Below are 92865 nucleotides of genomic sequence, written 5' to 3' on the forward strand. Positions count from 1 at the left end.
CCGCATTGATCCTGTCGGTGCTGGGCGCGCTGACCGCAAGGCTGATCGCCGGTCGCGCCAAGGCACCGCGCCGGGCGGGGCTGGCGATGTCGTCGCTGGCCGAGACGACCTATGCGATCCCCGGTCTGGTGATCTCGATCGCCTTCATCCTGACCTTTCTGCGCCCGCTGCCGGGGCTGGGCGTGTCGATCTACAACACGCTGTGGATCATCGTTCTGGCCTATCTCTGCGCCTTTTTCGCCGTCGCGCTGAAGCCCGTGACAGCGGCTTGCCTGCAGCTCGACCCGGCGCTCGATGAGGCCGCGCGGGTCGCGGGCGCGGGCTGGGGGCGCAGACTGATACGGATCTTTCTGCCGCTGATCGCCCCGGCTGCGGCCTCGGGCGCGATCATGGTGTTCCTGACCGCGTATAACGAGGTGACGGTCTCGGCGCTGTTGTGGTCGACCGGGACCGAAACCATCGGCACGGCGATCTACAATTACGAAGACGGCGGCTACACGACGCTCGCCGCCGCGATGGCGGCGGTGACGGTCGTGGCGACGGTGGCGCTGATGGCGCTGCTTGATCTTCTGGGCCGCCGATTGCCGCCCGGCGTGGTGCCGTGGCGGATCTGACGGGTCAGTCCGGCAACAGCCAGCCGCCGCGCACCGCCAGCGACAGGGCCTCGCCCGCGCGCACCTTTTGCAGCAGGTGCAGGGTCAGCGGCGGCTGGTCTTCGGCCACGGCGACCTTGGCCTCCCAATGCCCGCCCCGGTACAGCGCCGACACGATCCGGCCGTCCAGACATTCGGGCAGCCCCTCGGCGCCGGGCACCAGATCGGCGGGACGGAACAGCGCCTCGCGCGGGCCTTCGGGCCCGCCGAGGCCCCGCATCGAAACCGGACGCCCCAGCAAAAAGACCCGGCCCTGCCGATACTCGACCGGCAGAACGGCGCCCTGCCCGATGAAGCGCGCCACGGCGGCGCTTTGCGGACGCTCGTAGATTTCGCCCGGCGTGCCCACCTGCAAGAACTGCCCGTCGCGCATCACCGCCATGCGATCGGCCACTGCCATCGCCTCGCGCTGATCATGCGTGATGTAGACCGTGGTCGCGCCCGACTGGCGGTGAAAGGCCACAAGCTCGTCCTCCATCACATGGCGCAGATGCGGGTCGAGATTGGCCAGCGGCTCGTCCATCAGGATCGTGCCCGCATCCTGCGCCAGACAGCGCGCAAGCGCCACGCGCTGACGTTGCCCGCCCGACAGGTCGGCGGGTTTGCGGGTTGCGTAGTCGCTCAGCGCGACGGTGGCGAGATGCCGGTCGGCATGGCGCGCGGCCTCGCCCCGCGACAGGCCCGCGGATTCCGCCGGGAAAGCCACGTTGCCGCGCACATCGAGATGCGGCCATAGCGCATAGGACTGGAACACGAACCCCACTTTCCGCGCTTCGGGCGGCACATGCACGCCGCGCCCGCTGACCTGCCGTGCGCCCAGATGGATCTCGCCGTCATCGGGCTCGTCCAGCCCGGCGATCAGACGCAGAAGCGTGGACTTGCCGCAGCCCGACGCGCCGACGATGGCAAAGAATTCGCCCGCCGCGATCTCGGCCGAGACACCGGCCAGGGCGGGCTTGCCGCCAAAGGATTTCTGCAGATCGCAAAGAGAGATGGACACGTTCGAATTCCGCTGCGTTTGGGGATCGCGCAAGGGCTAAAGCGCAACGGTAACAACGCCATGACGCGCGCTGTCTTCCGGTTGGGCGGAAAGCTGGATTAAGGTCGCGCGAACGGATCAAGGGGGTCTCATGTCCCAGCCCATGATGGCGGCGGGTTTCGTCGCGGCGTTTGTGGACTACGCGGTCACGCAGGGGGCCGGGCGCGACGCGCTGCTGCGCGCCAGCGGCCTCACGCCCGCGCAACTGGCCGTTCAGGATGGCCGCGTTCCGGTCGCCGCCTACGAGGCGGTGATCGGCACGGCCATGGCGCTGACCGGCGATACCGCGCTTTTGCTGCGCCAGACGCTCGATACCCGGCTGGAAGAGATGTCGGTCGTGGGTCAGATCGTGCATCACTCGGCCTCGCTCGAACATTCCATCGCCCAGCTCAACCGCTACCTGCGACTGATCGCCGATACCAACGCCATGCCCGGGCGCGACCGGTTCGAGATCCGGCGCAGCGGGGTCGAGGTCTGGATCGTCGACCACCTGCCGGTTGCGGATGCCGATTACCTCATGCTTGAGGCGTCTTTTGCCCGCTTCATCAGCGAGTTTCGCCGCGCCTTTCCCGATCAGGTCTTCGCGCTGGCGCTCGATGTCAGCTGGCCGCCGCCGCCCCATGCCGCGGCCTATCCCGAGCTTTTGCAGATCCCCGTCCGGTTCAGCGCCGGGCGCAACGCGCTTCGCATCGATCCCGTCTGGCTGACCGACCGCGCCGAATTCGAACCGGGCAGCCCCTATGTGTTCGGCATCTTCGCCCGGCATGCCGACGCGCTGCTGGCCGAGCTTTCGCAGACCGACACGATCCGCGCGCGGATCGAAGCGCGGCTGTTGCCAGATCTGCACAAGGGCGCCCCGTCGATGGACCGTCTGGCACGCGATCTGGGCATGAGCCGCCAGACCTTGTACCGGCGGCTCAAGGACGAAGGCGTCACCTTCGCGGGCCTGCACGATGCGCTGCGTCACCGGATGGCGGTGGATTACCTGCGCGCGCGCAAGGTCTCGGTCAACGAGACGGCCTATCTGCTGGGCTTCTCCGAGGCCTCATCCTTCGTGCGGGCCTTCCGCCGCTGGACCGGGCGCAGCCCGACGGCTTTTCTGGGCGCCGATTGATACCGGCGGTCAATCCTCTGATACCGGCGGTCATGCCGGGCGGCTCTTCGATCCCATAAATCCCCGTGCGTCACAAACATCGCACGAGGATATGACGATGAAAGCCCCTCTTTCCCTTCTGCTCGGCACCGCTATGGCGCTGGGCGCCTGCGCCAATTCGGGCGCTGGCTACTCCCCCGTTCTGGACGGCGCGCCGACGCCTGCCTACCACGCCGATCTGCGCGCCTGTCAGACGCTTGCGCGCGATCAGCGCCAGCTTGACCATGAAACGATGGGCGCGGCCCTTCTCGGAGCGGGCCTTGGTGCCGTGCTGGGCGATGCGGATGCGGGCGGCGACGCGCTGGGTGGCGCAATTGCCGGGGCCGTCGCGGGCGGCGCGGCAAGCGCGGTCGATGTGTCGGATCGGCGCGAGGCGATGGTGATCCAGTGCCTGCGCGGTCGTGGTCACCGGGTGGTCGGTTGAGCGCGCCATGCAGAGTCAAACGAACCCCTGCCATCACCGGATGGACGCGCTCTACGCGCTGCTGACCGGGACGGGCACCCCCGTCCCCACCCGGCGGAGCGCGCATCCCGGCCCCGCGCGATTTCGTGCCCTGTGTCGCGCGGCACGGGGTCGGATGACAGAACCACCCTTGCACCTGCGCGGGTAGCGCAGGATACTAGGTGAAGCTTCAACCCGGGCCCGTCAAAGGGGCTTAATTCGCTGCCCTGCCGCCGGACGCGCCATTGACGGCAGAACGCGGCAAGGCCCCTCTGGGCGGCCCGGAAACAATTGACATCCAAGACAAATTCAAGGCTTCACATGACCGCCAAAACGATAGAAATCGGCAACATCAAGGCTGGTGCCGGCTCGCCCATTTTCCTGATCGCCGGCCCCTGCCAGCTTGAAAGCCTGGACCATGCGCGCCTGATGGCCGAGAAGATCGCCGAAGCCTGCGCGCCTACGGGCACGCAATTCGTCTTCAAGGCGAGCTACGACAAGGCGAACCGCTCGTCGATCTCGACCCAGCGCGGGCTGGGAATCGAGAAAGGCCTCGAGATTCTCGGCAAGATCCGCGACGAATTCGGCGTGCCGGTACTGACCGACGTCCACGAGGCAAGCCAGTGCGCAACGGCCGCCGAAGTCTGCGACGTGCTGCAGATCCCCGCCTTCCTGTGCCGTCAGACCGACCTCTTGCTGGCCGCCGGGGCGACGGGCAAAGCCGTCAACGTCAAGAAAGGCCAGTTTCTGGCCCCTTGGGACATGGCCAATGTGGCCAAGAAGGTGGAATCGACGGGCAACACGCGGATCATGCTGTGCGACCGCGGCACTTCGTTTGGCTACAATACGCTGGTGACGGATTTCCGGGGCCTGCCAATTATGGCGCAGACCGGCTATCCGGTGATCTTCGACGCCACGCATTCGGTGCAGCAACCGGGCGGTCAGGGCACCACCTCGGGCGGGCAACGCGAATTCGTGCCGGTGCTGGCGCGGGCGGCCTGCGCGGTCGGGATCTCGGGTCTGTTCATCGAAACGCATGAAGACCCCGACAACGCCCCCTCGGACGGTCCCAACATGGTGCCGATCAATGAGCTGGGCGCGCTGATCGGTCAGCTTCGCGCCTTCGACGCGCTGGCAAAAGGGCTCTGAGATGGCCGATACCGCGATCATCATTCCCGCGCGCTACGCCTCGACCCGCTACCCGGCCAAGCCGCTGGCCACGCTGAAAGGCGCCAATGGTGTCGAACGGACGCTGCTGGAGCGTTCGGTCATCGCCGGACGCAACGCCGCCGAAGAACTGGGCGGCGACATACCCCTTTATGTCGCGACCGATGACAGCCGCATCGCCGACGAGGCCGCGCGGATCGGCGTCGACGTGATCATGACCGCCGAAAGCTGCCGCAACGGGACCGAGCGCGTGGCCGAGGCGGTCAAGAATGCGAGCATCGAGGCCGAAATCGTTGTCAACCTGCAAGGCGACGCGCCGCTCACCCCCGCGCATTTCGTGACCGCGCTGGTACGCGCGATGCGCGAGACGCCGGATTTGCAGGTCGCGACGCCCGTGCTGCGCTGCGACGAAGAGGCCGTGCAGAACTTCATCGCCGACCGCGCCGCCGGACGCGTGGGCGCGACCACAGTGGTGTCGAACCAGCTGGGACAGGCGCTGTATTTCTCGAAAGAGGTCATCCCCTTCACCAATGGCAAGGGCGTGGTCAACGGGCAGGTGCCGGTCTTCCACCATGTCGGACTCTATGCGTACCGCCCGACGGCGCTGGCGCGCTACATCGCGTGGGAACCCGCGCCGCTGGAGACGCTCGAAGGCCTGGAACAGCTGCGCTTCCTTGAAAACGGCGCGCCGGTTCAGGCGGTCGAGGTCTCGGCCCCCGGCGCGGTGTTCTGGGAGTTGAACAACCCGTCCGACGTCCCGCTGATCGAAGGCTATCTGAAGAAGATGGGCTGGGACTAAGAGCCAAGCCCCATGCCAGAACTGAAAGGAGCGCCCGCGGGCGCTCCTGTCGTTTTAGGCTAGATGCTTCGCGTAACCGGCAGCCTCAAGCTGGTAGCCGCAGACATCCTCGAAATGCCGGATCTGGGCATCGGGTACGAGTTCAACGAAATTGTAGGACCGGCGCTTCCAGAAGAATTTGCCGTTGGCCTTGGTCTTTTCGTCGGAGGTTTCGAGCACTTTTCCGAGATCGATAGTCGAAGGGTCGGCGAACAGGAATTCCGCAATCTGCTTCGAGGCCGTTTCAGGATCGGCGAACATATCCTCGTACACCAGTTCGAGATAGGGCTTGCCCTGCATCCCTTCGCGCCACTTCTGCTGGTAAGTCGAAAACTCGCCCGACGGACCTGCGAACCATGGGAAACCGTCCGACTTCGCAAAGTCATCGATGTAATGGTCCAGTTCGCCACGCTCGATGATTTCCTCAACCGGACGCGCGACACCATCAATGAACAGCTCGTCCTTACCCTTGACCCGAGCGTAATTCAGGGACGACAGCAAGATATCGAAAGGATGACGCGTGATCGTGATCGCCGCGCGCGTATCGACGTCGATCCGCGCCATGCGTGGATTGCCGGGGAACAGGTGAGTCTTCACAAGCGCGCACTCTCCCATTGCGAGCGGTCGCGCCACAAGATTGTCAGGCCATTCCTTCTGATAGGAAGGAATCGTGTCTTTACGGGTGCTGCTGTCCGGGTCGACCATGTTCGACACGATTTCACGCAACCACGTGCTACCCGTTTTCGGGTATGAAGCGATCCAAACAATCGGCGTTGAATTGCTCATGTCACTCGATCCTTCCTGTCGATCGTGTTCTTGTAGCTATAGCCTGGTACGGGGCGCGGGCTTCGACTAGCCCGGCCATCCGAGCATTGGCAAGCGATTTGGTCCTCACCCCATCAGCCCCTTCTGCACCAGCTCGGCCTTGGCCTTTTCCAGCTGGTCCTCGGGCAGGGCCTGCGTGCCGACCCAGGCCGCGAAGCGCGAGAGGCCGGTATCCAGATCGACCTCGGGCGTGTGCCCCAGCAGGGTTTCCAGCCGCGTGACATCGGCGGCGTTGTGGCGGATGTCGCCCAGCCGGTACTCGCCGGTGACGCGCGTGTTCGGCTCGGCCCCGAAAGCGCGCGACAGGCTTGCCGCCACATCCAGCACCGAGGTCGCCTGCCCATAGCCCACATTGACGATCGTGTTGACAGGCTCTGGCGTGCCGAGTGCCTTGACGAAGCCCGCGACCACATCCGAGACATGCACGAAATCGCGGCTCTCCAGCCCGTCCTCGTAGATCGGCAGTTCCAGCCCGCGCCGGATCTTGGTCGAAAAGATCGACAGGATGCCGGTATAGGGATTCTTCAGCGACTGGCCTTCGCCATAGACGTTCTGCAGCCGCAGGATGCCATAGCCGATGCCCATGCTGTCGCAGGTGATGCGCAGCAAATCTTCCTGCATGAGCTTCGTCGCCGCATAGATCGAAGACGGCGCGGTGCGGTCGTCTTCGCGCGTCGGGACCAGTTGCAGCGCCTCGCCGGTCTGGGCGCAGACGGGCTCCCATTGCCGCGCCTTCAAGGCGGCGGCAGTGCGCGGGGCGGGCGTCACCCGCGCCTGATCCGACGGGCGCAGGTAAGCCCCCTCTCCATAGACCGAGCGCGACGAGGACAGCAGCACGCGCTTGACGCCGTGGCCCTTGGTCGCGGCCAGCATCTGGCACAGCTCGGCGGTGCCCTGCACATTCTCGTGGCAATAGCGCGAGATCTCGTACATCGACTGGCCGGTGCCGGTTTCCGAGGCCAGATGCACGATCGCCTCGACCCCGTCGATGGCCTTCGCCAGTGCCTCACGGTCGGCCACCGATCCGCGCATGAACTCAAGGTTCGGCGTCTCGCGCAGCCACTCGGTGTTTTCCGGCACCTCGCCGTGGATCTGAGCGCTGAGCGTGTCGAGGATCCGTACGCTGTGCCCGGCTTCAAGCAGTTTGGCGGTCAGATGCGATCCGATAAATCCGGCGCCGCCGGTAACGAGAATGGTCATAAATGTCTCTTTGAAATCGTGTTCCAGAAGGCAACGAGCATCGTGGACCTGTCGAAAGATCGCACGAAGAGCTCATCATGAGCGTTAGTAGTTTCTTTCAGCGATACACACCATCATGATCGGTCAAACGAGAAAAAACATGTCAGACAGGCTGTGTGTTGCCGAAATCTGAACTGGGAGCAACCACCGCAGCATCTTTGTGCAAACCGTAACCAAGCCGAGCCTGCACCAGTGCCTGTACCGACCGGAACACTTCTGGCCACGGGCGTCCCGATTTTCTGACCAACGTCACGGACGGATAGTAACAAACCTCTGCCGAGTTCCGCGGCCAGATCAGGTGCTCCTTATCATCCAGAACGATGATGCATGGATGACCCAGCGCCCCGGCAAGATGGGCGGTCGTGTTGCTGATCGTGATCACAATGTCGGTGGCGGCAATCTGCGCCGCAAGGCCATCAACGTCATCGCGCGCGTCAATGTCGGGATCGACATTCATGATCTGCTGGCCTTCGGTCTCGAAATGGCGGAGCCCCGCAGCCTCGGGATGGTATTGCAGCGACAGGCCCCAGCATTCCAGCTCCTGCAAATGCACGCGCCAATCCCCGACTTCCGGAAGCTGCTTGTCGGCGTTCGTGCTGTGCCACGATACACCGACGACCGGCCTTTGCCCCGCCGAACCTGCATAACGCGCACGCAAGGCATCTGTCTGTGCCGTGTCCGGACGAAGTGGATGAAAGGTGGCGGCGATCCGATCCTTCGAGGGCCAGACGTATTGCGCCACTTTCTCGTAAGACGCCCAGAAGTCAGAGGCCGCCAGCAGGTCGTGTTTCTCGTTTTCAGAACGAACAGTGATCTCAGGGAAGCTGCGGGCGAACAGCGCCACCAGACGGTCTTCGACGCACAGCGTGATCCGAAGCCCCGAGTCGCGCGCGAGCTGTGCCACGACACGTGCCATACGAATCTGACCCCCGACGTGACGAATGGCACGGATCACAACCAACGTAGCGCCCTCTTTGCGCTCGCCGTTCCACCTCCGGCATTTTGTCAGCGCGGGATCCTTTATCTCTGCGAAACCCATGCCCCCCACGCCCAAGGCCGCCCAAGCATCGGCGTAAACACCGAGCATTTCCAGGCCGCCACCAGCACGTACGATCGCCTGATACGAGGCTTTGACCGCTCTTCTTGCACTCTTTGAAGCGTCTGGCGTCGCCGGCATCACCCCTCCGTGGTTATTCCCGGGGTCAGCAACAACGCGAACTCGTCCCCCATTTCCTTCCGCTCAACGATCGTCATCGAGCGTGTGAACAGTGGCAGCCAGTCTTCAAGCGGCTGGATGATGAGGTGGGCATTGCGTCCGTCCGCGAGTGTCTTGACCGCCGGTCGTGTCGAGACCACGACGAACAACGCAACCCGAGCCAGCGCGGCAAGATCATCGATGACGGCGTTGATACATTCGGGCTCGATATGCTCCAGAACATCCGTGCAGACGACAAGGTCCGCAGGCTCTGGCCGCGCGCTCTTTTCCGGGATCGCCGGATCATACTCACTGAAGGTGCCGTCGAACTCGTCCTGCAACGCCCGCTTCAGAGCCCCCTTGCCGCAGCCGTAATCCAGGATGCTCTCAGGCTGGAACCTCTCGATATACAAGCGAACGCGCTTTGCCCATTTGTCCCCGCGTTCGCCGTAACGATGGGTGTTGTGCAATTGCTCGTTCAGGGCACGGTAGGAGTCTGAAATCAGCATTGTGTCCAAGGTGTTGTGAATAATTCGTGGCGCCGAAGGGGTCCGGCATCTGGAAGCGCGGCTTCGGGACGCAGGCCGTGAACAAGATATTAGAACTGCACGCGATCAATCCAACCCGCAGACAGCATAGACGAACTATCGTAACAGTGATCGGGGCATGCCATCAATGCGGGTTCTTGCTTGCCTTGAGCGCGCCTTGCGCCAAGTCGGCCTGCAGTCCTTGCTGCATCCGTCGTGGGCTCGGGCCACAAAATCCCGTAGCACGGGCGCCCAAGGCGGTTCAGGAGCGCTCGAAAAGCTCCTTGTAAACCGCGCGCACATGTCGGGGAGAGTAGCGCGGCGCAAGGCGCACGGCGTCTTTTTCGTTGTGAATCTGGTCCGCAGCGGCGGTCAGCTCGCGGATCAGATCGTCCTTCTGATCCGGTGTCAGCATATAGGTTGTCACCGCTCGCTGCTCGAGCCCTTCGGGCCAGTCGGTGTAATAGTAAACGGCAAGCGAACGCCGGCTCACACCCTCGGGCGCGGCCAGAGGTTTGGGGTGACCGTGCCAGGAGGTCTCGGACGTGCGGAACAGGGCGGCGCGGTTCATCTGTGGGCTCACCTTTACAGGGGCGCCGGAGAAGTCTTCGGACCACAATTCAAGCTGGCCGTTCCACGCATCATCCCAATCCGGGTTCAGATACACGATCAGATTGAGGCAGCGCAGATGCCCCATGGTGGGGTGGAAGTTGAAATCGGCATGGACGTTCAGAAAGCCCCCGGCATAGATCTCGTGCAGACCGCCGCCATTGAGATGAGGATCGGCATAAAGGGGCGAGATCCCCGTAAGCCGTTCCAGAAATTCGAGGAATTCCGGAGACTGAACCTGCTGGAAGAACTCCCGCTGGCTGTCGGACATCGCGTCCAGAAGCGGAACGCCGCGCTTCTGCTCAACGTCATGGTGGCTTTTGGGAAGCTTGTTGATACGGCCCATCGTGGCCGGGAAATCGGACGCGATCCGCTCGGCCGTGGCAGGGTTCAGGAAACCGTCCATGACGCAAAAAGGGAACGGATCGGCTGCATCCCAGCACTGTTTCGCCTCGGCGAATTGTGCCTCGAGGCGCTCGTAGTCAATCATAGCCCTGCCCCCTTCTACCAACACCCGCTGAACCGGAAAATGCAGCGTCCTTTCGGACGCTGCGAGGGCGTGGGTCACGCCATCTTATGATGCCTCACTCGGCCGCCTGCGACCGGGCCGAGGCGAGGTAGAGATCACGCTCGGCGCGCCATTCGTCGCCGAAATCGACATCCTGCCAGTCGTCGAACCACGGGCCGCCATTGGTGTAGTGCACGCACATTGGCATCTGGTCGGGCTTTTCGTATTCGCCCTCAAGGAAGTTCCACTCGCGGTCCAGCTCGCCAATCTCGGAATCGTCGAGCCAGCTGAAGCGGTGCAGATAGCCGGGACCCTCGGTGTTCACTACCGACGGCGTCAGCGCCTTCACCTTGGGATGGGCGCCGTTGAAGGCCATGAAGGACGACCAGTTCTTGCGCGGATAGACGCTTTGCTGCTTGCCATCCATCTTGATCATGTTGGCCGGCGTGTAATCGTGCTGAACGCAGTACAGCGCCTTGCTGTCATCGAGCAGATCGAAGATCTCGGTGATGTCGCGGCTCACGAGGAAGTCGCAATCCATGAAGATCGACCAGCCGTCATGCGCCGCCAGATAGGGCGTCAGGAAGCGCGTCAGCGAGAATTCGGTCGTCGCGTTGTCAGCGGGACGAGTATAGAGACCCAGCTCGCGCAGGGTTGGCTGACGCAACGGATAGATCTCGACATCGCCCGAGGTGTGGCGCAACGTCGAGTGACGGGCTACCTGCCACGCGATATCTTCGCGGGAATCGTAACCGACATAGATCTTAAGTTTCTTGCTCATTGTGAAATCTCCGTGTTTCCCGGATAGCCGCTAATCGAGGCTATTTGGTCCTCTTATCCGCGCAAAGTGTCGCTTCAGCAACCCGCTGCCCAAAGGCTCGGCATACACCTGCCACAAGATTGATCCAGACCGTAGACAAACGAAAACCGAGAGTTTAGGCCACACCCTGTAAATTGCGTAGCGCCAATGTAAGCACCACGAACGCGCCCCTCTGTATAGCATTTCGTCTAAGATATAGGCATTTCCATGTATCCGAAACCTATCTCTGCCCGTCAGAGCATCGACGCCGATCAGGTCCGTGCAGCCGCTTCTCGCGTGCTGACGGTCGAAGGTAACGCCGTCCTGCAGATGGCCGAGGCGTTGCCCAGCGACTTCATCGCCAGTGTCGAAACCATCCTTGACTGCAAGGGCCGCGTTATTCTCAGCGGCATCGGCAAATCGGGTCACATCGCCCGCAAGATCGCCGCGACCTTCGCCTCGACCGGGACGCCGGCGCAATTTGTCCACCCGTCCGAGGCCAGCCATGGCGACCTTGGCATGGTGACGAACGATGATGTCTGCATCCTGATCTCGAATTCCGGCGAGACGACGGAGCTGGGCGATATCATCAGCCATACGCGCCGTTTCGCGATCCCGATGATTGCCATCTCGCGCAAGGCCGACAGCACGCTGATGCGCGCCGCCGACCTGCGGCTGCTGTTGCCCGACGCGCCCGAGGCCTGCTCGATCGGCATGGCGCCCACCACCTCGACGACGCTGACGCTGGCTCTGGGCGATGCGCTGGCCGTGGCGCTGATGCAGCAGCGCGGCTTCGTGCACGAGCATTTCCGCATCTTCCATCCCGGCGGCAAGCTCGGCTCGAAGCTGGCGCAGGTCCACCAGCTGATGCACAGCGTCGACGAGATCCCGATCGTGCCCGCCGATGCGCCGATGTCCGAGACGCTGATCACCATGACCCGCGCCGGTTTCGGCATCGCCTGCGTGATCGACGACGAGGGCGGCCTGGCCGGGGTGATTTCGGATGGCGACATCCGCCGCAATATCGACGGCCTGCTGGAAAAGAGCGCGGGCGACGTCGCCACGCGCTCGCCGCAGACCGCGCCGCCCGACATGCTCGCTGCCGAAGCGATGGCGATCATGAATGCGCGCAAGGTGAACGCGCTTGTTGTTCTGGACGAGTCCAAACGCCCCGTAGGCTTGCTTCGATTGCACGAATGTCTGCGTGCAGGCATCGCCTGAGCGTAATTCTCGGCGGATCGGGATCACAAAGGGGACAGAACCAGCCCCGATCCCGCCCCGCTTCTTGACAATGCTGCAATGCGGCGTGCCTTAATTGGGCGCCCGACGGGATTTCGTGTAGAATGTCTGTGCAGATGCGTTCGCAACGTCCGACGCTATGACCGGAGACTGGAAAAGGATGGCTGCCATCTTCCATGAAGAAGCGGATATCCGGATTTCGTACCCGGTCGCACTTTGCGCTCAGGCAAGACCGCGTCGAAGGGTATTTTTGTTCGTTTTCGGTGCCCGCCGTTTTTCCTACGTCACATCCCCATGGCACGCCATGAACGGCCCTTTGCCAGACCTGAACCCATTCCCCGGGGTGCATGAGGGATAACAACCGGGTTTCAAAGCGGAATTTACCGCGCCCCGACCGAACTGAGGCCAAAGCAGACCCGCGCATCTCCTTGTGCGGCCCGATTTCAGGAATTGATTTATGAGCACTGCCCTTCCCGCCGCGTTCGACCCCGAGTGGTATCTGGCCACCTATCCCGACGTGGCGCTGACGGGAATGGACCCGGTCGAGCATTACCAGCGTTTCGGCCGTATGCTGGGGCGCCAGCCCAGTGCGGATGCCCCGCGGTCCCGGCCGGTCTTGCCGCATCTGCAACCCGACACGGCGACCGCGAAACCTGTTACGCCAGCCACTGCCAGCGCCGCGCCGGAACTCGCCATCCCGCGTCCCAGCCGGCCCGGCCCGATCATCGATCGCCCGGCGGGCTTCAACGCGGCGGCGTCGATCCCCGGTACGCTGCTGTCGAACGTTACCGAGCGCACGAAGCCTTTGACGCTTGCCCACCTGGCTGACACCCCGCAGGCCGAGAGCGCGACGCCCGCCGCGCTCAACACCTATGCCAAGCTGTTCGGTCTGCCCGCGCCCGCCAAGAGTTCCGCTAGGGCCTCAGGCAACCTGACAGGTTTCGAGCCGTTCCAGACCGGGGCGCTGCGCATCGAAAGCCTGTGGTACGAGACCACCGGAACGCTCCGCCTGCGCATCGCCGGGGGCGAAGACAGTGCCGCCTGGGTGCTGAGCGCGTTCCAAGCCGTCCCCGACAGTCCCGATGTATTGCATCCGGCGGGCGAAAGTCTGGTACTGCCCGCCGAAGGCCCGGCGCTGTGGGACATCGCGCTGGTCCATCCGATGATGCCGGTGTTGGTGCAGGCGACAGGCCCGGACGGCATGGTGCAGGCGACCGCCCTGCTGGCCTTTCCGTCGCTGCTGCCCGGCGGGCTGCACGGGGCCGAGGGCAAGGCGCTGCAACGCACGTCCAACCCGATGGATTCGCTGTGGTCGCTGACCGAGATGCTGGTGCGCGAGAAGCTGGGAAAGACCGGCGCCAATGCCCCGTCGCTGGCGGGCATCCGCGTCTCGCTTCGCGGGGCGACCGGGGCCGAGCCGATCTTCGCCGCACCAACGCTCGATTGGCTGGATACGCTGTTCGGCCTGTCCGTGACGCCGATTGACGACGCCGAGGACGCGCTGACGCAGGGCGAAGCCGCCCTGCGCGACCTGTTGGGCGAGCGGGCACCCGCGCGGCCCCAAGGGGATGCAGGCCTGATCCTGACCCTGCCGGGCGACGGGTTGCCGACGCTTTCGGCGCTGGTGTCGCGGCGGCTGGACAACGACCTGCCCGAGAACAGCGCCGCTCCCTATCTGGTTGCCGAAGACGCCAATCTGCGCCCGCGCTGGATGGTCTCCCCGGCCGTTGGCCCGACCTCGGACCCGTCGCAGCCCTCGATCGGCACGCCGGGCCTGGCGGCCTCGGCCACCGAAGCCGCCGCCCTGCCGGTCCCCGTGGCCGTCCTGTTCCGCCCGCGCAACCCGCCGCATCCCACGCGTCTGCTGCTGCCCGTCGCGCCGGATGCGCTCGCGCAGGATACGAAACCGAGCAAGATCGGCCCCCTGCTGGTTGTGCTGACCGCGCATGACCCCGCGCGGATGGAAGAGCTGTTACGCAGCGTCCAGACCATGGCGCAGGCGGATTTCGTCGTGCGGCTCGCAGGCGTGGACAAGGCTGCGCTGCGCGCCTCACTCAATCGCATTCTGGGCAATGGCGGCTGGCGCGAGACCGGGCTTGAGACCGATCTGCGCAGCCTTGCCGGCGAGGGCGATACCGAACTGCTGCTCACGCTCGACGATCGCGTGGTGTTGTACGATCCGCAAACGCTGGTGAGCCTGAAGGCGCTGATCGACCGGACGCCCGACACGGCATCGGCAAGCTGCCTGTTGCTGGCCGAACGCGTGGTCAAGAAGGCCGCCGTGCTAAGCCCTGCCGTGGGCGGGCTGTTTCCCGCGCGCGTCTCGTTTGCAACCTCACCTTCGCTCGGTTTCCACGAGCCCGACACGTTCCAGCCGCTGCCATCGGCCGATTACGCCGTGGTCGCCAATGCCCTGCCGCTGTCCCTGTGGCGGCGCGACGTGCTGGCTGCCCTGCCAACGCCCGACGGCCCGGTGCCCGATCATGCCGCCGATATCCATCTGGGTCTCGACGCACTGGATGCGGGCTATCGCCATCTGTGCAGCTCGAAGATCCGGGCCGGGTATCTGGGCGAGTATGTGCGCCGCGACGAGATCGACCCGGTCGGCACGCAGTATTTGCGCCCGGCGCTGTGGGAGGCGATCTTTCGCCGTGTGACGGTGCTGCGGGAATTGTTCTGATGCGGATCGTCGTCATCATTCCCAACGCCGAATGGCAAAGCACTGCAGGCGTGCGTATCCGATACGAACGCATCCGCCCGTGGATCGAGGCCGAGGGTCACAGTTTCACCCTGCAGCCGATCGACGAGGCGATGGCGGCGTCCGAGCGGGCGGGCGACATTTACCTGATCAGCAAATGCCATGACGTGCGCTCCCAGCTGCTAACCCGGCAATTGCGTGCCGAGGGCTGCGCGGTCGGGATCGACTTTTTCGACGATTATTACAGCCAGAAACAGGATGCGGCCTTCATGCATCTGCGCGCGTGGTTCCGCATGATGACGGCGCAGGTCGATTTCGGCCTTTGCTCGACCCCGAACATGCGCGACCGGCTGGCGCGGCTGGTGCCCGATCTGCCGCTTCTGGTCATGAACGACCCCGCCATCGGCTGGGACGACACGGCCTTGGCCGAAGGGCTGCGCGCGGTGGCGCAGCGCACACGTGCCAGCAAGGTGCTGGATATCGGTTGGTTCGGGATCGGCGACAACCCGTATTTCTCGCTCGGGCTTGAAGACCTGCACGCCTTTTCAGGCCAGCTGCTTCAGATCCGCGCGCGCGGATACCAGCCGCGCCTGCGTATCCTGACCAATCGCCGCGCGCTGGATACACGGCGGCTTGAGATGATCGCACGTCTGCCAGTTCCTTCGCTGGTCGAGGAATGGAGCGAAGAAGCCGAAACCGCGCTGATCGCGGACAGCCTGTTTTGTTTCCTTCCGGTCAATGGGCAGGAATTCAGCACGGTGAAATCGCTCAATCGCGCGGTGTCGGTGCTGGCTGGGGGCTCGCAGGTCCTGTCCACGGGCTTCCCGCTTTACGACACGCTCGCCCCCTTCATTTACCGCGATCTGGGCGAGTTACTGGATCATCTCGACGCCGACACCCTGCGCGTTCGCCCGCAGACCCTGCCCGATCTGGGGGCTCTGATGGAACAGATTGGTTCGGCGCAGGTCGAAGCGAAACGGCTGACGGCGTTCCTTGAGACGCTGCCGCGCCCCAGACCGCATGACTGGCCGGGCCAGAAGCCGGTCATCGTGTTGCAGGGCAGCCGCCCGCAGGGCGAGATCCACAAACAGGTGCAGCGCCAGGGCTACCTGTCTGCGGCCTCGCCGCGCACCACCGCGAAACTGGCGTTCGATCTGTCGGCGCGATCGGACCCCGATGGCCGGTTCGTGGATGTCGTGCTGCGCGACCGCTCAGTCTCCAGGCTGGCCGAGAACTGGCGCGGCCGCGTGGCAAAGGTCAGCCCGCCTGCAGGCGGCGATCCGGCCCCGACCCTGCGCCTGACTCAAGATGACCTGCCCGGTCTTCGCCCGATGCTGCGCGTCTCTGCGCCCCGGCGCGAGTTGGAAGAACAATCGCGCTACCGGCCGGATATGGCGCTGATGGCCGAGATCATCACGCTGATCTTCGACAGGCCACACCTGTTCTTGTCCGAAGCGAACTCGCCCTATTGGTCCCCTGAAATCGAAGCCCAGCGAAGCGATAGAGCCCATGTCTGAACAACGAAAAACGGTCTATTTCATCATCAACCTGCTGCAGGATGTGAATGTCGTCCGCGGGCTGGTCTACCTGACCGTACGTGAAACCGATGCGGCGGTCGGCTTCCTGATCAGCGACGCTTTCATCACTCGCGACGGGCAGAAGATCTGGCAGAAAGAACTGGCGCAGCTTGCCGCCGAAACCGGCGCCAGCCTGCACCGCTTCGGCGCGATCAGCGAGGCCTATGCCGTCCTGCAGGGCGGCAGCGGCATGATCTTCGCAGCAAGCGAATCCAACCTTAACGCGCACTGGCAGACCCATGACGTTCTGCGTGCCGCGCCACCGGGCTATCTGCGGGTCACGCTGCAGCACGGTTTCGAATGCGTAGGCTTCCGACAGAGCCGCGAGCATGTCGTCGCACATGGCCGCAACATCAACTTCGCTGCCGATGTCGTCTGCAGTTGGTTCGAACCCTCGGTCATGACCGCCTTGCCAGCAAGCGAGCGCGCCAAGCTCTATGTCTCGGGGCCGCCGATGCTGCTGCTGGCGCCCAATGCCAGCCATCCCGACCACCCGCCGCAGAATGGCGGCATGGTCTGCGAAAACCTGCACTCGGTCCGGCTGAGCGCTACGGGCGATCACAAGGCGTCCTTCATGGACATCTTCTTCGATTTCTGCGCCGAGATGCGCAAGCGCGACGCCGAGGTCACGCTGCGCCCGCATCCGGGGGGGCAATATGTCCTGCGCAACAATATAGAACTGCCGGCGAATGTGCGGCTCAACAACCTGCCGATGTACCACGTCAATCTGCGCGGCTACGATTACGGTATCTCGGCCCCGTCGACGGTGGTGTTCGACATGGTGCTGGCCGGGATTCCGGTCGGTGTGTGGCGCGACTCTGGCGGGGTGATGGATGCGGGCAATTACGACGGGCTGGCCGAGATCAGCACGCTCGACGACTGGCTGGCTTTCGAGCGCGACGTTCGGCTGCGCCCCGATATGCTGATCGAGCGGCAGAACGCCTTCCTGCGCAGGCTACAGATGCCCAGCGATCCGGCAGAGGTTTATCGCCGCTTCGCCCGGCTTCTGGTTGCGGGCACAAGCGGCAGCGCACGACCTGTTCCGCCGCCCTTCCCGGTCGTCGGCGCAGGCCCCGCGACAAAGCCCGCCGAGCCCAAGCGCATCACGCCGAAACGGCTGCTTTTCGTCGCCAACGCGCTGATCCCAACGCTGCAATTGTCGTTCCTCAAGCCGCTCAAGCCGCTGTTCGACGCGGGCGAGATCGAGCCGTTGATGCTGACGGGCGACGATCTGAAGGACAAGTTCGGCAAGCATTCCACAAGCGCCGAGGGGCGGGCATGGTTCATTCAGCAGATCGCCGAGGCCAAGCCCGATCTGATCGTCTGCTGCCGCTATAGCGCCGCTCATGCTGGCGCGGTGCTGGAATACGGGCGCAAGAACGACGTGCCGGTGATCTTCCATGTCGATGACGATCTGCTGAACATCCCGCGCGAGATCGGCGAGAAGAAGTGGATCATGCACAACAACCCCGCGCGCATTCAGACGGTGACGACGCTGCTGAACAAGGCGGATCTGCGTTATTGCTCGACGCGCAAGCTGAAGGACCGCTTCCGCCAGCTCAATTTCTTCGGGCCCGCCGTAGCCGGACAGATCTATTGCGCCTCGACGGTGATGCGGCCCGCCGAACGCGGCCCGGTGCGCAAGGTCGGCTATATGGGCTTCGACCACGCGCATGACTTCGAAATCGCCCTGCCCGCGCTGGTCCGGTATCTTCACCGCAACCCCGAGGTCACCTTCGAATTGTTCGGCTCGATCCCGCTGCCCGACCAGTTGCGCCCCTTCGGCGACCGGGTGGTCGAAGTCGCACCCGTGCGCGATTACGCTGCCTTCCTGCAAACACTTGCCGACCGCAAATGGGATATCGGTATCTGCCCCTTGGCGCAGACCGCGTTCAACGAGGTCAAAGCCAACACCAAATGGGTCGAATACACCGCCTGCGGCATGGCCACGATTGCCAGCCGGGGGTTGGTCTATGACGAATGCGCGGCCGGGGGCCGCGGCCGCTTGATCGGCGACGACGCATGGGAAGAGGCGTTGCAGGAACTGACCGACAATCCCGACGAGCGCTATGCCACCGCCCTGCGTGCGCAGCAGCATCTGGAAACCGTCTATTCCAGCGAACGGCTGAAAGAGCAGGTTCTCGATGTCTTCGATACTGCTGCGCGGCTGGTCGAAAAACGCAAGGGCACCGCTCAGCCCGCCCCGATGGCGGCGCTGCGGCGGACGCTGACGCCCGAAGATCTCGGGCTGGCGGGCTGAGATCATGCCAGCGCCCCTGAAGGTTCTTGTCGTCGGTGACGAAGAACGCGGCGCTGCGGCGACGCAGGTGATCAGTTTCGGCCAGCCTCTGGCCGGGGCGCCGGGGATCGAGGTCACGCTCGATCCCCATCGCGGCGAACGCAGTGCTATCGCCGCACGCATCCGGGACACCGCGCCCGATATCATCGTGCTGTCACGCTACACATGGGAGCAGGGCAAGATCTGGGCCGACTATGCGCACGCGAAGGACATCGCGCTGCTGTTCCATCTCGACGACGATCTGCTGGCGGTTCCCGAAAGCCTCGGGGCGCATAAATTCGCGATCTACAACGACCCCGAACGTCTTGCGGTGCTGCGCGCGAGTATCGAAAGCGCCGATCTGGTCTATGCCTCGACCCCGGCACTGGCCGAGCGGCTGGCCGGTCACGGGGTCGAAACGCCGATCATCGCGGGCGATATCTATTGCTCGGTCGCGCCTGACGATATCGGCGCGCTGCTGCCGCCCGCGCAAGGGCCGGTCATGGGATATATGGGCACCGGCGGGCATTCGGCGGATCTGGCGATGGTGCTGCCCGCGATCTGTGCGCTGCTCGACCGCTTGCCGACGCTGCATTTCGAGCTGTTCGGCACCATCCAGATGCCGGGTGAGCTGAAGCGTTTCGGGCACCGCGTGCGGCATTTGCCCTTTGTCGTGGGATACGACGCGTTCATGCCGCAACTGCGTACGCTCGGCTGGTGGGTCGGACTGGCGCCGCTGGAAGACAACAGCTTCAACCGCTGCAAGGCCGATACCAAATGGGTGGAATACACCACAGCCAGCATCGCCACCGTGGCCTCGGACCTGCCGGTGTACGCAAAAGCGTGCTCCGACGGCTGCGGGCTACTGGCGCGCGGGACCGAGGAATGGATCGCCGCGATGGAGACGCTGCTTGTGAACCCCGCCCAGCGTCAGGCGATGATCGGCGCGGCGCAGGACAAGCTGCGGGCCGAGTACAGCCATGCGCGGCTGCGCGAACAGGTGCTTCGCGTGCTTGACGCGGTGCAGCACACTGCACGCGCTCGCGTCGCCGGGGCCGAGGCGGCGGGCTAAGCGTCAGCCGCCGCGCCTGACCAGCCGGATCATGCGGCGCAGTGGGCCGGTAATCCGCCATGAGGTACTGCTACGAAGTGCCGCCACCTCGCGTTCCAGCGCGTCGCGCTCTTGCCGAGCGGTCGACAGATCGTAACGCAGGCTCGACAGGTCGACATGCAGCGCGGCGATTTCGCTTACCCGCTGCGCGCTGTCGCGATTGAGCACCGCGTTCGCGTTTTCACTGTCGGCCACCTTGTCGCCCAGCGAGGTGACCTGGGAATGCAGCGTGTCGATCTCGCCCTGCTGCTTCATCGCATATTGCGTGAGCGTCGCGACCTCGCGGAAGCGGTCCTGCAGGTGGTCCTGCATTTCCCTGCCTGCCTTGCGCGCGGTCTCGAGATCAGTGCGCAGACGCTCTGCCGCCTCGGCCTCGCGCGCCAGTTCGGCCTTGGCCTCGGACAATTCGGCGGCGGTGGTCTCGGTTTCGTGTTGGCGCTGGGTCAGCGCGCTTCGCACTTGCGACAGCTCGTCCGTCAGCGCGTCGAACTCGGCCTTGCGCGCCTCGGCCTGCGCCTCGGCCTCGGTCAGTTCCTTGCCCAGACGAGAAATCTCGCGGTCGTTTTCCGTGATGACCATCGTGAGCTGCGCAAGCTCCTGATCGCGCGCCGAAGCCGCTTCCTTCAGCGTGCCGACCTGCGCGCGCTGCGCTTCGAATTCCTCGGCCAGGGTCTTGTGCTGCGCCTCGAGGATCGCGCGTTCGCGCTCGCTCGCGGTCGCGCGCTCGCTCTTGATGGCAAGTGCCGCTTCAAGGCGATGGATCTCCTGCGCGCGGGCCTCGCTATCGGCCATCGCGTCGGCCAGTTTCTGCGCGGCGGCGGCGGCCTCGTCGCGGGCCGCCAAGAGCTTCTTGGTCAGCGCGTCCTTGTCTTTCTGGCGCCCGGTCCGCTCGTCCTCAAGCTGCTCTTGCCGCGCGGCGAGCGCGCTTTCAAGCCGCGCCACATCCTCGGTCCGTTTCGCCAGTTGCGCATTAGCGTCAGACAGCTTCTTCGCCTCGGCCTGCTGCTTCGTGAGTGCGTCGTCGGCCCGTTTCTGCTGCGTTTCGCGCGCCGTCTCAAGCGTGGTGATCTGCTCACCAAGCGAGCGGGTCTGCTCACGCTCGGCCTTGACCACCCGTCCGAAAGCGCGGGCGGCATCGTTGAACGAGGCGCGGATCGCGTCGAGCGTCTCGTAATCGGCGCTGTCTTCGCCTTGCTCGGCCCAACGGGTGAAGATCGCGTAAGTATCGCGCAGCCAATTGACCAGAAGCGGGTTATCGCTCTGTTCGTCGGGCCGTTCCTGATGGTGACGCAGGTCGGTGGACAGGAAGTCTTCGACTATTGTTTCGACCTGATCGAGCCCGCGAGGCCAGCGCAGGCCCAGCGCTTTCTCTGCCTCTGACACGACCCGGGGCCAGCGACGGATCAGCATGTCGTAGCTGGTCGCGTAGCGCACCGTGCCACGCGTCTGAACCTCGGCCTCGAGCACGTAATGCAGCCAGATCATGTGGCTCAGCGCCCGGCTGAATTTCTTCTTCGTGCGCAGCGAGCGCGCGACCTCTTCCGGATGGCGTACAGTCAGGATCGGCAGAACGCGCCGGCCAGCCTGTTCCAGAACGCGGGTCCAGAACGGCACCAGACGGCATATGCGCGGATCTTTCAGAACGATAAGCGGGCTGTCCCCGAAATCCGCGTGCACGAGATCCACCGCGCGCTGAAAATACGTCGCGGCCACCGGCGACTCGTGCCAATGGGGATTGAAAACGAGGAAATCATCCCACGCGGTTCCGGCCGAGGCGAGAATCTCGTCGTTGAGATCGCGAACGGCGGTGGATTCGAAAAAGCCCTTCGCGTTGCTTTGCGAAGGCTCCATGATCGCCTGAGGCAATTCACACCCGAGCTTGCTGAGCACTCCGGCCAGAGCGGACGTTCCCGAGCGGTGCATCCCCAGAACCAAGACGGCGGCCTTCGCGGGCTTCGCAGCAGGCGACTTCGTCTTCTTACTCATACGTGTCCGCTCCCAACGGCCTTACTGCATCCGATCTCGTGTTCGGAATTCCGGTTCACCCTAAAGCTATAGGCGCAGGAATAACCAGAGCAAACCCGAAAAAGGGGGCGGGAATTCGGGACTTGCGACGCGTTCTTGCGAAATGGCCACAAGCCCCGGACTGCCGTCGATCACCCAGCCATCACTCGGCGATCACCCGTCGATCACTCGGCGATCACTCGGCGGCTTGCGCCGTTTTCTGCGCGTCTTCGTAGCCCTCTTCGCCCTCGAACGGGCCGTCGATGACACGCTGCAGCGAGTAATCGGTCAGCAATTTCTCGCGGTGCCATTCGGACGCCATCGGCACATGCGCGAATTCGTGGAAGCAGGGCGTGCCGAGCGTCCAGTGCAGCAGCTTGGCCTCGGGGTTCTCGCCGAATTCGTCGGGCAGCCAGTTCCAGACCTTCGGGATCTCGCCGATCAGGTCGTCTTCCAGCCAGGTGAAGCGGTGAAGCTGCGCGCCGGTGGCGTTCATCACGAAGTCGGGCGTGACGACGGCATTGGCCGGGTGGCCGCAATTCCAAAGCACCACCGAGGACCAGTTCTTGCGCGGATAGTTCTGGTTCTTCGCGCCCAGATACTTGGTTTCCATCTTTGTCTTGTAATCGTGATGCACGCACATCACCGCCTTGCTCTCATCGCGCAGGGCCCAGAGCTTGGCGACATCGTCGCGCAGCAGCATGTCGCCGTCGACGAACAGCGCCCAGCCCTTGTATTCCATCAGATGCGGCAACAGGAAACGGCTGTAGATGAACTGGTTCGAGCCGTCGTTATGGGTTTCGGCATAGCCTTTGAGCCCTTTCAGGGCGAGCGGCGTCAGCGCGAGCGGCTGCGAGGCATGACGGATCAGGCTGTTGGCACAGACATGATACGCCACGGCCTCGCGCGGGTCGTAGCCGATAAAGACATTGATCACGGGAAAACTCCGTCAAAGCGAAAGTGTGAAGGACACCATCGCCCTGGACCGCTTTCGCGGCCTTGATCCATGTCAAAACTCCCGGACGGACCGGCGCCCCTGCGCTTACGAGCGGTCGAGCGCCGCCTCGTCGCATTCCACCTCGACAAAGGCTCGGGCCGCAGCAAGGCTGGCATCGTCGGCTTCTTCCGCCTCGGGCGCGACTTCAGACTGGGACGTGCTCTTGGCCGGTTTCGCCTTGGGTGCTTCATCGTCTTCGGGCGCCTCGACGATGGTGCCCGTCGCGTGTTTCAGCAACAGCCGCATCACGTGGTTGACCCCAGCCTCTGTCACGTTGCGCAGATCATCGGCGTAATAGGCGCCGCGCGCATGCGGGCCGGTAATGATCTCGAACGATGGGAAGTAATGCACGAAGTCGTGCTGTTGCGTCAGCATATCGGCGGCGACACGCAGGACAGATTTGGAATAGGTCGTCGCCGAAAGCACGTGCGCGCCCTCGGTCGCGGTTGCCATCAGCGGGACGGGGCTGACCGTGACAATCATCTGCGCCGTGGGATTGACCGCGCGCAGGGCCTCGATGAAGGCATTCATATCCTCGACGATCTCGGCCACGCCCTGATTGCGGAAGGCGTATTTCTCGGAATCGAAGTCGCCGCCCTCGACCCCAGGGCAGAGCGGGAAGACCGCGCCGTCTTCAAGGCTTTCCCAGCATTCGGTTAGGCCGAGCGTGAAGACGAAGACATCGAGTTCCTCGAACATCCGGCGCACGGCGGCGAAATGCTGTTCGCGATCGACCTCCATCTCGGCGACCGAGGCGAAATTGCCGGGCTGGATGGTCGGGCGGAACGGGTCACGCACCGTGCCGTCGGCGTCGGTCCACGGAGCCTCAGCCGGCGAAAAGCGACCATAGGCACGATCCATCAGCTGGCGCAGCTGACGCGCGGTATAGATGTTGCCATAGCGCGCCGAGAACGTGCCGTAGTTATGCGCGGCCCGGACCGGCCCCCGCAGGATCGGATGCCCCTCTTCGGCCACGAAATAGTTGAAGCCGGACTGCGCCAGATGGCGAGCGACGTGCTGGGCGAAGCAGGACCCGGCCGTGGCGACCTTGGTGTCCTTCTCGATCGTCAGTGAGAACTCTCCCACTGGATCAACTGCCGAGAATTTCGGCCGCGCCACTGACCGCCGCCAGAACGCCTTGTCGGGAAGGGATTTATAGGGATGGTCAGTCATTTCAGGACCTCGAATATGTTGTGCTTGCACCAGCTTTCGCGTGGTGCACTTATCCTGCTTGCTTCCAACAACCATAGGCCCCCGGATGCCGTTTCGGCATCACAACCGGGATAACAACCCCGGATCAGGCTGGATTGGCCGCCGATTGCCGGGCTTTGATCCAGGCAACGGCCTGCTCGATCAAAAGCGCGCCATAGGCCGGATTGGCATGAGTCGCGTCGTTGGCGTAGAATGCCGGCTCGAGAAATCCGCTTTCCGTGACGGTCTCTGCCGGGGGCATCAAAAGCTCAATGTCGTCTTCGCTCAGGATCTTACGCAGGGCATCGTTCTGAATGCGCCACAGCTTGCGCCGCAGCGGCTTGGGAGAAAGACCGCGCTCGGCCAGACCCATTTCGATGAACTTCGTCTCGAAACGCTTCATGATATGCGCGTCGTCTTCCTTCGGCGGCGGCGCGGCCATGTGGACGGTCTGCTGTGGTCCCGCTTTGGCAAGCTGAAGGATCCGTTGGCAATCATTGCTGCGCAGACCGCGCTCGAACGTGGCGAACACACTGCTACGCGGAACGTAAGTCACGCCCGAAGCATCCGTCGGCGCCGGCTCATCCGGCTCGAGAATATCGAACGGAACATCGTGCTGCACCAACCCGGTAACGCTGTGCTGGTTTCCACCGATGACTGAAACAAGCAGGTCGTCCGGCGTCAGGTCTTTACAGGCCTCGATAATCTCGTTCAACGAACGGTCACCGATGACCTTGCCGTTCTTGACGCTTTGGATCCTGTCCACGCTCACCGTGCAGCCCTGCGTGTCGGCGAGTCCCTGCGCGAGGGCATCCCTGATGCAATGGCTATGACTATCGCCAAGGAATAGAATTTTGTGTTCGGCCAAAGTGTAATCCTATGACTAGCCTTCAAATTCGCTATCGCGACTCCCTGCATATGTCGCGATGCTGAACTCCCGCAACGTCTGGATATCGACCTTCCGGAATGCAGGCAGGAATTGTCTCAGACCGTAGGCATTGCCGGGCCAGCGCGCAAGCCAATGCTGCCCAATCGCGCAGTGGTCGAAGCCCTAAATGCTCACCGTAGGACCGCGCTCCCGGTCAGATCGCACAGCGCCACGCCTTTGCCGCCGGGAAAGCGCGGCAGTGTCAGGGGGGTGGGGAACGGGCTGAGCCACAGGCGGCGCGTCGGGCGGCCGTCGAGGCACAGAAGCGCGGGACAGGGCTGGTCGGAGAGGGCTTCGAACCGACCGGGCGTCTTTGTTGCCCGGACCTGCGCGCGGACGGTACCCGCGCGCAAGATCGGCACGCGGTGCTCGCCTGCGACCAGATCCACACAGGACGCGCCCGGCGGAATGCGCGTCTGTCGCCATGTTCCGGGTGCCACGGCATCCGGCGCGGTCACGACCAGCGGCGTTTCGGGCGCCTCGGCCAGCGGGGTGGGCATCAGCAGCGGTGCGGTCACGAAGTAGACCAGCGGGTCTCTGGGCGCGGGATTGACCGGCCAGACGCACAGCGTCAGCGACATGAGCCGCGCCCCGCCCGAGGCCGGGATACGCAGGCTGACCGCCTGATAATCGCCCCTGTCGCGGGTGCCCGAAAAGACCGGGTCGAGTTTAACGAAGTGCCGTGTGGCGGCCCCGGGGTCGTCGAGATCGTGCCACTCGACCTGCAGATCGCCGAAGCCGCGATGCACCCCCAGACCCAACAGCAGCGTCACATCCCCCGCGCCGGGCGGGATCGTCACCGGCGCACAAAGCGGCACGCGTACCGGACCGGTTGTGGGCGGACAGGTCAGGCTCCATGTGGCCTGCCCCGGACAGCTCCAGCGCTGGCCCGTGACATTGCGGCAGACCACCCCCGAGGGAACCGAGGGCGCGAGCGGCACCACGACCGGCACGGCGGCTGCGGCGACCGGGGCAAGCGGCAGGGGTTCGCCATCGACCTCAACCATCAGGGGCGCTTGGGCCGGGTCGCGCGGCGCGACCATCAGATTGCCCGCGACCAGTTGCAGCCCGGCGACGGTCTCGGCCAGCCGCGCCAGATCGACAGCGTCGGTATCGTCCGCGTCGTGCCGATAGGCCGAGACGAGCATATGGACATTGCCGCTGCGCTCTTTCCCCGCCAGCGTCAGATCGCGCTGCACGCGGTCGCGGATCCCGGCCTCGGACGGGGTGAGCTGGGTCAGGAAGGCGTTCATCTGACGGCCCGCCGCGTCGCCCTCATACCCGCGCGAAGGGGGATGCGAGACCTGAACGCGGGTATCGCCCACCACCGACAACCCGGCCGTGGCGCAAAACGACATTGCCGCCCAGTCGATGCCCCAGCCGAGATTGTTCTCGCCGTAATCGAGCCCGCGCAGCCGGTCGAGTACCCGAGGCGCAAGGCCCAGCACGATCCCGTCGGTCTGAGCGACGTCGAAAAGCCCGTCTTCGTCCCATGCGCCGCGCGCGGTCAGGGAGAAGGGATAGGCGGTATTGTCGATTTCGGGTGTCCAGACGCCGATCGACGGATGGCGCCCCAGCAGATCGGCCCAGCGCCGCGCAAGGGCGGGCCAGTCGTCGCAGCCCGCATCGGCCTGAATGAGCAGCATCGAGGCGCCCGGCGGGATCTCAGCGGCAAGCCGCTGGAACTTGCGCCCGAAGAAATCGGCCTCGTCGGCGCGGATCCACTGGCCCGCGCCGGTTTCCTCGGCTCCTTCGGGGTTCGAATAGATGACCAGCACCCCATCCAGCACGCCGTCCAGCGCCGAGGCGATCGCGGCGGCAGCGTCATGCATGCCCCGCCACGATACCACCGCGCAGATGACCGGGACGTGCTCGCCGGGCATCAGGATCTTGAGCGATGCTCTTCGGCGATGGCCAGCAGGTGCCGGCCATACTCGCCCTTGGCCAGTGGCCGCGCCAGATTGGCAAGGTGGTCGGCCGAGATCCAGCCTTTGGAAAACGAGATCTCTTCGGGGCAGCCGGTCTGCAGACCCTGACGGCTTTGCAGCGTGCGCACGAAGTTGCCCGCATCCAGCAGGCTACCATGCGTGCCGGTATCGAGCCACGCATAGCCGCGCCCCATCAGTTCGACGGTCAGCGCGCCTTCGTCCAGATACCCCTGCAGCAGGTCGACGATCTCGACCTCGCCGCGTGGCGAGGGCTTGATGCGTTTCGCGCGTTCGGGCGCGTCGCCATCGACGAAGTAAAGCCCGGTCACTGCGTAGTTCGACGGCGCCTGTTTGGGCTTTTCGACGATCTGGCTGACCTTCCGGTCGTTGTCGAAGGCAACCACGCCGTACCGTTCCGGGTCGCTGACGCGGTAGGCAAAGACCGTCGCGCCGCTTTCCTTCTTGTCGGCCGAGGCCAGAAGCTCGGGCAGGCCGTGACCGAAGAAGATGTTGTCGCCCAGAACCAGAACCGAGGGCGCGCCATCGAGGAAATCCTCGGCCAGGATAAAGGCCTGCGCCAGCCCGTCGGGCGAGGGCTGGGTGATGAAGGTCAGCGACATCCCCCATTGCGAGCCATCGCCCAGCGCGCGCACGAATTGTTCCTGATCCTGCGGCGTGGTGATGATCGCCACTTCGCGGATGCCCGAGAGCATCAGCACCGAAAGCGGGTAATAGATCATCGGCTTGTCATAGACCGGCAGAAGCTGCTTCGAGACGCCGATAGTGATCGGGTAAAGACGGGTCCCCGAGCCACCGGCCAGAATAATACCCTTGCGCTGGGTCATGTGATCGCTCCGAGGTCCTTGAGGGCTTGGGTCGTCGCGGCCTTCCAGTCGGGCCGTGACAGGCCGAAAACGGCCAGCGTCTCGCACGCCATGCGCGAATTGGCGGGGCGTTTCGCGGGGGTTGGGAATTGCGAACTGGGAATGTCCGTGATCGTGCAGTCGAGCGCCGCCTGCTCCATGATCTCGCGCGCGAAATCGGCCCAGCTTGCATCGGGCGCGCCCGAAAAGTGGTAGGTGCCCGATTTCGACGCATCGACGCTCAGTTGCGCAGCGATGGCAAGGCAGGCTTCGGCAATCGCCGAAGCCGGGGTCGGGCCGCCGATCTGGTCGGCAACGACGGTCAGCCCGTCGCGCTCGGCCCCCAGTCGAAGCATGGTCTTGAGGAAATTGTTACCATGGGCCGAGAATACCCAGCTTGTGCGCAGGATCGCATGGATGCCGCCCGCCGCGCGGACGCCCTCTTCGCCCTTCAGCTTGGTGCGCCCGTAGGCGCCCAGCGGTGCGGTCGGGTGATCGGGCGTGAAGGGCGCCTCGCCCGAGCCGTCAAAGACGTAATCGGTCGAGATATGGACGAAGGGAATGCCCAGCTCGGCGCAGGCCTGCGCCATGGCAGTCGGCGCGTCGCCGTTGACAACCTCAGCCGCCGGTTCTTCGGATTCCGCCTTGTCGACGGCGGTCCATGCGGCGGCGTTGATCACCGCTTCAGGCCGGGCGGCACGGATCGCGGCGGCGCAGGCATCGGGGTCCGACAGGTCGGCTTGCGCGCGGCCCAGAAAGGTCGCGTCCGGTGCAAGACGCTTGAGTTCCGTGGCGACCTGTCCGGTCGATCCAAAGACGAGAATGCTCATGCCTTGACCCCCAGACGTTCGCCGACGCCGTGGCGCTCTTGCAGCGGGCGCCACCATGCTTCGTTGTCGAGATACCATTGCACGGTCCGCTCAAGCCCCTCTTCCACCGTGACCGAGGGGCGCCAGCCCAGTTCTTCACGGATGCGCGACGGGTCGATGGCATAACGCGCATCGTGGCCCGGCCGGTCGGTCACATAGGTGATCTGATCGGCATACGAGCCCTGCGCCTTGGGTTTCTTGGCATCAAGAATGGCGCACAGCGTCTTGACCAGTTCCAGATTGGTCCGCTCGTTCTCGCCGCCGATATTGTAGCTGCGGCCAAGCGCGCCCTTTTCCAGCACCAGCAGCAGCGCGTCGGCGTGATCTTCGACAAACAGCCAGTCGCGGATATTCGAGCCGTCGCCATAGATCGGCAGCGGCTTGCCCGCGAGCGCGTTCAGGATCACCACGGGGATCAGCTTTTCGGGGAAGTGGAACGGCCCGTAATTGTTCGAACAATTGGTCAGCACCACCGGCAGGCCATAGGTCTCATGCCACGCGCGGACCAGATGGTCGGACGCCGCCTTGGACGACGAATACGGGCTGCGCGGATCGTAGGGCGTGTCTTCGGTGAACTTGACCGAGGGATCGGCGGGCAGCGAGCCGAACACTTCGTCGGTCGAGATATGGTGAAAGCGGAAGCTCTCGGGCTTGCCCTGCCGCGTCCAGTAGGCGCGCGCGGCTTCCAGCATGTTGTAGGTGCCGGTAATGTTGGTCTCGACGAAATCGCCGGGGCCATCGATCGAGCGGTCGACATGGCTTTCCGCCGCCAGATGCATCACCGCGTCGGGTTCATGCGCAGCAAAGATCCGGTCCAGTGCAGCGCGGTCGCGGATATCGGCATGCTCGAACGCATAGCCTGGCGCGTTCGAGACGCCCGCCACGTTTTCAAGGCAGGCGGCATAGGTCAGGGCGTCCAGATTGACGACCGAATGGCCATCGCGGATGGCCTGGCGCACAACGGCAGAGCCGATAAACCCGGCCCCACCGGTTACGAGAATCTTCATCCGTCATTCCATTCGAAAGGGGATTGCCAGTCGGCGAAAGGAGTGGCGGCGGCGTCCTTGTCAGACAGCACGGCCGTTTCGGCATCAAAGCCCCAGTCGATCCCGACCGTGTCGAACCGCACCGCGCCATCGCATTCGGGCGCGTAATGATCGGTGCATTTGTAGATGATCTCGGTATCGGGTTCGAGCGTGACGAAGCCATGCAGGAAACCCGCCGGGATCCAGAGCTGACGCCCGTTCTCGTAGCTCAGCTCCTCGGCCACCCATTGTCCGTAGGTCGGCGAGCCCTTGCGCCCGTCCACCGCAACATCAAGCAGGCTGCCGCGCCCGCAGCGCACAAGCTTGCCCTGCGCATGGGGGGGCGACTGATAATGCAGGCCGCGTAGCGTACCCTTGGCGGTGCTGAAGGAATGGTTGTCCTGCACGAATTCGGGCAAGGTCACCCCCGCGCCCTCAAGCGCCTTGCGGTTCCAGGTTTCGGAAAAGAAGCCCCGGGCATCGCCGAACCGTCGCGGCGTGACGACAAGGACGCCGGGCAATTTTGTAGAGTCAATCTGGACCATTATTCGCTATGCTTTCGCCGCTAAAACGAGCGGCATGATGAGAAAAGAAGGCACGTCAAATGTGCCCGGTTTGCATATCAGTCAGCCGATTTTCTGTCTAGGCTCGCCCCCATGCTATTTCGCACCTGCAGCAAGACCTCGCCCACCGTCAAATGGCATCGCAAAGATCCACTGAGACATGAAAAACGTAACGATTCCGCGTCTGGTTCCACTCTGTCCTAATCGCCAGGGCGCCGACGCCCGACCGGCCCGGCGCGCCAGCGGATGGCGGCACAACAAAGCCCTGTCGCGGCGGTTCCGGAATTGTCGGAAACTTTGGCGGGAATGTGGGTTACTGAACAATTTGTTGCCAGAAATCCCGTTCACATTGCGGGGCCATACCTCCGTTTCACGGTCCGAATCCCCGGTGCCGGTCCTGCTATTCATACGAGTTCTCGGAATCCCCGAATGCTGATCCATCCTGTTCTTCTCTGTGGCGGCTCCGGCACGCGCCTTTGGCCCCTCTCGCGCAAGTCCTACCCGAAACAATTCGCGCCCCTGACGGGCGAGAACAGCCTGTTCCAGACCTCGGCGCAGCGGCTGTCGGGGTCGGGCTTCGCCGCGCCGGTGGTGGTGACGGGGGGCGATTTCCGTTTCATTGTCACCGAACAGCTCTCGCAGGTCGGTATCGAGGCCGGCGCGATCCTGATCGAACCTTCAGCGCGCAACACCGCGCCCGCCATCCTTGCCGCCGCGCTGCAGGTGGGCGGCGATGCGCTGGTGCTGGTGGCGCCCTCGGATCATGTGATCCCCGATGCCGCGCGGTTCCGCGATGTGGTCTCGGCGGCGACCGGTGCGGCGATGGCGGGCCAGATCGTGACCTTCGGCATCCGCCCGGACCGCCCCGAGACGGGCTATGGCTGGCTTGAGCTCAGCGCCCGCCCGGATGCGGGCTTCAGCCCCGAGGCGATGCCGCTCTCGCGCTTCGTCGAAAAGCCCGACCTTGCCACCGCACAGGTCATGCTTGATGGCGGCAGGCACCTGTGGAACGCGGGCATCTTCCTGTTCCGAGCCGATGTGCTGATCGAGGCATTCGAAACCTATCAGCCCGAGATCCTGACGCAGGTGCGCGCCGCGCTTGACGCCGCGCAGGAAGACCTGTCCTTTACCCGGCTCGACCCCACGGCGTGGGGCGGGATCGAGGATATCTCGATCGATTACGCGGTGATGGAAAAGGCCGATAACCTGAGCGTCGTGCCCTATGGCGGGGTGTGGTCCGATCTTGGCGGCTGGGAAGCCGTCTGGCGCGAGGGCGAGAGCGACGCGACCGGCGTCGTCACCTCGGGCGAGGCGCTGTCGATCGATTGCGAAAACACGCTCTTGCGGTCGGAAAATGACGCGCTGCAGGTCGTGGGGATCGGGCTGAAGGACATGGTGGTCGTGGCGATGCCCGACGCGGTTCTCGTCGCCCACAAGGACCGCGCACAGGATGTGAAGAACGCGGTGAGCGCGCTCAAGGCACGACAGGTACCGCAGGCCGAAACGCTGCCGCGCGATTTCCGGCCATGGGGCTGGTATGAAAGCCTCGTCGTGGGCGGACGGTTTCAAGTCAAGCGCATCCATGTCCATCCGGGCGCCGCTTTGAGCCTGCAAAGCCACCACCACCGGGCCGAACACTGGATCGTTGTCGAGGGCACCGCGAAGGTGACCATCGACGACGAGGTGAAGCTCGTTTCGGAAAACCAGTCGGTCTATATCCCGCTGGGTGCCAAGCACCGGATGGAGAATCCCGGCAAGCTGCCGATGGTCCTGATCGAGGTGCAGACCGGCGCCTATCTGGGCGAGGACGACATCATCCGCTACGAGGATGTCTATGCCCGCGGACAGGGCGCGAAGGGGTAAGGCTATGGCGCCGAAATTCGGAACCTCGGGCCTGCGCGGGCTGGTCGTCGAGCTGACGCCCGACCTGATCGGCGCGCATGTCGCGGCCTTCCTGCGCGCCTGTCCGGTCGGGACGGGTCTGTTCGTGGGGCGCGATTTGCGCGACAGCTCGCCCCGCATCGCCGGCGACGTGATCGCGGCGGCGCGGGGGGCGGGCGTCGATGTCACCGATTGCGGCGCGGTGCCGACCCCGGCGCTGGCGCTGGCGGCGATGGGCGCAGGGGCGGCGGCGGTGATGGTCACCGGCAGCCACATTCCCGCCGATCGCAACGGGCTGAAATTCTACACGCCTGGGGGAGAGATCACCAAGGCGCACGAGGCGGCGATCCTGGCCGCGCTGGATGCCACGGCTCCCACTGGCCCCAAGGGCGCCTTGGCGCAGGCCGATCCCGGCCCGGCTTTCGTTGCGCGCTATGTCACTGCCTTGGGCGCGCAGGCGTTGGCGGGCAAGCGCGTCGGTGTGTGGTCGCACAGCGCCGTAGGCCGCGACCTGCTGATCGACACGCTGCAGTCGCTCGGCGCCGATGTCGTTGAGGTCGCGCGGTCCGATACCTTCATCCCGGTCGATACCGAAGCGGTCCCCGAGGCTGTGCGCGCCTTCCTGCGCGATACCGCCGCTGCGCAGGGACTGGATGCCATCGTCTCGACCGACGGCGATGGCGACCGCCCGCTGGTGACGGATGAAACCGGGCAGGTGGTGCCGGGTGACGTTTTGGGTCAGATCACCGCGCAATTGCTGGGCGCCGAGATTGCCGTGACGCCGGTTTCGTCGAATACCGGCATCGATACGCTGGGACTACGGGTGATCCGAACGAAGATCGGCTCGCCCTTTGTCATCGCCGGGATGGAGCGCGTGCCGGGCACCAAGGTTGTGGGCTATGAGGCAAATGGCGGCTTTCTGCTGGGCTTTGAGGCCAAAGTCCCCACTGGCCCCCTGCCCGCGCTGATGACCCGCGACAGCCATCTGCCGATCATCGCCCCGCTCGTCGCAGCCGGAGCCGGGCCGTTGAGTGCCCGCGTGGCGGCCGAGCCCGCACGCTTCACCGCCGCCGACAGGCTGCAAGAGGTTCCGACCGAAGCCTCGGCCGCGCTGGTGGCCGCGCTCAGCACCGATGCGGCGGCGCAGGCCGGGTTCCTTGCGGAATTCGGCGATGAAAGCCTTGCCGGGACCGATACGACCGACGGGCTGCGGCTGACGCTGGCCTCGGGCCGTATCGTGCATCTGCGCCCCTCGGGCAACGCGCCCGAACTGCGCTTCTATGCCGAGGCCGAAAGCCCCGACGCCGCACTGGCCCTGCTGGGCAAGGGGCTGGAAACCCTGCGCGCGCGACTGGGATAGAGCCCCGCCCCGTTGCACCGCGCCGGGGTTAACGCCCCGCCGCTGTCACCTCGCACCGTCTTAGCACTTGCCCGCCATTGTCCGGCCCCGACCAGGAGGCCCACCGATGGACGAGACATCCACCAACCTGACACTGCCCTATCTGCAGGCGTCTCAGGCACAAAAGCACGTCACCCATAATGCCGCGCTCGAGGCGCTGGACCTGATCGTCCAGCTTGTGCTGCAATCCTTTTCTCAGACCACGCCACCGCTTGCCCCCGATGACGGGCAGGTCTGGGCGGTGGGCAATGGTGCGGTCAATGACTGGGTCGGCCATGACGGCGAACTTGCGGCGTGGTCGAATGGCGGCTGGCTGTTCATCACCCCGCGCCCCGGCTGGCGCGGCGCGATGGGCAGCGAGGTGCGGGTCTGGAACGGAACAGCTTGGATCGCGTCCGGCCTGCCCGACTTGCAGAACCTGCCGGGCCTTGGCGTCAATACGAGTTACGACGCGACCAACAAGCTGTCGGTGAAGGCCGAGGCGACATTGCTCGACAATGCGGGCAGCGACCACCAGCTGAAGCTGAACAAGGATGCCAGCGGCGACACCGCGTCGCTCATGTTCCAGACCGGCTATTCCGGCCGGGCCGAGATGGGCACGACGGGGGACGACGACTTCGCCATCAAGGTCTCGCCCGATGGCAGCGGCTGGACCACCGCGCTGGGGATCGATGCCGCGACCGGTGCGGCCACGATAGGCCAGCTCTCTCTGGACGCGCCGCTGCCGCCGTCGTCCGGTGGCACCGGGACGGCCAATCCGGCGGGCGCAACGCTGGCGCGCTCGGGCGCCCATGCGCTGACGCTGACCACCTCAGCGCCCAGCGCGCTGACCCTGCCGACCACCGGCACGCTGGCCACGCTGGCGGGGACCGAGACACTGACCAACAAGACCCTTGCCGCGCCTGCGCTCACCGGTCTTGCCAGCGGCAGCGCGATCACCCAAAGCGCCACCGACGCCACCCCCGGACGGCTGTTGAAGGTCGGCGACACACGCATTTCAGCAGGCAGCGGAACCACCGAGAACACCGATCTCGACGCGATCGAGGGGCTGGGTTTCTGGGCCTTCGGGGGCGCGACGGCCAATACCCCCGGCTTTCTCGGCGGCGCGGGCGCGCTGCTCGCGTTCCAGCGCAGCAGCACCCGGCGCGCACAGATCGCGTCGAATGGCGGGTTGGGTAATCGCTGGGGCGTGCGGTCGCAGAACGACAGCGGCGTCTGGCATCCCTGGGCGCAGCTGGTGCATTCGCACAATCTGGTGGGTCCGGTCGGCCAGTCGGCGGGCGTTCCCACCGGCGCGGTTATCGAGCGCGGCGCGAACACGAATGGCAGCTATGTCCGGCTGGCCGACGGCACACAGATCTGCTGGCACGCCATCGATGATACGGCGACCGCCTGGAGCACTGCCCAAGGCGCCCTGTTTCGCCGCGCCTCGGCTGCGACATGGACCTATGCCGCAGTCTTTTCCGCCCCGCCCTGCGTCACAGCCACCGCGCATATCGGCAATGACTGGATCACCGGCTGCCGCCCGCGCGGCCTGCCCGACAACAATGCTGTACTGTTGATGCCGTGGTCGTCCTCGGCCGCCGGCGCGACCACCGGCAAAACGATTTTCGCCTGCGCAATCGGTCGCTGGTTCTGACGAGGTTTCCCATGCAACTGACACTTTCCCCCATTCGCGGCCTGCCCGGCAGCGCGGCGACGACGATTTCGGTCGATGGCGACACCCTGATCGTCGATGGCCAGAGCTATAACCTGTCCCCGGTGCCCGAGGGCGGCGAGGCGATTGCCGAAGGCACGGATCACCCGTTCATCGCGCCGATCACACGCACCGCCGGCGAGATTCACGCGGCGCTGCGCGTCACGCTCGACGACAGCGCGGCGCCCCTGCAACCCGACAGCCCGTGGCTGGTCAGCGCAAGCGGGGGCCCGGTTTCCATTCCTGCCAGCCGTCAGAACAGTGAGGCCCCGCAATGACCTTCCAGCTTCAGATTCGCACCGCGCAAGAGATCGCCGAGACGGCAAGCGCCGCGCATCGTGCGCGGATCGTCGCCCTTGTCGACGATCATATCGAGGCCCGCGCGCGCAGCCTTGGCTACAACAACGCCGTCAGTTGCGTGAGCTACCGCAATTCGATGGTGCAAAGCTGGGTGGACGAGGCCGAGACCTTCAGCGCGTGGCGCGACTCGGTCTGGCAGACGCTGATCGCCTTGTGTGAGGCTGCGGGCGACACCGACACCCCTCTGCCCGACGCCGAAACCGTGATCGCCTCCCTGCCCGCTTGGCCGGATTGAGGGCACGCAAAACGGCGGGCGTCCAGAGAGCCGCCCGGTTCACGCGATAGCGGTTTGCCACGCTCGACAAACCCGAAAGCCGCACCATAAGATAGGCGAGTCGTGTATTCAGGGCCCTGTGTTCCGGTCCGTTACCCATAATAGGCAGCTTGTGACCAATCCGATTGAACTGACCGCCTCTGCGCTTATCCACCATCTTCGTTTCGAACATCTTCCTTCGGTCGAACGCGGCAAGCTGACGCTGCGCGACGGGGCCTATTTCAGCTGGGATGCCGATCAGGGCGATGTCACGCTGCGCGTCCGGCCTGAACTGGGAAACCTTTTCAAACTCGATGCCAAGGTGGGCGGCAAACCGCGCTGGATGAACTTCAACCTCTCGCTCGGCGCGGGTCAGGTTCCCGCAGGCTCGACGCTGGGTCTGGTGTTCGAACTGAACGGCTGTGACGGTCAGGAACTTCCGGTCTTCATCCGTGCGCTCAAGGACGGTGAACTGGTCGATACGCCGCTGAACACCCCGCTGAAAGGCTCTGCCGAGCTCTGCCAGCGCACGCTGATCGTACCGGTCGGCGACGGCGATCCGCTGGCGGAACCGTCGAGCTTTCTGACGCTGGTGGTGCAGCTTCCGCGCAAGGACTTCACGCTGGAACTTCGCAACCTGACGCTGTTCGTGCTCGAACCCGACAGCGCCAAGGCGCTCGCACTCGCCGGCTGACGCCACCGTTTCAGTGCGCCCCTCAATGGCCATGCCGCTCCCTGCGGCGTGGCCTTTTGCGTTTCTCTGCCTTGCCGTCTTCGCGCGCCCCGACATGGCCCGCAATCTTTCGTTGACACAACAGCAGACTCGCTTTAGCATTTTTGAACGAGTTGTTCATTATTGAACAAAGCAGAATTCGGCGGGAAACAGCGTCTCGCCAACGGCTGGGAAAGGGCAGTTCGGCGCCATGGTTCGGCAAGAACGGAATGCAGGGATCGAATGGATCGGCCGCGATGGCCGGGACCCGACACGGGACCCGGCCATCGTCTTCCTGCATGGTATCGGCTCGAACGCGGCGTCGTTTCGCGACCTGCTGGACCTGATCCCCGAAGGCCCGCGCCTGATCGCGTGGAACGCGCCGGGCTATGGCGGCTCGGACAGGTTGACCAAGGACCGACCGACCGACTGCGACTATGCCGACGCGCTGGCGCGCTTTCTCGATGCGCTGGATTGCCAGCGGGTGATCGTGCTTGGCCATTCGCTGGGCACGCTGATGGGCAGCGCCTATGCTCGCGCCCATCCCGACCGGGTGCAGCACCTGATCCTTGCCGCCAGCGCCTGTGGCTATGCCGTCGCGCCCGGCGCCGAGCTGCCGCCCAAGGTTGCGGCGCGGATCACCGATCTCAAGGCTCTCGGCCCGGCGGAATTCGCCCGCACCCGCGCGCCGCGCCTGATCTTCGACCCCGCGGCCAATCCCGCGATTGTCGCCCGCGTCGAAGCGGGCATGGCGCGTGTTGATCCCGAAGGCTACGCACAGGCGGTGCGGATGCTGGCGAGCGGCGACTTGGAAGCCAATCTGCGCGGCCTGACTGTGCCTTGCGATTTCATTCTGGGGGCCGAGGATATCGTCACGCCCCCCGAACAGACCGAGCGCGCGATGCGCGCGCTTGCCACGACCGGCCAGACCCCGCGCCGTATCGACATCGCCGGGGCCGGACACGCCGTCTATCTGCAGAAACCGCAGGACTTCGCACAAGCGCTCCTGCGTCTTATCCCCTCGCATGCGGATGCGCGCATGCCCAGCCCGACCGGAGGACATCATGGCTGACAAGATCAGCGTCGGACATCTGCGTGGCATCGTCATGCGCGCGCCCGGCATGACCGCGACCAAGGCCTTCTATACCGAGCAATGGGGCCTGCACGAGGCCGCCAGCGACGAGGGTATCGTCTATCTGCACGGCACCAGCGCCGAGCCCTTTCTCTACGGGCTGAAAGACGGCGACACCTATGGCATCGAATACGCCCATTTCGGGATGGAAAACCGCGCCGATATGGACGCGCTCTATGCGCAGGTCGTGGCCGAGGGCGGCACGGTGCTGGGCGAGCCCGCGCTCTTCAACGACAAGATCGGCGGCTACGGGTTCGAAATGCTGGACCCCGACAATCGCCGCCTGCGCTTCACCACCGAACTGGACATGCGCGAGGCGTCCCAGAAACACGCCTATCCGCACAAGATCTCGCATCTGGTGTTCAACACACCCGATCTCGAAGGCTCCGAGGCCTGGTACGCGCGCGTGCTGGGCTTCCGCACCAGCGACTATTCTGCCGATCAGATGACCTTCATGCGCTGCAACGAAACCCACCACGCCGTCGCTCTGGTGCGGGCGCAGTATCCGTCGATCAACCACGTCGCCTTCGAAGTGCCCGGCATCAACAGCTTCATGCGCGCAATCGGCCGGATGAAGCAGAACGGACAGGTTCCCAGCTGGGGGCCGGGCCGTCACGGGCCGGGCGACAACCCGTTCGCCTATTTCGTATCGCCCTCGGGCTTCGTCATCGAATTCACCGCCGATGTCGAACTGATCGACGAGGACACGCACGAGGCCCGCGTCTGGTCGCGCACCGATCCCGAGGCGATGGACCAGTGGATGACCGCAGGCCCGCCCACGCCCGCGCAACGCACCGTGATGGCCGGACGGCCGGATTTCGGCTTCCCCAAACCGGAGTAACCGCATGGATCTGCAACTGAACGACAAGACGGCCATCGTCACCGGCGGGTCGTCGGGCATCGGTCTGGCAACCGCGCGCAGCCTTCTGGAAGAAGGCGCCCGCGTCGCGATCTGCGCCCGGGGTGCCGAGCGGCTGGAAAAGGTCCGCGCCGAGTTCGCCGCCGAGTTCGGAGAAGACCGGGTCTTTGCTAAGGCTTTCTCAGTGCTCGACCGGGGCGCAGTGGATGCCTTCGCCGCCGAGGTAAAAAGCCGTTTCGGCGGCTGCGACATCCTGATCACCAATGCCGGTCAGGGCCGGGTGTCGACCTTTGCCGACACATCCGAGCAGGATTGGCGCGACGAGCTTGAGCTCAAGTTCTTCAGCCAGCTCAACCCGATCCATGCCTGCCTGCCTATGCTCAAAGCCTCGGACGCGGGCGCCATCGTGGCGGTCAATTCGCTGCTCGCCTATCAGCCCGAGCCGCATATGGTCTGCACCTCGGCTGCGCGCAGCGGCGTGCAAAACCTGCTGAAATCCCTGTCGGTCGAGCTGGCCCCCAAGGTGCGCGTCAACTCGATCCTGCTGGGTCTGGTCGACAGCCAGCAATGGCAGCGCCGCTTCGACACGCGCGAGGATCAGAGCCAGTCGCGCGCCGAATGGTACGGACAGCTTGCCGCCAAGAAGAAGATACCCCTCGAACGTCTGGGCGAACCGCAGGAAGCGGCCCGCGCGCTGACTTTCCTCGCCTCTCCCGCCGCCAGTTACATCACCGGGGCACAGCTGGAAATCTCGGGCGGCGTTTCGCGCTTCGCCTGACATCTTAAGGAAGATCCGCTCATGACGGAAACAGTCGGTTATCAGATCGCCCGTGCGCTTGCCGATATCGGGGTGAAAACGGTGTTCGGGGTGATCTCGATCCACAACATGCCGATCCTCGACGGGATCGCCACGCAGGACCGCGTCCGCTTCGTCCCCGCGCGGGGCGAGGCCGGGGCGATGGGCATGGCCGACGCCTATTCGCGCGTCACAGGCGAGCTGGGCGTTGTCATCACCTCGACCGGGACCGCCGCAGGCAATGCCGCAGGCGCGCAGGCCGAGGCCCTGACCGCCGGCAGCCGCGTGCTGCACATCACCACCCAGATCGACCGCGAATTCATGGATCGCGACCGCGCCGCCATCCACGACGTGCCCAAACAGCCTGAAATGCTGCGCGGCGTGTCCAAGGCCGTGTTCCGCATCTGGGACGAGAAATCCGCCACCGGCACGCTTGAAGCCGCCGTGCGCGCGGCTCTGACGCCCCCCACCGGCCCCGTCAGTCTTGAGATCCCGGTCGATGTGCAGCGGCTCGACGCGATGCCCGGCCACCCGGCGGTGGCGCCGGTCGTCGCGCTGCCCGGCAATGACGAGACACGCCTTGATGCGCTGGCCGAGTTGGTGAAACAGGCCAAGCGCCCGATGATCTGGCTGGGCGGCGGCGCGCGCGGCGCGCAGGCCGAAGCGACCGAGCTGGTGACGCGCGGCTTCGGTGCCGTTACCTCGACCCAAGGCCGCGCCGTGGTGCCCGAGGAAAACCCCGCCACGCTGGGCGCGTTCAACATGACGCCCGAGGCGCAGGCGATCTATGCGCAATCCGACCTGATGATCGTCGTGGGCTCGCGCCTGCGCGGCAACGAGACGCTCAACAACAAGATGGCGCTGCCCCGTCCGCTGGTGCAGATCGACGCCGATGCCACGCAATACGGTCGCAACTACCCGGTCGATCTGTTCGTGTGCGGCGATGCGGCCAAGACCCTGCGCGGGCTTCTTGACCGGCTGCCCGCGAAACTGGAAGTCGATCCGCAGCAGGCCTATGACATCGCCGTCGCCCGCGCCAAGGCCGAGGGCGTTCTGCGCGAGCGGCTCGGGCCGTATCAGGTCATCGCCGATCACCTGATGAGCGTGATCCCGACGGGCAAGCATCCGTGGGTGCGCGACGTGACGATTTCGAACTCGACCTTCGGCAACCGCTATGTGCAGATCGGCGCGCCTAATCTTGGCGTGCACGCGCTGGGGGGCGGCATCGGTCAGGGCGTGGCGATGGGTATCGGCGCCGCCGTGGCCTCGCCCGATGCGCGCACCGTGACGCTTCTGGGCGACGGGGGCACGATGCTGGGTCTGGCCGAGCTGATCACCGCCGTGGACGAAGATCTCGACATGACCTTCCTGCTGATGAACGATCAGGCATACGGCGTGATCGAGAACATTCAGGACGCCCAGTATGACGGGCGGCGGCATTACTCGAAACTGAAGACGCCGAATTTCGCCAAACTGTGCGACGCCATCGACCTGCCCCATACCAAGGTCGACGACATCACCGCGTTCGAGGCCGTCTTCAACGAGAGCATGACGCGCAAGGGCCCGCATGTGGTCGAGGTCGACATGACCGCCATCGGCCCCTACGCGGTGGCCTTTGCCGGCCCGCCCGCCGGTGCCGCCGGGGGCAAGTCGTGACGACGATCGGCATCATCGGCTTCGGCTCGATCGCGCGGGACCTGATCGACATCCTCTGCGCGCAGGACCCGGCGCCCGAGGCGCTGGTGATCATGGTGCGCCCTGAGAAGACGGGCGAAACGCTGGCTGCGGCTGAAGAACAGATCGCCGGGCGCTGCGCGGTCTATGCCGTGTCCGACACCACGGCCTTGCTGGCCGCGGGGCCCAAAGTGGTCGCGGAATGCGCGAGCCATACCGCCGTGGCCGAGTTCGGTCCGGCGATCCTCCGCGCGCAGACCGATCTTGTGGTCGCCTCGATCGGCGCGATGGCAAAGCCCGAGACCGAGGCCGCGCTAAAGGCCGCCGCCGAGGGCGGCTCGGCCCAGCTGGTCCTGCCTGCGGGCGCCATCGGCGGCATCGACATGCTGGCGGCTGCCCGCCTGTCGGGCCTGAAAGGCGTCACCTATACCGGCCGCAAACCGCCCCTTGCATGGAGCGGAACCCCGGCGGAACAGGCCGTCGACCTGCCCGCGCTGACCGAAGCCACGGTGTTCTTCGAAGGCTCGGCGCGCGAAGCGGCGACACAATATCCCAAGAACGCCAATGTCGCGGCCACGCTGGCGCTGGCCGGGCTGGGCATGGACGACACCCGCGTGCGGCTGGTCGCCGATCCCGGCGTCGACACCAACACGCATGAATTCAACGTGCAGTCGCAAGCGGTGGATTTCGCGGTCACGCTGACCGCCAAACCCTCGCCGCGCAATCCGAAAACCTCGGCCTCGACCGCGTACAGTGTCGCGCGCGCGGTTCTGAACCGCTCGGCCGCCATCGTCATCTGAGGACAGAGCATGAGTCATGAATTCTCGAACGGCCATCTGCTGATCGGTGGCCAGTGGCGCGCGGGCAAAGGCGCGCCGATCACCTCGATCTTTGCCGCCGAAGGCACCGAGAACCAGACCTTCAACGGCGCATCGCGCGAGGATGTCGAAGAGGCCATCGCAGCGGCGAAAGACGCCCAACCCGCCTGGGGCGCGCTGAAACCGCATGAGCGCGCGACCTATCTCTACCGGATCTCGGAAGGGATCAGCGCCAATATCGACCGCATTTCGTGGGTGCAAAGCCGCGACACGTCGAAAACGCTGGGCGAGACGCGCGCACTGGCGGCCTCGGCTGCCGCGACCTTCCGCTATTTCGCCGCCGTTCTGGAAACCTCGGACGAGCTGCTGACCGTGCCGCGCGGGGATTACACCACGCTTTCGGTGCATGAGCCCCTTGGCGTCGTCGCCGCGATCACGCCGTGGAATTCGCCCATCGCGTCCGACGCTCAGAAAGTCGCGCCCGCGCTGGCAGCCGGGAACGCGGTGCTTTTGAAACCCGCAAGCTGGTCGCCGCTGGTCTGCCTTGAACTCGCGCGGATCATCGACGAGGCGGGGCTGCCCAAGGGTCTGTTCTCGGTCTTGCCCGGCTCGGGGCGCGAGGTCGGCAACCTGCTGGTCGAGCATCCCGATATCGCCAAGGTATCCTTTACCGGCGGCACCTCGACCGGCAAGCATCTGGCGCGCACCGCCGCCGACAAGCTGATGCCCGTCTCGCTGGAGCTGGGCGGGAAATCCCCCACCATCGTGTTCGAGGATTGCGACGAGGATCTCGCCATCGCGGGCATCCTGTTCGGCATCTTCTCATCGAGCGGGCAAAGCTGCATCGCCGGCTCGCGCCTGTTTGTGCAGCGCTCGATCTACGACCGTTTCGTCGACCGCCTTGTCACCGCCACCAAGGCGCTGAAGGTGGGCCATCCCTTCGACGCGGACACGCAGGTCTCGTCGCTGGTCCATGCCGATCACCGTGCCTCGGTCGAGAGCTATGTCGCCATGGCGCTGGAAGACGGCGGAGACATCCTGTGCGGCGGCAAACGGCCCGAAGGGCTGGACGCGGGCGCGTTCTACGAACCGACGATCATCGCCAATGTCACCAATACCGACCGCATCTGCCGCGACGAGGTGTTCGGCCCGGTTCTGGTCGTGATGCCATTCGACGACGAAGCCGATGTCATCGCGCAGGGCAACGACAACGAATACGGCCTCGCCTGCGGGATCTGGAGCCGCGACCACGTCAAATGTCAGCGCATCGCGCGGGCGATCAAGGCGGGGACGGTCTGGATCAATACCTACAAGCAATTCTCGATCTCGACGCCGTTCGGCGGCGACGGGGCTAGCGGCATCGGGCGCGAAAAGGGCCGCGCGGGGCTGCGCGCCTATCAGTCGCAGAAGTCGATTTACGAGGATATGTCGGGCCGCCCGCACCCGTGGGCGCGTTGGCCGTAAGAAAACAGGCCCTGACGACTGCGTCAGGCGCGGGGCATGTAGCCCAGCGCCTGCGACGCCCTCAGCGCGGCGTCCCGGACCGCTTTCTTGATCTGATTGCTGCCCTCGGCCGCTTCGGTCGAAAACGCGGATTGCGGACCAGAGACGTTCAGCGCACCCACCGGCACGCGCTGATGATCGAAGATCGCCGCCGCACAAGAGCCGATCCCGGCTTCGAAATTCCCCTCGCTCCACGCGACCCCCATGGCCTTGTCCGCGCGCGCCTGTTCCAGCACTTCGGACACGGTGACCGGGGTTTTCGAGGTATTGGCGGGCAAGGGCGCATCGGCGAACAAAGCGGCGATCTGGTCTTCGCTCAGCTCGGCCAGAATGGCGCGCCCGATGGACGAGGCATGCGCCGCCAGCCGCGACCCGGCGCGCACATTGCTGACCAGATGCGTGTTGGGCGTCTCGCGGCTGAGATAGACGATGTCGGGGCCGTCAAGGATGCCCATATGCGCGGACATACCCGTTTCGGCGCACAGCTCGGCCAGCACCGGCTGGCAAACCTGCACCAGATCGCGCCCGTGCATCGCCTGCGATCCCAGCGTGATCAGCCCGACGCCCAGCCGATAGCCTGCGCCGTTGGCGATTTCCTCGATCATACGATTCGTGGTGAGCGTGTGAATCAGACGAATCAGCGTTGTACGGTTGATTCCCAGCGCCTCGGACGTAGCGCTCAGGTTGCGGCAGGTGTTACCGTCGCCGATGTGACGCAAGAGCTTCAGCGCGCGCTCGACCGGCGGAACCGAATACTCCGCCCCCTTGGGTTTGCCATCGCCGTCCATGCGTCACTCCCTCAAATTTTCGCTCATTATAGAACACTTAATGCGTATTTGAACAGCTTCTTGTGTGTCATCGTCCGTGCTCGCGGCGCCCGATTGGTCCGCCGAAGCAAAGCGCCGCTAAATTCCTTGACTGGTTTCTGGAAGCGGTCTAGCCTGTTTGAACGCTATGTTCACAATAGAACAGCCATTACTTAATACGGGGAGCTAGGATGTCGACGCTGTCCATCGGGATCTGTGGTGCGGGAATGGGCGGCTTGGCCGCCGCCATCGCCCTGCGGCAGGCCGGTCACCATGTCGAGGTTTTCGAGCGCACCGCGAAGTTCAATCGCGTCGGCGCCGATATCAACCTGACACCGAATGCGGTCTTTGCGCTCGATAAGCTCGGGGTCGGCCAATACCTGCGCCACTCGGCCGCGCGCCCCACCTTCCGCATCAGCCGCGACGGCGTCACGGGCGAGGAAACCTCGCGCTTGCCGATGAGCGCGGCGGCGGAAGAGAAATACGGCGCGCCCCAGCTCACCATTCACCGCGCTGACCTGCTGCAGGCGATGCAGGACCAACTGCCCGAGGGCTGCATCCATCTCGGCGCCAAGGTCGACCGGGTCGAGCCGGGCGAGACCGACGCGACCATCCATTTCGCCGATGGCAGCCAGAAGACCTTTGATCTGGTGATCGGTGCCGACGGCATCCATTCGCCCACCCGCACCGCGCTGTGGGGTCAGGACGAGCCCGAATTCACCGGCCTTGTGTCCTATCGCGGCGTTTTCCCGCGCGAGCGGGTCGAAGGCATGGCCGATATCGACGCCTTCACCAAATGGTGGGGCACCAGCAAGGACAAGCAGATCGTCGTCTTCCCGCTGACGCTGGGCCGCGAGATCTTCGTCTTCGCCACGACGGCGCAGGACGACTGGACCGAAGAGGGCTGGACCCTGCCGGGCGATATCAACGCGCTGCGCAGCGCTTACGCCGATTTCCACCCCGAAGCGCGCAAGATCCTCGATGCCTGCGACGAGGTCACGGCCTCGGCGCTGTTCGTCCGCGCGCCGATGGAACGCTGGGCCAAGGGCCGCGTCACGCTTCTGGGCGATGCCGCGCATCCGATGGTCCCCTTCATGGCGCAGGGCGCGTGCATGGCGATCGAGGATGCGGTGGTGTTGGCCCGTACGCTGACGAAGGCCGACGACATCGACGCCGCGCTGGCTGCCTATGAAGGCGAGCGCAAGCCGCGCACCGCGCGCATTCAGGAAAGTTCTCTGGCCAATGAATGGTTGAAGAAAGGCAGCAACGCGGATTGGGTCTATGCGTATGACGCTTGGTCCGTACCGCTCTCGTAACCAAAACCAACTGGGAGTCACCATGAAACACCTGCTTAAAAGCGCCCTTGTCGCCGCCAGCCTCGTTGGCACCGCTGCGCCGGCTTTCGCCGATGAAGTCGTGTTCAACGCCGTCACGCTGGCCCCGCGCCAGGTGAACATCACCGAACCCTTCGCGATGTTCGTGGACGAGGTGAACGAGCGTTTCGAGGGCCGTGTCCGCATCGTCTGGCGCGGTGGCCCCGAAGTGATGCCGCCGTTCCGTCAGGCCGAAGGCGTGCGCAACGGTTCGATCGACATGGCCTATACCAGCCCCAGCTATTATGGCGGTCTGGTCCCGGCTTCGCCGACGATGAACCTGTCGTTCAACGATTACGAAACCATCGCCGCGACCGATTACCACGAGCGTCTGTCCGAGCTGCACGAAGAGCAGGGCCTTGTCCTGCTGGGTGAAATCCCGGCGACGGATCTCGACTTCCTGATCTATCTCGCCGAGCCGATCGAGTCGCTCGACGAACTGCAGGGCAAGCGCATCCGCGTCTTCCCGACGCTGCTGCCGCTGATCCAGGCTCTGGGCGCCGAACCGATCGTGCTGCCGATGGAAGAGATCTTCACCGCCATGGAGCGCGGCACCGTTGACGGCTTTGTGCAGGGGCCGGTCGGCAACCACCTGCAATACGAAGGCATCGTGCATCAGGTGATCTATCCGGGCGTCTACCGCGCGGGCTTCCCGGTACTGGTCAATCCCGACACCTGGGCTGAAGTCCCGGCCGAAACGCAGGCCGAGCTGATCTCGTTCCTGCGCGACGATTTCGCACCGCGCATGGATGAAATCTGGGAAGACGATCTGGCCCAGGGCGTGGCCGAAATGGAGCAGGCCGGCTTCCAGCGTCTGGAACTGACCGGCGCCGATGAAGAAGCCTACCGCCAGATCGCCATGGACGCCGCATGGGCCACCATCGTGGAAAGCGCGGGCGAGGAAATCGCCGCCGAACTGCGCCCGATGATGGAATGATCGGCATTCACTGAAACTTGGGCGGCCGGGATTTCCCCGGCCGCTTTCTTGAAACGAGGGGACGGGCTTTGGCACTCTACACCCTGATCGTCCGTCTGTTCAGCCGGCTCAACCTTGCCTGTGCTGTGCTGGCGTCCGCGATCCTGTTCTTCATCGCGACCATCATCTTCGTCGAGGTTGTCGGTCGTGCGCTTACCGGCACATCGCAGCTCTGGGTCGTCGAGGTCAGCGAATACTCGCTGCTCTACATCACCTTCCTTGGCGCGCCCTACCTGCTTGAGAAAAACCAGCATGTCATGCTCGACGTGCTCTACAGCCATCTCAGCCCGATGGGGCAGCGCGCGGCCAGCCTGTTCAATGGCGTGCTGGGGCTTCTGGTCTGCATCGCGCTGGCCGTGGTCGGGACCAATGTCGTGCTCGACCAGATGGCGAGCGGCGTGCGCGAAGTCACGGTGATGCGGCCGCACAGCTTCTGGCTGACGCTTTCTCTGCCGCTGGGCATGACCCTGATGGCGTTTCAATTTCTGGACCAATGCGTCCGCGCAGTGACGGGCAGGGCCGAAGCATGATGGAATGGTACATCGTCGTTCTGGTCATCGTCGTGCCGCTTCTGCTGCTGATGCTGGCCGGCCTGCCCGTGGCGTTCTCGTTTCTGGTGGTGAACCTCGTCGGCGGCTACATGCTGATGGGCGGCATGTCTGGGGTCGAGCAACTGGTGCTCAACACCGTCGATTCACTGGCCAGCTTTACGCTGGTGCCTATCGCGCTGTTCATGATCATGGGCGAAGGCATGTTCCAGTCGCGTATCGCCATCGACCTGATGGATACGCTCGACAAATGGATCGGCAAGCTGCGCGGGCGGCTGGCCTTCATGGCGGTCGGCGGCGGTGTGATGTTCTCGACGCTGACGGGCAACTCGATGGGCTCGATCGCGCTTCTGGGCTCGACGCTGGTCCCCGAGATGGAAAAGCGCGGCTATAAGAAACCGATGTCGCTGGGCCCGATCCTGGGCTCGGCCGGGCTTGCGATCATGATCCCGCCCTCGTCGCTGGCCGTCGTGCTGGGCGTGGTGTCGGAACTGTCTATCGGACGCATCCTGATCGGTATCATCGTGCCGGGCCTGCTGATGGCCGTGCTCTACGCCATCTATATCCTCGTGCGTTGTACGCTCGAGCCCGATCTTGCGCCCAGCTTCGACGTGCCGCCGGTGAAGATGACAGAAAAGCTGCACGCCACGGCCGTGCATATCCTGCCACTGAGCATCGTCGTCTTCTCGGTCGTGGGCGTGATCTTCCTCGGCCTCGCCACACCGTCGGAAGCCGCAGCAACCGGCGCCTTCGCAACGCTGGCGCTGGCGGCGGTCAAGCGGCGGCTGACGTGGAAGGTGTTCTCGACCTCGATCTTCAACAGCGCCAATATCTCGGTGATGGTGCTGCTGATCGTCTCGGGCGCGACCGCCTTCACGCAGATCCTCGCCTATACCGGCGCCACCTATGGCATGGTCGACGCGATCACGTCGCTCGATGCCAGCCCCTCGATCATCGTGCTGGCGATGATCGGCGCCGTGATCTTCCTTGGCATGTTCATGGGCCCGCTGCCCATCATGCTGATCACCCTGCCGATCTTCGTGCCGATCGTCATCCAGTTCGGCTTCGACCCGATCTGGTTCGCGGCGATGTATCTGGTGGCGATCGAGACCGGCTCGACCTCGCCGCCGCTGGGTGCTGCGCTGTTCGTGATGAAAGCCGTGGCGCCGAAGGGCACGACGATGAACGACATCTACAAAGCCGCGATGCCCTTCATCATCTGTGACCTTCTGGCGATCCTGATCCTGTTCTTCTTCCCCGCTCTGGTGACCGCGCCGGTCGCCTACATGATGCGATGACGGGTCCGGATCCGAACCGCAACGAAACGGGGCGCGCCGCAACCGCGACGCGCCCCAGCTTCATCGTCTTCATGACCGATCAGCAGCGCGCGGATCATCTGGGCTGCTACGGCAACCCCGTCGTCCGCACCCCGCATATCGACGGCATCGCCAAACGCGGCGTCCGGTTCGAGAATGTCTTTACCGCGACGCCCATCTGCCAGCCCAACCGCGCCTCGCTGATCACCGGGCAGATGCCCTCGGTCAATGGCTGCCGCCAGAACGGCATTCCCGTCTCGCTCGACAGCACCACGGTTGCCGATGTGCTGCGCGCCGACGGCTATCGCACCGGGCTGGTGGGCAAGGCGCATTTCCAGAATGTCTCGCCCATCGCCGCCAAGCCCCGGATCCGACGCGGGCACGGCGAGGCACCCCAGCCCCCCTATGACATCGCGCGCCGCGATCAGCGCACCGGCCCTGAATACGGCGCCGAGACGCGCATGGCCTGGGCCCGTGAACCGGACCGCCAGCCCCCCCTGCCCTATTACGGCTTCGACCATCTCCGCCTGTGCATCGGCCATGGCGACCAGATCGAGGGGCATTACTCCGGCTGGCTGCAGGCGCGGCTGAACGGCGTCCCCGATCCGCGCGGACGGACGCAGGCGCTGCCCGATACTCAGGACGAGGCGCCGCAGATCTGGCGCACCGCTGTGCCCGAGGATCTGTATCCCACCACCTATATCGCCGAGGAAGCCTGCGCCTTTCTCGAAGACGATGACCCGCGCCCGTTCTTCCTGATTGTCTCGTTCCCCGATCCGCACCATCCCTTCACGCCGCCGGGGCGCTACTTCGATCTCTACGACCCCGACGACATCGCCCTGCCCGCCAGCTTCAATCACCCGACCGGCGCGCGCAAAGACCTGCCCGACAGCCTGCTTGCGGGCTATGCGCGCGGCGACGAAGACCGCGACGCGTACTGGCCGTTCCACGCCGATGCCGACACCACCCGCCGCATGATCGCCCTGAATTATGGCACGATCACCATGATCGACGACAAGATCGGGCAGGTTCTGGCCACGCTCGACGCCGTGGGGCGGGCGGGCGACACGGTGCTGTGCTTCATGTCCGACCATGGCGATTACATGGGCGATCACGGCACGATGCTGAAACACGGCGTTCATTCGCGCGGCGTGATCAACGTGCCGTTCCTGTGGGCCGATCCGCAGGCCGATGGCGGGACGGTTAGCCGCCTGCACGGCAGCGCCATCGATTTCGCGCCCACGGTCCTGCAGCGCGCGGGACTGAAGATCCCGGTGGGGATGCAGGGCCACGACCTGATGGCCGAAGACACGCCCGACCTGCCCGTTCTGATCGAAGATCCCGGCATGGGCATCTATGGCAACCCGGATGCCGACAGCTCGATCCGCTCGGTCGTGTTCGGCGGCTGGCGGCTCAGCGTGTTCGAAGGCTCGGATCTGGGCGAGCTTTACGACCTGAACACCGATCCCGACGAGCTGGTCAACCTGTGGTCCGATCCCGCCGCGCAGGGCAAGCGGGCCGAGATGCTGCTGATGCTGATCCAGCGTCAGATCGCGCTCAGGGACAAAGCCGTGCTCGCCACCCACCAAGCCTGAGGAGAGACGCCATGACCGGGTTGGATATTATTGCCATCGGGGCCGGTATCGCTGGCTGTTCGGCGGCCATCGCCCTGACGCAGGCGGGTCACCGCGTGCGAGTGCTGGAAAAGCAGACCGAGTGGCGGTTCCAGTCCTCGGGCATCTTCGTCTATTCCAACGGGCTGGAAACGCTCGACGATCTGGGCCTGCTTGATGACATCCTGGCCACCGGCTTTGCCGTCGATGGCGGCGAGAATGCCTATTTCGACCATCACGGCACGCCCCTGACCACCACGCATTACCCCACCGCCCGCGACGGCCGTGTGCCCGCGATCCTGGGCATCAAGCGGGCCGAGCTGCACCGCGTGCTGTCGCAACGGATGGATGCGCTGGGGGTGCGGGTAACGCTGGGGGCCGAGGTCACGGCGCTGGACCCGGCGGGCGGCGTGACGCTGGCCGATGGCACGGAACTGCGCGGCGACCTGATCCTTGGCGCCGATGGCGTGCGGTCGTGGACCCGCGCGCAGCTCGCGCCGGGGATCGAGCCGCGCTATACCGGCTTCGGCATCTGGCGCTCGGTCCATGAACGGCCCGCCGATCTGACGCAGAAGATCATGATGATGGGCCCGGCCAAGCGCTTCGGCATCATGCCGATCAGCGACGACCGGCTCTATACCTTTGGCACCGTCGCGCATCCCAAGGGGCGCCATATCGACCCGACCGACTGGCCCGGCGCCATGCGCGCGGCGCTGGCCGAATTCGAGGGCCCCGCCGCACCCTTCCTGTCGGAGCTGAACGCCGACAGCGAGATCCTGTTCACCGCCGTGGACGAGGTGGTGATGCCTCTGCCCTGGCACCGCGACCGGGTGCTGCTGATCGGCGACGCGGCCCATGCCTCGACCCCGTTCATGGGACAAGGCGGCGCGATGGCAATGCAGGACGGATTGGTGCTGGCCCGGCTTCTGGGCGCGGTCGAGGATCTGCCCGAAGCGCTGGACCTTTTCGGGACCCTGCGCCTGCCAGTCTGTCAATTCGTGCAGGATGTCTCGCGCGCGGTGGGCGAGGCGGGGGCAGACGAAGACCTCGCGAGCCTGCCCCAACGCCATGAACAGTTGCGCGCCACGGCGCAGGATGCGGTCGACGGATTCTACGCCAAGCTTCGGGCAATGAACGCCGAAGCTGACGCGAAGACCGCCGCACTGGCGTAAGGCGCGGGCCTACAGCCCCGCCTTACAGCCCGGTTTTAAAGCCCGGTTTTAAAGCCCGGTCTCAAAGCCCTGTGCGGCGACCGTCGACAACCATACCGACCTGCTCGAGCGCGTGCAGCTCGGCCCCGTCGGCCCAGGCGCCGCCCAGAACTTCGGAGCCCGAGAAATCGGCTTGGCCAGTGATCCGCGTGCCCGCCAGCGACAGGTTCGCCAGACAGATGCAGTCGCGCGCGATCAATGTGCCGATCCGCGCGTGGTCGAGCGTCAGCACGCCTTCGAATTCCGCGCCCGACAGGATCAGCGTGTCACAGACCAGGCCGTCCATGCGCAGATCGCTGCGGAACGTGGCGTCCGACAGATCGACCACGCCCGAGATCTGCGCCCGGTGCAACCACGCCATGCCGCGAAACACCGCGCGCTTGGCCGACAGGCCCGCACCGAAATGCGCGCCCGTCAGATCGAAGCTGCGCAGAACCTTGTCGTCGAGAACCACGGGCGCGTCGATGGACGCGCCCGCAAGCTCGGCATGCTCGCCATGCGCCCAGGGCCGGGTCAGACTTTCTGTCAGCGCATCGGGCGTCATGTGAACACGAAGCCCCGGTTGACCGGCAGCACCTGCCCGGTCAGCGTCAGCGCGCCTTCGGACAGCAGGAATACCACGGTGGGCGCGATATCCTCGGGCGGCTGCGGACCGGGCACGGCGCGGCCATCCTCGTACAGCTTGTGACGCGCCTCGGGGACGTAATCGGTCGAGGGCGTGGTCAGGATCCCCGGCGCCACGGCGGCGATGCCGATCCGGTCGGGGCCAAGCTCGCGCGACAGCGACCGCGTCATCGACATGACCGCGCCTTTCGACGCCGTGTAGCTCAACAGGTTCGGCGCGCCCCACAGCGCGGTATCCGAGGCCACGTTGACCACCCGCCCGCTGCCCGATTGCCGCAAGAGCGGCGCGCAGGCGCGGATCATCAGCCAGGTGCCGCGCACATTGACGCGCATCACCCGGTCCCAGGTGTCCAGCTCGATATCCTCGAAACCGATGCCGCCGATCCCGGTGGCAATGGCCCCGTTATTGACCAGCCCGTCGAGCGGGCCGTCAAGCGACGCCACCGCCGAGGCGATGCTGTCGGGCTCGCTCAGATCGACTTTGACGAAGCCCGCCTGCAGCTCGGTCGCCAGCGCGCGGCCTTCTTCCTCGGCAAGATCGGCGATGGTCAGGCGGGCCCCCGCCTCGACCACCGCGCGGGCCAGCACCGCGCCCAATCCGCGCGCGGCGCCGGTCACCATGACATGGCGTCCGTCCAGCATCACGCTGCCGAATCCTCGGCCGCGATCTGCGCCTTGGCCGCGCTGTTGAGCGCGCGGCGAAGATGGGCCACGCCGATATCGTGCTGGTACAGCATCTCGCGCTTGCGGGCGTCGTCGGGCATGCCTTCGAGCATCACGCGGTCCTGTTCCAGCACCGCCCAGTGCCGCTCTTCCAGCATCGTGCGATACAGGAAACGCCAGCTCTGACGCGCAACGCCGTCCACCTTGCGCATACGCCAGAAGAACACCTTGCAATGCGTCTCGTCGATCGGACAGACATAGCCCAGGATACGCATGTTGCCGCCCGGCCCCGCCGACGGCGGATAGGGGATGTCGAGGAAGCAGAACATCCCGCTTTCGGCGACGACGAATTCCGACCAGTCGAAATTCTCGCCCGTCTGACCCACGCGGCTGACGCGGAACCCGTCGTCGCGGCGGTCGAGTTCCAGAAGATCCTGCTTCGAGCCGAAGGCCAGCGTGAAGCTTTCAGCATGCAGGTAGCAGCCATGCATCGGGTCGGCGAGGTTATCGAGCGCGTAGCGATAGTTCACGTCCCAGACCGAGGTGCACAGGAAGCCGGTCCATTCGGGATCGGACAATTCCTTGGGCAGCGGCAGTTCGGGCGGCTCGGGGCGATCGACCGAGGGGATATAGACGAAGACCGCGTCATGCGCTTCCTGCACGACAAAGTCGCGCAGGGCCTTGCGGCCTTCCATCGCGCAATCGGGCATGGCGGGCACGCGCTGTACGGTGCCGGTGCCGTCGACGATGACACCGTGATAGCGGCAGCCGATATTGCCGTCATGCACTTCGCCGTAGCTCAGCGGCGCGCCCCGGTGCGGGCAGTAATCCTCGATACAGCGGATCTTGCCACTGCGGTCGCGCCACAGGACGATCTTCTCGCCCAGAACCTTGGTGCCATAGGGCCGGCTGGCCGAGATCTGCACCGATTTGGCGACCGGGTACCAATGTCCGCGAAGCCCCTCGTTCACACGGGCTTCGATCCTTGCTTTGGTGGCTGGGTCAGTCAGCATTCTCTGTCTCCCTCGCGGTTCTTGATCCGCGGCGTCGGTCAGGCGCCGATGCCGTTCTCGGCATAGGCGGCGTCATAAGCGTCATTGATGGCGGTGAGTTCGGCTTCGAAAAGCGCGGCATCCCAGTCGGTGCGGCCCGAAACGGGGGCTTTCACGCCCCGCTCGGTCAGCGCCTTGGCCACGCCCGCGGGGTCGCTGACCCCGCCGCCGTAGATCTCCATCATCGCTTCGGCCAGCGCGTGCTCCTCGGCCGAGGGCGCCCGGCCGGTGCTCTGATGCGCCAGTTCGGCGCGGCCCGGCTCGCTCAGCGCGGCGGCCATCACATCGGTGAAAGCGTCGCGCGACTTTTGCTGCTCAGTGCTCATGGCGTTCCTCTTTGTCCTCAGGCGGGCTGATAGGCGAAATCGTCGTTTTCGGCCTGACCGATCACGGTCCACAGGGTGGTGGCGCCGGCGCTGTTGTTGCGGATGTAATGCGCCTGACCGGCCGGGGTACGCACCAGATCGCGCGGGCCCAGTTCGATCACCGCCTCGTTGCCGTTATCGTCCACCCAGACGACCTCGATCGAGCCTTCAAGGCACATGATGGCGTCTTCGACCTTGCGGGTGAAGGGCTTGAGCGTGCAGCGCGACGGAACGCCCCACATTTCCTTGCGGCAACTGTCGTTGTTCACCGCGCCCGGCGCGTCGCCGACATAGATCTTGCGGGTAAAGCCCGCGTCTTCCCAGATCGTCGGCAGCTCGGTGTGGCGCACGACGAATTTCGCCATCAGCTCTTGCAGCGGATGCGTGCCGTTGCGGTCGAAAGGCAGCGTCTTGCCCGGCTCGGCGCCGAACGAACGCGCCAGTTCTGCAGGGTGGTCCTTGGGGTGATAGCGATAGACCGGCGGCAGCGGCTTGCCCACATCGACCGAGATCGACATCAGCACCGGCTCGACCCCATCGACGCGGAAGCCATGCGCCACTTCGCGGGCGTTCAGGATCATGTCCTTGGGACCGAGATTGACCTCGACCACCTCGCCGTCCTTTTCCCAGCCGACGATCAGCGCACCGTCGATCATCAGGAAGCTCTCTTCGACCTCGTGGCTGTGGCACGCGGCATAGCGGCCCGGCTCTTTGTAGATCAGGCTCAGCGTGAAGTTCTCAGGCTTGATGGTGGTCGTGTCGCCGACCTTGGGCGAGCCCCCCGCACCGATATAGCGCATCTGCGCGCGCTCAAGCTCGGGGAAGCCCACATTCGACGGGAACGCTTTCCAGTCGAAGCTTTTGTCGACGAAACGCCCGGTGCCGGCATCGAGCGCGGATTGAAGATCGGAGACTGCGTTCTGAATGTTCATATTTGCACCCATTGTTCATGTTGGCTTGACACGACAATAGCCAAAGGTGTTTCAAGGGGAACCAACCGTTTTACGGGTGAAACGCGTGAGTGATTCCAAAGACCCCTATCTCGTCCCCGGCCTGATGCGCGGGCTGGCCGTGCTGCAGGCCTTTACCCCGCTCAAGCCCGAGCTGACCCTGACCGGCATCGCCAAAGAGCTGGGCATCACCCGCTCGGCGGCGTTCCGTACCGTCCATACCCTTGTTTCCGAAGGCTATCTTCTGGCCACGCGCGAAGGCACCTGTTACCGGCTCGGCCCCGCCGTGGTGCGGCTGAGCTACGGCTATCACGCCAGCCGCGAATTGCTGGAAGTGGCGCAGCCGGTACTGGCAAAGGTGCGCGACCTGCACGACTGGTCCACGCATCTGGGCGTGTTGGACGGGCGCCATGTGCTGTACCTGATGCGTCTGCCCGCGACGGGCGGGTTGTCGTCGCTGGTGCATGTCGGCAGCCGCCTGCCCGCCGCGACCACGGCGATGGGTCGCGTTCTGCTGTCGGGAAAACCCGAGAGTTTCCTGCGCAAGCTTTATGACGATCTCGAACCGCGCGCCATCGACGCGATCCTGACCCGCGCAGCCGAGGACCGCGAGACCGGGCATGTCGCAGGCATCGGCAGTTTCGAGAGCGGCTTGTCGAGCATGGCCGCGCCGGTGCTGGACCTGACGGGCGAAGTCGTTGCCGCGATCAGCGCCACCCGCTCGACCGAAACGATCCCCGACGAGGTCGCCGCTTCGCTGAACGAGGCGGGCGACAAGATCAGCCGCGGACTGGGCTGGCGCCCCTCACACTGAGCGCGCGGGCCCGCGTCAGGCAAATTCCACCTCAGGCCCGGTATAGGTGGTCGCGGGCAGCAAACGGCCCTGTGCGAGTTCTTCCGCCACCATCGTGATTTCGTCCATCACGGTTGCGGGGACATCGGGCGCCAGAGACAGCCGGATCGCATCGGTCGTGGCAAGCCCCATGGGCACCACAATGTCAGGCGAAATCCCGGCCAGCATATCGCGAATCGCCCGTTCGACACCCCGGTCAATGCCTGCCATCGCCGAGCCCACGAAAACTGCCGGATCCACCGCGCACCAGTCGATCACATTGCCGATCTGGCGGATTGCGGCGCTGCGGCAGGCCTCGATTGCCCCGGCGCGCGCGGCGTTGAGCATGGTGAAGAGGATATCAACCCCCTCGCCCGCCAGCGCTTCGGTCCAGGCGCGGGTGACAGTGCTGTCGTCCTGCGTGCCGCAAAAGCCCGTCAGTACCCGCACCGCCGGATCGGCCTGTGCGACACCCGACACGAAGGCCGCGCGCCCCTTGAGCCCGGGCGTGACCCGGTGGCCCGACAGATGCCCGACGATGCCGCTGCGCGTCATTCGTGCCGCCAGCACCCCGGCCAGAAACGCCGATTCCTCCTGCAGCACATCGTAGCTGGCAAGGTTCGGCCCCGTCACCTCGCCCTGCACGACGGCGAAAGCGGTGTCGGGACGGGCGGCGGCGACGGCGGGCGTGACGCGGTTGCCCTGCCCGCCGACGATGATACAGCCATCGGCGCGCCCGGCGGTGGCCAGAAGCGCCTGCTCGATGGCGCGCTCTTCATACGGCAGGCCGGTGACGATCTCGATCTCGGCCCCCGGAATGTCGCGCGCGCGCTCGGCGCCCTGAAGGCCGCTTGCGTTGAAACCCTGATCGTGGAGCTCACCCACGAAAACGACAGCAATCTTCATGCATATACCTCGGACACGAGCGGCCATGGGGGCGCTCGGGCAGAAAGGCCCGGGCGGCAGGCGCCCGGGATAAGGGTTCAGGAACGGAACGCGCGCGGCGACGGAACGCGGTCAGCCGCCATTCACATTCGCCGACAGGATCAGCGGGCGCCATGTCTCGATCGTGCCGCCGACAAAGCCGGTGAACTCATCGGAGGTCATCACGGTATGGGTGATCCCCCATTGCGCAAGCTGATCGACCACCGGCTGCATCTCCATGATGGCTTCGACCGTGTCGTGGATGGTCTGCACCATCTCGGGATCCATCCCCGCAGGCCCCGACAGGCCGGTCCAGTTCTCGATCACCACGTCATAGCCCAGTTCACGGAAAGTGGGGATCTGCGGGAAAAGCGGCGAGCGCGCGGGCGCGGCCAGCGCCAGCGGCAGCGTCTCGCCATCGTTGATCAGGTCCCGGTTCTGCGCGAGCATGTCGTAATAGCTTTCCAGCACCCCGGCGCGGAAATCCTGAATCGCGGGCGCGCTGCCCTGATAGGGAACGTGGATCTGCTCGATCCCCAGCGCGCTGTCGACCGCCTGCCCCAGAATATGCGTGATCGAGCCCACGCCGGACGATCCATAGGTGATGCCGTGCTCGTTGGCATAGGCGATGAAGTCGTCAAGCGTGGCGATGCCCATCGTCGGCTGAACGTACAAAGCGGGGGTCGAGGCGCCGAGATAGGCGATATGGGTGAAGCCCGCCATCGGGTCATAGGGCAGGCTGTCGAACTGCGTAGGCGCGATGGTGAAGGGCGCGTTGTTGCCCAGAATCAGCGTCGTGCCGTCGGGCGCCTGCTGGGCTACGTAATCGGCCGCCACGGTGCCACCCGCGCCCGGACGGTTATCGACGACGGCACGCTGGCCGAATTCGCTTTCGAAATATTGCGCAAGGATACGCGCGATCAGGTCCGAGGTCCCGCCCGGCGGGAAGGTCACGACGATGCGCACGGGCTCGTCGGTCCATGCGCCCGGCTCGGCCAGCGCGGTCGAGCCCATCAGGGCGGCGGCAAGGGTCAGGGCAGTAGCAGCGCGAAAACTCATCGGAAGGCAACCTTTGTTGGGAGGAGACGAAGAAACGAGGGGATCATTCGGCCGAGCGCATCGCACCGCGCATCCGCCGCTTGGCGCGCAGGGCCGAAAGGATGGACCAGACCAGAAGGACGACGGTCAGCACGATCAGCACGCCGCTGATCGGACGGGTCAGGAAGACGCTGGGATCACCGCGCGACAGCAGCATGGCACGGCGCAGTTGCTCTTCCATCATCGGGCCCAGCACGAAGCCGATCAGCAGCGGCGCGGGCTCGAAGCGGAACAGCCGCATCAGGTATCCCGCCCAGCCAAAGGCCAGCGTCAGCCAGACGTCGAAGACGTTGTTGTTGATCGAATAGACGCCGACGCAGATCAGCACGATGATCGTCGGGTACATGTATTTGTAGGGGATCTGCAGCAGCCGCACCCACAGCCCGATCAGCGGGATGTTGAGGATCAGCAAAAGAATGTTGCCGATCAGAAAGCTCGCCACGAGTCCCCAGAACAGGTCCGAATGATCGACCAGCAGCCGCGGCCCCGGCACGATGCCGTGGATCATCAGCGCCCCGATCACCAGCGCCATCGAGGCCGAGCCGGGCACACCCAGCGTCAGCGTCGGGATAAAGGCGGTCTGCGTGGCCGAGTTGTTGGCCGCTTCGGGCACCGCGACGCCTTCGACCGCGCCCTGTCCGAAACGGGCGCGCGCAGGCGAGATCTTCTTTTCGACCGCATAGGCCACGGCCGAGGCCACGGTCTGCCCCGTGCCGGGCAGCGCACCGAAGAAACTGCCGATGCCGCCGCCGCGCAGGATCGGCGCGAACATTGCCTTCCATTCCGCGCGGGTCGGGTAGAATTGGCGGTAATCGATCTGGTTCTGATGCGCGCCCGAGGCATTGGCCTTGATCGACACGATCAGCTCGCCCACGCCGAACAGCCCCATCGCCACGATCACCAGCGACACGCCGTCGCGCAGTTCGGGAATGCCCATGGTGAAACGCTCGGCCCCGGTGGTGATGTCGACGCCGATCGTGCCCAGCATCAGCCCCGCGACGACCATCGCCACGCCCTTGACCGGCGAGCCGTTCGACACCGCCGAGGCCGCGACAAGGCCCAGCAGGATCACAGCGAAATACTCGGTCGGTCCGAAATTCAGCGCCAGCTGCGCCAGAACCGGCGCCAGCACCGCCATGACCACCATGCCGATCATGCCGCCCCCGAACGACGCGATGGCGCTGGCGAACAGGGCGACGCCCGCGCGGCCCTGCCGGGCCATCGGGTAGCCGTCGATACAGGTGATGGACGAAGACGGCGTGCCGGGGATGTTCATCAGGATCGACGCAATCGACCCGCCATATTCTGCGCCGTAATAGACGCCCGCGATCATCACCAACGCCGAGGTCGGCTCGAGATAGAAGGTCAGCGGTAGGATCATCGCAATCGCCGCCATCGAGCCGATGCCCGGCAACACGCCGATGAAGGTGCCCAGCGTCACGCCGATGAAGCAGTAAAGCAGGTTCTCGGGCTGCAGCGCGACCAGAAGTCCGTGGCTGAATCCGGCGATGATATCCATAGCTCAGATCCCCTTGAACGCATCAAAAGGCAGGCCCAGCGCACCGATGAACAGCCCCCAGCAGCCCAAGGCCACGATCCCGCCCAGCAACAGCTTGCCCCGCCATGGCAGGCTGGGGTCCGGCAGGCTGGCGATGATGACGGTCAGGAACACGCCGGGCACCAGCCCGATGCGCTCGACGCTGGCGGCAAAGACCATCAGCGCCGCGCCAATGGCGGCGAAGGCCAGCCAGTCGGGCCGTTCGGCATCCGAGGTGTCGCGCAGATCCATGAAGATGATCGCCACCGACAACAGCGCCAGCGCGAGCCCGGTAAGGACCGGAAATGCCCCGGTCCCCAGACGGCGCGGCGAACCGACGCCAAGCGCGATCCCGCCCCAGATGAAAACCACGCTCAGCGCCAGCAGCGCCACGCCACCCAGCGCGCCCAGCCATGCATGGGGCGGGCTTGCGGTGTCCTCGGCCTTCTGAAGCCGCTGAAAGAAAGAGATGACGCTGGGCATGGCCGGTCCTTTCGGGGCAGAGATCGGGAAAACCATCACACGGCCTCCCCGATGCGGGAGCCGCCTGTCAGCCGAGCCAAGCGCGCCGTCGCCACCGAAACAACTTCGCTCAACGCGCGCGCCATCTCTTCCGAGGGGGCGTTTTTCAGCCTGCCTTCGAACTGGGCGAGAACCGCGTCGAGATCCTGCATCGCGTGCAGCGCGATGATGAAGGGATAGCTAAACCGCTGCGAATACTGGCGATTAAGCTCGAACAACCGCGCCGCGATTGCGGGCGCAGGCTGCGCAAGCCCAAGGCGACCCTGCTCTCCCTGCGACGCGGCGGTCATCGTCTCGGGCGTTGCGGGGGCAAGCTCGGGATGGGCGCGCAGCAGCAGCAGGCGCTCGTCTTCAGCCAGAGCGGTGATTGTCGCGCGCAGGGCGGCGGCAAGCTGCTCGCGATCGGCGAAAGGCCGTGCGAGCGCGATACGACGGGCCAACCACGGCGAACGCTCGACCACCGGCGCCAGCATCGCGGCGGCATCGTCGAGCGAGGCGGCATTGAGCGCGGCAATCGAAAGCGGGGTGGGTTGGCGGTCGGTCATGGGGAGGTCCCTGTGGCTGTCCGGAGAAGCCTAGCCAAGAAAAGCATTGCCAACTATTTCAATCGGGGTCAGTCTGCATTCGCAAAATCAGAATGGCTTGCGAATGGCCCTGCACCTTGTTCCCCGCGCCCTGCTGTATCTCGAGACCGTGGCCCGGCTTGGCTCGATCCAGGCGGCGTCGCGGGCGCTGGGGATTGCAGCCTCGGCCATCGACCGGCAGGTCATCGCGCTGGAAGACGCCTGTCAGGCGCCGCTTTTCGAACGCCATCCGCGCGGAATGCGGCTGACCACGGCGGGCGAATCCATGGTGCTGCTGGCGCGGCGCTGGCAGGACGATGCCGAACGGCTGGACGCCGAGTTGCGCGAAATGCGCGGCGAACAATACGGCACCGTGCGGCTGGGCGCGATGGACAGCCTGTCCAACAGCGTGCTGCCGATGCTGGTCGACACCATCGCGCGCGATCATCCGCGCATCCATCTTGCCATCGAGATCCTGTCACCGCCCAAGGCCGCCACCGATCTCGACAGCGGCGCGATTGATCTGGCCATCGTCTTCAACCTGCCCGCCGACCGCTGGCGCCACGTCTTGTGGAGCGCGCCGCTGCCCTTCGGCTGCATCGTCGGGCCGGGCCACCCGCTGTGGGGCGCGCCCGAAACCACCCTGAACGAGGCCGCGCGCTTTCCGATGGCTGCCCAAAGCCGCGATCTGCCAGTGCGGGAGTATCTCGACCGCCGCTATGGCTGGCTGTTCGACCCGGTCGAGCCGGTGCTGGTGTCGAATTCGCAGCAATTGATGAAAAAGGCCCTGCGACAGGGGCGGCTGATGTCGATCACCTCGGAACTGACGGCGATTTCGGAACTGCGCGCGGGCGAGCTGTGGTTTTCTCAACTGACCGATCCGGGCCTGAAACCGCAGACGATCTCGGTCGCGGTCGATGCCCGCCGCCCGCTGCTGCGCGCCGCAAGGCTGGTGGGGGATGCGCTGTCATCCATCGTCGCGACCGAACTCTCCGCCCGCCGGGCCGAGGCGGACCGCGCCGGAACGTGACGGGCCTGTCCCGCGTACACTTCCCCTGCCCCGCGCGACATGCCACCGTCTGTGCCGGGCCGCTAACGGGCCCGCGCGACGCAACCGAAGGACCAAGATGTTCAGACTGGACGGAAAGATCGCCCTGATCGTCGGCTGCGGTGCGCCGGGGGACGGTGTGGGGAACGGGCAGGCGATTGCCGTGGCGATGGCGCGACAGGGCGCGGCGATCTATGGCCTCGACCGCGACCTTGCGGCTGCAGAGCGCACAGCACAGCAGATCCGCGGTGAAGGCGGGCAGGTGACGGTCCGGCAGGCCGACGCGACCCTGTCGTCCGACCTGAACGCGGCGGTGCAGGCCTGTCTCGACCAGCACGGGCGCATCGACATCCTTGTGAACAATGTGGGCCAGTCCGAGCCCGGCGATCCCGGCACGATGGCTGAAGAGACGTGGAACGCGCAGCTTGATCTCAACCTCAACACCGCGTTCCTTGGCTGCAAGGCCGTGCTGCCGGTGATGGAGCGTCAGGGCGCGGGCGCGATCGTCAATGTCTCGTCCATTGCCGGGCTTCGCTATATCGGCAAGCCTCAGGTCGGATACGCAGCGGCGAAGGCGGCGCTGATGCAGATGACCAAGACCACAGCGGTGATCTATGCCGAGCGCGGCATCCGGCTGAACTGCGTGGTGCCGGGGCTGATCTTCACGCCACTGGTCAAACGTCTGGCCGACAAATACGCGGGCGGCGAATACGAGGCCTTCGTGCAGAAGCGCCACGATCAGGTGCCGATGAAACGGATGGGCAGTGCATGGGACGTGGCCCATGCCGCCGTTTACCTTGCTTCGGACGAAGCGGGCTATGTCACCGCGCAATGTCTGGTCATCGACGGCGGGATCACCGAAACGACGCCCTGATGCCGCCCCCGCAAGGGCGCTCGGGCCTCTCTGACATTGATAGTTGCACCATAAACGAGTTTATTGTTAAACTTTGTGCCGGAGGATTACGCATGATTCAGATCACCTTTATCGACCATTCCGGCAAGGAAACCCGCCTGTCGGTGCCCGAGGGCACATCGATCATGCAGGCAGCGGTGCAAAACGGCGTCGAGGGGGTGATCGGCGAATGCGGCGGCTCGGCGATGTGCGCGACCTGCCATTGCCATATCGAAGCGGGTTTCGCGCCGAAACTGGCCCCGATAGGCGACATGGAAGAGGCGATGCTCGATTGCGCCGCCTCGCCGCTCGACGACCGCAGCCGTCTGGGCTGCCAGATCGAGCTGACGCCCGAGCTTGACGGCATCGTCGTCTATCTGCCCGAAAGCCAGATCTGATGGCCGAACCGCGCAGCTGCGGACCGGCCCTTGGGTCAGCGTCCGCTCACCTCGTGATCGACGGCATCGACCTTGGACAGATTGCCGCGCATCCGCTCCAGCATCGCGAACAACGTGTTCAGCTCGTCCTCGGAAAATCCGTCGAGCAAGGCCGCTTCACGCCGCAGCGCGATGGCGATGATCTTGTCGTGCAGCTCGGCGCCCGAGGGCGTCAGCCACAGCAGCCGCCGCGTGCGGTCCAGCCGCGAGACGACATGGCCCAGATCTTCGAGCCGGCGCGACGAGCGGCTGACCACCGACTTGTTCATCGCCACCATCTCGCCGACGCGCAGCGCCTGAATTCCCGGCTCGTTGCGCAAGGCGGACAGGATGCGCCATTCGTTCAGCCCGATATCGAAGACCTTCAGATAGACCTGCGACGCGCCCCAGGACAGCCGGTTGTTGATAAGCGACAGAAAATACGGCGCGTATCGCGAGGCTTGGACCGATTTGCCATGCTCGGTAATCAGATCGGTGTCAGGCATGGTGCGGGCTCCTTGGGGTTCGCGAATTCTTATCAGCAACCAGTTTAATTACAAACCACGAGGGAGGGCGAGATGAAGAAACTGATCAACGACGTGGCCGAGGTCGTCCCGCAGGCTTTGGCGGGGCTGGTCGCGACCTCGAACGGGCTGCGCCTGATCGACGGCACGACCATCGTTGTGCGCGACGATCTCGACGCCGTCACCGCCGCGGGCAAGGTCGCGCTGATCTCGGGCGGCGGCTCGGGACACGAACCGGCCCATGCGGGCTATGTCGGACAGGGAATGCTCAGCGCGGCCGTCGCGGGGGATGTGTTCGCCTCGCCCTCGACCGATCAGGTGCTGATGGCGATCCGCGCCGTGGCCGGACCGGGCGGCGTGCTGCTGATCGTCAAGAACTATACCGGCGACCGGCTGAATTTCGGTCTGGCCGCCCAGATCGCGCAGGGCGAAGGCATCGCCTGCGAGGTGCTGGTCGTGGATGACGACGCGGCCCTTGGCAGCGCCGAAAAGACCGCCGGACGCCGCGGCATTGCGGGCACCGTGCTGGTGCACAAGATCGTTGGCGCCGCTGCCGAAGCGGGACTGTCGCTGGCCGAGGTGAAAGCGGCGGGCGAGGCCGCCGTCGCCGCCACCGGCTCGATGGGCGTGGCGCTGAGCCCCTGCATCGTACCCGCTGCCGGGACGCCGAATTTCGACCTTGCGCATGACGAGATCGAGCTGGGCCTCGGCATCCATGGCGAAGCCGGTCTCGAACGCGTCAACCTGCGCCCTGCCAAGCATCTTGCGCGCGACATGATCAGCACTATCGCCCGGGATCGCGGGCTGACATCGGGCGACAAGGTCGCGCTGCTGGTCAACAATCTGGGCGCCACCCCGCCGATGGAAGTGTCGATCATGGCGGGCGACGCGCTTGACGCCTGCGCGGCGCTGGGGCTCGACGTGCAGCGCGTCTGGTCGGGCACCTACCTGACCGCCATCGACATGGCGGGCGTGTCGCTGTCGCTGATGGCGCTGGACGATGCGCGGCTCGCTGCGCTCGACGCCCCTGCCAGCGCGCCCGCCTGGACGCTGCCGGGTCAGCGCCATGGCCTGACCATCCCCGCCCCCGAGGCCGAACCCACGACGCCGTCGAATGGCAGCGCCGATCCCGCCTTGCTGAGCGCACTGATCGCGGGCTGCGGCGCGCTGATCGCCGCCGAGCCGGACCTTACCCGCATGGACCAGCAAGTGGGCGACGGCGATATCGGCCGCTCGCTCGCCGGTGGGGCCGAGGCGCTTCTGACCGAGAAGGACACGCTTGTCGGGCTGACCGGCGCGGCCTTCTGGCGTCATGTCGGCGCGGTGATCCGCCGCTCGACCGGCGGCACGTCGGGGCCGCTTTACGCGATCCTCGCCTTTGGCGCCGCCAACGCGCTGGATGAGGCGCAGGGCGATGCCGGGGAAACCCTTGCCACCGCTTTCGCGCAGGGCGTCAAGGCGCTGTGCGATCTGGGCGGCGCCGAGCCGGGTGACCGCACGATGGTCGATGCGCTGGCCCCCGCCGTCACTGCCATGGCCGGGCCGGGCAGCGTGGCCGAGCGCCTTACCGCCGCCGCCCGCGCCGCCGCCGACGGGGCCGAAGCCACGCGCCAGATGAAGCCCCGGCGCGGGCGTTCCAGCTATGTCGGCGATCGCGTTCTGGGCCATCCCGACCCGGGCGCCGTCGCGGTGTCGATGTGGCTCGATGCGGCGGCCAGTTCGGTGGTCAATTCGGGGGCCTGACGGGCCCCGCCCCCCGCCGTTCTTTCAGGAAGCAGCAAGCGAAATGAGACATTCCGCTTGCACAATAAATCAGTTGCTAATTAAACTGACCGCAGGAGGAGATTCGTATGTCCGTCGTTGATGCACGTGACCGTCCGGTACTGGACATCGATCCGTTCAGCCGCGAGGCGATGGATAATCCCATCGCCCTTGACGAAACCATCCGCAAGGCGGGGCCGCTGTGCTGGGTGCCGAAATACGGCTTCTGGGTCACCGGACAGGATGCCGTCGCGCGCGAGGTATTCGAAGACTGGCGCCGTTTCTCGTCCGCCTTCGGCACCGGGCTGACCAATGTCGTGCGCGAAGAGCCGTGGCGCAAACCCTCGTCCATCCTCGAAGCGGATCCGCCGGTGCACACGCCCAACCGCAAGGTACTGGCGCGCGTCCTGTCGCCCGGCGCGCTGCGCAAGATGGCCGACGATTTCCGCGCCGAGGCCGAACGCATGGTCGATGCGCTGCTCGAACGTGGCGGCGAGATCGACATCGCCACCGATCTGGCCTTTGCCTTTCCGTTCAAGGTGCTGCCCGACGCGGTCGGCCTTCAGCCTTCGGGGCGGCACCACCTGATGCCGTATTCCGAGTTGAATTTCAACGCGATGGGGCCAAAGAACGACCTGTATTACGCGGCCCGCAAGGTGGTCGAGGAACAGGGAACCTTCGAATATGTCGCCGCCCAGATGGCCGAAGAGAACCTGATCCCCGGCGGTTTCGGCGAAGAGATCTACGGCTATGCGCATCGCGGCGAAATCAGCCACGAAGACGCCGGTATGCTGGTGCGCGCCTTTATCTCGGCGGGTATCGACACCACGGTCTTCGGCATCGGCATCGCCATCAAGGCACTGATCGACAACCCGGCAGAATGGGACAAGCTGCGCGCCGATCCCAGCCTTGCCCGCGCGGCCTTCGAAGAAGGTCTGCGCTGGTTTGCCCCCTCGCCTGTGATCGGCCGCACCACCAGCGCCCCGACCGAGCTGGCCGGCGTGCAACTGGGTGGCGAAGAAAAAGTGATGATGTGGCTTGCTGCGGCGAACCGCGACCCGGCGCGGTGGGACGATCCCGACCGCTACGACATCAGCCGCCGCACCGTGGGGCATCTGGCCTTCGGGACCGGCATCCATGGCTGCGTGGGGCAGATGGTCGCCCGGCTCGAAGCGGAATCCGTGCTGGGCGCGCTGGCCCGCAAGGTCGCGCGAATCGAGATGGTTGGCCCCGCCGAGAACGTCCACATCAACTGGCTGCGCGGCTATCACCGCCTGCCCGTGCGGCTGACCGCCGCCTGACCTATCAAGAACGCCATTCCGGCGTGTTTACTGGGAGGAGTAAAGATGACAACGACCAAAACCCTGACCCTGACGACCGCGCTCGCCGTGCTCGCCACCGGCGCGCTGGCGCAAAGCCCGATCTACGGCTCGTGGCCGCCGGCCTCGGACTATCTGAACACCGACACCCTGCCCGAAGCCTTCGAGATGATCTCGGAAGCGACCGACGGCTCGCTGCAATGGGAACTGATCGCGGGCGGTCAGCTTGCCGATGGCCGGGGCACGCTGGCCGCGGTCAGCGACGGCTTGATGCAGGGCGGTCTGCAGATCCCGGTCTACACGCCGCAGGACATGCCCTCGCTCACGCTGCTCTATTCGATCGTGGTGCCCGGTGACGACCCGATGGCCGCCGCCGCCGCCGCTGCCGAAACGGTGTTCCTGAACTGCCCGTCCTGCCTTGCCGAGGCACGCGACAACAACACGCTGCTGCTGGGCGGCTTTGCCTCGGCCTCGTACCGGCTGATGTGCACCTCGCCGGTCGCGTCGATCTCGGACATGGAAGGCCTGCGCATCCGTGCCACCGGCGGCTATTCCGAACTGGCCTCGATGGGCGGCGCAACGCCGATGTCGACCACGCTGACCGAAGCCGTGGGCCTTCTGCAGCGCGGCGGTCTGGACTGCCTGATGGCGACGCGCGAATGGCTGCAGACCTATGGCTATGGCGAATACGCCAAATACGTGACCGACCTGCCGCTGGGCAACGCCGCGCCGGCAATCGGCCTGCTGATGAGCCGCGATCTGTTCACCGGCCTGTCGGAAGAGGAACAGCAGGCGATGCTGCACGCCTCGGCCTTCATCACCGCCAAGCACACGATCGGCAACTACGTGCTGCGCGATCAGGCAAGCTTCGAGCATCAGCAAGAGGTCAACGGCGTCGAGCTGGTCACCCCGGATGACGAACTGGTCGCCATGGTCGAGGGCTTTTCCGAAGCCGACCGCGCGCGCCTGATTGAGGTCGGCATGCAGCTGGGCGTCGACAATCCCGAAGCGCTGATCGAGACCTATCTCGCCGCCGTCGAGCGCTGGCAGGGTGTCTCGGCCGAACTGGGCACCGATATCGATGCCTGGACGCAGCGTCTGTGGGATGATGTCTTCTCGCAGGTCGACGTCTCGTCGCTGTAAGTCACGCAGGCGGGGGCACCTTCAGGTGCCCTCGCAATTCCGGTCGCGACCGCTGTCGCACCCAATCCCCTTGGGGCTCGATATGACCCTTTTTCACCGCCTTGTCTCGCGTCTTGCCGACGCCCTGTTTGCCGTGTCGCTGCTCGCGGGCGTGCTGATGATGCTGCACGTGACCACCGATGTGATCTCGCGCACGCTGTTCAACGCGCCGCTGGCCGGGACCGGCGAGATCACAGCAACCTATTACATGATCGCCGTGGCCTTCCTGCCGCTGGCATGGATCACCCTGCGTGACCAGCACGTTACCGCCGATATCTTCGTCAGCGCCCTGCCCCGCGCCCTGCGCGCGGTGATCGCGGTGCTCGTCGATCTGCTGGTCATCGTCTACGTCTCGGCCTTCGTCTGGCAAACCTGGATCTCGGCCCTGTCGCGTACCGAGCGCGGCGAGGTCTGGGAGATCCTCGGCGGCTACCTGCCGGTCTGGCCGACGCGCTGGCTGCTGCCCGTCGCCGGTGCGGCGATGGTGCTGACCATGGTGTTCCGGCTGATCGCGCGCCTTACCCGCTACGAATACGACAGCGAAGGACAGAACTGATGGATCCGTTGACCTTCGGCCTGGTGACGCTGGGCTGCATGCTGTTCCTGATCGCGCTGCGGGTGCCGATCGGTGTCGCGCTTGGTGTGGTGTCGCTTCTGGGCCTTGCCTATGTGCGCAACTTCCCCATTGCGCTGTCGATCCTGCGCGAGACGCCTTTCGCCTTCGCCGCAAGCTGGGACCTGACGGCGATCCCGATGTTTCTGCTGATGGGGGCGATTGCCAACCATTCTGGGATATCGTCGGCGCTGTTTCGCGCCGCGCGGTTGTGGTTCAGCGCCCTGCCCGGCGGTCTGGCCGTGGCCGCCAACATGGCCAGCGTCGGCTTTGCAGCCGCCTGCGGCTCGTCGCTTGCCTCTTCGGCGGCGATGGGACGGCTGGCGATCCCCGAGATGCTGCGCGTCGGTTATGACAAGGCGCTTGCCACCGGCGTCGTTGCCTCTGCGGGCACGCTGGCTGCGCTGATCCCGCCCTCGATCATGCTGGTGCTCTACGGTGTCTTTGCCGAGGTCTCGATCTCGCGCCTGCTGATCGCGGGGATCCTGCCCGGTTTCCTGACCGCCGTGGCCTATGTCCTGCTGATCGTCATCCGCTGCAAACTGAACCCCGCGCTTGCGCCCAAGCTCAGCGATGACGAGCTTGAAACCCTGCGCGCTGACCGTCTGTCGGCGCTCAAAGAGGTCTGGCCGGTCACGGTGCTGATCCTCGGCATCATCGGCGGGCTCTATGGCGGCATTGTCACCCCGACCGAGGCCGGGGCCGTCGGCGCCGCGCTTGCGCTGGTCATCGCGCTGGTTCAGCGCCGCATCACCGTTGCCACCTTCACCGACGCGCTGAAGGAATCGATGTCGGGCACGGCGCAGATCTTCTTCGTCGGCATGGGCGCCGTCATGTACACGCGCCTGCTGTCGCTGACCGGCGTGTCGCAGCTTCTGGCCGACATGATGAGCGGCTATGCCGGGGATCCGCTGCTGGTGATCCTGGCGATCTCGCTGGTGTTCCTTGTCTTGGGGATGTTCCTCGATCCGCTGGGTATCATGCTGATTACCCTGCCGGTTTTCCTGCCGATGATGGAGGCGCTTGATCTCAACCTGATCTGGTTCGGCATCATCGTCGTGAAATACGTCGAGATCGGGATGATTACGCCCCCCCTCGGGATGAACGTCTTTGTGGTCAAATCGGTGATCGGGCCGGCGGTGCCGATCTGGACCATCTATCGCGGCGTGCTGTGGTTCCTTGCCGCCGAGGTGGTGGTGATGACCCTTCTGATCGCCTTCCCGCAGATCAGTCTCTTCCTCCCCGAATTGATGCGCTGACGCATCGGTTCGAACTCGCGGCGCGGCCCACCCTGTGGTCGCGCCGTTTTTTTATGCGCAGACCCTGTGGGGCAGACAGAAAAGGGCCCGGCGATCACGCCGGGCCCTTTCGTCGTCAGAACGGGTAATGCTGGCCCGGATCTTCGATCGTCAGCCAGCGGATCGTGGTGAAAGCGTCGATCCCCGCCTTGCCGCCGAACCGGCCATAGCCCGAATTCTTGACACCGCCGAAGGGCATCTGCGCCTCGTCCGCGACGGTCGGGCCGTTGATGTGACAGATGCCGCTCTCGATACGGTCGGCCACCGCCATCGCGCGCTGGACGTTCTGGCTGAACACCGCCGCCGACAGCCCGTATTCGGTGTCGTTGGCCACCCGCACGGCCTCGTCGTCATCGGCGACGCGGATGATGGGCTTCACCGGGCCGAAGCTTTCCTGCTGATAGATCGTCATGTCGGCGCCGACATGGTCGATCAGCGTCGCGCTGACGACCGAGCCGTCACGGGTGCCGCCCGCGACAACCTTGCCGCCCTTGGCCTTGGCGTCGGCGATGATCTTGTCCATCTTCTCAGCCGCTTCGGGCGTGACCAGCGAGCCCAGCACCACCTCGTCGCGCGGGTTCCCGGCGGGCAGCGCCGAGGCTTTCTTGGCCAGCGCCTCGACAAAGGCGTCGGCGATGCCTTCGTGCACGATGATCCGCTCGGTCGACATGCAGATCTGGCCCTGGTTCATGAACGAGCCGAAAGCCGCGGCATTCACCGCCCCGTCCAGATCCGCGTCATCGAGGATGATAAGCGGTGCCTTGCCGCCCAGTTCCAGCAGCACAGGCTTGAGATGCTCGGCCGCCTTCTGCGCGATGATCCGCCCCACGCCGGTCGAGCCGGTGAAGTTGACATGCCGCACGGCGGGCGCGGCGATCAGAGCGGCGACGATCTCGGCGGCATCTTCGGGCGCGTTGGTCACGACGTTCAGAACGCCCGCCGGGAACCCCGCCTCGGTAAAGGCTTCTCCGATCGCCACATGGGTCGCGGGCGACAACTCGGAAGCCTTCAGCACCACGGTATTGCCACAGGCGATGGCCATCGCCACCGCGCGGGTGCCCAGGATCACCGGCGCGTTCCACGGCGCGATGCCCAGACACACGCCCATCGGCTTGCGCTGCGCCAGCGACAGCATCCCGGGCTTGTTCGAGGGAATCACCTCGCCGGTGATCTGCGTGGTCATCGAGGCCGCTTCGCGCAGGATCCCCGCCGCCAGCATGCAGTTGAAACCGATCCACGGGCCGGTCGCGCCGGTCTCGGCAATGGCCGTGGCAATGATGTCGGGCGTCTTTTCTTCGAGCCGGTCAGCCGCCTTGTTGAGCAGCGCGCGGCGCTCGGCAGGGCTGGTCGCGGCCCAGCCGGGAAAGGCGCGCGCGGCGGCATCGACGGCGCGCTGCGCATCCGCGACCGAGGCGGCGGGCACTTCGACCGCGACATCGCCGGTGACCGGGTCGCGACGCTCATAGATGCGCCCGCCCTCGGCCTGCGCGTTGGCGCCGTCGATCAGCATGGAAATCTTCATTCAATCCTCCTAAAGGCAGGGTTTGCGCGATCAGTCGGGACTGACCGCGATGTTCAACAGAACCTGCCGCCGGTCCTCGGTCGCGACGCGGATCGCACGCGCGAGGGCTTCGGGCAAAGCCGCGCCGTCGGTGACGGTTTCGACATGCGCCCTGCTGGCGGCGGCGGTCAGGGTGAAATCGGGGCTCGGCCGCAAGCTGGTCAGCGGCACCGCGTTGGCGCGGTCCGCCTCGCCGCCCGGGTAAAGGCCCAGCACCGAATGCCGCACCGCGCCCCATTCCTCGTTATTGAGCACCAGCGTGATGACCGGCAGCGCGTGCGCCTCGGCCACCAGATGGCAGGCGGTGGGATTGGCGAACATGTAGCTTCCGTCGCCCATCGTGGCAAAGATCAGCCGCTCGGGATCGGCCAGTTGCGCGCCCATCGCGGCGGGCAGGCCCCAGCCCAGACCGCCCGAATGCGGCTCTTGGAAATAGCTGTTGTGGCTGTCAAGATCGAGATGCGGCAGCGGGCAGCCCAGCTCGTGGAACACCGTCGCCGGGCGCGCCTGCGCCTTGATCGCGCGGCCAAGGCAGGCCGAGACCCACGCCTTGGTCATCGGCTGGCCGCAGCCCTGATCGGACGCTTTGCGCAGCGCGTCGCGGTCACTTGCGGCAGCAGCGGCGATGCGGTCACGCCGCGCGTCCAGCGCGGCTATGTCGCGCGGCTGGGTCTCGGTGGCCGCAATCAGTGCCTGCAGGGTTTGCGCGGTTTCACCCACCAGCGTCACATCCGCCGGAAAGTTGCGGATCGGCGTGCGGGTAAACAGCGGGTCGGGACCCAGCTGGATCACCTTGAGATCCGGACGCAGCTGCACGCGGTCGGGCCACCACGGCGCCAGCGAGTCGATCACCAGCACCACATCGGCCTCGGCCAGCCACGCATCGGGGTTCCAGCCGATATGCATCGGATGGCCCAGCGGCAGTGCCAGCCGCGTGGCCCAGTATTGCGACACCGGCAGCACGCGATCCTCGACGAAGCGCGACAGGGCGGCGAAAGCTGCGTCACTGCCCGCGCCGCGCTGCGCGATGATCAGCGGCGCCTTGGCCTGCGTCAGCAGCCGCGCGGCTTCGTCCAGCGCGGCGGGATCGGGCGACGGCACCACCGGCGCCATGCGCGAGGGGCGGTCCAGCCCCTCGGGCGGCGTCTGTTCGCACAAAACCTCGCGCGGCAGGCTCAGATAAACCGGACCCTGTGGCGTTGATGAGGCGATGGACCATGCGCGGTCGAAGACCTCGGCCACCTGATCGGGAAAGCGCAGCTCGTAATCCCATTTGGTGCATTCGCGCACCATGGCGGCCTGATCGAACATCTCCTGCCCCCAGCCGATGGGCACGGTCCGCGCGCCGAAGCGCCGGTCTTCAGCCACCGGCGTGCGTCCCGACATCATCATCACCGGCACGCGGTCGCACCAAGCGTTGATCGCGCCGATCGCGCCATTGGCCAGCCCGACATTGGTGTGCAGCATCACGGCGGCCATCTTGCCCGAGATCAGGTGATAGCCATGCGCCATGCCCATCGCCACGCCCTCGTGCGGGCAGGTGACGGGGTCGGGCAGGCGAAGCCCCTGCCGCCGGGCCTCGATCAGCCCTTCGACGATGGGCGGAAAATCGGTGCCCGAATTAACGAAGACATGCTCGACGCCCAGCGCGCCCAGCTTGCCGAAAATCGCACCGCCAGCGGTGATCGGGGTGTCGTTCATGCGCTCATCGCCTTTCGTGATCGATCATCGAGCGTCGCGTGTCCGCTCCTGCTCGTCAGTGAAAGAGATGGACCGCCTACCCGATATTGTCCAAATTATCTTTGGAATGGAGATTATTGATGAGATCAATAAGACTGGAAGCGCTTGACCTGAACCTTCTCAAGCTGTTCGTCGCCGTGGCCGATACAGGCTCGGTTTCGCACGCGGCGGTTCGGGTCGGGCTGACGCAGCCCTCGGCCTCGAACGCGCTGTCGCGGCTGCGGCACGCGCTGGACGATCCGCTGTTTCTGCGCGAACGCAGCGGCATGGTGCCCACGCGCTACGCGGCAGCGGTGCTGCCCACGGTGCGCAAGGCGCTGGACGGCGTGATCGAGGCTCTGGCCGAAGCCAGCCATTTCGACCCGGCGCAAAGCCGCCGCAGCTTTCGCCTGTCGCTCTCAGGGCTGGGCGAGGCGCTGTTCCTGCCGCAATTGACGCGGGCGCTGTTCGACGAGGCCCCACATATCCGCCTGCAAAACGACCCGGTGCCGCTGACCGCCCTGCCCGACGCGCTGCATCACGGCCAGATCGACCTTGCTTTGGGACTGCTGGCGCTGGACGGGCCGGATATCGGCGTCATGGCGCTTCATGCCGAGGAATACGTCGCCATTTCCGGGCCGGATGCAGCGCCGCTTCCCGATACCGCCGAAGCGTTACGCGCGTCCCGGCTGGTCATTGCCGCGCCCGCGACGACCTACGCAGCCGAGGTCACGGCGATCTTGTCGCGCCACGGGCTGGGCGGCAATGTCGCGCTGTATCTGCGCGAATTCACCGCCCTGCCCGAATTGCTGCATGACAACCGCTTTCTGGCCATCGTGCCCAGCGGCTATGCCCGGATGCTGGCCCGCGCCGGGCGGGCGCGGATCCTGCCGGGATCGCTGGGATCGTCGGGCTCGCCCGTCACCATGGTCTGGAGCAGGCGTGCCGAAACCGATCCCGGCTTTCGATGGTTTCGCGACCGGGTGGGCGCCTGTCTGCGCACCACCCCGCCAGTGGGGTGAACCCCGGCCTCAGATCGCGGTCTGATCGCCGCCCTTCGTGGCCAGCCTTTCGCGCGCTTCCTTGGGCGTAGCGACGGTGAAGGACAGCTCTTCAAGGATACGGCGGATCTTGGCGACCTGCTCGGCATTCGACTGGGCCAGCTTGCCCGGCCCGATGCGCAGCGAATCTTCCAGCCCCACGCGCACATTCCCGCCCATCAGCAGGTTATGCGTGTTCATCGGGATCTGGTGACGGCCCGCCGCCAGCACCGACCATTCGAAATCCTTGCCAAACAGCCGCTCGGCGGTGCGCAGCATGTGGACGAGGTGATCGACCTCGGCCCCGATCCCGCCAAGAATCCCGAAGATGAATTGCAAGAACAGCGGCGGCTCATACAGCTTGCGGTCCATGCAATAGGCGATGTTGTAGAGATGGCCGACATCGTAGCATTCGAATTCGAAGCGCGTGCCGTGGCCCTTGCCCAGCCGTTCGAGAATCTGCTCGATATCGGCGAAGGTGTTCTTGAACACGCCGTCCTTGCTGGCGGTGAGAAAGGGCCGTTCCCAGTCGTGCAGCCATTCCCGCTCGCGTTCGGCGGCGGCGAACAGGCCGTTATTGATCGACCCCATATTGAGCGAGGTCATCTCGGGGCTTGCCGCCTCGGCCGCTTCGAGCCGCTGGTCCAGCGTCATCCCCGGCGCGCCGCCGGTCGAGATGTTGATGATCGCCTCGCTCTGCTGCTTGATGCGCGGCAGGAACTGGCGAAACACCTCGGGGTCGCCGGTGGGCTTCCCGGTTTCGGGGTCGCGCGCATGCAGGTGAATGACCGAGGCCCCGGCCTCGGCGGCGGCGACGGATTCGGCGGCGATCTGGTCGGGGGTGATCGGCAGATAGGGCGACATCGACGGCGTGTGCATCGAGCCGGTGACCGCGCAGGTGATGATGACGCTGCGGTTTGACATAAGAGTTCCTCGGATTTCGGGTCAGGGGGTATCGAGAAGGCGCCGAAGCGCCTTGAGGCGGGTGTCGCGTGCGCGGCGCGCATCGGGGATTGCGGCTTCGGGGGTCCGCGCGCGAAGGGGCGTGTCGATGGTATCCGCCAGCGCATCCGACCACGGTTCGGTGACGTTGAGCTGGCGCATCACCGTCTGCACCGCCGGTCCATAGGCGCGCATCTGACCGGCGAAGCCGCCCGCGCCCATCAGGTGCGAGGCCGTCAGCGGGCCGATGCAGGCCCAGCGATAGCCCAGCCCGCGCGTCACCGCGCGGTCCAGTTCGACCGGATCGCAGATGTCGCGGTCGACCAGTTGATAAGCCTCGGCCAGCAAGGCGAATTGCAGCCGGTTCAGCACGAAGCCCGGCGTCTCGCGCTTCAGACGGATCACCTCGTGACCCGTCGAACGGATCAGCGCCGCGGTCGCGTCCAGCGTCGCGGGCGCGGTGGCCGGGCCGGGCACCAGCTCGGCAATCGGCATCAGATGGGGCGGCAGCATCGGGTGCACGACCAGCGTCTTGTCCGCGCCCGCCAGCCCCTCGAACAGTTGCGAGGGCGGGAAGGTCGAGGTCGAGCTGGCGATCACCGCGTCGGGCGCATGGGCGCGGGTTTCCGCGAACAGCCCGCGCTTGAGCTCCAGCTTCTCGGGCGCGTTTTCCTGAACATGATCCGCGCCGCTGACCGCTTCGGCCAGCGTGGGCGCCAGCGTCAACTCTCCCGGCCTGCGGTCTTGCAACACGCCGATGGCGGCGAGGTCGGCGTGAACCTCGGCCACGCGGGCGCGGGCGGCGGCCAGTGCTTCGGCGTCCGGGTCGTGCAGGCGCACGGCATGCCCGGCGGCGGTGAACAACCCGGCCCAGGATGCGCCGATCAGCCCGGCGCCCAGACAGGCGACACTCAGCTGATCAGCCATAGCAATTGCTCCCGCGTTGCGATCATCAGGATGACGACGATCAGGTCGGCCAGAATGAACCAGCTCACGCCCTTGAAGATCGCCTCGAGCTTGATGCGTCCGTTCGCCACGCCGTGCAGCACGAAGACATTCAGCCCCACCGGCGGCGTGATCATGCCGATTTCCAGCAATTTGGCGACGAAGAGGCCGAACCACAGATACGAGATATTCGCCGTGTCCAGGATCGGCAGCAGGATCGGCAGGATCAGAAGCATCGCGCCGATCGGTTCCAGAAACATGCCCAGCAACAGGAACAGCAGCGCCAGAAGGGCCAAAAGCGGCACGTCGCTGAGCCCCAGCGCCGCCACCCAGTCACCGATCGCATCGGTCACACCGGTCAGGGCGATGAAACGGGTGAAGGCATTGGCCGCCATAGCCACGACGAACAGGCTGCCGATACCCAGCAGCGTGTCGATGGCGCTGTCGCGCAGGGCCTTGAAGGTCAGAAGCCGCCGCACAGCACCGATCAGCACCGTCAGCAGCGCGCCGATGGCGGCGGCCTCGGTCGTGGTGAACCAGCCCACCATCATGCCCGAGAAGATACCCACCACCAGCAGGATCACCGGCCAGACCTCGATCAGGCTGGCGAAACGCTCGCGCATCGGCGGCAGAACGCCACGCGGCAGCAGTTCGGGGCGGCGCCATGCGATCAGGGTGATCGTTAGCGAGTACCCGATGACCGAGATCAGCCCGACCACCAGTCCGCCGAAGAACAGCTTCAGAATCGAAACCTCGGCCTGAATCCCGTAGAGGATCAGCAGGATCGACGGCGGGATCAGCGCGCCGATGGTTCCGGCGGCCGCGACCGACCCGGTGGCAATGCCCGGATCGTAGCCGGATTTCTCCATCTCGGGGACGGCGATACGGCCCATCGCCGCCGCGCAGGCGACCGAGGATCCGGTGACGGCAGAGAACCCGCCCGCCGCCAGCACCGAGGCCACGGCAAGCCCGCCGGGCATCGAGCCAACCCAGGCGCGCGCCGCACGGAAAAGCCCCTGCGTAAGGCCGGTATGGTAGGCCACGAAGCCCATGAACAGGAAAAGCGGGACCGAGCTGAGCGTCCAGCTGGCCGCGAAACTATAGGGAACGGCGTTCAGCAGGCCCAGCGCCATGCGCTGATCGAAAGCCAGCCAGAGGCCGAAGAACGCGACCGAGAACAGGGCCACGGCAATCGGCACCCGGATGGAGATCAGCACGAGCAACACGGCAAGGCCGCTGAAGCCGATAATCAAGGGATCCATGGCGATCACAGCGTTTGGGCTGCCTTGCTGCGGCGCGATCGCGGCAGCAAGAGAGCGATGGTGACAAGAGCGAAGGCGACGGGCAGCACCCAATAGGCGGGCCAGATGGTGATCCGGTCGCTTCCCGACAGGGCGAAGGCGCCGATGCGGGTCTTGGCCATGGCCTCGACAAGGCTCCGCCATGTCAGCAGACCGAAGATCACCACGCCCAGAGCACGGGCGATCAGCTCGGCCACGATCTGCGCGAAGCGGGGCAAGTGGCTGTAGAGAAAGCTCGCCGAGATCTGGCGGCCCTGCCGTTCGGCCAGCACGATGGGCAGGAAGCTGAGCCCGACCATGTAATAGTTCGACACGATCTCCACGGTGCCGGGAAGGGCACCGTGGAAAGCCGAGCGCAGGATCACATCCACTGTGATTTGCACGATCATGAGCGTCAGAAGCAGAATGCCGACGGTATAGATAGAGCGTTCCAGCACCACGTCGAAGCGATCGAGAAGACGGCTCATCGCGTCATTGCGCCGGGAAGCTGGCAAGGTCGATATTCGACCAGATCTCGGACATCAGCAGCTCGGCGTATTCTTCCTGCGTTTCGACACCCGCGACCAGCCCCTGCCAGCGCGCGACAAGTTGCTGGAAGCGCTCGATCTTCTCGGGCGCGTCGGTGATGCCCAGCGATTCCAGACGCTCGGGCAGCGCGGCAAGATCGGCGGCGACGAATTCGGCATTCGCCTCGCGGAAGGCCGCGTCGGGTTCGATCACCTCGATCCCCGCCTCGATCGCCCGCTCGCGCGCCATCTCGGTTTCGCGGATGTAGCGGAAGGTCAGCGCGGCCTCGCCCACCACGGCGGCGCGGATGAAGGCCTCGCGGGTCTCGACCGGCAGGCCCTGCCACAGGTCCAGCCGCATCGAGAAGGTGCTGACCCCGTTGAACGTGCCCAGATTGATCTCGGTCACCCCGCCGACGAGGTCATAGAGATTATACGCGGTCAGGTCGCTCATGGCGTTGTAATGCGCGCCGATCACGCCTTGGCTGAGGCCCTCGAAGACCTCGGGCGCGGGCAGCTGCACCGGGATCGCGCCGAAATGCTCGGCCCAGCGGCTGAAGGCAGCCCCACCCGTCCGGATGCGCAGACCTTCCAGATCGGCGGGCGTGCGCACGGGCTCGACCGCGATGATCTGGTAGGGCGTCGTCGCCGTGGCCCCCAGATACATCTGGTTGATCTGCGTGAACTCAGCCATGCATTCGGCACAGGTCAGCAGGTATTCCGCCGCCGCGCCCGAAACGACCCGCGCGTCGGTCCCCAGAAGCGCCAGCTCGGACGGCAGGTTGCTTTCGCGGAACTCGGCCGGGAAATACGGCATCAGCATCGAGCCGACATCGACCAGACCGTCACGCAGCCCGTTAACCATCTCGCCCGGCGAAACGAGGCCCGACGGATAATCACGCCCGGTCCATTCGCCGTCGGTCTCGTTGCTGAGCGTTTCAAGGAAAATGCGGTAGCCCTCTGCGCCGGCATGGTTGGGGCCGAAGGCGCTTGCGGTGCGGATGCTGTCGGCCAGAACGGGGGTGGCAAGGGCCGCAGCCCCCGAGACGACAAGGGTGCCGATGAAGCGAAGTGACATGATTTCCTCCCAGAACGGTTGCCCCGCCGACATCGCAGCGGAGATCGCGCTAACCCTTTCCAACCGCTTGGTTCCTCGCAAGGACCGGGCCTTTGCCGATTGCCGCGGGCCTTGCCGATTGCCGCGCGCAACGGCACCCGGCAAACCCCTCGCGCCGGTTGCATCGCACGTTTGCTTGGTTAACAATTCGCACCGGGGATGAAGGAATTAACAGCATCATGGCGCGGATCATCCAGGGCAATCCGAACAATGACTGGCTCAACTACTCGGCCAGTATCGCAAGCGATGCGGCGAAGGGGCGGTTCTGGGACGAGGTGATCGAAGAGGGCCTGACCTTTCGCTTTGTCGACGTGCGGCTCAGCCAGCCCGGCTGGTTCCGCGTCAAACAAAAGGACATGAACCTGTCGTCGATCTTCGTCGGTGCCTTCGACGGGTCGTTCTACACCCATCGCGATGCCGTGGCCCTCGATCAGAGCCTGCGCGTCTTCAATCTGAAAGGTCAGCAGGTCCAGACCGTCGCTTTCCGCCAGCCCACGCATTACCGCGTGACGCAATTGGCGATGTCACCCGAATGGACCCGCAACATGCTGAACGAATTCGACATTCCGCCCGAGGACGGCCTTGCAAGGCTGCATTCGGCCTGCCATCGCGGACGGCAATTTCAGGTTCAGAACCATGCCCTGCCCAATGATCTGGGCGCCGACATGCTGGCGCTGCAAGAGGGCAGCGCGCTGTCGCCCCGGCGGCGGCTGCGGCTGAAGGCACGGGCGCTCGACATGCTGGACCGGACGCTGGAAGCGATCGCCGCCGCCACCGCAGCCGCGAATGGCAGCGACGAGCGACTGGCCCTGATGCATCGCTGCGCCGCGATCCTTGACGAACGCTATGCGAACCCGCCCTCGGTCACGCAGCTGGCCGACGAGCTGGGCCTTGGCGTCGACGCGCTGCAGCGCAGTTTCAAGGCCGCCCACGGCGTAACCATCCGCACATGGCTGACCGAACGCCGGATGCACCACGCGGCCGAGCGGTTGCTGAATGGGACTGCCGCCGTTCAGTCCATCGGCTACGAGGTCGGATATCAGGACGCGACCGCCTTCACCCGCGCCTTCACCCGGGCTTTCGGTCACTCCCCCATCGAACACCGCACCCGGTATCAGCGGCGCTAGGCGGATCTCCGTTCGCTCGCCGCCCCCGACAATTCAGGACAAATCCCATGAAGACCACGCTTCAGGTACAGCTTGCTGCGCGCCCCGGCCCCGAAGGGCCCGCCCTGCAGAATTTCGCGCTGTGCGACGTGCCCCTTCGGGCACCGGGCGCGGGCGAGGTGCTGCTTGAGACGCTCTATCTGTCTCTTGACCCCTATATGCGCGCCCGGATGTATGAGGGGGCGAATTACGCCGCAAGCGCCGCTCTGGGCGCGCCGATGCCCGGCGCGACCATTGCCCGGGTGGGGACGTCGAATGCCGACGGCTTTGCGCCCGGCGATCTGGTCGAAAGCGCGCATGGCTGGCAAAGCCACCATGTCGCCAGCCCCGACACGCTGCGCCCGATCCCCGATACCGGCCTGCCGGTCACGACCGAGCTGGGCGTTCTGGGAATGGCCGGTCACACGGGCTATGGCGGCCTTTTGCGGTATGGTCGGCCGCAAAAGGGCGAAACGGTACTGGTTTCCGCCGCGTCGGGCGCGGTGGGCTCCGTGGTCGGGCAGGTCGCCCGGATCAAGGGTTGCCGGGTCATCGGCATTGCCAGCGGCGAACAGAAGTGCCGCTATCTGACCGACGAGCTTGGCTTCGACGTCGCCCTTGATCGCCGCGATCCCTGGTTCGACGCGAAACTGGCCGCCGCCTGCGAGACGGGGATTGATGTCTATTTCGACAATGTCGGCGGCGAGATCTTTGCCGCGACGATCCCCCTGCTCAATACCGGCGCCCGGATCGCGGTCTGCGGCACGATCTCGGTCGACCGCAACCAGCCCCCGGCGCAGGGCACCGACCGCCTGACCATGCTGCATTCGGCCATTCTTGTGAAACAGCTCAGCCTGCAGGGGTTTCTGTATACCGGCCTGCTGGACATGACCGAGGCGTTCCGGCGCGACATGACGGCGTGGATCGCGTCGGGAGAGCTGCGCTACCGCGAGGATATCGTCGACGGGCTCGAAAACGCGCCCGAGGCGTTCCTCAGGCTGTTTACCGGCGAGAATTTCGGCAAGAGCATCGTTCGGGTCGCGCACGCCTGACAGGGTTGCCGAAAAACAAGCGCGCCCATCTGCCGATGGGCGCGCCGATCTTGGTTGGCAACAGAGCGCAGCACCCGCCGTCTAGAAATCCGACGCTGAAAGCGCGGCGGCCATGTCGGCGCGCATCGCCTCGGCGGCGTGCTCCTTGACCGGACCGAAGCCCCGAACCTGCATCACCATGGCGGCGATCCGCGCGGCCTCGTCGCGGTTCTCGGCGGTCAGGCCCGCGACCAGCCGATCCAGAAGCGCCCGGTACTCGCCGATCATCGCGCGCTCCATCCGGCGCTCGGCGGAGTAACCGAATGGATCGAGCGCCGTGCCGCGCAGCGATTTCATCGTCGACAGCACCTTGAGCCCGCCTTGCATCCACGCGCCGAATTCGCGCTTGTAGGGGCGCCCGCGCGCATCCAGCCTGGACGAGAAGAAGGGCGGCGCCATGTGGTGCTTGACCTTGAAATCCCCTTCGAACCGCGCGCCGAGGCTGTCGTAGAACCCGGTCTGGCTGTGCAGACGCGCGACCTCGTATTCGTCCTTATAGGACATGACCTTGAAGAGGCCCTTCATGGCGGCTTCGGTCAGCGCCCCCGGCGCGCCGGTTGCGGCGGTTTCAGCAACGCTGACCTCTTTCACGGAGTCGGTATAGCGCTTGGCCCAGCGCACGTTCTGGTAATCGGTCAGGAAAGCCGCGCGACGCGCTATCTGCTCGTCGAGGGTCTGCACCTGCGTGACCGGGATGGCCGCGATGCGCTCGACCGCCGCGCGGTCATTGACCACGATCCGACCCCAGGTAAACGCCGCCTTGTTGAGATCGGGCTTCACGCCATTGAGCTCGATCGCCCGCATCAGGCTTTCCTCGCACACCGGCACAAGCCCCGCCTGCCATGCCGCGCCAAGGATCATCACATTGGCATAGACGCTGTCGCCCAGTAGCGCCTCGGACAGCGTGTTGGCATCCAGCGTGTGCAGGCTTTCGGCATCGACCGTGTCGCGGATCGCGTGCAGACGGGCTCCGGCGTTCAGGTCGGCATCGCGGTTCTGAACCAGATCGCCGGTCGGCATCACCGCCGTGTTGACCACCGCGCGGGTCTCGCCCTTGCGATAGGTCATCGAGGCCTTGGGCGACGAGCTGACCACCAGATCGCAACCGATCAGGGCGTCGGCCGAGCTGGGCTCGATCTTGACCTGATTCAGCGCGCCTTCGCTCCCTGCCATGCGGATATAGCTGAGAACGGGCCCGAATTTCTGCGCAAAACCCATGAAATCGAGCACCGAGGCACCCTTTTGCTCAAGGTTCGCGGCCATCACGATCAACTGGCCCACCGTTACCACGCCTGTCCCCCCGACCCCGGTGACAAGAACATCCCACGGACGCGACAGGTCCGGCATCACCGGCACCGGCAGTTTTTTCGCAAGACCTTCAAGCTGCGCGGGATCGGCCCCTGCCCCGGCTTTCTTCAGCGTGCCGCCTTCGACGGTGACGAAGCTCGGGCAGAACCCGTTCACGCAGGTGAAATCCTTGTTGCAGGTATTCAGGTTGATCTTCCGCTTGCGCCCAAATTCGGTCTCCAGCGGCTCGACGCTGAGACAGTTGGATTCGACCGAACAATCGCCGCAGCCCTCGCAGACCAACGGGTTGATGACCGCGAATTTCTTCGGGTCTTCCATCTTGCCACGCTTGCGCAGGCGGCGCTTTTCGGTGGCGCAGGTCTGTTGATAGATCAGCACGGTCGTGCCGGGGATCTCGCGCAAGGCGCGCTGCACGCGGTCCATCTCGCGCCGGTGCACGATCTCGATCCCCGCCGGAAAGTCCGAGCGGTCGAACGCTTCGGGCGCATCCGACACGATGACCACCTTCTTCGCGCCCTCCGCTGTCACCGATTGCGCGATGGCCGCCACCGTCAGCGGGCCGTCGACATCCTGCCCGCCGGTCATCGCGACCGCATCATTGAACAGGATCTTGTAGGTGATGTTGGTACCCGCCGCGATCGCCTGCCGCAGCGCCAGCGACCCCGAATGGTAATAGGTCCCGTCGCCGAGATTCTGAAAGACGTGCTTGTTGCCGTTGTACTTGGACCGCGACACCCAGTTCACACCTTCGCCGCCCATCTGGATCAGCGAGGTGGTGTTGCGGTTCATCCAACTGGCCATGAAGTGACAGCCGATCCCGGCCAGCGCCTGACTGCCCTCGGGCACCTTGGTCGATGTGTTGTGCGGGCAGCCCGAGCAGAAATAGGGCGTGCGCGTCGCGCCCGGCACATGGATCGGCGCAGAAGCGGGGACGACGGATTTCGCCTTGTCCGCAAGCTGCAGCTCGGGGAAGTTCCGCTCAAGCCGGGCGGCGATATGCCCGGCCAGCATGACCGCGCCCAGCTCCTGCGTCCAGGGGATCAGCCGGTCGCCGTTCTCGTCGCGCTTGCCGACCATCCGCTCAGGCTTGCGGCCCGGATAATCGTAGAAATACTCCTTGAGCTGGCTTTCGATGATGCCGCGCTTTTCCTCGACGATCAGCAACTCGCGCTTGCCTTGGGCAAAGGACAGCGCGCCGTCATGTTCCAGCGGCCAGACCATGCCGACCTTGTAGATGTCGATGCCGATCTCGCGCGCGCGGGCTTCGTCGATCCCCAGAAGGCGCAGCGCCTCAAGCACGTCGAGATGCGATTTGCCCGTGGTCACGATGCCGAAACGGGCCCCTGCATTGCCCCATTCGGCCCGGTCGATCGGATTGGCGCGGGCAAAGGCCAGCGCGGCGGCTTTCTTGTGCTCTAGCCGCGCCTCGATCTGTGGTCCGGGCAGGTCGGGCCAGCGGTAGTGCAGGCCATCTTCCGGCGCCTCGAAATCGGGCATGACGAAGTCGCGGTCCTTGGGCAGATCGAAAGACATCCCCGACTCGACGGTCTCCGAGATCGCCTTGAACCCGACCCACATCCCCGAGAAACGCGACAGCGCATAGCCCCATTCGGCGAAGGTCAGGAACTCGGCGACATTGGCCGGATTGAGGGTCGGCATGAAGAAGTTCATGAACGCGACATCCGACTGGTGCGACATCGACGAGGATACGCAGCCATGGTCGTCGCCCGCCACCACCAGCACCCCGCCATGCGGCGACGAACCATAGGCATTGCCGTGCTTCAGCGCGTCCCCCGCCCGGTCGACGCCCGGCCCCTTGCCGTACCAGAGGCCGAAGACGCCATCGACGGTACGGTCCGGATCGGTCTCGACCTGCTGGGTGCCGATGATCTGCGTGGCGCCCAGTTCCTCATTCACCGCGGGCACGAAATCGACGCCCGCCTCGGACACCAGCGTGCGGTTCTTCGACACTTCCAGATCGATCCCGCCCACGGGCGAGCCGCGATAGCCCGAGATGAAGCCCCGCGTGCTCAGCCCCGCCTTACGGTCCCGCCGCGCCTGATCCAGCGCGATCCGCACAATGGCCTGCGTTCCGGTCAGGAAGACCCTGCCCTCGGTGCGCGTATAGCGGTCCAGCAGGTCGTAATCGCGTAGGATAGGCGTCTGGTCTGTCATGGCTCCCCCCAAGGTGGCGTGTGGCAGTGTCCACAATCCTGTGGGGATCAATCATGCATATCGCGTGTGAAAACGGGTTCCCTTTTTATCCAGAAACCTGTCATTCTTGTGCAGATAATTTCATCGTGAAGGCTGTTCATGAAATCTGATTTCAAGATTGACCGACTCGAAGCAGAGATCGCGTCTTTGCTGCAAAAGGACGCCTCGATCGGCGTCGCCGAGCTTGCGAAACGGACGAACAGCTCGACCGCCACCTGCTGGCGCCGGATCCGCGCGATGGAAGAGGCAGGCGTCCTCAGTCCGCCCGTGCGCCTTGTCGACCCGGCCAAGGTAAACCGGCCCATGGATGCCTTCTGTCAGGTGCGGATGAAATCGCAGGATGCGAAGGCGCGGGCGGCGTTTCAACGAAGCATGGAGGCAGAGCCCGCCATCGTCGAGGTCTACTCGATTTCAGGCGACTGGGACTATTTGCTGCACATGGTGGTCCGCGACATCGCCGATCTTGAAGAGGTCCTGATGGAGCGCGTGCACGAACTCGACTGCGTCGCCAGCGCCTCAACCCTCTTCGTGCTGCGCCGGGTCAAACACACGACAATCATTCCCGTCGAGGAAACCTGAGGCACGGCAATGGCCCGCAAAAACAACTGTCCATACGAAGCGTGGCGGAGAAGAAGCCGACGAAGATGCGCACTACACCTATGCTATAGCCCTCTAAAATTGAAACCCGAGCGGAAGGGTTCAAATGAGGCAGACAGTCGCGAAACTCAGACGTCTACTCCGGCGTTTGCGGCAGAGTTTCCCTGGAAAACCAGCCCGCCGTTTTTGTTCGACGCATAGGATTTCCGCAAAATATCAACTGATTATTCTCTTTACCGCGCTTAATAGAAACTCGTCCTGGTAGTGGCCTGCAACGAAAGACAAGCCAACCGGACAATTGTCCACGGTCAATAGCGGAACAGAGATTTCCGGCAAGCGTGCCACACCGGAAAACGCGGTGATGGTCATCGTCGGATCATAGAAGTCCATCACCGCTTCAAGCGTGTTCAGGGAGCCCTTCCGCGGAGCGATTTTCGGCGTCGTAGGGAAGCAAATCACCGTTTCCGGGGTGAAGAAGGCATTGATCTGCCTGAAGAGACTTTCACACCTCGCCATGTTGTCCAGCGCCGCGATGCGGTCGAACTTCTGGACATTTCCGTAGGCCATCGAGAACGTGACGCCGAGTTCCGGCTTGCAAGCTTCGATCCAGTTGCCCACCGTGCTCTGGAATTCGGCGGTCTGCAGATCACGCAATCCATTCAGGTTGCAGACCTTCAGTTCGCACGCCTCCCCGACGATCTCGGAGAATCTTACCGGCTCGACCACAAAGCCGGTGTGTTCTGCTATTCGACCCAAGGCGCCGCCAACTTCACCTTGAATGGCGGTATCCGCAGTCTCCAGCGCATCCTGCAAGACGAGGATGCGTCGTGGCGATGGCATTGATGATGCGGGAGCGTTCAACAAGACGCGCATCGCCGCATCGAGCACGTCGAAGCGATCCGCCAGCACGCCTACGGTGCTGACGCTTGGCTGAAACGGCAAAACGCCAGCCTCGGATATCCGATGAAGAGAGGGACGCATCCCCCAAAGACCGCAAAGGCTTGCGGGAACACGGATGGACCCTCCCGCGTCCGTGCAAAGCGAAAAATCCGCAAAACCATTGGCGACGGAAGCAGCCGAGCCGCTGGACGACCCGCCGGGAATACGATCCGGCGCTTTCGCGTTGCGGGGCGTGCCAAAATAGAAGCTCTCCCCGTCGAGGCTATACGTGAACTCATCCGCCACGGCCTTCCCGACGCAACGCGCTCCGGAAGCAAGCAACTGGTCGACGCAGAGCGCGTTGTGAACAGGTGCGGGATGTGCGTCCCGCCAAGCGGGACTTCCATAGGACGTCTTATGTCCCGCAAGGTCGATGTTGTCTTTCACGGTGAAGCGAAGCCCGTCCAGCGAACCGCTACGTACGGGCGCGAGGTCAAGCTGTCCGACCAGTGCGCCAGATGGGTCTGTTGGAGAGTTAGGCATATAGTCTATGTCCTGGAACGAATCTGAACGGATTTTCGGGCCGTTCTACATCGCCGGGGCAAGACGATCACGCTCGTCTGTCATGATTTCCCAAAATCTGAAACAGGCTCAGCGCCCCTATCGCCTGTTTCAAGGGAAACCATTCTTAACGATCAACGGCCGCAAAGGGGTCAGAAGCGAGCGCCCTGGTTCCTGAGATATGTCGGGCTTTAGCGTAGAAACTGCGGTTTGCTATCTCACCCGGTGGAATGCGGTGATTGGCGGCAATATCGCGCAAAAGAGGGGAATTGGCAGGAAATGGCGGAGACGGAGGCAGAGGTTTCCGCTTTGTCCGCCGCTAATTTTTCCAAGGGGTTACGCTGGGTCCGGCCCCTACGTTTCTATAGAACGGCAGCAGGTGTCTAGGCAAAGTGAAGCGTGAATTGTGTGCGGCCTTGATCGTAGTTCACTCTTATCTTGAACCTTCTTGCGGCGGCATCCAATGTGTTGGCGGGATAGGCAAGCGATAGTGCCTACACGCCGTCAAAAACAGTGGAACCAGTCCTCGCTTCATCACTGTCAGTTCAAAAATTGCCCCACACTCCTTGATTGCTAGGTTCAAGGTATCTGCTATCTCCGCATGTCCACGTGATGGCGATAGATCAGTTGGCGCCTCGGGCAGCCTCGGAAGTGCTGCGGTGCAGATCGCCGCGGCAATGGGCGCAGAGGTCACCGGCAACTGCAGCCCCCGCAACGCCGACATGGTGGCCGCACTCGGGGCCGGCCGGGTCATCGACCATACGCAGCAGGAATTCACCCGACAGGCCGAGCGGCACGGCGTGATCTACGACACGATCGGCGTTTCGGCCTTCCCAAGGCCAGGGGGAGCCTGACCCGATCCGGCCGCTACGTCTGCCCGGTGCTGATCCTCGGCCTGCTGGGCGCGATGTTGCGCACCACGATTGCAGGCACGCGCAAGGCGCGCTTCTCGGTTACCGGCGTGCTCAAGTCGGACGCGCTGCGCCCGATGCTGGGCACCCTCGTCGAGATGGTCGAGGACAGGACGCTGATCCCTGTCATCGACCGGGTGTACGCTCTGGCCGACCTAATCGAAGCGCACCGCCACATGGAACGGGTCACAAGCGCGGTAAAGTCGTCGTAGTGGATGGGCACAGGTGCAGATCAAGCGCTCACATGTATCCGAGCGTTTGTGCTAGGCGCCGGATGTGCGGCGGCAAATGCGAGAGGTCGGGAAAGGTCTCCGGTTCGGGCTGGAGGCGAAATTCGGGGGCGTTGAGAAACTTTGGGTCGGCGCCGTAGGTCGCTTTCGCGGGCCCCAAAAAGGCGAAAGGAGATCGTTCGGGGCGACGCATGGCAGCGATGTCTGCCGCCGAGCGCGAAAGCCCCAGAAAGGCCAGCACGGTCTCAAGTGTGGTTTCGGGCGCGCGGATCAGGTCTTCGCCGCGAACTTGCAAAATCGCATCCTGGGGGAGGTTCTCGGCGAAACGCAGGATGTTTCGGTGCGCGCGGTTCCAGACCTGTAAGGCAGACGCTTGTCTCAGGTTGATCCCGGCGCTGTGTGCCCTGTCCCATCGCACGATTTCCTCCCACGACGTGCAGACATCTACCGGGTTCCGGGTCAGGTGTAGGTATCGCGCATTGGGAAAGATGCGCTGCGCGCGCCGGAGAGCGGTCATCGAAAGCGCCGTTTCCGGGGTCTTGTCCACAAGCTGCTGCGGCGCGAGCGCATCAGTGATATAGTGGAGAAGCCGCTCGGTGGTCCAATCGTTGCGCGCCTCCAGCCATCGCTGAGCCTGGGCGACGGCCGTGTCCGACTGGACGCCAGACTCAAGATGGGCCAGCAACCGAAGGATGCCATGCCGATGCACGTCATTCGGCGGCGCGTAGACGGCCAGAAGCTCGCCTATGGTTTCGGTCATGAACAGTTTCAGCTCCGGCGCGCCGAACAGAGCCGGGTGCTGCCCGAGCATCGCCGCGAACAGAGAGGAGAAGCTTCGAGGCGCTGTGAGAACAACAACCGGACCGGTCATGAAACCTCTCGTTTCGCCCACATGGCTGGGCCGGAAAGAAGATACGGCCCCAAGCGACTTGCCAGCCTCGTGAAAACGACGGCGGTGCCGTGTCCGCCCCTCTCAGCCTGGGGGGGCGGTCAGGCCGGCAGGACCCGACGTCGTGCCGTGTCGCTATGCGCGCTCAGTCGTGTCCATTGGTCGCCCACGAACAGCCGCTCCCACACATCGAACGCGTCCGAACTTGACTGTCGGCCCCGCCTGCGCATGACGTCCCTGTTCTCGTTCCGGACATGCGATGTCATGCCGCTGGCATAGGTCCTGCACTGGCGGCAGTCGAAGGTTGGGTGCGAGCACTTCAGGTCGCTCCGCGCCTGATCCACGAAATAAGTCTGGTGCACCGAATCCGACCGGCTGGCGCAATCGCGCGCGACGCCGGTTTCGTCAAGGTCGTAGGGGCTTTCGCTTGTGATCCAGTCGTCATAGGCGCTCGAATAAACGATCGTTTCCGGCAATTCGTCGCGCAACCCATCGATGATCGTGCGGGCGCGGGCGTAGTCCTCATCGCGCAGGATCAGGTTCCGGTCCTGATCGCTGAACCGGAGATAATCGTCTCGTGACGGCTGATCGACGCTGATCGACGTTTCGTAGACCTCTGTGGGGGCGAAGTAGTTGAACGTCATAGGCACGCCGTGTTTGGCGCAGGCGTAGGCCATCGGCCGGATCTCGTCGAGGTTCATGGCATTGATCGTGAAAACGAAGACCGCCCGGGGATCGTTCGCATAGTTTCGAAATGCTTTCGCCGTGACATCGGCGCCACGGGTCAGGGCCGTGGTGGCCTCGCCCCCCCAAAGCGACACATGGATACGATAGCGCACGTCGTCCGGAATGCGCCGCGTGCCGTTGGTTGCGATCATGCCTGCGGGAATGTACTCGGCCGCAGCCCGCACCCGGTCGATCGCCAGCGCTGGTTCTGCGCCGGCGAGGAAGGCATAGGTGATCCCGCGCTCGGCTTCGCGCTGGAAGAACTTCCTCCAACGCTCCGCGTCGGACACTTCGGTATGCTTGTAGGCATGCTCCCCCGAAAAAAAGAGGCATCCCTCACAGGTCAGGTTGCAGGTTGCCGAGATCTCGTAGGTGGAGGTCTTTATCGCCCGGGCACCGAGTTGAAGGCGACGCAGTCGCGATGGCGGCGGTGGTGTCATGACGGGTTCCTTGGCGTCGGTTCGGTTTTAAAGCCACCCGGTTCCGGCGTGGTGTTCGGTTTCGCCTCCTGCGAGGCGGCAAGCCAGGATTGGCGCACTCGCCCCCGTGTATGCAGCAAGAGACGTTCCTCATCGCTTTGGTTCAGGGTCCGATGCGGCCACGTTGTATTGAACCACCAGATTTCGCCGATCTCCATCCTGAATGCGCGAATCTCGCTCTTAGTTCGGAAGACGAATGTCGTCTGACCACTCAGCAGGCATTGGATCATGTTCTGATCCGGCGGATCGATATGCTCCTGAACCCTGCCCTGCGCACGCAGCACGTTGATACGGGTAAGCGAGAGGTCGTCGGCGAAGGGCGTTATCGCGTCGAGCCACCGCGTCATCGCCTCGTGCAGCGGCGTGTTGCGGTAGTGGTCGAGGATCGCGCCATGTTCATCGGTGATCTTGGCGATGCCGACGTTGGATTTGAGGCTTTCGGTGTAAGGGGTCCGCTTGTCGCCCTCGGTCATTGGAAAGCCGGCGCGGCGCCAATGTACGGCGACATCGTCGATATAGTCATGGTTCGCGTGGCCTTCGACAAGGCCCGCCCCGGCGCGAAGCTGTTCGACCAGTTGGGGGTCGATCACCCCCAATCGCCGGGCAACGCCAAGCTTGCGCATGTCGCGCAGGGCCTCAAGAACCCTGCCCTTCGGACGAAACCGGGTCGTGACCTGATCGTTCGATTCCACGCTGTCCCCCTGTGCTGGTGGCAGGTCGTAGGGCGGCGATGATCGCTGCACCGCGCCGTCGGACCGTTCGGCCACCTTGCTAATGCCACGACGCCCGCAGCGGGTTGAATCGCTCCGGAGCGCCGATCATCATGGCTTCCACCCGAGCTGCGTAATCCGCTGTCCAAGTTGAAAGCCAGGTCATCTCATCCATTTCCTCGGTGAGTTCCGACATCGGTTCCACTTTGATCACGAACCGCCCGTCTTGGTAGGTGGCTTGCACCCAATAAACCGGCAGACGCTCTCGAAACGCCAATCTCGGGATCAACGTCCCAAATGCTCGCTTGCGGCCCAGAAGACTTGCCTTACACAGAGGCGCCGGTTTCTGGCCGAACAATTGGATCGGAACCTGATCGTTTGAGGCCATAAGGCCGCCGCCGGCACGCAGGACCGACAGCATGGCGCGCACGTTCTTCGGTCCGCTTCCCCAGTTCTTGATCGCTCGAAAGGGAAGCGTGGCTCCTTTGTGGTCGAGGACGGATCGCCTCAATTGATGGATGCTGGGACATTCTATTAACACTTTGATCAACGCGGCGGGATATCCCGCGTGTGAAGTGACCGAAAGAAACGGTTGCCCGGCTTCCGAAAGCTCTCGCAGCGATGCGACGCCGACGGTTTCAAAGCGGTCTGATACGTATTCAAAATTGCGCGGATCTTCTATGAACGCCAGCTTCATCAGGTTCTGCACCGAAACCGCCCACGTCGCGCGGTGAAGCCAGTCATCGAAATCGTAGGCACTGTGATCCGCATGCCGCCATGCTCTGTTGACCGCGCGGGGCGGGATCGTAAATCTCCAATTGTCCGATCCGGAAAGCGTCTCTAGCAATCCCGTGACCAATTCGCTGGTTGGAACCCGGCTGATGGACGCCGCAGTGACCTGCGGCTCGGCAGCATCTTTTCGCGGTTGGTCTTTCGTGGTGCTCCAAGCGTCCGCCACACCTGCGCGGCCTTCGTCGTCCGGCTCTGCGTCGTCGGTCTGAATCCATCGCTGGCCATGAAGAAGCGCAACGACAAGGTCCTTTTCGCCGGCGCGCAGCAAGTTTCTGACATGGGACCGCTGGCCGTCGTCAGCCAGAAAGACATGCAACGGAACGTCTGCGGGCCTGTGCGATGCGTCTGCTCGATCCTTGATGGCCCACAAAGTTTCCAGGACGTCCAACAAGTCGGCAGCGAACCCCTCGGCTGCCGAGTAGATCCCGTAGAGGGCCATAAGCGCAGCGACCGAGCCTTGGTTTCGCTCGCGAACCGCCGTCAGCACGGCAATGGTTTCGTCGGTGCGGCCCCAACTTTCCAGCGCCTTGGCCCACATGATATCCATGCCGTCGCGGACACCGAGCATCGCTCGGCTGTCTGCGTAAAATGTCTCTGCAGCCTCCTGATCTTGCGACAGTATCAGGCATTGCAGGCGCAACGAAGAGATCCGGGCATGTTTCGGGAACTGCTCCGCGGCGCGTTTGGACAGTTCAAGCGCTGGCTGTAGGCGCAAATCCTGAACTGTAGCAGCAATCTGAGAGGCGATCTGCGTCGGGTCCAGCGAAGCGGTTTCTATCGCAAGGATCCGCCTGATCGTCTCGTTTCTGCGCCTTGTGTCCTTACAAGCATCGCACGCCTGCGCGAAGCTAAGCAGGCTAACTAAATCGTCGGTCTCGCGGTGTTGCGCGTCACCCATGAAGGCGATCACGTCCTTTTCACGCCTCAGCCGCATAAGGAGTTGTATGATCGAGCGTCGGGCTGACACTTCCCCCGGATGCGAAGACAGGACCGCATGGAATCGGTCCAGCGCAGTTTCCGCGTCCTTTCGCTGCAACGCCGCATTGCCATAGAGCAGAAGGGCGCCTTTATGGGTTGGGTTTTCGCAAAGGATACCCTGCAAGATACGCTCGGCGTCGTCGGTCTGGGACCGCCGCAGCAGAACCCGTGCCATCCCGAGCCGTGCAGCCATGTGGCCCGGACTTGTTTTCTCGACGGTCTCGAAAAGAGATAAGGCCGTATCCAGATCGCCAGACCGCAGCGCGGCCTGCGCGTCGCGCAATACATCCGTCCGTTCTCTCTCGGTAACTTCCACGTCCGCTATCAATCATAGGTTGCGATAACTCAGCGTTAACCAGTGATACGGTCGTTTCTTGAAGAGCTCAAGGCTACGGTGGTATCCGCGCCGAAGAAAGCGAAGCGCTCGCTTTTCGGCAATCTCGATGGGGACGAGGCCGTGCGGCTCGCTGTTGTCACGCGCCTTGAATGGATCACGCGCCAGCAGGCCAAGTTCCCGGCACAGCCGCGCCAGTCCGAACGACGCTATGAGTCAGGGGAAACCCACTTCTTCCCGGGCCCACGGTTTCGACTGAACCTGATCGAGGGGACTGGGTGTTTTGTCCCACGGTTTGATGGTGCGATCCATTCGACGGAATGGAAGGAAGCACTATGGGACAAGTTCGTCATGGCAGCGCCACGTACTGTTACCCGACAGGCGATTTGCATGGCAAATCCGCCGAGAGGGCGCGCAGGCTGTCAGAGCAGCAAGACGGCGATCGCAAGCTTCGACCTCGACGCTGAGCCGGGAACTCGGCATCAATCCGAAGACCGTTGCGAAGTGGCGCAAGCG

General features: G+C 64.8%; 84 protein-coding genes and 2 pseudogenes (1 of these 86 only partly in view). 45 read left to right on the plus strand and 41 right to left on the minus strand.

The genetic code is table 11. The annotated features are described in order from the left end of the window. A protein-coding gene (locus tag JI664_RS03980; RefSeq protein WP_207012422.1) for an ABC transporter permease crosses the window boundary here: on the plus strand, positions 1–614 show its 3' end. The gene continues 1093 nt to the left of window position 1, outside the view; the window shows 614 of its 1707 coding nt (coding positions 1094–1707); its start codon lies beyond the left edge, outside the window; the stop codon is at positions 612–614. A 4-nt stretch (positions 615–618) separates the two neighbouring features. Here JI664_RS03980 and JI664_RS03985 read toward each other — a convergent pair whose 3' ends face one another. Then, positions 619–1653, minus strand: a complete 1035-nt coding sequence (locus tag JI664_RS03985) for an ABC transporter ATP-binding protein (RefSeq protein ID WP_207012423.1) — start codon at positions 1651–1653, stop codon at positions 619–621. A gap of 130 nt (positions 1654–1783) precedes the next feature. Here JI664_RS03985 and JI664_RS03990 point away from each other — a divergent pair, with 130 nt between their 5' ends. The 4 genes from JI664_RS03990 (at position 1784) to JI664_RS04005 (ending at position 5253) form a co-directional block, all read left to right on the plus strand. Beyond that, on the plus strand, positions 1784–2806 hold the full coding sequence (locus tag JI664_RS03990) for an AraC family transcriptional regulator (protein WP_207012424.1): 1023 nt from the start codon (positions 1784–1786) through the stop codon (positions 2804–2806). A 97-nt stretch (positions 2807–2903) separates the two neighbouring features. Further along, the gene (locus JI664_RS03995) at positions 2904–3269 is read left to right on the plus strand and encodes a glycine zipper family protein (RefSeq protein ID WP_207012425.1); all 366 of its coding nucleotides are present in this window, start codon (positions 2904–2906) and stop codon (positions 3267–3269) included. 339 nt (positions 3270–3608) lie between these two features. Continuing rightward, positions 3609–4436 carry a 3-deoxy-8-phosphooctulonate synthase gene (kdsA, locus tag JI664_RS04000; protein ID WP_207012426.1) on the plus strand — a complete coding sequence of 276 codons (828 nt, stop codon included), beginning with the start codon at positions 3609–3611 and terminating at the stop codon, positions 4434–4436. Position 4437: 1 nt separating this feature from the next. Continuing rightward, positions 4438–5253: a 3-deoxy-manno-octulosonate cytidylyltransferase gene (locus tag JI664_RS04005; protein ID WP_207012427.1), complete on the plus strand. Its 816-nt coding sequence runs from the start codon at positions 4438–4440 to the stop codon at positions 5251–5253. 54 nt (positions 5254–5307) lie between these two features. Here JI664_RS04005 and JI664_RS04010 read toward each other — a convergent pair whose 3' ends face one another. From JI664_RS04010 to JI664_RS04035, 6 genes are all read right to left on the minus strand, one after another. After that, positions 5308–6078 (minus strand): sulfotransferase domain-containing protein, encoded by a 771-nt coding sequence (locus JI664_RS04010; protein ID WP_207012428.1) that lies wholly within the window; start codon positions 6076–6078, stop codon positions 5308–5310. A gap of 105 nt (positions 6079–6183) precedes the next feature. Further along, positions 6184–7317 carry an NAD-dependent epimerase/dehydratase family protein gene (locus JI664_RS04015; RefSeq protein WP_207012429.1) on the minus strand — a complete coding sequence of 378 codons (1134 nt, stop codon included), beginning with the start codon at positions 7315–7317 and terminating at the stop codon, positions 6184–6186. Positions 7318–7459: 142 nt separating this feature from the next. Next, positions 7460–8533, minus strand: a complete 1074-nt coding sequence (locus JI664_RS04020; RefSeq protein ID WP_207012430.1) for a hypothetical protein — start codon at positions 8531–8533, stop codon at positions 7460–7462. Continuing rightward, complete coding sequence (locus JI664_RS04025; RefSeq protein WP_207012431.1) at positions 8533–9060, minus strand: class I SAM-dependent methyltransferase; 528 nt, start codon at positions 9058–9060, stop codon at positions 8533–8535. Before JI664_RS04025 ends, JI664_RS04020 begins: the two co-directional genes overlap by 1 nt. Before the next feature lie 280 nt (positions 9061–9340). Further along, positions 9341–10255, minus strand: coding sequence for a 2OG-Fe(II) oxygenase (locus tag JI664_RS04030; protein ID WP_207012432.1), 915 nt, complete (start codon positions 10253–10255; stop codon positions 9341–9343). 16 nt (positions 10256–10271) lie between these two features. Further along, on the minus strand, positions 10272–10976 hold the full coding sequence (locus JI664_RS04035; RefSeq protein WP_207012433.1) for a glycosyltransferase: 705 nt from the start codon (positions 10974–10976) through the stop codon (positions 10272–10274). Between the two features lie 246 nt (positions 10977–11222). Between JI664_RS04035 and JI664_RS04040 the strand changes: the two genes are divergently transcribed. The 5 genes from JI664_RS04040 to JI664_RS04060 all read left to right on the plus strand — a co-directional run bounded on the left by JI664_RS04040 (position 11223) and on the right by JI664_RS04060 (position 19858). Continuing rightward, a complete protein-coding gene (locus tag JI664_RS04040; protein ID WP_207012434.1) occupies positions 11223–12215 on the plus strand; it encodes a KpsF/GutQ family sugar-phosphate isomerase in 993 nt (330 codons plus the stop codon). A 475-nt stretch (positions 12216–12690) separates the two neighbouring features. Beyond that, on the plus strand, positions 12691–14913 hold the full coding sequence (locus tag JI664_RS04045; protein ID WP_207012435.1) for a hypothetical protein: 2223 nt from the start codon (positions 12691–12693) through the stop codon (positions 14911–14913). Further along, positions 14913–16448 (plus strand): hypothetical protein, encoded by a 1536-nt coding sequence (locus JI664_RS04050; RefSeq protein ID WP_207012436.1) that lies wholly within the window; start codon positions 14913–14915, stop codon positions 16446–16448. The genes JI664_RS04045 and JI664_RS04050 overlap by 1 nt, the downstream gene beginning before the upstream one ends. Continuing rightward, positions 16441–18768: a glycosyltransferase family protein gene (locus JI664_RS04055; RefSeq protein ID WP_207012437.1), complete on the plus strand. Its 2328-nt coding sequence runs from the start codon at positions 16441–16443 to the stop codon at positions 18766–18768. The genes JI664_RS04050 and JI664_RS04055 overlap by 8 nt, the downstream gene beginning before the upstream one ends. Positions 18769–18772: 4 nt before the next feature. Continuing rightward, the gene (locus JI664_RS04060; RefSeq protein WP_207012438.1) at positions 18773–19858 is read left to right on the plus strand and encodes a glycosyltransferase; all 1086 of its coding nucleotides are present in this window, start codon (positions 18773–18775) and stop codon (positions 19856–19858) included. Between the two features lie 3 nt (positions 19859–19861). Here the strand turns inward: JI664_RS04060 and JI664_RS04065 are convergent, their stop codons facing one another. From JI664_RS04065 to rfbC, 9 genes are all read right to left on the minus strand, one after another. Beyond that, positions 19862–21883: a hypothetical protein gene (locus tag JI664_RS04065; RefSeq protein ID WP_207012439.1), complete on the minus strand. Its 2022-nt coding sequence runs from the start codon at positions 21881–21883 to the stop codon at positions 19862–19864. A gap of 214 nt (positions 21884–22097) precedes the next feature. Continuing rightward, the gene (locus JI664_RS04070; RefSeq protein WP_207012440.1) at positions 22098–22838 is read right to left on the minus strand and encodes a glycosyltransferase; all 741 of its coding nucleotides are present in this window, start codon (positions 22836–22838) and stop codon (positions 22098–22100) included. 105 nt (positions 22839–22943) lie between these two features. Further along, positions 22944–24071, minus strand: a complete 1128-nt coding sequence (locus JI664_RS04075; RefSeq protein ID WP_207012441.1) for a GSCFA domain-containing protein — start codon at positions 24069–24071, stop codon at positions 22944–22946. A gap of 124 nt (positions 24072–24195) precedes the next feature. Next, entirely contained in the window at positions 24196–24957 is a 762-nt protein-coding gene (locus JI664_RS04080) for a hypothetical protein (RefSeq protein ID WP_207012442.1), read from the minus strand. A gap of 191 nt (positions 24958–25148) precedes the next feature. Beyond that, on the minus strand, positions 25149–26900 hold the full coding sequence (locus JI664_RS04085) for a hypothetical protein (protein ID WP_207012443.1): 1752 nt from the start codon (positions 26898–26900) through the stop codon (positions 25149–25151). Beyond that, positions 26900–27790: a glucose-1-phosphate thymidylyltransferase RfbA gene (gene rfbA, locus JI664_RS04090; RefSeq protein WP_207012444.1), complete on the minus strand. Its 891-nt coding sequence runs from the start codon at positions 27788–27790 to the stop codon at positions 26900–26902. The genes JI664_RS04085 and rfbA overlap by 1 nt, the downstream gene beginning before the upstream one ends. After that, entirely contained in the window at positions 27787–28638 is an 852-nt protein-coding gene (gene rfbD, locus JI664_RS04095; protein WP_207012445.1) for a dTDP-4-dehydrorhamnose reductase, read from the minus strand. Before rfbD ends, rfbA begins: the two co-directional genes overlap by 4 nt. Beyond that, on the minus strand, positions 28635–29684 hold the full coding sequence (rfbB, locus tag JI664_RS04100; RefSeq protein WP_207012446.1) for a dTDP-glucose 4,6-dehydratase: 1050 nt from the start codon (positions 29682–29684) through the stop codon (positions 28635–28637). The genes rfbD and rfbB overlap by 4 nt, the downstream gene beginning before the upstream one ends. Continuing rightward, positions 29681–30247 (minus strand): dTDP-4-dehydrorhamnose 3,5-epimerase, encoded by a 567-nt coding sequence (gene rfbC / locus JI664_RS04105; RefSeq protein WP_207012447.1) that lies wholly within the window; start codon positions 30245–30247, stop codon positions 29681–29683. The genes rfbB and rfbC overlap by 4 nt, the downstream gene beginning before the upstream one ends. Before the next feature lie 447 nt (positions 30248–30694). On the opposite strand from rfbC, the gene JI664_RS04110 reads away from it, so the two are divergent. The 12 genes from JI664_RS04110 to JI664_RS04165 all read left to right on the plus strand — a co-directional run bounded on the left by JI664_RS04110 (position 30695) and on the right by JI664_RS04165 (position 43309). Beyond that, entirely contained in the window at positions 30695–32128 is a 1434-nt protein-coding gene (locus JI664_RS04110) for a mannose-1-phosphate guanylyltransferase/mannose-6-phosphate isomerase (protein WP_207012448.1), read from the plus strand. Between the two features lie 4 nt (positions 32129–32132). Next, positions 32133–33506 carry a phosphomannomutase gene (locus JI664_RS04115; protein ID WP_207012449.1) on the plus strand — a complete coding sequence of 458 codons (1374 nt, stop codon included), beginning with the start codon at positions 32133–32135 and terminating at the stop codon, positions 33504–33506. A gap of 106 nt (positions 33507–33612) precedes the next feature. Continuing rightward, positions 33613–35184, plus strand: coding sequence for a DUF2793 domain-containing protein (locus tag JI664_RS04120; protein ID WP_207012450.1), 1572 nt, complete (start codon positions 33613–33615; stop codon positions 35182–35184). An 11-nt stretch (positions 35185–35195) separates the two neighbouring features. Beyond that, on the plus strand, positions 35196–35519 hold the full coding sequence (locus tag JI664_RS04125) for a hypothetical protein (protein ID WP_207012451.1): 324 nt from the start codon (positions 35196–35198) through the stop codon (positions 35517–35519). Beyond that, complete coding sequence (locus JI664_RS04130) at positions 35516–35836, plus strand: hypothetical protein (RefSeq protein ID WP_207012452.1); 321 nt, start codon at positions 35516–35518, stop codon at positions 35834–35836. The genes JI664_RS04125 and JI664_RS04130 overlap by 4 nt, the downstream gene beginning before the upstream one ends. A gap of 151 nt (positions 35837–35987) precedes the next feature. Beyond that, a complete protein-coding gene (locus tag JI664_RS04135; protein WP_207012453.1) occupies positions 35988–36548 on the plus strand; it encodes a hypothetical protein in 561 nt (186 codons plus the stop codon). A 229-nt stretch (positions 36549–36777) separates the two neighbouring features. Next, complete coding sequence (locus JI664_RS04140; protein WP_207012454.1) at positions 36778–37638, plus strand: alpha/beta fold hydrolase; 861 nt, start codon at positions 36778–36780, stop codon at positions 37636–37638. Beyond that, the gene (locus tag JI664_RS04145; protein ID WP_207012455.1) at positions 37631–38539 is read left to right on the plus strand and encodes a VOC family protein; all 909 of its coding nucleotides are present in this window, start codon (positions 37631–37633) and stop codon (positions 38537–38539) included. Before JI664_RS04140 ends, JI664_RS04145 begins: the two co-directional genes overlap by 8 nt. Positions 38540–38543: 4 nt before the next feature. After that, a complete protein-coding gene (locus tag JI664_RS04150; protein WP_207012456.1) occupies positions 38544–39335 on the plus strand; it encodes an SDR family oxidoreductase in 792 nt (263 codons plus the stop codon). Positions 39336–39356: 21 nt separating this feature from the next. Next, positions 39357–41009: a thiamine pyrophosphate-binding protein gene (locus JI664_RS04155; RefSeq protein ID WP_207012457.1), complete on the plus strand. Its 1653-nt coding sequence runs from the start codon at positions 39357–39359 to the stop codon at positions 41007–41009. Next, positions 41006–41827: an aspartate dehydrogenase gene (locus tag JI664_RS04160; protein ID WP_207012458.1), complete on the plus strand. Its 822-nt coding sequence runs from the start codon at positions 41006–41008 to the stop codon at positions 41825–41827. Before JI664_RS04155 ends, JI664_RS04160 begins: the two co-directional genes overlap by 4 nt. 9 nt (positions 41828–41836) lie before the next feature. Continuing rightward, entirely contained in the window at positions 41837–43309 is a 1473-nt protein-coding gene (locus JI664_RS04165) for an aldehyde dehydrogenase (RefSeq protein ID WP_207012459.1), read from the plus strand. A gap of 23 nt (positions 43310–43332) precedes the next feature. On the opposite strand, the gene JI664_RS04170 is transcribed toward JI664_RS04165, so the two are convergent. Further along, positions 43333–44136, minus strand: coding sequence for an IclR family transcriptional regulator (locus tag JI664_RS04170; RefSeq protein ID WP_207012460.1), 804 nt, complete (start codon positions 44134–44136; stop codon positions 43333–43335). Between the two features lie 209 nt (positions 44137–44345). On the opposite strand from JI664_RS04170, the gene JI664_RS04175 reads away from it, so the two are divergent. The 6 genes from JI664_RS04175 to JI664_RS04200 all read left to right on the plus strand — a co-directional run bounded on the left by JI664_RS04175 (position 44346) and on the right by JI664_RS04200 (position 51152). Further along, a complete protein-coding gene (locus tag JI664_RS04175) occupies positions 44346–45470 on the plus strand; it encodes an FAD-dependent monooxygenase (RefSeq protein WP_207012461.1) in 1125 nt (374 codons plus the stop codon). A 22-nt stretch (positions 45471–45492) separates the two neighbouring features. Continuing rightward, the gene (gene dctP / locus JI664_RS04180; RefSeq protein WP_207012462.1) at positions 45493–46464 is read left to right on the plus strand and encodes a TRAP transporter substrate-binding protein DctP; all 972 of its coding nucleotides are present in this window, start codon (positions 45493–45495) and stop codon (positions 46462–46464) included. Between the two features lie 68 nt (positions 46465–46532). Then, positions 46533–47033 (plus strand): TRAP transporter small permease, encoded by a 501-nt coding sequence (locus JI664_RS04185; protein WP_207012463.1) that lies wholly within the window; start codon positions 46533–46535, stop codon positions 47031–47033. Beyond that, positions 47030–48349 (plus strand): TRAP transporter large permease, encoded by a 1320-nt coding sequence (locus JI664_RS04190; protein ID WP_207012464.1) that lies wholly within the window; start codon positions 47030–47032, stop codon positions 48347–48349. The genes JI664_RS04185 and JI664_RS04190 overlap by 4 nt, the downstream gene beginning before the upstream one ends. After that, positions 48346–49962: a sulfatase family protein gene (locus tag JI664_RS04195; RefSeq protein ID WP_207012465.1), complete on the plus strand. Its 1617-nt coding sequence runs from the start codon at positions 48346–48348 to the stop codon at positions 49960–49962. The genes JI664_RS04190 and JI664_RS04195 overlap by 4 nt, the downstream gene beginning before the upstream one ends. A gap of 11 nt (positions 49963–49973) precedes the next feature. Continuing rightward, positions 49974–51152, plus strand: a complete 1179-nt coding sequence (locus JI664_RS04200; protein WP_207012466.1) for an FAD-dependent oxidoreductase — start codon at positions 49974–49976, stop codon at positions 51150–51152. 61 nt (positions 51153–51213) lie between these two features. On the opposite strand, the gene JI664_RS04205 is transcribed toward JI664_RS04200, so the two are convergent. From JI664_RS04205 to JI664_RS04225, 5 genes are read right to left on the minus strand one after another with little or no spacing between them, the layout of a single operon-like run. After that, positions 51214–51735: a pentapeptide repeat-containing protein gene (locus tag JI664_RS04205; protein WP_207012467.1), complete on the minus strand. Its 522-nt coding sequence runs from the start codon at positions 51733–51735 to the stop codon at positions 51214–51216. Then, positions 51732–52457, minus strand: a complete 726-nt coding sequence (locus tag JI664_RS04210) for an SDR family oxidoreductase (protein ID WP_207012468.1) — start codon at positions 52455–52457, stop codon at positions 51732–51734. Before JI664_RS04210 ends, JI664_RS04205 begins: the two co-directional genes overlap by 4 nt. Beyond that, entirely contained in the window at positions 52457–53491 is a 1035-nt protein-coding gene (locus JI664_RS04215; protein WP_207012469.1) for an aromatic ring-hydroxylating oxygenase subunit alpha, read from the minus strand. The genes JI664_RS04210 and JI664_RS04215 overlap by 1 nt, the downstream gene beginning before the upstream one ends. Before the next feature lie 38 nt (positions 53492–53529). Continuing rightward, positions 53530–53856: a recombinase-like helix-turn-helix domain-containing protein gene (locus tag JI664_RS04220; protein ID WP_207012470.1), complete on the minus strand. Its 327-nt coding sequence runs from the start codon at positions 53854–53856 to the stop codon at positions 53530–53532. A 17-nt stretch (positions 53857–53873) separates the two neighbouring features. Further along, positions 53874–54827 carry a cupin domain-containing protein gene (locus JI664_RS04225; protein ID WP_207012471.1) on the minus strand — a complete coding sequence of 318 codons (954 nt, stop codon included), beginning with the start codon at positions 54825–54827 and terminating at the stop codon, positions 53874–53876. 85 nt (positions 54828–54912) lie between these two features. Here JI664_RS04225 and JI664_RS04230 point away from each other — a divergent pair, with 85 nt between their 5' ends. Further along, the gene (locus JI664_RS04230) at positions 54913–55659 is read left to right on the plus strand and encodes an IclR family transcriptional regulator (RefSeq protein ID WP_207012472.1); all 747 of its coding nucleotides are present in this window, start codon (positions 54913–54915) and stop codon (positions 55657–55659) included. Positions 55660–55674: 15 nt separating this feature from the next. On the opposite strand, the gene JI664_RS04235 is transcribed toward JI664_RS04230, so the two are convergent. The 5 genes from JI664_RS04235 to uraD form a co-directional block, all read right to left on the minus strand. Next, the gene (locus tag JI664_RS04235) at positions 55675–56583 is read right to left on the minus strand and encodes a BMP family protein (RefSeq protein ID WP_207012473.1); all 909 of its coding nucleotides are present in this window, start codon (positions 56581–56583) and stop codon (positions 55675–55677) included. A gap of 111 nt (positions 56584–56694) precedes the next feature. Continuing rightward, positions 56695–57660, minus strand: coding sequence for a Bug family tripartite tricarboxylate transporter substrate binding protein (locus tag JI664_RS04240; protein ID WP_207012474.1), 966 nt, complete (start codon positions 57658–57660; stop codon positions 56695–56697). Between the two features lie 43 nt (positions 57661–57703). Continuing rightward, positions 57704–59218 carry a tripartite tricarboxylate transporter permease gene (locus tag JI664_RS04245; RefSeq protein ID WP_207012475.1) on the minus strand — a complete coding sequence of 505 codons (1515 nt, stop codon included), beginning with the start codon at positions 59216–59218 and terminating at the stop codon, positions 57704–57706. Positions 59219–59221: 3 nt separating this feature from the next. Beyond that, positions 59222–59719 (minus strand): tripartite tricarboxylate transporter TctB family protein, encoded by a 498-nt coding sequence (locus JI664_RS04250; RefSeq protein WP_207012476.1) that lies wholly within the window; start codon positions 59717–59719, stop codon positions 59222–59224. A 35-nt stretch (positions 59720–59754) separates the two neighbouring features. Then, complete coding sequence (gene uraD, locus JI664_RS04255) at positions 59755–60303, minus strand: 2-oxo-4-hydroxy-4-carboxy-5-ureidoimidazoline decarboxylase (protein ID WP_207012477.1); 549 nt, start codon at positions 60301–60303, stop codon at positions 59755–59757. Positions 60304–60406: 103 nt separating this feature from the next. Between uraD and JI664_RS04260 the strand changes: the two genes are divergently transcribed. The 3 genes from JI664_RS04260 (at position 60407) to JI664_RS04270 (ending at position 62659) form a co-directional block, all read left to right on the plus strand. Beyond that, complete coding sequence (locus JI664_RS04260; protein ID WP_207012478.1) at positions 60407–61351, plus strand: LysR family transcriptional regulator; 945 nt, start codon at positions 60407–60409, stop codon at positions 61349–61351. A 97-nt stretch (positions 61352–61448) separates the two neighbouring features. Continuing rightward, positions 61449–62243 (plus strand): SDR family NAD(P)-dependent oxidoreductase, encoded by a 795-nt coding sequence (locus JI664_RS04265; protein WP_207012479.1) that lies wholly within the window; start codon positions 61449–61451, stop codon positions 62241–62243. A gap of 92 nt (positions 62244–62335) precedes the next feature. Continuing rightward, positions 62336–62659 carry a 2Fe-2S iron-sulfur cluster-binding protein gene (locus tag JI664_RS04270; RefSeq protein WP_207012480.1) on the plus strand — a complete coding sequence of 108 codons (324 nt, stop codon included), beginning with the start codon at positions 62336–62338 and terminating at the stop codon, positions 62657–62659. Positions 62660–62694: 35 nt separating this feature from the next. Here JI664_RS04270 and JI664_RS04275 read toward each other — a convergent pair whose 3' ends face one another. Next, positions 62695–63183 carry a MarR family winged helix-turn-helix transcriptional regulator gene (locus tag JI664_RS04275; protein ID WP_207012481.1) on the minus strand — a complete coding sequence of 163 codons (489 nt, stop codon included), beginning with the start codon at positions 63181–63183 and terminating at the stop codon, positions 62695–62697. 72 nt (positions 63184–63255) lie between these two features. Here JI664_RS04275 and JI664_RS04280 point away from each other — a divergent pair, with 72 nt between their 5' ends. The 5 genes from JI664_RS04280 to JI664_RS04300 all read left to right on the plus strand — a co-directional run bounded on the left by JI664_RS04280 (position 63256) and on the right by JI664_RS04300 (position 69335). Next, positions 63256–64944 (plus strand): dihydroxyacetone kinase family protein, encoded by a 1689-nt coding sequence (locus tag JI664_RS04280; protein ID WP_207012482.1) that lies wholly within the window; start codon positions 63256–63258, stop codon positions 64942–64944. Between the two features lie 107 nt (positions 64945–65051). After that, positions 65052–66263: a cytochrome P450 gene (locus tag JI664_RS04285; RefSeq protein WP_207012483.1), complete on the plus strand. Its 1212-nt coding sequence runs from the start codon at positions 65052–65054 to the stop codon at positions 66261–66263. A gap of 45 nt (positions 66264–66308) precedes the next feature. Then, on the plus strand, positions 66309–67424 hold the full coding sequence (dctP, locus tag JI664_RS04290) for a TRAP transporter substrate-binding protein DctP (RefSeq protein ID WP_207012484.1): 1116 nt from the start codon (positions 66309–66311) through the stop codon (positions 67422–67424). Between the two features lie 82 nt (positions 67425–67506). Next, the gene (locus JI664_RS04295; protein ID WP_207012485.1) at positions 67507–68019 is read left to right on the plus strand and encodes a TRAP transporter small permease; all 513 of its coding nucleotides are present in this window, start codon (positions 67507–67509) and stop codon (positions 68017–68019) included. Continuing rightward, positions 68019–69335, plus strand: a complete 1317-nt coding sequence (locus tag JI664_RS04300) for a TRAP transporter large permease (protein WP_207012486.1) — start codon at positions 68019–68021, stop codon at positions 69333–69335. The genes JI664_RS04295 and JI664_RS04300 overlap by 1 nt, the downstream gene beginning before the upstream one ends. 115 nt (positions 69336–69450) lie before the next feature. On the opposite strand, the gene JI664_RS04305 is transcribed toward JI664_RS04300, so the two are convergent. Both JI664_RS04305 and JI664_RS04310 read right to left on the minus strand, forming a co-directional pair. Next, positions 69451–70896, minus strand: coding sequence for an aldehyde dehydrogenase (locus JI664_RS04305; RefSeq protein WP_207012487.1), 1446 nt, complete (start codon positions 70894–70896; stop codon positions 69451–69453). A gap of 30 nt (positions 70897–70926) precedes the next feature. Further along, complete coding sequence (locus tag JI664_RS04310; protein ID WP_207012488.1) at positions 70927–72636, minus strand: thiamine pyrophosphate-requiring protein; 1710 nt, start codon at positions 72634–72636, stop codon at positions 70927–70929. Between the two features lie 119 nt (positions 72637–72755). Between JI664_RS04310 and JI664_RS04315 the strand changes: the two genes are divergently transcribed. Then, entirely contained in the window at positions 72756–73676 is a 921-nt protein-coding gene (locus JI664_RS04315; RefSeq protein ID WP_207012489.1) for a LysR family transcriptional regulator, read from the plus strand. Between the two features lie 9 nt (positions 73677–73685). Here the strand turns inward: JI664_RS04315 and JI664_RS04320 are convergent, their stop codons facing one another. From JI664_RS04320 to JI664_RS04340, 5 genes are read right to left on the minus strand one after another with little or no spacing between them, the layout of a single operon-like run. Continuing rightward, positions 73686–74618, minus strand: coding sequence for a 3-keto-5-aminohexanoate cleavage protein (locus tag JI664_RS04320; protein WP_207012490.1), 933 nt, complete (start codon positions 74616–74618; stop codon positions 73686–73688). Between the two features lie 21 nt (positions 74619–74639). After that, positions 74640–75563: a 3-hydroxyacyl-CoA dehydrogenase NAD-binding domain-containing protein gene (locus JI664_RS04325; RefSeq protein ID WP_207012491.1), complete on the minus strand. Its 924-nt coding sequence runs from the start codon at positions 75561–75563 to the stop codon at positions 74640–74642. Continuing rightward, entirely contained in the window at positions 75548–76843 is a 1296-nt protein-coding gene (locus JI664_RS04330; RefSeq protein ID WP_207012492.1) for a TRAP transporter large permease, read from the minus strand. The genes JI664_RS04325 and JI664_RS04330 overlap by 16 nt, the downstream gene beginning before the upstream one ends. A 5-nt stretch (positions 76844–76848) precedes the next feature. Further along, positions 76849–77349 (minus strand): TRAP transporter small permease, encoded by a 501-nt coding sequence (locus JI664_RS04335; RefSeq protein WP_207012493.1) that lies wholly within the window; start codon positions 77347–77349, stop codon positions 76849–76851. Positions 77350–77353: 4 nt separating this feature from the next. Continuing rightward, positions 77354–78466, minus strand: a complete 1113-nt coding sequence (locus tag JI664_RS04340; protein ID WP_207012494.1) for a C4-dicarboxylate TRAP transporter substrate-binding protein — start codon at positions 78464–78466, stop codon at positions 77354–77356. Positions 78467–78684: 218 nt separating this feature from the next. Here JI664_RS04340 and JI664_RS04345 point away from each other — a divergent pair, with 218 nt between their 5' ends. Together JI664_RS04345 and JI664_RS04350 are read left to right on the plus strand one after the other, a co-directional pair. Further along, a complete protein-coding gene (locus JI664_RS04345; RefSeq protein ID WP_207012495.1) occupies positions 78685–79632 on the plus strand; it encodes a helix-turn-helix transcriptional regulator in 948 nt (315 codons plus the stop codon). A 47-nt stretch (positions 79633–79679) separates the two neighbouring features. Beyond that, positions 79680–80702 carry an NADP-dependent oxidoreductase gene (locus JI664_RS04350; protein ID WP_207012496.1) on the plus strand — a complete coding sequence of 341 codons (1023 nt, stop codon included), beginning with the start codon at positions 79680–79682 and terminating at the stop codon, positions 80700–80702. An 81-nt stretch (positions 80703–80783) separates the two neighbouring features. Here JI664_RS04350 and JI664_RS04355 read toward each other — a convergent pair whose 3' ends face one another. Then, on the minus strand, positions 80784–84224 hold the full coding sequence (locus tag JI664_RS04355; RefSeq protein WP_207012497.1) for an indolepyruvate ferredoxin oxidoreductase family protein: 3441 nt from the start codon (positions 84222–84224) through the stop codon (positions 80784–80786). Between the two features lie 138 nt (positions 84225–84362). Here JI664_RS04355 and JI664_RS04360 point away from each other — a divergent pair, with 138 nt between their 5' ends. Then, complete coding sequence (locus JI664_RS04360; protein ID WP_207012498.1) at positions 84363–84842, plus strand: Lrp/AsnC family transcriptional regulator; 480 nt, start codon at positions 84363–84365, stop codon at positions 84840–84842. A gap of 234 nt (positions 84843–85076) precedes the next feature. On the opposite strand, the gene JI664_RS04365 is transcribed toward JI664_RS04360, so the two are convergent. After that, a complete protein-coding gene (locus tag JI664_RS04365) occupies positions 85077–86282 on the minus strand; it encodes an amidase family protein (protein WP_207012499.1) in 1206 nt (401 codons plus the stop codon). Between the two features lie 677 nt (positions 86283–86959). On the opposite strand from JI664_RS04365, the gene JI664_RS23875 reads away from it, so the two are divergent. Together JI664_RS23875 and JI664_RS23880 are read left to right on the plus strand one after the other, a co-directional pair. After that, positions 86960–87154 carry a hypothetical protein gene (locus JI664_RS23875; protein WP_286173828.1) on the plus strand — a complete coding sequence of 65 codons (195 nt, stop codon included), beginning with the start codon at positions 86960–86962 and terminating at the stop codon, positions 87152–87154. 26 nt (positions 87155–87180) lie between these two features. Further along, positions 87181–87423, plus strand: coding sequence for a zinc-binding dehydrogenase (locus tag JI664_RS23880; RefSeq protein WP_349768681.1), 243 nt, complete (start codon positions 87181–87183; stop codon positions 87421–87423). 28 nt (positions 87424–87451) lie between these two features. On the opposite strand, the gene JI664_RS23885 is transcribed toward JI664_RS23880, so the two are convergent. The 4 genes from JI664_RS23885 to JI664_RS04385 all read right to left on the minus strand — a co-directional run bounded on the left by JI664_RS23885 (position 87452) and on the right by JI664_RS04385 (position 92331). Beyond that, positions 87452–88312 carry a sulfotransferase family protein gene (locus JI664_RS23885; RefSeq protein ID WP_286173829.1) on the minus strand — a complete coding sequence of 287 codons (861 nt, stop codon included), beginning with the start codon at positions 88310–88312 and terminating at the stop codon, positions 87452–87454. Between the two features lie 119 nt (positions 88313–88431). After that, complete coding sequence (locus tag JI664_RS04375) at positions 88432–89496, minus strand: hypothetical protein (protein WP_207012500.1); 1065 nt, start codon at positions 89494–89496, stop codon at positions 88432–88434. After that, on the minus strand, positions 89493–90227 hold the full coding sequence (locus JI664_RS24140; RefSeq protein ID WP_207012501.1) for an aspartyl/asparaginyl beta-hydroxylase domain-containing protein: 735 nt from the start codon (positions 90225–90227) through the stop codon (positions 89493–89495). Before JI664_RS24140 ends, JI664_RS04375 begins: the two co-directional genes overlap by 4 nt. Before the next feature lie 79 nt (positions 90228–90306). Next, positions 90307–92331, minus strand: a complete 2025-nt coding sequence (locus JI664_RS04385) for a tetratricopeptide repeat protein (RefSeq protein WP_207012502.1) — start codon at positions 92329–92331, stop codon at positions 90307–90309. Positions 92332–92472: 141 nt separating this feature from the next. Between JI664_RS04385 and JI664_RS24310 the strand changes: the two are divergent. After that, positions 92473–92565: pseudogene (locus JI664_RS24310) on the plus strand (metal-dependent hydrolase); the annotation flags it as partial. Positions 92566–92684: 119 nt separating this feature from the next. After that, positions 92685–92865 (plus strand): annotated as a pseudogene (locus JI664_RS24315) (helix-turn-helix domain-containing protein); the annotation flags it as partial.

Origin of the sequence: Rhodobacter sp. NTK016B (genome assembly GCF_017303295.1) — a bacterium.
Classification (GTDB): Bacteria; Pseudomonadota; Alphaproteobacteria; order Rhodobacterales; family Rhodobacteraceae; genus Pararhodobacter.

Bases quoted from the DNA above. Each gene is read 5' to 3' on its own strand.
- JI664_RS03990 (WP_207012424.1), top strand. From the start codon at position 1,784: ATGTCCCAGCCCATGATGGCGGCGGGTTTCGTCGCGGCGTTTGTGGAC.
- JI664_RS03995 (WP_207012425.1), top strand. From the start codon at position 2,904: ATGAAAGCCCCTCTTTCCCTTCTGCTCGGCACCGCTATGGCGCTGGGC.
- kdsA (WP_207012426.1), top strand. From the start codon at position 3,609: ATGACCGCCAAAACGATAGAAATCGGCAACATCAAGGCTGGTGCCGGC.
- JI664_RS04005 (WP_207012427.1), top strand. From the start codon at position 4,438: ATGGCCGATACCGCGATCATCATTCCCGCGCGCTACGCCTCGACCCGC.
- JI664_RS04010 (WP_207012428.1), bottom strand. From the start codon at position 6,078: ATGAGCAATTCAACGCCGATTGTTTGGATCGCTTCATACCCGAAAACG.
- JI664_RS04015 (WP_207012429.1), bottom strand. From the start codon at position 7,317: ATGACCATTCTCGTTACCGGCGGCGCCGGATTTATCGGATCGCATCTG.
- JI664_RS04020 (WP_207012430.1), bottom strand. From the start codon at position 8,533: ATGCCGGCGACGCCAGACGCTTCAAAGAGTGCAAGAAGAGCGGTCAAA.
- JI664_RS04025 (WP_207012431.1), bottom strand. From the start codon at position 9,060: ATGCTGATTTCAGACTCCTACCGTGCCCTGAACGAGCAATTGCACAAC.
- JI664_RS04035 (WP_207012433.1), bottom strand. From the start codon at position 10,976: ATGAGCAAGAAACTTAAGATCTATGTCGGTTACGATTCCCGCGAAGAT.
- JI664_RS04040 (WP_207012434.1), top strand. From the start codon at position 11,223: ATGTATCCGAAACCTATCTCTGCCCGTCAGAGCATCGACGCCGATCAG.
- JI664_RS04045 (WP_207012435.1), top strand. From the start codon at position 12,691: ATGAGCACTGCCCTTCCCGCCGCGTTCGACCCCGAGTGGTATCTGGCC.
- JI664_RS04050 (WP_207012436.1), top strand. From the start codon at position 14,913: ATGCGGATCGTCGTCATCATTCCCAACGCCGAATGGCAAAGCACTGCA.
- JI664_RS04055 (WP_207012437.1), top strand. From the start codon at position 16,441: ATGTCTGAACAACGAAAAACGGTCTATTTCATCATCAACCTGCTGCAG.
- JI664_RS04060 (WP_207012438.1), top strand. From the start codon at position 18,773: ATGCCAGCGCCCCTGAAGGTTCTTGTCGTCGGTGACGAAGAACGCGGC.
- JI664_RS04065 (WP_207012439.1), bottom strand. From the start codon at position 21,883: ATGAGTAAGAAGACGAAGTCGCCTGCTGCGAAGCCCGCGAAGGCCGCC.
- JI664_RS04075 (WP_207012441.1), bottom strand. From the start codon at position 24,071: ATGACTGACCATCCCTATAAATCCCTTCCCGACAAGGCGTTCTGGCGG.
- JI664_RS04085 (WP_207012443.1), bottom strand. From the start codon at position 26,900: ATGCCCGGCGAGCACGTCCCGGTCATCTGCGCGGTGGTATCGTGGCGG.
- rfbA (WP_207012444.1), bottom strand. From the start codon at position 27,790: ATGACCCAGCGCAAGGGTATTATTCTGGCCGGTGGCTCGGGGACCCGT.
- rfbD (WP_207012445.1), bottom strand. From the start codon at position 28,638: ATGAGCATTCTCGTCTTTGGATCGACCGGACAGGTCGCCACGGAACTC.
- rfbB (WP_207012446.1), bottom strand. From the start codon at position 29,684: ATGAAGATTCTCGTAACCGGTGGGGCCGGGTTTATCGGCTCTGCCGTT.
- rfbC (WP_207012447.1), bottom strand. From the start codon at position 30,247: ATGGTCCAGATTGACTCTACAAAATTGCCCGGCGTCCTTGTCGTCACG.
- JI664_RS04110 (WP_207012448.1), top strand. From the start codon at position 30,695: ATGCTGATCCATCCTGTTCTTCTCTGTGGCGGCTCCGGCACGCGCCTT.
- JI664_RS04115 (WP_207012449.1), top strand. From the start codon at position 32,133: ATGGCGCCGAAATTCGGAACCTCGGGCCTGCGCGGGCTGGTCGTCGAG.
- JI664_RS04120 (WP_207012450.1), top strand. From the start codon at position 33,613: ATGGACGAGACATCCACCAACCTGACACTGCCCTATCTGCAGGCGTCT.
- JI664_RS04125 (WP_207012451.1), top strand. From the start codon at position 35,196: ATGCAACTGACACTTTCCCCCATTCGCGGCCTGCCCGGCAGCGCGGCG.
- JI664_RS04130 (WP_207012452.1), top strand. From the start codon at position 35,516: ATGACCTTCCAGCTTCAGATTCGCACCGCGCAAGAGATCGCCGAGACG.
- JI664_RS04140 (WP_207012454.1), top strand. From the start codon at position 36,778: ATGGTTCGGCAAGAACGGAATGCAGGGATCGAATGGATCGGCCGCGAT.
- JI664_RS04145 (WP_207012455.1), top strand. From the start codon at position 37,631: ATGGCTGACAAGATCAGCGTCGGACATCTGCGTGGCATCGTCATGCGC.
- JI664_RS04150 (WP_207012456.1), top strand. From the start codon at position 38,544: ATGGATCTGCAACTGAACGACAAGACGGCCATCGTCACCGGCGGGTCG.
- JI664_RS04155 (WP_207012457.1), top strand. From the start codon at position 39,357: ATGACGGAAACAGTCGGTTATCAGATCGCCCGTGCGCTTGCCGATATC.
- JI664_RS04165 (WP_207012459.1), top strand. From the start codon at position 41,837: ATGAGTCATGAATTCTCGAACGGCCATCTGCTGATCGGTGGCCAGTGG.
- JI664_RS04170 (WP_207012460.1), bottom strand. From the start codon at position 44,136: ATGGACGGCGATGGCAAACCCAAGGGGGCGGAGTATTCGGTTCCGCCG.
- JI664_RS04175 (WP_207012461.1), top strand. From the start codon at position 44,346: ATGTCGACGCTGTCCATCGGGATCTGTGGTGCGGGAATGGGCGGCTTG.
- dctP (WP_207012462.1), top strand. From the start codon at position 45,493: ATGAAACACCTGCTTAAAAGCGCCCTTGTCGCCGCCAGCCTCGTTGGC.
- JI664_RS04190 (WP_207012464.1), top strand. From the start codon at position 47,030: ATGATGGAATGGTACATCGTCGTTCTGGTCATCGTCGTGCCGCTTCTG.
- JI664_RS04195 (WP_207012465.1), top strand. From the start codon at position 48,346: ATGACGGGTCCGGATCCGAACCGCAACGAAACGGGGCGCGCCGCAACC.
- JI664_RS04200 (WP_207012466.1), top strand. From the start codon at position 49,974: ATGACCGGGTTGGATATTATTGCCATCGGGGCCGGTATCGCTGGCTGT.
- JI664_RS04205 (WP_207012467.1), bottom strand. From the start codon at position 51,735: ATGACGCCCGATGCGCTGACAGAAAGTCTGACCCGGCCCTGGGCGCAT.
- JI664_RS04210 (WP_207012468.1), bottom strand. From the start codon at position 52,457: ATGCTGGACGGACGCCATGTCATGGTGACCGGCGCCGCGCGCGGATTG.
- JI664_RS04215 (WP_207012469.1), bottom strand. From the start codon at position 53,491: ATGCTGACTGACCCAGCCACCAAAGCAAGGATCGAAGCCCGTGTGAAC.
- JI664_RS04220 (WP_207012470.1), bottom strand. From the start codon at position 53,856: ATGAGCACTGAGCAGCAAAAGTCGCGCGACGCTTTCACCGATGTGATG.
- JI664_RS04225 (WP_207012471.1), bottom strand. From the start codon at position 54,827: ATGAACATTCAGAACGCAGTCTCCGATCTTCAATCCGCGCTCGATGCC.
- JI664_RS04235 (WP_207012473.1), bottom strand. From the start codon at position 56,583: ATGAAGATTGCTGTCGTTTTCGTGGGTGAGCTCCACGATCAGGGTTTC.
- JI664_RS04240 (WP_207012474.1), bottom strand. From the start codon at position 57,660: ATGAGTTTTCGCGCTGCTACTGCCCTGACCCTTGCCGCCGCCCTGATG.
- JI664_RS04245 (WP_207012475.1), bottom strand. From the start codon at position 59,218: ATGGATATCATCGCCGGATTCAGCCACGGACTTCTGGTCGCGCTGCAG.
- JI664_RS04250 (WP_207012476.1), bottom strand. From the start codon at position 59,719: ATGCCCAGCGTCATCTCTTTCTTTCAGCGGCTTCAGAAGGCCGAGGAC.
- uraD (WP_207012477.1), bottom strand. From the start codon at position 60,303: ATGACCGACCGCCAACCCACCCCGCTTTCGATTGCCGCGCTCAATGCC.
- JI664_RS04260 (WP_207012478.1), top strand. From the start codon at position 60,407: ATGGCCCTGCACCTTGTTCCCCGCGCCCTGCTGTATCTCGAGACCGTG.
- JI664_RS04265 (WP_207012479.1), top strand. From the start codon at position 61,449: ATGTTCAGACTGGACGGAAAGATCGCCCTGATCGTCGGCTGCGGTGCG.
- JI664_RS04270 (WP_207012480.1), top strand. From the start codon at position 62,336: ATGATTCAGATCACCTTTATCGACCATTCCGGCAAGGAAACCCGCCTG.
- JI664_RS04275 (WP_207012481.1), bottom strand. From the start codon at position 63,183: ATGCCTGACACCGATCTGATTACCGAGCATGGCAAATCGGTCCAAGCC.
- JI664_RS04280 (WP_207012482.1), top strand. From the start codon at position 63,256: ATGAAGAAACTGATCAACGACGTGGCCGAGGTCGTCCCGCAGGCTTTG.
- JI664_RS04285 (WP_207012483.1), top strand. From the start codon at position 65,052: ATGTCCGTCGTTGATGCACGTGACCGTCCGGTACTGGACATCGATCCG.
- dctP (WP_207012484.1), top strand. From the start codon at position 66,309: ATGACAACGACCAAAACCCTGACCCTGACGACCGCGCTCGCCGTGCTC.
- JI664_RS04295 (WP_207012485.1), top strand. From the start codon at position 67,507: ATGACCCTTTTTCACCGCCTTGTCTCGCGTCTTGCCGACGCCCTGTTT.
- JI664_RS04300 (WP_207012486.1), top strand. From the start codon at position 68,019: ATGGATCCGTTGACCTTCGGCCTGGTGACGCTGGGCTGCATGCTGTTC.
- JI664_RS04305 (WP_207012487.1), bottom strand. From the start codon at position 70,896: ATGAAGATTTCCATGCTGATCGACGGCGCCAACGCGCAGGCCGAGGGC.
- JI664_RS04310 (WP_207012488.1), bottom strand. From the start codon at position 72,636: ATGAACGACACCCCGATCACCGCTGGCGGTGCGATTTTCGGCAAGCTG.
- JI664_RS04315 (WP_207012489.1), top strand. From the start codon at position 72,756: ATGAGATCAATAAGACTGGAAGCGCTTGACCTGAACCTTCTCAAGCTG.
- JI664_RS04320 (WP_207012490.1), bottom strand. From the start codon at position 74,618: ATGTCAAACCGCAGCGTCATCATCACCTGCGCGGTCACCGGCTCGATG.
- JI664_RS04325 (WP_207012491.1), bottom strand. From the start codon at position 75,563: ATGGCTGATCAGCTGAGTGTCGCCTGTCTGGGCGCCGGGCTGATCGGC.
- JI664_RS04330 (WP_207012492.1), bottom strand. From the start codon at position 76,843: ATGGATCCCTTGATTATCGGCTTCAGCGGCCTTGCCGTGTTGCTCGTG.
- JI664_RS04335 (WP_207012493.1), bottom strand. From the start codon at position 77,349: ATGAGCCGTCTTCTCGATCGCTTCGACGTGGTGCTGGAACGCTCTATC.
- JI664_RS04340 (WP_207012494.1), bottom strand. From the start codon at position 78,466: ATGTCACTTCGCTTCATCGGCACCCTTGTCGTCTCGGGGGCTGCGGCC.
- JI664_RS04345 (WP_207012495.1), top strand. From the start codon at position 78,685: ATGGCGCGGATCATCCAGGGCAATCCGAACAATGACTGGCTCAACTAC.
- JI664_RS04350 (WP_207012496.1), top strand. From the start codon at position 79,680: ATGAAGACCACGCTTCAGGTACAGCTTGCTGCGCGCCCCGGCCCCGAA.
- JI664_RS04355 (WP_207012497.1), bottom strand. From the start codon at position 84,224: ATGACAGACCAGACGCCTATCCTACGCGATTACGACCTGCTGGACCGC.
- JI664_RS04360 (WP_207012498.1), top strand. From the start codon at position 84,363: ATGAAATCTGATTTCAAGATTGACCGACTCGAAGCAGAGATCGCGTCT.
- JI664_RS04365 (WP_207012499.1), bottom strand. From the start codon at position 86,282: ATGCCTAACTCTCCAACAGACCCATCTGGCGCACTGGTCGGACAGCTT.
- JI664_RS23885 (WP_286173829.1), bottom strand. From the start codon at position 88,312: ATGACCGGTCCGGTTGTTGTTCTCACAGCGCCTCGAAGCTTCTCCTCT.
- JI664_RS04375 (WP_207012500.1), bottom strand. From the start codon at position 89,496: ATGACACCACCGCCGCCATCGCGACTGCGTCGCCTTCAACTCGGTGCC.